Genomic DNA, 115,343 nt, shown 5'->3' with positions numbered 1-115,343 from the left:
CGCCGACGATCGTCGAGTACTGAGCCTTCACCTCTTCGGGGAGCGCGAAGAACTTGCGCGCGGCGGCCCGCACATCGGCGACCAGTTCGCGTGGGACTCCGTGCTCGCGGACCAGCAGAAACCCGGCGCGTTGGAGGCCTTCATCCACTTCCCGGGCGACATTGGCGGCGGACTCGCCGCCTGCCCGCCAGAGTGAAAGGTCGATGGTGGAAATCGGGGTCATCTGGTCACTCCAATTCCTTCGTTCCAGAGTTCGTGTTGATTCACATGAGTCCGGACGTGAGATCGATACCTTCTCCAGCTTCCGCAGTCGAACCTGCGAGCACAACTGTTCATGCCTCATAAATCCGCCGGGCAGCGGTTTGGAGTGCACTCCAGGCCTACCACGTCGTACCGTTGAATGATGGCTACCATCGGTACCACAATGCTCGGTAGTTCGCTCACCGTATCCAACATGGGTTTCGGAGCAATGGCTTTCGCACCGCCCTACGGCGGAATCGATTCCGAGAAGGCGCTTGCGACACTGCACCACACGGTGGACCTCGGAGTGACCTTCATAGATACCGCAGATGTGTACGGTGCCGGCGACAATGAGCGATTGCTCGCTCGGTTCCTAAAGGATCGACGCGATGACGTCACGCTTGCCACCAAGTTCGGAATTCAAGGCGAGACCAGGAAACTCCGCGAGGGTGGCGTCTCGATACGAGGAGACCGTACGTACGTCCACGAGGCGGCGGACGCGAGTTTGCAACGACTCGGGATCGACACGATCGATCTCTACTACATGCATCGCCGTGACATGTCGGTACCCATCGAGGAAACTGTCGGCGCGATGTCCGAACTGGTGACGGCGGGCAAGGTGCGCCATCTCGGACTGTCGGAGGTGACGGCCGAAGAACTCGGAGCAGCGCACGCCGTGCATCCGATCAGCGCGGTCCAGTCGGAGTGGAGCATCTGGAGCCGCGACGTCGAAACGCAGGTCGTCCCCGCGGCGGCTGCGCTGGGGGTCGGGTTCGTCCCCTATTCTCCACTCGGGCGAGGCTTTCTCACTGGAACGGTCACCGACGTCGACTCGTTGGCGCCCAACGATTTCCGCCGAACACTGCCACGATTCGCGGAGGGCACGCTGCAACGGAATCTAGGCGCGATGGACGCGGTCAAAGCCGTCGCAGACAAAGTCGGAGCCACCCCCGCGCAGATTGCGCTGGCATGGCTCTACGCACAGGGCGCCGAGTTCCGCATACCGGTCGTGCCCATTCCCGGGACCCGCCGCGCAGAACGGGTGGACGAGAATGCCGGTGCTCTCGACATCGAACTGAGCAAGGCCCAGATGGCCGTGCTGAACTCGGTCCGAAACCACGTCGAAGGTGCGCGTTCGCAGGATCCGCAGTGGATATCGCAGGGCCGCGAATCCTGAACACTGCCACGATCTCGACCGTCCAGCCCAGACACCTCCACGTCGGGTACGAGCGCGCTCGATGCGAAGGACGAACAGAAATCTTGGGCAGGGGTTTATTTCAAAACGGGTCGACCCGTAAGGTAAAAGTATGACTGCTGCAGAACACGCACCGGGGCGTCCACGTGACAGGCGCACGCACGATGCCATCATCCGCACCACCGAGGAATTGATTACCGAACATGGCTACGCGGGTACCTCGATCGGTGCCATCGCCACCCGTGCCGGCGTGGGCAAAGACGCGATCTATCGCCGTTGGTCCGGCAAGCCGGAACTGGTCTACGAGGCGCTGTTCACCACAACCGATGTCGGACCCGTCCCCAACACTGGCACCCTGGCCGGGGATATCACCCAGTTCACCCAGGACCTCGTCGACGAGTTCTCTGCACCGGCCGCCGCAGCCGCACTGCCTGGCCTGTTGGCCGACTTTGCGGCCGATTCCGTACTACGGGGGCGCCTGCGATCAACTTTCCTGGCTCCGGCCAGGGAGCGAATGGTCGAGATTTTCGAGCGCGCCGTCGCGTCCGGCGAACTCACCGATGACGTAGATGTAGAGCTGATCCTCGACACACTCGCCGGCGCGGTCTTCTTCCACGTGGGATTGATGGGCGAGCCCGTCCACGCGGAACTGGCCAACCAACTGGCCGACGTCGTCACAAGCGGGGTCGGAGCCCGATGAACGGCATGCTCATCGCCGCGGGCGTCACAGCGGCTGCCGTCTCTGCAATTCACCTGACGGCCGGGCACGTCGATACGGTCCGACCCCTGCTTGCCTCCGCCCTTGCCCAGGTCCCCAAACGCACCATGCACGCGGTGTGGCACCTGGTCAGCGCGGACCTGGTCCTCGCTGCAGCCGCCCTCATATTCCTCGGGCTGGCGCAGCCGGAGGGAACGCAACTCGTGGGGCTACTGATAGGGGTGTATTTTGCTGCCTACTCAGGCGTGTTTCTCGTGATAACCCTGACCTTCGACGGCTGGACACGACTGTTTCGGCTGCCCCAATGGCTGCTCCTACTCCCCATATCCGTCCTCGCTCTGCTGGGGTCCGTGTGAGCCGCGCTCTCAGTTCGCCAGCAATCCCTTCGCGATATGCGTTACCTGAATCTCGTTGCTGCCGGCGTAGATCATCAGCGACTTCGCGTCGCGAGCGAGTTGCTCCACGCGATACTCCGTCATGTAGCCGTTGCCGCCGAAGAGTTGGACGGCTTCCATCGCAACATCGGTAGCAGCCCGCGAAGAATAGAGCTTCATCGCAGATGCCTCCGCCAGGCTCACCTGATCACCCGCCGCGGTGCGCTCGATGGCATTGAAGACCATGTTCTGCACGTTGATCCGCGCCACCTCCATCTCGGCGAGTTTGAGTTGGATGAGCTGGAACTGCGCGATTTCCCTGCCCCACGTCTTGCGGGTTTTCGCGTAGTCGATGCACAGTCGGTGGCACTCGTTGATGATGCCGAGAGCCATCGTCGCGATACCGATTCGTTCAGCGGCGAAATTCTCCTTGGCGCTGGACTTCCCGTCGGAACTGCCGCCGTCTTCGGTCTCGCCCAGCAATCGGTCTCGGGTGATCCGCACGTTGTCGAAGAACAACTCGCCGGTGGGCGAGGAATTCATGCCCATCTTCTTGAACGGTGCCCCCTGGGTGAACCCCTCCATGCCGGCATCGAGAACGAAGGCGAGGACCTTGCGGTCGCGGCGATCGAGGGAAGTATCCCCCTCGTCGAGCTTGGCATAAACGATGACGACGTCCGCAAATGGACCGTTGGTGATGAACGTCTTCTGGCCGTTGAGAATGTAGTCTTCCCCGTCGCGCCGGACGTAGGACTTCATGCCGCCGAATGCGTCCGAACCGGAATCTGGTTCGGTGATCGCCCACGCGCCGACTTTCTCGAAGGTGACCAGGCCGGGAAGCCAGCGCTCCTTCTGAGCCAGCGTCCCGCGACTGCGGATGGTTCCGGCGGTCAACCCCAGGCTCACACCGAGTGAAACGACGAGTCCCAGGCTCACGCCGGCCAGTTCGGCGTTCATGACTACGCCCATGCTCCCCGCTCCGCCGAGTCCTCCGGACTTGTCCTGCTTCGCCTTGTCGCCCTTGCCTTCGCCACGCTCACGGGCGAGCGACTTCTCCAGCGCGTCACGGGCCATCTCGTCCAGCCCGAACGTGGTGAAAAGTTTGCGGATGATGTCGAAAGGCGGCATCGCGCCGGACTCCAACTGGTCGACGTGCGGTCGGATCTCCTTGTCGATGAACTCGCGAATCGCGTCGCGGAACATCACATCGGTGTCGGACCACTCATACATGCCGTGCACTCCAATCACCTGGGCAATGGGCTTGATGAAGGGGATTCATGCAAATACCGGGTGTGACTCAAATACCGAACCTGGCGCAAATATAGAACATGTTCCGCGGTTCGGCTTCAGAACTTCGACACGCTCGATCGTCGCCGGGTTCGGTGCTGCCACTAAAGTTGTGCCGTGACATTCATCAAGGTCTGCGGTCTGCGTGACGAAAGCTCTGTCGATGCCGCTGTGCGCCTCGGCGTCGAAGCAGTGGGCTTCGTCTTCGCCGAGAGCGTCCGCCGGATATCCGCGCAGGATGCGGCGCCGCTGGTCCGCCGCACCACGGACGACACCGTCGCGGTGGGCGTGTTCAAGGGCGCTCCCGTTGCCGAGGTGATCGAGGTTGCCTCAACGGCAGGTGTGGGCACGGTTCAGGTGCACGACCTGAAGTCCGCCGATGAAGTGAACCGGCTACACGAGGCGGGTCTCCGCGTGATTCGAGCGATAACCGCAGGTGACGGTTCCGGCGACCTCGGCGCAGACCATCTTCTCGTCGACGGGGCGACCGCCGGCGCCGGAGTGCCTTGGGACTGGACCGGACAGAGTAGGCCCGCCGGTGACTGGATCCTTGCCGGCGGACTTCACCCGGGCAACGTGAGGACGGCCATCGAACAAACCGGCGCGTGGGGCGTCGACGTATCGAGCGGCGTCGAATCGTCTCGGGGTGTGAAGGACGTGGCGCTGATCGAGCAGTTCGTCGCCACGGTCCGATCCGGAGCCTGACTCAGTCCGGCATCCCCGACACGGCATCTTCCGCGTCCCAGGCCGCGAGAACGGTGCGGATACCCGCGACCAGGGCAAGCGGCTGGTCGATCATCACGTGATGTCCCGCGGCGGGGATCTCGGCCACCACGGCTGCGGGCCCGAAACGGCGACGCATGCTGTCCATCATCGCGTCGTCGATGATGCCGTTCTCGGCGCGGAAATAGGCGATGCGACAGCGCGGGTCTGATCCGTGCAGATGATCGCTACCGCTGCGGTTGAAGACAGTGGGGTCGAACTTCCACGACCATCCGCCCTCCACCTCGCACAGCGAGGTCTGAGCTACGTGACGCCGAACTGCGGGTACTGCAGAGTCCTGGGGCGGCACGAATCTGAAGCGTTCGAGTGCCTCGCTGCTGGACGGATAGACCTTTTTCGGGCCGAAGGAGAGTTGTCTGCGCGCCTCTTCTTCTTCAGGGGTGCGGGCACGGACGGGAGAATCGATGATCTGCACACCTGCGAGATCTTCACCGAACAGCCGGGCAGCCACATAGGACACGATTCCACCCATACTGTGCCCGATGAAAACGGGTGCACCGGAAATTCCGGCCGGCTTCGCTACACCGAGCGCTTCTTCAGCCCACTGCTCCAGACCGTACTTCGGGCGCCGGTCGCTGTCGCCGTGTCCGGTGAGGTCGAGCGCGACCACCCGGCACCCGTCGGCCAGCATCGGCGCCACGTGATCCCACCATCGGCTGTGGGCAGCGCCACCGTGTACCAGGACCATGCCTGGCGAGTCCGTCGGACCCCAGGCGCGATAGTGAACCTGCGCGCCTGCTACATCGACGCGGCCCGTCTCGACCGGAGATGCCAACGCCGAAGTGAACCAGTCAGGCGCATCCGTCTGCACGTTGTCCATTCACCGAACATACCTACTCCACGCCTACTCCACGCGGTCGGTTCAGCTCCGCCTAGAGGAGGTCCAGCATCGCCGCAACCGCGTACTCGACCACCGGGAACTTGTCGGGCGACAGATCGTGGCGAGCGCCGTCGAGCTCGACGAGTGTGGTCTTTGCCGGAATCAATTCGAGCGACGCCCGCATCTCGTCGGTGGTGGCGAACGGGTCCTTCGACCCGTGTACCAGCACGGACGGGGTGTGCAGACCGGGTAGGTGCTCGGTGCGGAGTTTCTCCGGCTTGGCCGGTGGATGCAGCGGATACGACAGCAGCAATAGAGCGTCGATGAGTTCGGGCTGTTCGGCGGCGAGCATCGACGCCTGCCTACCGCCGTACGAGTGCCCGCCCGCCCACACCGGCGCCGTCACCAACTCCCGCATGACGGCCACCGCTGCGGCGATGCCGTCACGGTCCGCCGCCGCCTTCGACGGGTGCGGGGGACCGGACGCACGAGCCTGCCGGAACGGAAGGTCGAACCGCAGGACCGTCACCCCGCGATCCACGAACCCCTCGGTCACCGCTGTAAGAAGCTTTGTGTTGCAATCACTTCCAGCACCGTGCGTGAGCGCAAGGCCGGCCACCGTGTCACCCGTCGGGCGATGGAGGTGTCCGCGTACACCGTCATGTTCCAGCAGCTCGCTCATGCGTTCACGGTATCGCCCCTCGATCCCCCTCCTGGTCTCGATCATCTGCCGGACGTGCGCCGAGGCGTCGTTCGGGTACGCCGAAGACGCGGCTGCCGCCGAGTAGCATGGATGCAGGTTCGAGGCGATGGCTGCTCGCGTCGACGTGACACGTACATCGGCCCCGGCGCCGGCGCACCTCGGGAGATCGGAAATGCGCATCGGGCGAATCGTGAACCTCGTCGTGATCGTCTGGCTGGTCATCGGCGCCGCCGCCGTGTTCCAGCGGGGGTACTTCGACGAAGTGGCGGACAATTGCTCCACCGCCGCGACGATCGCCGCGACGGTGCTCGTCGGCCCGCTGAACTATACGGGCGCGAACCCGAAGGTCGATTGCGAACTGCCTCAACCCAGTCAGTAGCTTCGCGCCGCCAAGACGAAACGAGGAATCACCGTGATCATTCTCGGAATCATCCTGTTCGTCATCGGTCTCCCCTTGCAGATCCCACTCTTCACGACACTCGGAATCATTCTTCTCGTGATCGGTCTCGTGATGGCGCTACTGGGCGTGATGGGCCGCGCCGTCGGTGGCCGAAAGCGGTGGCATTAGCAAACGGCGATCCGTCGCGTTCGACTCGAAATACCCTGTCTTACAATGGCAGTTGAACCGAGACTATGCGGGGGCTTGATCTTCGGGCTCGACCTGTTGCACTGCGGCCCGCTCTGCCTGGTTCCCAGGAATCCCTTTCGCCTCGCGCTCGGCGGCGACGCGTTCTTCCATCGCATCGACGAGGTCTGCGATCCGCTGATACTCGGGAAGTTGCTGATCGTTGCGATCCGAACTCAGGTCGTCCGCACTACTTCCCGAGTGCGGCACTCGGCGTCGTTCCATTCCGGTACGCACACTTCGAATTGTACGCCCCGGAAACGACCGGAGCCGTTCCGAAGCTTCGGAACTGGACGCTCGTCCATTAGAATTGGCGACCTTGATACTTCGAACTCTGTTGCCAGGCAACATCTTCAGAAGACCAATTTCCTCGAGGTCGCACACGACAACACTCTTTCCGACCGGACACGTCACCACCGTCGCGGGCGTGCAACCAGTTCGATGCGCAATCGACACCGCCCCGCGAGTACACGCCATCGGCACCTCGTACTCTGGACGCCGAACCGCTCGAAGGAGGACCGATATGCCGGCAGTCACCACGCCTCACGTGTTCGTTCACCGCGCTGGTGATCGGCTGAAGACCAGGGTGTCCTGGCTGGACTCGAAGCATTCGTTCTCCTTCGGCCAACACTACGACCCGGACAATACCCACCATGGGCTTCTACTGGTGAACAATGACGACACCGTGTCGGCGGGCCAAGGATTCGAGACTCACCCACACAAGGACATGGAGATCGTGACGTGGGTGTTGCGTGGCTCGCTCGTCCATCAGGATTCGATCGGCCACTCCGGCGTCATCTATCCCGGACTTGCGCAGCGGATGAGCGCGGGCAGCGGCATCATGCATTCCGAGAAGAACGACAGCTGGCGACTCGGGGGTGAACAGCATCAGGAGCCGGTCCGTTTCGTGCAGATGTGGGTAGTGCCCGACGAGGCCGGTCTCACCCCGGGCTACGAGCAACTCGAGATCGAGGACGAGGTCCTCAAAGGTGGTCTCGTTGTAGTGGCGTCCGGAATGACTGAATACCAAAATGATTCGGCGATTCGGATCAACAACAAGCACGCCGCCCTACATGTCGCGAGGATCTTCCCCGGCAAACCAGCGGTCCTGCCGGAGGCACCCTTCCTGCACGTCTTCGTTGCCAGGGGCACTGCTGAGATGGAAGGCGTCGGAACACTGTACGAAGGTGATGCCGTCCGTGCCAGCGCTTCGGGAGGCCAGCGGATCTCATCCGATTCCGGCGCCGAAGTTCTCGTCTGGGAGATGCATGCCCGTATCGGGGGGTGAATGGCATATTCTGCGCAACGCCGGAGCGTCCATCGATGGACGGTGTAAGTATGTAGGGATGACCACCGCTCATCACTCCGGAATCGACCTCAAACACCTCGATCCCGATACCCGCGCCCAGGACGACCTCTTTGTTCACGTGAACGGCGGGTGGATAGACAACTACGAGATTCCGGCGGACCGTGCCATCGATGGCGCATTCCGCACTCTGTACGACAAGGCAGAGGTCGACGTCCGGGCCATCATCGAGGAGGCCGCGGACTCCGGCGCCCCAGTAGGTTCCGACGCCCAGCGCATCGGTGACCTCTACAACAGCTTCATGGATGCCGACGCCGTCGAGTCCGCGGGCCTGACGCCGATCGCCGACGAGCTCGCCGCCGTCGCCGAGGCAGCCGACCTGTCCACGCTCGCCTCCGTCCTGGGCAAGCTGCAGCGCACCGGCGTCGTCGGCGTCGTGGGCCACTACGTAGACACGGACGCCAAGAACTCCGAACGCTATCTGGTGCACTTCAGCCAGTCAGGTCTGGGCCTGCCCGACGAGGCGTACTACCGCCAGGACGACCACGCCGGGATCCGCGAGGCTTACTTGGCGCACATCGCGAAGATGTTCGCCCTAGCCGGAATCGGCTACGACGCCCAGCGTGTCTTCGACCTCGAAACCAAGATCGCGGCCGGTCACTGGGACGTGGTCAAGCGCCGTGACGCCGAACTCAGCTACAACCTCGTCGCTTTGGGCGACTTGCCCGCGGGCCTGGACTGGACCCGATGGATCGACGCACTCGGCGCCACCGAGGAACAATTCGCGGAGATCGTCGTCGGCCAGCCCGACTACTTGACCGCATTGACCGAGCTGTGGGCGCCGGAGAATCTCGAGGATTGGAAGGCTTGGGCGACGTGGCGGATCATACTGACCCGCGCCCCGTACCTGACGCAGGAACTCGTCGACGAGAACTTCGCATTTTTCGGCAAGACGCTGACCGGAGCCGAGGAGAACCGCGAGCGCTGGAAGCGAGGCGTATCGCTGGTACAGGATCTCCTCGGCGAGGCCGTGGGCAAGCTGTATGTCGAGCGCCATTTCCCCCCCGACGCCAAAGCCCGTATGCAGGAACTCGTCGCCAACCTGCAGAAGGCATACCGCCGCAACATCACCGATCTCGAGTGGATGAGCCCGGAGACTCGGCAGGCCGCGCTACGCAAACTGGACAAGTTCACACCCAAGATCGGATACCCGGACAAGTGGCGCGACTACTCGGCAGTGACCATCTCCCGTGACGACCTGGTCGGAAACTACCGCAGTGGTTACGCGGCCGAGTACGACCACGAGCTCGGGAAACTCGGCGGACCCGTCGACCGCGGCGAGTGGTTCATGACCCCGCAGACGGTCAACGCGTACTACAACCCGGGCATGAACGAGATCGTCTTTCCCGCGGCCATCCTGCAACCTCCGTTCTTCGACGCGAACGCCGACGACGCCGCCAACTACGGCGGTATCGGCGCCGTCATCGGCCACGAGATCGGCCATGGATTCGACGACCAGGGCGCCAAGTACGACGGCGACGGCAACATGATCGACTGGTGGACCGACGATGACCGCAGCGAGTTCGGCAAGCGCACCAAGGCATTGATTGAGCAGTACAACCAGTTCGAGCCGAAGGCCCTTCCCGGGCACAACGTCAACGGCGAGTTCACCATTGGGGAGAACATCGGCGACCTCGGTGGGCTGTCCATCGCGATCGTCGCGTACCAGATCGCTACCGAGGGAACCGATCCGCCGGTTCTCGACGGCCTCACCGGGTTGCAGCGCGTGTTCTTCGGCTGGGCGCAGGTCTGGCGCACGAAAGCCCGCGACGCCGAAGCGCTCCGCCGCCTTGCGGTGGACCCACATTCACCACCGGAGTTCCGGTGCAACGGCGTCGTCCGCAATCTCGACACATTCCACGATGCGTTCGACGTGAGACCCGGTGACGCGCTCTATCTCGAGCCGGAGCAGCGGGTGAAGATCTGGTAGGTCCACTACCGCGCAGGTCCACCAGAAATGCCGTAGCCCGCACAATGATTTGTGCGGGCTACGGCATTCTTTCGATCAGCGTGGGCTCAGCGGTTCCAGTCGCCCAATCCGTCCGAACCGCTCAGGGTGCCGCCGGCGGTGTTCTTCACGATCACCGCGTCACCCTTCTTCGAGTTCTCGTAGAACCACTTGCCGTCCTCGGTGCTGACGTTGAGGCAGCCGTGGCTGACATTGCGACGGCCCTGATCGTTCACCGACCAGGGGGCGGCGTGCACGAAGATGCCGCTGTATGACATACGGGTGGCGTACTCGACATAGGTGCGGTAGCCCTCCGGGGCGTCGACCGGCACGCCGTAGGTGGACGAGTCCATGTACATGTCACGGACCCTCTCGCCGATGATGTACGTGCCGTTCGGCGTCTCGTACCCGGGCTTACCCATCGACGTCGGCATGGTCTTGACGACCTCACCGTTGACGGTGACGGTGATCTCCTTGGTGTTGTCGTCCGCGGTGGCGACAAATGCATCGCCGATGTCGAACGTGGAGTGCGAATCGCCGGCATCGACGGTGACCTGAGTGTTCGCGGGCCAGAACTCGGTGGGCTTCCAGCGCACCTGATCATCGCGGGTCCAATAGAACCCACCCTCGACGGGCTGGCTGGTGGTGACCTTGATAGCACGCTCAGCTGCGGCGCGGTCATCGATCGTCTCGTTGAAACTGATGATCACCGGCTGTGCGACACCGACGACTTCACCGTTGCCGGGGTTGATGGACGGTGCCGAGAAATTCGCCGGTTCGGGAAGCGGCGGTTGTGCTGAGCCGAACAGCCCAGGAATGTTGGGAATCTCCGGTCCACCGGGAAACAGCGGTACGGCATGCCCGGCTCCCGCCAGTGCCGTCGCCGAGAGCACTGCCCCGGCCGCCGTGACGGCGACACGCGAGGCCCAGCGCATCCGCCTGGAAGTACCGGTTCTTGACAGAGCCATGCATAACCCTCTCGTTCGACGACGTAGCTACGCTCATCCCCGACGGATCGTTAGCGCGTCTACCAATTAAACACATCGACAGGCAGGGGGCAATTTTGGAACCCAGCGCCCCTGTCGTGCGCTGCTACTCAGGAATCCGCACGAGCTGCGGCCAGCATGCTTTCAATGGTGGTCAGCTTGGCTCGAGGCCGACCAGCCGACTTTCCCGCGGCACTCTCGGTCTTGTCGATGCGCTGCCAGCCCTGGAAGTCGATGGCAGCGGGCGCTCGGTCGGCAAGAAGTCGGTCGAAAGCCTCGCGCTCGTCGGGCTCGCCCAGCCTTACCGCGGAGAAATCGTCGATCAGCATTTTCACGGTCTCCGCAGAGCAGAATTTGTTGGTACCGATCACACCGGTCGGCCCGCGCTTGATCCAGCCGGCCACATACACGCCGGGCAGTGGCGTTCCGGTGTCCGGATCGATTACCCGGCCATTCTCGTTGGGGATGATGCCGCGGCGGTCGTCGAAGGGGATGCCGGCCATAGGTCGACCGCGGTAGCCGATCGAGCGCAACACAAGATTCGTAGTCAGCGTCGTGGTGACGTCGGACGGTTTCGCCATCAGCGCACCGGACGCTCCGACGACCATGTCGTTCTTGGCGATGCACACTTCTTCGACCGATTCGGCGCCCACAATCTCGACGGGCGAGGTCAAGAACCGCAACACGATGCGCTTTTTCGACGGATCGGCCGTGCGCCGGGCGAACTCCTCGACCTTCGTCACCTTGTCGCGCTGCCACGGCTCCGACTCGTCGCCGTCGATGAACGCACGACTCGCAGGATCGAGCACCGCCTCGTCCGGTTCGACGACGATGTCGACGTTCGGGATGCGGTCGAGGCCCAGAAGTTCGGGATACGTGTAGGCAGCCTGGGCCGGACCTCGCCGCCCGAGGATCACCACCTCGCGAATGTTGCTCGCCCGCAGCGCCTCGAGGGCGTGGTCGGCTATGTCGGTTTTGGCCAGAGCTTCGGGATCGGTGACGAGGATGCGGGCAACATCGAGAGCCACGTTTCCGTTGCCGACGATCACGGCCCTCTCACCCGACAGATCGAAAGTGTGGTCAGCGTAGTCGGGGTGACCGTTGTACCAGGCCACGAACTCGGTCGCGGCGTGACTGCCGATCAGATCCTCGCCGGGAATCCCCAGCTCGCGGTCGCCGGCAGCGCCAACCGCATAGATCACGGCGTGGTGATGCCGGAGCAGCTCCTCGTGGCTGATGTCCGTGCCCACGTCCACGTTGAAATGGCAGTGCACTGAACGCTTACCCATAGCCGTACGGAACAGGCCGGTGACGCCCTTGGTGCCCTGGTGGTCCGGCGCAACCCCTGCCCGCACCAGTCCGTACGGAGTAGGTAGACGGTCGAAGATGTCGACCTCGACACGCGGCTTGGCCGTCAATTCCATTGCTGCGTAGCAGGCGGCCGGACCGGATCCGACGATGGCGACACGGAGCGTTCCCAACGCCTCGTCGACCACCGGAAACTTCAACGGTTCGGGCCAGTCGGGGCCTATGGGGTATTTGGTGTAGTACTGCGCGTTGATGTCGAGGTACGGCTCGTCGATATCCGGGAGTTCGTTCTCGGCGTAGATCGCATCCACCGGGCATTCGTCAACGCAGGCACCGCAGTCGATGCAGGTGTCCGGATCGATATACAGCATCTCCGCGGTCGCGAAGGACTCCTCGTCAGGAGTGGGATGGATGCAGTTGACCGGACAAACATCGACGCACGAGGCGTCCTTGCAACACGGCTGCGTGATCACATAAGTCACGGTTCTCCCCTACCTGGATGCGCGCGCTCCGGCATCCTCGAACTGAGACCAGACTATAACGTGTTCCAGTTTTGGTCGAGAACCGAACCGCCTCGCTGCGGCATCGCCTATCTGGCGAGGTTCACCACACCGGGCCTCGCTGTGCACGCGGAATGCGTTCTCGGACTGTATATTTACAGAGATCGATCAGAGTGGCATATTGCATATCCGAACAAATGATTCGGTGCACCCACAACTCGATACCCCGGGACTCGCGGCGCGAGCCCTGAGACGACCTTGTTGTTTCTCTACGACAGGACGCGGAGATGGATCGGCAGAGCAATATTCTCGGTAGCCGTATGGTCAGAGGGAGGGTCCAGCAGCTCTTACTCGGGTTGACAGCCACTGCCACATTGGTAGTGGGCATGACCGGGATGGGGGCAGCGACTGCGACCGCCGACGAAGTCGTCGCCACCGTTCCTGCTGGGGACGCCCCGTCCTGGGTGGCGATTTCCCCAGACGGAACCCGTGCCTACGTCGCCAACGCCGGCAACAGCTCGGTGTCGGTGATCGACACCGGAACCAACAGCCTCATCGACACCGTCGCGGTTGGTCGTGACGCTGAAGGGGTGGCGGTCTCCCCGGACGGATCCCGCGTCTACGTCACCAGCACTGGAGACGACACGCTGTCCGTAATCGACACCGGTACCAACGCCGTCATCGACACCGTCACGGTTGACAGCCCGTACGGGGTGGCAGTCTCCCCGGACGGATCCCGCGCCTACGTCACCGCACGCACCGACAATACGGTGGTGGTAATCGACACCACCACCAATAGCATCGTCGACACCATCCCCGTCGGTAGCGTCCCCGAGTGGCTGGCCGTCACCCCTGACGGGTCCCGGGTCTACGTCGCAACTGAAGGGGACGGTTCGGTGTGGGTGATCGATACCACCACCGACACCGTGAGCAACACCATCCCCGTCTGGGGCCAACCTTTCGCGGTAGCGATCGCACCGGACGGATCCCGGGTCTACGTCACCAACTTCGCCGACAATTCGGTGTCGGTGATCAGCACCGCCACCGACACCCCCACCGCCAACATCCCCGTCGGGGAAGACCCGTTCGGGGTATCGATCACACCAGACGGATCCCGGGTCTACGTAGCCAACTTCGGGGACAATTCGGTGTCGGTGATCAACACCGCCACCCACACCGTGATCGACACCGTTCTCGTCGGGGTCGGCCCGTACAGCGTCGCGAACACCCCGGACGGGTCCCACGCTTACGCCACCAACCGCCTTCAGGGTTCGGTGTCGGTGTTCTAAGCATCCGCGTCAGTCGGCTTGGCTCGACTCCACGCGGAACCCGATCCTGACAGTCACCTGGTAGTGCCCGACTGCGCCGTTCTCGATGTGACCACGGGTGCTGACGACCTCGAACCATTCGAGGTTGCGCAAGGTCTCGTGAGCACGCGCGATCGCATTCTCGATGGCGGTATCGGTGCTCTCGGATGACGAACCGACGATCTCGACAACTCGGTATACGTGGTCACTCATGATGTTTCCTCGAGTTCGTTTGAGCCGTTGTATAGACGCATACTCACTTTAGGACGCTCGCCGAAGTCGGATCGGGAAGCTGCCACACCGCGCTGCCATTGTTCAGACATGCTTGCCTCGCAGAAAAATTGACGGCGAGGGACGGCCCACCCGCGCACACCACCCCCCTGTCCGGTTCCGCGACGAGCGCTTGCCCGCCCGGACCGCTGAGTACCAGCGCAGGGCCGGTCTCGGCGACAGTCCCGATGGCGACACTCTCCGGCCCGACCGCAACCGCGGCGACGGCTCCCCCTCGCGCTTCGGCGGCGCCGACACCACCGTCGAGACCGACCCCGAGTGCCACACCCGACTGGGCTGCGTCTGCGAAACCCACGCCGTCGTTGCCGAAGGCACTCGAACTGCTGCCCGGATCAGCGATGGCCCCGCACGCGGTGCGATCGACGATCGCGGTCTCACCCAGGCCGGCCTGACCTGTACAAGAAAGGGGGACGGCCGACGCGGTAGTCGGCGCCGACGTCAAGATTCCGAATGCCGCTGCAGCGACACCGAGAAGAACTCCCGCAGTAGTGGCTGTCGTATGTTCCATTGCGACCTCACCTCTTCCGACGCCGAAACTTGCGGAATCTACTTATGTGGCACTACCTGCGATCACGATCCCGACTGGGCTGTACCCGCTTCGGTTCGCCAGGCATTTTGGGGTAGTTGGGTGGATACGGGAGGTCGCCGAATCCGTTCGCGGCGTCCCGATCCGCCATCTCGAGCAGTGCGTCGAGCGACTGTGCCGCGTCATTCATGGTCGACATGGGGTCGCCGCGCTTGTCCAACAACGAAGGCACCGTCGAAATGGTGCAATCGTCGGGTTCGACGTCGACGAGTTCGTCCCAGGTCACCGGTGTGGACACCGTCGCGATCGGCGTCTTACGGGCCGAGTATGCAGATGCGATGGTCTTGTCTCGCGCGTTCTGATTGAAATCGAGGAAAATGCGCTCGCCCCTCTCCTCCTTCCACCAATTCGTGGTTGCCCGGCCCCCACTACGCCGCTCGATCTCGCGACACAGGGCGATACCTGCTCGCCGCACCTCGATGAAGTCCCACCGCTGTTCGATACGCAGGTACACATGCAGGCCGCGGCCCCCGGATGTCTTGGGAAAGCCGATGAAACCCAGTTCGTCCAGTAGTGGCCGCAGTACGTCCAGCGCGACCGCGCGGGCGTCCTCGAACCCGGTGCCGGGCTGCGGGTCCAGGTCGATCCGCAATTCGTCGGGATGTTCGACGTCGGGACACCGGACCGCCCACGGGTGGAAAGTGATGTTGCCGAGGTTCGCTGCCCAGACGATGTCCGGGGCACTTCGCACTCGCAGCACGTCAGCCTTCCGGCCCGAAGGGAATGTCACCTGGCACGAATCGACGTAGTCGGGGCGCTTCGCCGGAATGCGCTTCTGGTAGATCTCCTCGCCGTCGATACCGTCTGGGAACCGCTGCAGGTGCGTCGGCCGGTCGAGCAGGGCGCCGAGCAATGGGCCGCTTCGCGCAACCGAGCGGTAGTACTCCACCAAGTGCCGTTTCGTGCCGCCCTCGGAGCCGAGCTTCGGATAGTAGATCTTGTCTGGATTCGACAGCCGCACGGCGACGCCGTCGACGTCGAGTTCTTCGGCAGGGCTCGGCATCTACGAGCCTCCCGTCAGCACGTCGTCGAGGTCGTATCGCACTGGAACCTCCAGTTGCCCGAACGTGCATTCGTCGGGGGTCCGGTCCGGCCGCCAGCGCAGGAACCGCGCGGCGTGCCTGAAACGCGAACCCTCCATCTGGTCGTACGCCACCTCGACCACGCGTTCGGGCCGCAGCGGCACCCAGTGCCGGTCGTTGCCGGACCGCCAGCGGGTGGGCTCACCCTCGGCGACGACGTCCTCACCGATGCGCAGTTCCTCCAGTTCCGCAAGCAGTTCGACGCGCCGGGGCGAGGTGAAAGCCGATACACCCCCGACCATCGCCATCTGGTCACCGTCGTACAGCCCGAGCAGCATGGACCCGATACCCGCTTGACTCTTGTGCGGCCGGTATCCGATCACGACACAGTCTGCGGTGCGGGAATGCTTCACCTTCACCATTTCCCGCTTGTTCGGTAGGTACCGTCCGACGAGCTTCTTCGCTACCACGCCGTCGAGCCCGGCCCCCTCGAACATCTCGAACCACTCGGTCGCGGTCGCGCTGGATTTGGTGGCTGCGGTCACGTGACAGCTTGGTCCGCCACCGATGTTCTCGACCAACAGCGCGCGCCGAATCGCGAAGTCCTCCCTGCTCGAGTCCCGATCACCCAGAGCAAGCAGATCGAAGGCGACGAATTGGGCCGGAGTCTTCTCCGACAGCATCGTCACCCGACTCTCCGCCGGATGAATGCGTTCGGACAGCGATTCCCAGTCCAGCCGGGTACGCCCGTCGAGCTTTCGCGGTACGACGAGTTCGCCATCCACCACGCACCGCGGCGGCAGTTCGTCTCGTACAGCGCGCACGAGTTCAGGAAAGTACCGGGCCAGATCCTTTCCACCCCTCGAACCAAGGACCACCTCGTCTTCGTCGCGGAAGACGATGGTCCGGAATCCGTCCCATTTCGGCTCGTACAACCACGCAGCCCCGGACTCCGGTTGCGGCGGAACGCGCGACGCCGCCTTGGCCAGCATGGGCTGCAATGGCGGCATCACGGGAAGATCCACTAGTCCATAGTGTCACCACCGCCTGCCTCGAGATTGGCAAATGGGACGGAGTCTTGACTTCCTCCCGGTCCTCGAGGGCCGGTACCGATAGAGCGGTTACAACCAGTTGCGGCGCTTGAAGACCGTGAACAAGGTTGTACACGTAAGCGCCATCAACGACAGGGCGAACGGATACCCTAAATCCCAATGCAATTCGGGCATGAAGTCAAAGTTCATACCGTAGATGGTCCCGATCAGAGTCGGTGCGAAGAGAATCGCCGCGTACGCCGACACCTTCTTGATCTCTTCGTTTTGCTCGATGCTGGCATGGGTCAGATTGCGGATCTCCTCGTTCTGCTCCTGCGACACCAGCGTGGCGTTGACCTTCAGAATGTTCCCGAGTAACTGTCGAAAGTTGTCCGCCCGCTCGACCGCAACAGTCGCATGGTCGGTGACGTCCCGCAGATAGCGTTGCAGCTCGTCATTGGTGTTGTACTTGTCGAATCCCGCCGACAATCCCTGCAGCATCCCGAGCAGTGGCCTCGTCGCCCTCTGAAACTCGATGACCTCCCTGGTCAGTTCGTAGATGCGTCGGGACACTCCCGGCGCTCCGCTGAACACCTCGGTTTCGATCTCGTCGATGTCATTTTGCAGCCCGGACACCACCGGCGCGTATCCGTCGACCACCGCGTCGAGGATGGCGTAGAGAACAGCCTCGGTCCCGAGGCTCAGAAGGTCCGGATCGCTCTCCATCCTCCGCCGCACCGCTGACAGATCGGGTGACTCGCTGTGCCGGACGGTAAGCACGAAGTTGGGCCCGCAAAAGATGTGCAGCTCACCGAATTCGACACGCTCGGTCTCGTCGCAGTACCGCGCCGCGCGTAGGACCACGAACAACGTCTCCCCGTAGCGTTCGAGCTTGGGGCGCTGATGGGCGACGATCGCGTCCTCCACAGCCAATTCGTGCAGATCGAATTGTGCTGCCGCCGCATACAACTGGGATTCGTTGGGCCGGTACATGCCGATCCACGCCATCGACGCCGAGTCCCGCACACCCCCGAGAGCCTCGGCCAGGGTGGAGGGACTGGCGATTCTCTTGCCATCGCGGTAGACGGCGCTTTGGATCACTTTCCCGACAGCGCCTTGGACCACTTTCGCCTTGGAAGACGCGGCTTCGGTGGCACGGTGTGCGGCCGCGTCACCGGCGGCATCGACGTCGGTCAGACCAGTGGAACGGCTTGGCAGAAGAGAACGGATCGTACGCAACTGGGGCATGGTGGAGCTTTCGAAAAGAGGGCAGCACGACGCTGCCGGCGGGACACGGGCAGACCACAAGGTGAAACCGCGACACCCACCGGTGAAACGGTTTCAGCTGGTTCTGGGAGGTTGGCTTCTCACTCGAACGCCACACCTCCTCTTTCCCTCGGAACTCACCGACCTCGAATGCGCTGAGCTTGGCATACGCAACTACGGTGTGCCACGAATCGCACACCTCCACAAACGGTACCCGCGGATAGCGGCACCGACAACCTGCGGATTCATCAGTGGTGGACGCACCGCAGATCAGTACACAGGTCGAGCACCCCACCGACGGATCGGATGATCACATCAGCCCCGGTCGGAGAGCAGGCGGGAGAGCACCGGGCCGATAGCTGCGAGGGCCAGCGGCTCGATCATCTGGTTGTGGCCGCACTGCACCCTGTGCTCGTCGATTCGGCCTGTCACGAGCGGCCGCCATTCCTCCGCCGACCGCGTTCGATCCGCCTCGCTTTCGGTGCCAGATGCAGCAAAGACGAGTAGATCCCCGTCGAAGACGCGGGGGACGAACCGCTGGACCAACTGCCTCGAATTCTCATATCCCGCATTGATCCGCTCGAGATGGGCTGCCGTCACCCCGTCCTCGATTCCGAAGGACTCGTTCAGCAGCTGGGCAGCCCGCCCGTACGTCAACTCACTGTCCGGAATGTCGGTATCGAGTCCGAGCCCGAGCAGTAGTTCACGCATCCCGAGCCTGCCGTATATCGGCGCCGCACCGTCCTCCGGGTAGCTGTCCATGAGTGTGAGCGTCGACACCTGCGCTCCGCCCGCCTGGAGTTCGACGGCCATGGCGTGCGCGATGACCCCGCCGAGCGACCACCCGAGCAGATCGTATGGTCCCTCGGGATCAATGGCCCGGATCTCCCGAACGTAGCGCTGCGCGAGTTCCTCGATCGATTCGGGCAACGACTCACCGCTGATCACGGGAAGCTGCAGCCCGAACGCACGGCGATCCTTCGGCAGGTACGGCACCAGCCCGGCGTAACCCCACGACAGCCCGATCCCCGGATGCACACAGAACAGCGGCTTGCCTCCGCCCTCGGATCGCAGCGGGATCACCACCGCCAGGGCCTCCTCGACTCCGCTGTCCACCGAGGGCGATTCGATCCGGCGAGCGAGCCCGGACGGCGTCGGGTCGAGGAATATCCATTGCAATGGGATCGTCCGGTCCAGCCGATCCTGCAGGCCGGAAGATATTTTCGTCGCGAGGAGCGAGTTGCCACCCCGCTCGAAGAAGTTGTCGTCGGCACCGACTCGCTCGAGACCGAGCACGTCGGTGAACACTTCGACGATCGCCTCCTCGAGCGGGTTCGACGGCTGCCGGAACTCGCTGCCGGCGAGGAACTCGGGTGCGGGCAGTGCGTCGCGATCAAGCTTGCCCGCTGGGGTCAGCGGGACCTCGTCGAGTTCGACGACCGCCGCCGGCACCATGTGGGCGGGCAGGCGCCGCTCAACCATCCGGAGGAGATCCGCGGTCTCGACGTTCGCGCCGGCGACCAGGCGGACATAGGAGACGAGCAGGGATTCGCCCGACGGACCGATTCTGCCGATCGTTACAGCGAATCCGACGTCGGCGTGCTCACGCAGCGCCGCGTCGATCTCCCCGGGCTCGATACGGAACCCACGAATCTTCACCTGGAAGTCGCTGCGTCCTACGTACTCGACGGTTCCGTCGCGGCGCCACCGCACCACGTCTCCGGTGCGGTACATCCGCTCTCCCGGCGCACCCCAGGGCGCAGCAACGAACCGTGACGCGGTCAACCCCGGACGCCGGTGATACCCGTCGGCCAGGGCACGCCCCGACACATACAACTCACCCACGACACCTACGGGGACCGGGCGCAGGCGCGAATCGAGCACCACCTCCGCCACACCCCGCGTCGGTGCACCGAGGGTGATCGGTTCGCCCGGCACCAGCGCGTCGCTGATGTTCGACATGATCGTGGTTTCGGTCGGCCCGTATGCGTTGAACATCCGGCGGCCGGGCGCCCACGCCGCGACGAGTTCCGGCGGACACGGCTCACCGGCCACCACCAGCGTCCGCAACGACTCGAATCCGAGCGGGTCCATCGAGGCCAGCGCAGTGGGGGTGACGAACCCGTGGGATACGCGCTCCGCGCCGAGCAGCTTCGACAGTTCCGCACCGCCATAGATCGTCGACGGCGCGATCACCAGCGTCGCGCCTGCGCAGAACGCCATGACTAGTTCGAAGACGGACGCGTCGAAACTCGGCGATGCGAAGTGCAGGATCCGGGAGTCGGGCCTCACCGCGAGACGGTCCCTCTCCTCGGCGGCCAGATTCGCCAGGCCGCGGTGGGTGACGGCCACACCCTTCGGGATCCCTGTGGATCCCGACGTGTAGATGAGGTAGGCGGGATGCGACTCGTGCAGCGGCGCGGTCCGGTCGGTGTCGGTGACCGGTTCGTGGGACTGCTTGCCGATCCGCTGCTCCTCCTCCTCGTCGTCGAGCACTATCCAGTTCACGCTGTCAGGAAGCCGATCTCTGTCCGCGCGGGTGGTCACGCCCGACACTGCACCGGAGTCGGCGAACATGTGCTCGATCCGTTCGAGCGGATACCCGGGGTCGACCGGGAGGAACGCCGCCCCGGCGCGAGCGACCGCCCACACCGACACCACCGACTCGGTCGACCGTGAGACGCTCACCGCAACCGCAGTACCTGGCCTCGCACCGATCTCGATCAGCCTGCGCGCCAGCTGGTTCGAGGCCGCATCCAATTGGCTGTACGACATCGAACGGCCCAAGAACGACACCGCGTCCGCGTCGGGGTTCCGGTCCGCCGCCGCCGACAACAGGTCAGGCAGCAGCAAGTCCGGTGCATCGGGGGCACCTCGGGCCGGGGTCAGTCCGGCAACCTCTTCGGGTCCGAGTATCTCGATATCGCCCACCGGAACTTCCGGATCGACGGAGACGGTCTCGAGGATCCGGACGAATCGCTCCGCGAAGCCTTGCACGGTGGCCGCGTCGAAGAGGTCGGTCGCGAAGTCGATCGCCCCCGCCATGCCCGCAGCGGCGCCGTCCGACTCTGCCTGGTCGACGAGAATAACCTCGAGGTCCACCTTGACGACGCGAAGTGCAGGATCGAGACCCTCAACCGTCAGCCCCTGCAACTGCAACGTGGGGCGCTCGTTGTTCTGGAACTCGAGCGATACCTGGAACATCGGTGAATGCGCCGTCGACCGCACCGGATCGACGGCGTCCACCACGCGTTCGAACGGAATGTCCGCATGCGCGAAGGCACCGAGATCGGCGTCCCGGATTCGAGCCAACAGTTCGGTAAACGACTCTCCCGCTTCGACGGTGCTGCGCAGCGCGAGGGTGCCTACGAACATGCCGACGAGATCGTCGAGTGCGGCGTCACCACGGCCCGCGATGGGAGTACCGACGGTAACGTCGTCGGTCGCGCCGAGTCGCCCGAGCAGCACCGCCAACGCAGCGTGCACGACCATGAATTCGGTGGACCCGTGGCGGCGCGCCAGTGCCCGGATCCTCTGATGCAAGCCGACATCGATCGCGAAGTGCACGCGGTCTCCGCGGAACGACTGCTGAGCGGGCCGGCGTCGGTCGGTCGGCAGCTCCAGGAGCTCGGGCAGGCCCGCCAGCGTGGACGTCCAGTACTCGAGCTGCCGCGAGAGCAGTGACTCGGGGTCGTCTTCGCTGCCGAGCAACTGTTGTTGCCAGAGCGTGTAGTCCGCGTATTGGACCGGAAGCGGAGACCAGTCCGGGGCATGCCCTAGCACCCGGGATTGGTAAGCGATCATCACATCTCGGACGAGGGGTGCCATCGAGAAGCCATCCGCCGAAATGTGGTGCACGACTACAGCCAGTACGTGTGTTGCAGCATCGATATCGTCGGCAGCGTCCACAGTGTCGAGTGCAAACAGCTCGGCACGCAGCGGTACCGACGTCGTGACGTCGAATCCGGCCGACACCAACCGGGTCAACTCCTCCCGCAACTGATGCTCGCCCGCCACCGATGTGCGTGCGAGCCTCAGCCCCTCGGGCGCCAGCACCTCCTGGGCGGGTTCGCCGTCGACTATCGGGAACCGGGTGCGCAGCGACTCGTGCCTCGTCACGACGTCGGTGATCGCCGAATCCAGCGCCTCCACATCGAGGTCTCCGGTAAGGCGCACGATCATCGGAATGTTGTAGGCGGGTGAACTGGTGTCGAACTGATTGATGAACCACATACGTTGCTGCGCAAACGACAACGGGATTCGCGCCGGGCGCTCGCGCGCGGCGAGTGTTGGCCGCCCGAACGATCCGGATCCGGCGTGTTCGATACGCGCGGAAATCGCCTCGACCGTGGGCGCTTCGAACAGTGACCGTACACCGATGTCGGTATCGAGCGCGGCGCGCAACCGTGCCACCGCCCTGGTGGCGCTGAGAGAATTGCCACCGAGGTCGAAGAATCCGGCATCCACGCTGACGCGATCTCGGCCCAGCACTTCCGCGAAGACCTCGGCCACCGTCTCCTCTACCGGGTTGGCCGGTCCCCGATATTCTGCTGCCGAAGAGCCCAATTCAGGCGGCGGAAGGGCCTTGCGATCGAACTTCCCGACCGCGGTGAGCGGGATCTTCTCGAGCACGGAGATCGACCACGGAACCATGTGGGCGGGCAGTCGCGTCACGAGACGTCGTGAGATCTCGTCCACCTCGAGGGCACAGCCCGGGGCCGGCACGACGTACGCCGCAAGGAGCGTGTCTCCGGACGGGCCTCGGTAGGCGACCGTGACGGCGAACCGGACCTCGGGGTCGTCGGTCAGCACGGCGTCGATCTCGCCGAGTTCGATCCGGAATCCCCGCACCTTCACCTGAAAATCGCTGCGGCCCAGGTACTCGATGGTGTGCTCGGCAGTCCAGCGCACGATGTCACCAGTCCGGTACATTCGTTCACCCGGCTCGGACGGGTTCGCCACGAACCGCTGCGCGGTGAGCGCGGGGCGACGATGGTAGCCCCGCGCCAGACCGGCACCGGCAATGTACAACTCCCCCGGCACGCCAACGGGAACCGGTTGCAACCGCGCGTCGAGCACCAACTGCTCGACACCACCGATCGGCCCGCCGATGGTGATCGGCTCGCCCACGACCATCGGATCACTGATGTTGGACATGACGGTGGTCTCCGTCGGCCCGTACGCGTTGTAGAGACGACGCCCCGGCGCCCAACGGCTCACGAGTTCGGGCGGGCAGGCTTCTCCGCCGACGACAACATCGGCGAAACTGTCCAGGCCGGTCGGATCCAGCGATGCGAGTGCCGCAGTGGTGACGAAGGCGTGGGTGACACGCTGGTCACCGATCACCTGGGCAAGTTCGTCCCCGCCGAAGACCGTGTTCGGTGCGATCACCATTGTCGCCCCGGCACCGAAAGCTTGCAGGTACTCGAACACGGACCCGTCGAAACTCGGTGTGGAGAAGTGCAGCGTGCGCGACCCGGGACCCGCGCCGAAGCGGGCAAGCTGTTCGCGCGCGAAGTTGTCCAGGCCGCGGTGGGTGACGGTGACGCCTTTCGGTCTGCCGGTCGAACCCGACGTGTAGACGAGGTAGGCGGCAGTGTCCAGAGTCACCGGGGCGAGGCGGTCGGCGTCACCCACAGGATCTGCCGACTGAGCCGCCAAGTCGGCGACGAATTCCGCGTCGTCGAGGAGCAGCCAGTCGATGCTTCCGGGCAGCCGATCGCGGTACTGCGCGGTTGTCAGGCCGAAAGCACTTCCCGAATCGGTGAGCATGTCCAGAATGCGCTCGTCGGGATAGTTCGGGTCGACAGGCACGAACACGGCACCCGCCTTGGCGACCGCCCACACACACATCACCGATTCGATCGAGCGGGCCATGCCCACGGCCACCGACGTCTCCGGTCCTGCACCTGCCTCGATCAGTCTGCGTGCCAGCCGGTTCGAACGATCGTCGAGTTCCCGATACGACATCTCCGCATCGCCGCACGACAGCGCGGGTGCCTCCGGCTCCATCGCGGCGGCGTCCGCGAAGATCTGCCCGAGCGTGCGGATCGAACGTGCACGACCACCGCTTACAGGAACCAGATCACCGCGTTCGGCGTCGGTGAGCAGAGACAGACCGGCCAGCGGCGTTCCCGGTTCGGTACAGGCGTCGAGTACCCGCAGCACCCGCTGTGCGATGTCTTCGATCGCAGGTTCGTCGAACAAATCGGGCACGTACTCGAACTTCAGATGCAGACACGTGTCGGCCGATGCAACGAGGCTCAACGGGTAGTGGGCCGCGTCTCGGACATCCACCCCCGTTACTCTGAGGCCCGCGATATCGGTGTCCTCCGACAGTCCAGCGCGATCGACCGGATACGACTCGAAGACGGTCAGCGTATCGAAACCGACGCCGCCGCCCGCTCCGTCCTGAATCTCCCCGAGATCGGTGTAGTGATGGTCGAGCATGGCCGCCTGCTCGGCCTGCACCCGATCGAGCAACCCGCCCAAGGTATCGTCCGGGCGCAGCGTGACGCGCACCGGGACCGTATTGATGAACAGTCCGATCATCGTCTCGATTCCGGAAAGCTCTGGGGGCCTGCCGGATACGGTGGCTCCGAACACGACGTCCTCGCGTCCGGTCAACATGCCGAGAACGATGCTCCATGCCGTCTGAAGAAGGCTGCTCAGCGTCAGATCACGTGCACGGGCCAAGTCGCGAAGCCGGTTCGTCCGGTCCTCGTCGAGGTCGAACACCCACTCCGACGAAACCGCAGACAACCGTCGGGCTCGGTCCTCGGGGACCAAGAGCGTCGGTTCCTCCACACCTGTCAACGTGTCGGCCCAGGCGCGGGCCGACGCGTCGCGTTCACGCCCTGTCATCCAGGCAAGGTAGTCGCGGTAATCCCGAACCCGTGGCAGCGACGAAGGATCGGCATCCGTGGCGTACAGCGTGAGCAATTCCCGAATCAGCAGTGGCATCGACCAACCGTCGAGGAGGATGTGGTGGTTCGTCGACACCAGCCGGTACTTGCCGCCGGCGATCCTGATGAGAAGAAACCTCATCAGCGGCGGCTTCGCCATGTCGAACGGTGTGGTCCGATCGAGGTCCAGCAGTCGGTCGATCTCCTCGGAAGCGGCGTCCTCGTCCAGTTCGCTGAGATCGATCTCTCTCCAAGGCAAGGTAATCGGGTGGGATACCACCTGCACGGCCGTGCCGTCGGCATCGTGGACGAACGCAGTACGTAGGTTGGGGTGCCGGTCGAGGAGGGTACTGGCCGCGCGGTGCAGTCGCTCGACGTCCACGTCGCCGCCCAGATCGAGACTCAACTGCACCAGGTAGGCGTCCACCGACTCGTCGGCCAGTTCGGCGTGGAACAGCATGCCCGACTGCAACGGAGCGAGCGGCCATACGTCGGTCATCCCCGGGTACCGGACGGCGAGGTCGTCGATCGCGCCTTGGCGGAGCGCGACGAGGCCGAAGTCCGATGGCGTGAATCCGCCGCCACCCGACCGAGTGTGCGTCGCGAGCGCTTCCAGTGCGTTCACCCACAACCCAGCGAGTTCGGCGGTGTCGGCCTCCTCGAGCACGTCGACGGGGAACGACCACGTGGCGACCAGTGTGGGGCCCGCTGCGGTGTCCGTGGTCATCGCGTTTACGTCGACCGTGGCGACCATCGGCATGCCCGGATGCGAGTTCGCGTCGAGTCCGGCATGCGGCAGCGGCATCCAGTCGCCGTCCTCCGCGAGACCGGAGCCGAGCCTGCCGAGGTAGTTGAAACCCACCTGCGGGCTCGGGAGGTTCGAAAGTTCCTGGGCTGTTGAATCATTGAGGTATCGCAGCAAACCGTATCCGATACCGTGGTCGGGGATCGACCGCAGCCGTTCCTTCACCACCTTGATCGCTTTTCCAGCTCCCCAGCCCCCGGCGAACGCGTCGTCGACATCCACGCCCATCAGGTCGAGACGCACCGGGAAGATCGTAGTGAACCACCCGACCGTGCGTACCAGATCCGCTCCCGGAACCACCTGTTCCTCCCTGCCGTGGCCCTCCAGGTTCAGCAGAGCGTCGGAAGACTCGATCCCGCGGATCCGCCGCCAGCGCACGAGGGCCAGCGCCAGTGCCGCCAGCAACCCGTCTGCGACGTTGCCGTGGAAGGCTTCGGGCAGCGAGGTCAGCAGGACGTCGGTCACGTCAGTGGAAACCCGAACCTCAACCCTCGCGATCTGGCGACTGGCCGTCTGAGGGGCAGAAGTCGGAAGTTCGGGCACTGAAGAATCTGGCACTGTAAGCGGCCGTGATCCCAGCACCGGGTCCGGGGCATCCAACATGCGCCGCCACACCGCCAGTTCGGCTTTGCGATCGGGATCCCGCGCCACGTCGGTGAGAGCATGTGCCCACCGGCGCATCGAGGTCCCGACAGCGGGCAGCGCCGGCTCCTCGCCTGCCTGCACTTGCGCACAGGCAAGGGCGAGGTCGGGAATCAGAATGCGCCACGACACCCCGTCGACAACGGTGTGATGAGCGACGATGAGCAACCGGCCGGTGGTCGGCGGTGTGGACTCGCTCTCGAACCACACCGCTTGCACCATCACGCCTGACTCGGGGTCGAGCCGGGCGGCAGCCGAATCGAGTTCGCGTTGCGCGGCGTCGGTGAATGCCTCATCCGATTCGAGAGGTACCACCCGGACCACTGTGTTCGCCCGCACCCAGCCCGGATGCTGCACTTCCATCGACCAGCCGCCCTCGGACCGGTCACTTCGATACAGCCTGGCGCGCAGAATGTCGTGTCGGTCCAGAACGGCTTGCATCGCCGCTGTCAGGATTTGCGCGTCGAGATCGGCAGGCGTCGTAAACAGGGCGGCCTGAGAGTATCGCTCGAAATCGCCGCCCCGATCCAGCATCCAGTGCACGATCGGGGTCAGCGGTAGCTCGCCGACACCGCCTCCCGGCAACTCGTCGAGGGTGACCGCCTCCTCTCCCATAGTCGCGATCTCCGCCAGCGCGGCGACGGTCTTGCGCTCGAACACCTCCCTCGGAGTGATCAGCACACCGGACGCCTTCGCCCTGGTGACAAGCTGGATCGACATGATGGAGTCGCCACCGAGGGCGAAGAACGAGTCGTCCACACCCACCGATTCGAGACCGAGCACCTCGGCGAACAGATCGACGAGAATCCGCTCCGCTTCCGTCACCGGGGCCCTGGTCTGCGAAACGCGTTGCGCGAAGTCTGGTTCGGGAAGAGCGCGTCGGTCGAGTTTGCCATTCACGGTGAGCGGCAGCGCGTCGAGGACCACCACGGCCGCGGGAACCATGTGCGCTGCCAGCCGATCGCTCACGGTGTCGGTGATCGCCGCCGGGTCGAGAACCCGGCCGGCCTCGGATACCACATAACCCACGAGACGCTCACCGCGCGACAAGACCACCGACTGCGCTACACCGTCGCAGGCGAGGAGGGCCGACTCCACCTCGCCGAGCTCGATCCGGAATCCCTTCAATTGCACCTGGAAGTCATTGCGGCCGAGGTATTCGATCTGCCCCTTCGCATTCCACCGGCCGAGGTCGCCGGAACGGTACATTCGACTGCCCGGCACGTACGGGTCGGCCACGAACCGCGTCGACGTGAGAACCTGCCGGCCGAGATACCCGCGCGAGACCTGTGTACCGGACACGTACAGTTCCCCCACCACGCCGGCAGGCACTGGGTGCAGGCGAGAGTCGAGCACGTATACCCGTAGGCCGGGAAGCGCGCGGCCGATCACAGATCCGGACGCCCGAGCCGCGACCTCCTCGTCCATCGGTAGATGGCTGACGTGCACCGTGGTCTCCGTGATGCCGTACATGTTGACCAGGACCGGGGCCGTGTCGAGGTGCCGGGTGTACCAGCGAGTGAGCTGGCCGAGGTCGAGCGCTTCCCCGCCGAACACCACGTATCGAAGGGAGAGTGCGCCGCCAGCCGACACCCGGTCCGCTTCCACCAGTTGGTAGAAGGCGGTGGGAGTCTGGTTCAGCACGGTGACCTTCTCGTCGCGAAGCAACTGCAGGAAGGTGTCGGGTGAACGTGCAGTGAAGTAGTCCACTACCACCAATCGGCCGCCGTGCAGGAGGGCGCCCCACAGCTCCCAGACGGAGAAGTCGAACGCGGCCGAGTGGAACATGGTCCACACGTCGGCCGGGCCGAAGTCGAACAACGGCTGGGTTCCTGCAAACAGGGTCGCGACGTTGCGATGCGACACCTGAACGCCTTTCGGCTGTCCCGTCGACCCGGACGTGTAGATCACGTAGGCAACCGAGTCGGGGTGCAGCGGCCCGGTCCGGTCCGTGTCGGACACCGGCTGGGCGGATGCCCGCTCCACCTCGGCAGCCGTACCGGGAGCGTCGAGCACGAGGACCTCGATTCCGCTATTCCCAACGGCGTCGGCGTCGCTCTCGGTGGTCAGCACGCACACCGGACGCGCATCGGCGAACATGAACTCCAACCGCTCCGCCGGATACGTGGTATCGACCGGAAGGTAGCCCGCGCCTGTCTTCATCACCGCAAGAATCGCCACCACGAGATCCACCGATCGGGCGACCGCTACCGCCACCAGAGTCTCAGGTCCGGCCCCGCGCGCAATCAGCAACCGCGCCAGCTGATTCGATCTGCTATCCAATTCGTCATAAGTGAGCGAAGCGCCCCCGCAGACGACGGCCGTCGCGCCTCCGCACCGATGCGAGACCTCTGCGAAGAGTTCTGGGATGGTTGCGGTCGATTCGACCGGGCGGACGGCCGGTGTCGGCAGGAGCAGGCCGCGCTCGGCCGGATCCAGGATCTCGATGTCCCCCACCGGCACGTCTACGGCTCTTGTCACCGACTCGAGCACCCGCATGAACCGTTCTCCGAAGCGGACGACGGTCTCCCGATCCAACACGTCCGTCGCGAATCGTAGGCCCGCAACGATTCCCGCCGGTTTCCCGTCCACGTCGACGCGTTCCTCGAGGCTCAGTTCCAGATCGAACTTCGCCGCTTCGAGTTCTACGTCGACCGAGTCGACAGTCAGTCCGGGCAACTCGAGACGAGGACCCCCCGCGCTCCGGAACTCGATCAAGACCTGGAACAGCGGCGCGTGTGAAGTGGATCGCTCGGGAGCTAGGTGGTCGACCACGCGCTCGAACGGAATGTCCGCGTGTTCGAACGCGCCGATGTCCCTTGCTCGAACCGTGGCCAGCACCTCACCGAACGATGCCCGCGCCTCCACCGGTGTACGCAGCACGAGCGTATTGACGAACACTCCCACCACGTCGTCGAGCGCCGCCTGACCCCGCCCAGCGACCGGCGTTCCGATCATGATGTCGTCGCTGCCCGACAGCCGAGACAACAGGACCGCGAACCCCGCGTGCATCACCATGAACAGGGTCGAGTTGTGCTTCGCTGCCAGATTGTCCAGCTCACCGTGCAAGCCGGTCGGGACCACGAACTCCACGACATCGCCGCGATACGACCGCTCGGTGCTGCGAGGCCGGTCGACCGGGATCGCCAGCACCTCGGGAGCACCGGAGAGGGTTTGCGACCAGTAGGAGAGTTGCCTCGACACCACCGAGTCGGGTTCACTCTCGGAACCAAGAAAATCCCGTTGCCACACAGTGTAATCGGCGTATTGCACCGATAGCGGCTTCCAGCCGGGTGTCTCACCCATGGTCCTCGCCGTGTATGCGAGCATGACGTCCCGCGCCAGCGGCATCATGGAGAATCCGTCGGCCGCTATGTGGTGCACCACGATTGCCAGGACGTGCTGCCCGTCACCGAGTTCGAACAGGGTGACACGGAAGGGGATCTGAGTACTCACATCGAAGCCCGCGCCGACGAAGGCTGCGAGCGCATCCCGTAGATCGCCGGCATCGGAGACCGCCACGGACTCGAGCGCGGGAGTTGCCAACCCAGGATCGACAATCACCTGGTGTGGCCCATCGAACGAACCCGGAAACACGGTTCGCAGGGATTCGTGCCGCTCCACGACATCGGCCACGGCTGCGATCAGCGCGCCGCGATCGAGGCTGCCGGTCAGTCTCAGCGCGATCGGGATGTTGTACGCGGGCGACGATGTGTCGAACTGGTTGACGAACCACATGCGTTGCTGCGCCAGCGACAGGGGTATCCGTTCCGGACGCGGTCGCGCTGAAAGCACCGACGACGAAGCACTCCCCGCATCAGATTCGATCCGGACCGCGAGATCGGCCACCGCGGGTGCGTCGAACAGTGCGGCCACTCCGATTCCGGCATCGAGGGCGGAGTTGATCCGCGAGACGGCACGGGTGGCGCTGAGCGAGTCACCGCCGAGTTCGAAGAAACTGTCTTCCGCGCCGACCCGCGGGATGCCGAGCACTTCGGCGAAGGCCTGAGCGACAGCCTCCTCGACTGGTGTGACCGGTGCGCGGTAGCCAGTGGTCGGCGACGCGAATTCCGGTGCAGGAAGGGATTTTCGGTCTAGCTTGCCGACCGGTGTCAGCGGAATTTCGTCGAGCACCATGACTGCGGCGGGGACCATGTGCTGGGGCAGGATCCGGCCGACGAAAGCGAGGACATCCTGCGACGCCACTGCCTCACCGTCGTGCGGCAGAACGTAAGACACCAGCGCCGTGTCTCCGAGTGGACCGGTCCTGCCGACGGTTGCGGCGAAGTCGAGGTGCGGGTGGGTGGACAGGACGGAGTCGATCTCCCCGAGTTCTACACGCTGACCGCGGATCTTCACTTGGAAGTCACTGCGCCCGAGGTATTCCAAGGTGTGGTCGCGGCGCCAGCGTACGATGTCGCCAGTGCGATACATCCGGCCCGAACCGTTCGGGTTGGCGACGAACCGCTCCGCGGTGAGCCCCGGCCTCTGATGGTAACCGCGAGCCAGGCCTGGTCCGGCGATATAGAGTTCGCCGGACGCTCCTACCGGAATCGGTTGCAACCGGTTGTCGAGGACGGACAGAACCATGCCCCGAACCGGACCGCCGATTGTGACCTGCTCGCCCGGGGACATCGGCTCGCTGAGGGTCGTGAGGATCGTGGCTTCGGTCGGTCCGTAGCCGTTGAGCATCGCCCGATCCGCACCCCAGGTGGTCACCAATTCGTCACCCACCGCGTCGCCGGCCACCACGAGGGCCTCGAGGTGTTCGAGGCCGTCACGCTCCACTGTGGCCAGGACCGCCGGGGTGATGCAGGCGTGCGTGACGCGTTCCCGCCGCAGCAATGCCGCCAGTTCCGGGCCCCCGTAGACGTCGGGGGGCGCGATCACCAGGGTCGCACCCGCCGCGCACGACTGAATCAATTCGAGAATCGCGACGTCGAAACTCGGTGAACAGATCTGGAGACACCGGGCCGTCGGAGATATTTGGTAGCGCTCGTTCTGCTCGCTGAGCAAGTTCGCCAGGCCCCGGTGCGTGACGACAACACCCTTCGGGCGACCCGTCGACCCGGATGTGTAGATCGCGTAGGCCGCGTGGTCGACGTCGAGCACCGACCGTCGATCGACGTCAGTGACCTGAGCGCCGGCGTCGACTGCAGTCCTACCCTCGTCGAACACCGGATCATCGAGGACCAGCCAGGGCACGGAGTCGGGCAACCGGTGTCGGTGAGTCGATGTCGTCACCCCCAGTGCAGCGCCGGAGTCCGTCAACATGTGCTCGATCCTGTCGGCGGGATAGTTCGGGTCCACGGGAACGAATGCCGCACCCGTCTTCGCTACCGCCCACACCGACAGCACCGATTCCACCGATCGCGGTAGCCCGAGCGCCACGAACCTCTCCGGCCCGGCGCCCCGCTCGATGAGCACCCGCGCCAACGTGCTCGAGCGCTCGTCGAGTTCGCGGTAGGTCATTTCGCGACCGTCGAAGACGAGCGCGGGCGAATCCGGGCGATCGCCGACGGCGGCGGTCAGAATCTGGGCCAGGCACAGTGGTGGCCCGGCCGGCGCACCGGCGACCGCGGTGTACTCGCGGCGCTCGGCCTGCGACAGCAACGTGAGCTGGGCCATGGGGGTGTCGATGCCCGTCAGCATGATGTGCAGGACGCGCGCCACCCGCGCTGCCACCGATTCGGCGAAGTCGCTCTCGAAGACGTTCGGCTGGTAGCGAAGGCGTAGGTGCAGTGCGGTGTCTACGTGTGCCATCAACGTGAGCGGATAGTGGGTCGAATCGATCCCCTCGATGTTGGTGACGTGCATGCCGTCGATGTCGGTGTCTTCCGAGAACCCCATCCGATCGACCGGATACGACTCGAAGACAGTCAACGTGTCGAACACGCCCCCCTCGCCGACGGCGCGCTGGATCTCCGTGAGACCCAGGTAATGATGGTCGAGCAGGGCCGCCTGTTCGTGCTGGAATCGCTCCAGCAGTTCGGCGAGAGTCTCTTCGTTACGCAGGCTCAGACGAACGGGCACGGTGTTGATGAACAGGCCGATCATCGACTCGATGCCGGCCAATTCCGGTGGGCGACCGGACACTGTGGCCCCGAACGTCACGTCCTCGCGCGTGCCGAGCGTGGTGAGCACCAGCCCCCATGCGACCTGGACGAGAGTGTTGACGGTCAGACCCCGCTCGCGCGCAAGCGCCTCGAGCATCCGCGTCTTGTCGTCGCCCATATCCAGATGCACATCGATCGGTTCGGCGAAGCTCTTCCCCTGCGCGGCGGGGGCTACCAAGGTCGGCTCGTCCGCACCGGCGAGAGCAGACATCCATGCGGCCGTGGATCGTGCGCGATCATGTTGGCCAATCCACCGCAGATAGTCGCGGTAGGAGGCAACCTGCGGAAGAGCTGAAGTGTCGCCGCCCGTGGCATAGAGCACGAGCAGGTCCTTGATCACGAGCGGGGTCGACCACCCGTCGAGAAGAATGTGGTGGTGGGTCATCACCAACCGGTACCGATCCGGTCCGATGCGTAGCAGCGTGAATCGGAGCAGTGGAGACTCGGTCGTGTCGAATCGCAAAGCGCGGTCTTCGGCCATCGCATCGGCAAGGGCCGCGGAGATGCGGGTCTCGTCGAGATCGGACAGGTCGATCTCAGCCCACGGAGGTCTCACGTGCTCCGGAACCACCTGCACCGGGCCGGTGGCCGTGTCGGCGAACGCCACCCGCAGGTTCGCGTGACGATCGAGCAACCCCTGCGCGGCGCGGCGCAATCGATCGGAATCCACGGCCCCCCGAAGGTCGAGTACCAATTGAACCTGGTAGGCATCGGTTTGACGCTCGGAGAGTTGCGCATGGAACAGCAGGCCCGCCTGTAGCGGTGAGAGCGGCCAGATGTCCGCGACGCCCGAGTACACCGTTTCGATCCGGTCGATATCGGCCTGTTCGATGGAGACGAGGTCGAGATCGGTCGGCGTCAACCCACCCGCATCCGACCGGCTCGCATGGGCGGCCAGTGCGGTGAGTGCCCGAACCCATAGACTCGAAAGTTCTTCCACTTCTTCGACGTCCAGCACGCCGGTGGGGAACGACCACGTCGCCGTCAGCACCGATTCGCCGCCCCTGCTGGCCGTGGCCGCGTTGACGTCCACCACCCAGGCAGACGGCATGTCGCCGTTCTGAGTTCCACCGAGATCCGCGCTGCCCTCGAGAGGGAGCCACGGCACGTCGCCCTCGGTGGTTGCCACGCGGCCGAGATAGTTGAAACTCAGCTGCGGAGGCCGGAATCGGCGCAGTTCTGCGCGCGCGTCCGGATTCAGGTACCGAAGCATCCCGTACCCGATCCCGTGATCGGGAATCGCGAGCAACTGTTCCTTGATGGCCTTGATCGATGCTCCGGCAGCCGCGCCACCGTCGAAGGCGGCATCGACATCGATGCCGGTGAGATCGAATCGCACCGGGAAGAGTGTGGTGAACCAGCCCACGGTCCTGGACAAATCGGCGCCGGGTACGACGTGGTCTTCGCGGCCGTGTCCCTCCAGGTTGATCAGCGCATCGTCAGTCTCGATGCCCCGCTGCCGCCGCCACCGGATCATCGCCAGGGTGAGCGCCGTGAGGAGGCCGTCGCCGACTGACCCGTGGAAGGCCGTCGGCAGCGTGGTGAGCAGCGCCTCGGTCACGCTCGCGGGCACCTCCACCGTGACACGCCCCGTCTCGGCGTGAACGTCGACCGCCGGGTCCAGCGGCCGGGAGCCCAGCAGTGGGTCGGGACCGGACAGGATCGACTTCCACAACCCGACGTCAGCGAGTCGGTGCTCGGCGGCGTCGGTGAGTCCGTATGCCCAGCGCCGCATCGACGTTCCGACCCCCGGCAGTGCGGCAGGCAGCCCGTCCACGACGCGGGCATGGGCAGCCGCCAGGTCGGTGATCAGGATGCGCCACGACACACCGTCGACCACGAGATGGTGCGCGACCAGCAGCAGTCGCCCGACCCCGGCGGGACCGTCGAACCAGAGCACCTGGACCATGCTCGCGGTCGCCGGATCCAGTCGGTCGGCTGCGGCCTCGAGTTCCGGAGCGGCGATGGCCGTGAACTCCTGGGCGTCGAACGTCGCAACGGGCACGCGGTGAATCAGCGCGCTCGCCGACACCGATCCGGTCGGCAGCACCGTCATCTGCCACCGTCCGTCTTCATCGGCCGCGAGACGTGCACGCAACATGTCGTGGCGGTCGAGAACGGCATCGAGGGCTCCGGCGAGTTCCTCGTGGGTGAGACCATGTGGCGCGGACACCAACACCGCCTGAGAGAACCGGTTCAGCCGGCCACCACTTCGCTCGAGCATCCACGCGACCACGGGTGTCAGTGGAACAGGGCCGACACCGCCGCCAGTCAACTCCTCGAGCACCACAGCGTCTGTGCGCTCGCGATGGGCCACTTCGGCGAGGCCTGCTATCGACCTGCGCTCGAACACGTCCCGGGGCGAGAAGATCAGCCCCGCCGCCTTCGCGCGAGCCACCAACTGAATCGACATGATGCTGTCGCCGCCCAGCGCGAAGAACGAGTCCTCGACGCCCACCGAGTCGAGCCCGAGTACCTCACGGAACAGTTCGGCCAGAACGGTCTCCGTCTCGGTGCGCGGCGGGCGGCTGTCGGAGACCACGGAACTGAAGTCCGGTTCCGGCAGTGCCTTTCGATCGAGTTTGCCGTGCACCGTCACGGGAATCGCATCGATGACCACTACGGCGGCAGGCACCATGTAGGACGCCAATCGGGTACCGGCGAAGTCGAGCACAGCCTGCGGATCGACTTGGGCGTCGGCTTCGGGCACCACGTACCCGATCAGCCGATCGCCCGCGCGCCCGTCCCGGCGCACGTCCGCGACTGCTGCGGTCACGTCCTCGTGCGCGAGTAGGGCCGACTCCACCTCTCCCAGCTCGATCCGGAACCCTCGAATCTTCACCTGGAAGTCGGACCGTCCGAGGTATTCCAGCTCCCCTTCCGCCGTCCACCGCACGAGGTCGCCGGTCCGGTACATCCGGCTGCCCGGTGCCCCGAAGGGGCTCGCCACGAAGCGCTGCGCGGTAAGCGAGTGCCGACCGTGATAACCGCGAGCAATCGCGGGACCGGTGAGGTACAACTCGCCCGTCACACCGACAGGAACGGGATGCAGCCTCGAGTCGAGAACCGCCTCGGTGAACCCGATTGTGGGTGCGCCGATGGTCACCGGTTCACCTGGCGCCAACGGGGTGCTGATACTCGATACCACCGTGGTCTCGGTCGGCCCGTAGGCGTTGAACATCTTTCGGCCAGTGGCCCAACGGGCCACGAGTTCGGGCGGGCAGGCTTCGCCACCGGTCACCACGCACTCCACGGCCTCGAGCCCGGCGGGATCCACCGAGGCGAGCGCCGCCGGTGTCGCGAAGCAGTGAGTGACGCGCCGACGTTGCAACAGTGCCGCCAGTTCGTTGCCGCCATAGATGGACGGGGAGGCAATCACCATGGTCGCGCCGGCCGCGACGGCGAGCATCAGTTCGAGAACCGAGGCATCGAAGCTCGGCGAAGCGAAGTGCAGGGTCCGCGACGAGGCCGTCGTGCCGAAGGTGTCCTGCATCGTCGCGGCGAAATTGTCCAGACCTGCGTGTGTAGTCACCACACCCTTCGGCCTGCCTGTCGATCCCGAGGTGTAGATCAGATATGCGGGGTGGTCGATCCGAAGCGCCGACGTGCGGTCGGCGTCGTCGACTGCCGTCTCCGGGAACCACGCACACTCGGCATCGATTTCCGGATCGTCGAGTACCAGCCACGGGATCGTCTCTGGTAGCGCGGAGCTGATGGTGGACATGGTCAGTCCGGCGACAGCGCCCGAGTCGGAGAGCATGTACTCGATGCGATCGGCTGGATGGCTCGGATCGATCGGCAGGAAGGCCGCACCGGACTTGGCCACCGCCCAGACGGCTGAAACGGATTCGATCGATCGTGCCAGCGCCAGCGCGACCACCTTTTCCGGACCCGCGCCGCGGTCGATCAACAGCCGGGCGAGCCGGTTCGAGCGCGCGTCGAGTTCCTGATACGACAGCTGACGTTCCTCGAAGATCAGTGCCGGCGCGTCGGGATCGACGCCGGCTGCGAACTGCAGCAACCGCGGAAGCGTGCGCTCCTCGACGCCGCTTTCCGATATGCCGACATCCGATATGCCGCCAGAGCGTTGGAGGCTTCCGCTCATCGCTCGCAATGCGGCGCGTTCGTCGACACCGAGGACGTCGACATCGCCGACCGGTACTTCTGGCGCCGCGGTGACGGCATCGACGATTCGAACGAGGCGATCGGCGAACTCGGCCACCGTGCTCTCGTCGAATATGTCCGTGGCGTAACCGAACGCCGCACTGATACCCGAGGGGGTCCCGTCGTCATCGGTGTTCTCCCGCAGGGTCAACTGCAGGTCGAAGTTGATCGTGTCGAACGCGAGGTCGAGTGGTTCCACGTGGAGGCCCGGCAACTCCACCTCGGGGCGCTCGGTGTTCTGGAATTCGAGCATCACCTGGAACAGCGGTGAGTACGCCGTCGACCGGGAGGGACGCAGGATCTCCACCACGCGTTCGAACGGCACGTCGGCGTGGGTAAACGCCCCTAGATCGGTTTCCCTGATCGCTTCGAGGAGTTCGGCGAACGTACGATTGCCGTCGACGTGGCTCCGCAGCACGAGGGTATTGACGAACATGCCCACCATGTCGTCGAGTTCGGCTTCGCCGCGCCCCGCGATGGGCGTACCGACCGCGATGTCGTCGGACGCACTCAGCCTCGACAGCAGGACCGTCAATGCGGAGTGCAGCACCATGAACACCGTCGACCCGTGCCTTTGAGCCACCCGAACGACACTCTGATGGAGTTCCGGCCCGATCTCGAACTCCACCTTCGCACCATCGAGGGTTCGCGCTGCCGGTCGGGGGCGGTCCGTCGGCAAGTCCAGTACCTCGGGGATGTCGTCCAGTGTCGTTGCCCAGTAGTCGATCTGACGTGCGATCGGCGAACTGGAGTCGGCCTCGTCGCCGAGCCAGTCACGTTGCCACAGGGTGTAGTCGGCGTATTGCACTGCGAGTGGGGGCCAATCGGGTGCCGACCCTCGACGCCGGGCGGTGTACGCGGACAGGAGGTCGCGTGCCAGTGGGGTCATCGAAAAACCGTCGGCGGCGATGTGGTGCACCACCACGGCAAGAACGTGTTCGCTGTCACCGAGTGAGAAAAGGCGAACCCGCACAGGCGCCTGCTCGGTCACGTCGAATCCCGCCGAGCGCAGGCGCCCAACCTCCGCATGGAAATCCTCGGGCGCAACGGCATGCAGGTCGAGAACGGGAGCCACATCTGCGACCGGAAGAATCTCCTGGCGCGGACCCCGATCGGTCAGGGGGAAGATCGTGCGCAGCGATTCGTGGCGCTCGACCACGTCGGCGACAGCGGCTCGCAGCGCGTGTACGTCGAGGGTTCCCTCGAGGCGCAATGCGATCGCGACGTTGTAGGCCGCACTGGTCGTGTCGAACTGGTTGATGAACCACATTCGCTGCTGTGCGAGCGAGACCGGGACCTCCCGCGACGGCTCCCTCGCCGAAAGAGGCGGACGGGACGAACCCCGAGACTCGCGAGCCTCGGCACGGGCGGCCAGCGCAGCGACGGTCGGCGCATCGAAGACGTCGCGCACACCGACGCGGTCGCCGACAACCGCATTGATACGAGCAACGAGTCGAGTCGCGATCAGCGAGTTCCCTCCGAGCGCAAAGAAACTGTCGTTTGCTCCTACCCGGAGGACGCCGAGTAGATCGGCGAACAATGCGGCGACGATCTCCTCGATCGGATTCCGGGGAGCGACGAACCCAACGGTCGACATCCCGAAGTCGGCTTCTGGCAGAGCTTTCCGATCGAGCTTGCCGTTGACTGTCAGGGGCAGCGCGTCGAGCACCACCACAGCCGCCGGCACCATGTACGAGGGCACCGTCGCCGCGACCTCGTCTAGGACCGCCACCACATCGACGTCGGCGCCCTCCTCCGGGACCACATAGCCCACCAGGCGGTCGCCGTTCCGATCGTCGCCGGCGACGATCGCCACCGATTGTGCGACTCCCTCACATGCGGCCAGCACCGCCTCCACTTCACCCAGTTCCACTCGGAATCCGCGCAGCTGGACCTGAAAATCACTGCGGCCCATGTACTCGAGACGGCCGTCTGCACGCCATCGGACTATGTCTCCGGATCGGTACATGCGCGCGCCTGCCCGGCCACCTGCGAACGGGTTGGCGACGAAGCGCGCGGCAGTTGTCCCGGATCGGCCGACATAGCCGCGTGCCACCTGATCACCCGACACGTACAGATCGCCCACCACCCCGGGCGGCACCGGATGCAACCGTTCGTCGAGTACGTACACCCGCAGGCCAGGGAGTCCACCTCCGATTACCGAGCCAGCGGCGGACGATGCGAGTGCACGGTCGAGGGCGAGGAAGCTGACATGCACGGTCGACTCGGTGATGCCGTACATGTTCACCAGCACGGGTGCGCGGTCGTCGTGGCGCGCATACCAGCGCTCCAACTGCCCGAGGTCGAGGGCCTCACCACCGAAGATGATGTACCGCAATGACAATGGCGTCCCGGGTAGATCCTCGACGGCACTCGCCGCCCTATCCGCCTCGATCAACTGGTAGAACGCGGTGGGGGTCTGGTTCAGCACCGTCACCCCTTCCCTGCGGATCAACTCGAGGAAGGAATCCGGTGACCTGGCGGTGTAGTAGTCGACCACCACGAGCCGACCCCCGTGCGCGAAGGCACCCCACATCTCCCAGACCGAGAAGTCGAAAGCGTACGAGTGGAAGAGTGTCCACACATCGGACGAGTCGAACCCGAACATCTCACGGGTGTTCGTCAGCAATGTGACGACACTCCGGTGAGACACTTGCACTCCCTTCGGTCGACCGGTAGACCCCGAGGTGAAGATCACGTACGCAACGGCGTCCACTCGCAGCGGTCGCAGACGGTCCGAGTCGGTTACCGGCAGCCCGGACAGTCGCGCAACAGCTCGGACGGTCTCCGGGTCGTCGATCACCACCAGCGGGATGCCGCCCGGGGCCGATGCCGCATATTCCGCGCTCACAACAGCGCACACCGGGTCCGCGTCCTCGAAGATCGCTGCCACGCGCTCGGCGGGATAGCCGGTATCCACAGGGACGTAGCCGCCACCGGCAGCAAGTACTGCCAACAACGTCACAATCAGATTCGGCGTGCGGTCCATCATGACCGCAACCAGCGACTCGGTTCCCACTCCGTGAGCGATCAGCAACCGCGCCAGGCGGTTCGCCCGTTCGCTGAGTTCCCCATAGGTCAGTGTCTCGTCGCCGCCCACCACTGCTGTAGCGTCCGGATTCTGGGCGGCCACCTTCGCGAACAACTCAGCCAGAGTCCGGTCTCGAGATGTGGTCCCCTCACGGTTCCACCCGTACAGCAGCAGGTCGCGCTCGGCCGTGTCGAGAACCGCGATGTCCCCCACTACCACGGTCGGGTCGCCGGCAATCGCCCGCAGCACCCGAACGAAGCGGTCGCTAAGCCCGCCCACAGTCGCGTGGTTCCATACATCTGTCGCATACAGGAAAGACGCCGACATTCCTGCGGCAGAGCCATTCTCGTCGTACTCTTCGGCCAACGACAGTTGCAGGTCGAACTTGGATACCTCGGGGTCCACGTCGACCGGCTCGACCGTCAGGCCCGGAAGTTCGAGATGTGCGCGCACGGTGTTCTGGAACTCGAGCAGTACTTGAAACAGCGGAGAGTGCGATGTCGAGCGGGCTGGGGCCAACTCGTCGACCACACTCTCGAAGGGAACGTCGGTGTGCGCAAACGCGCCGAGGTCTGTTTCGCGCACCTGGGCCAGAACGTCGGCGAACGTCGAAGCGGAGTGCACCGGGGTGCGAAGCACCAATGTGTTGACGAACATCCCCACGAGATCGTCCAGCGCCGCTTCTCCGCGGCCTGCGATCGGAGTGCCGATCGCCACGTCGCCTGATCCGGATATCTTGGACACCAAAACGGCCAGCGCTGCGTGCATCACCATGAACAACGTCGCATCGCTGCCTCGCGCGAGGGTCAGCAAACTACGGTGCAGACCGGCATCGATCTCGAACGCCGCCGTTGCGCCCAGGAGCGACCGGTCGGCGGGGCGCTTGCGGTCCAGCGGCAGGTCGCTGACTTCGGGGAGGTCTACCAGAGCCTTCCGCCAATAGGTCAGTTGCCGCGACATCAAGCTGTCGGGGTCATCGGGGCTGCCCAGCAGCTGACGTTGCCAGACGCTGTAATCGGCATACTGCACCGCCAGGGGCTCCCAATTCGGCTCTGCGCCGGACTGTCGCGCCGAGTAGGCCACCATCAAGTCGCGTGCCAGCGGCGCGAGAGAGGCACCGTCGGCCGCGATGTGGTGCACCACGATCACGAGCACATGTTCGTCCGGACCGTGCCAGAGCAGCGCGGCCCGAAGCGGTACCGCCGCACTCACGTCGAACCCGTTCGCAAGCAGCCTCGCTATCCGGCCGCGCAGCGACTCGTCCCCGTCGATGTGCGGAGTCAGATCGGGTACCACCTGCCCCGCGTCGAGGATCACCTGACACGGGCCGTCCTGTGTGGCCGGGTAGACGGTACGCAACGATTCGTGCCGCTCGATGACGTCGCGTACCGCCTCTTGCAACGTCTCCACGTTCAGCGGGCCGCTCAGACGGACGGCCATGGGGATGTTGTACGCCACCGACGACGTGTCGAACTGATTGATGAACCACATCCGCTGCTGGGCCAGCGACAACGGCACCTGGTGGGGCCGTTCGCCCGCGACGAGCGGCAGCCTGTGCGCACGAGTCGGCCCCTGCCGTCGAATATAGGCCGCCAATCGCTCGACGGTGGGCGCCTCGAACAGCGCCCGCACACCCACATCCGATCCGAGCGTCGCGTTGACGCGCGCGATAACCCGAGTGGCTACGAGCGAGTTTCCACCAAGATCGAAGAAGCTGTCGTCGACGCTGATCCTCTCCACGCCGAGCACTTCGGCGAAGACTTCAGCGATCGATTCCTCGGTAGGATCGGCGGGCGCACGGAACGGGGCCTGATCGGACAGGAACCTCGGTTCCGGCAACGCTTCCCGGTCCAGCTTCCCCACCGGATTGAGCGGAAACTCGGCCAACGTCACAATCACCGCGGGCACCATGTAGGCAGGAAGCCTGCTCCGTGCCTGCTCCAGCAGCTCGGTCGCCTCGACCGTCCGATGGTCCGCAGGGACAACATAGGAGACCAGGACGGTGTCACCGGAAGGTCCGGGTCGTCCGATGGTGACGGCGTTCCGCACTTCCGGCAGTGTCTGCAACATTGTGTCGATTTCACCGAGTTCGATCCTGAAGCCGCGGACCTTCACCTGGAAGTCACTGCGCCGCAGGTACTCGAGAGTGTGGTCGGCACGCCACCGCACGACATCACCCGTCCGGTACATCCGCCCACGGCCGTATGGGTCGGCCACGAACCGTCCCGCGGTCAGACCGGGACGCCGGTGATATCCGCGGGCCACCGCCTCACCGGCGATATACAGCTCACCCGGAACGCCGATAGGCACCGGGCGGAGCCGGTCGTCGAGCACCATCTCCTCGACCCCACGGATCGGTCCACCCAGCGTGATGGGATCCCCCGGGGTCATGGGGACGCTGATGTTCGCCATAATGGTGGTCTCGGTGGGGCCGTACGCGTTGTGCAACCGCCGCCCCGGTGACCACCTGGCCACCAACTCTGGTGGGCAGGCCTCTCCTCCTACGACGACGTCGAGGAAGTGCTCGAGCCCCTCGGGCGGGATCGTACCCAGCGCCGCGGTGGTGATGAACCCGTGAGTGACGCCTTCCGCACGAAGCAGTTCGGCCAACTCGGTGCCGCCGTACGCCGACGGCGGCACGACCACCATCGTGGCGCCGACGCCGAATGCTTGCAGGTACTCGAACATCGAGGCATCGAAGCTGGGTGTCGAAAAGTGCAGAGTCCGGGAGGATCTCGTAGCACCGAAACGTTCCTGCTGATCCTTCGCGAACTTGTCCAACCCACGGTGGGTGACGGTCACACCTTTCGGCTGCCCTGTCGAACCCGATGTATAAACCAGATAAGCCACGTTGTCGATGCGTAACGGGCGCACGCGATCCGCATCGGTCAGAGGCGATTCGGATTGAACCGCGCACTTCGCACGAAAGTCGGAGTCGTCCAGGCAGATCCACGGAATCGAACCATCGAGTCTGTCACGCAGCGAGTGCTCGGTCAATCCCAGTGTGACGCCCGAATCGTCGAGCATGTAATCGATCCGCTCGGTCGGATAGTTCGGGTCGACAGGCACGAAGGCGGCCCCGGTCTTCGCGACTGCCCAGACCGACGCCACCGAGTGAAATGAGCGAGGAAGTGCCAATGCAACAAAGGATTCCGGCCCCACACCACGCTCGATCAGTAGTCGCGCAACCTGGGTCGACCACCGATCCAATTCGCCGTACGAAATCTCCTCCCCTTGCAACGTCAAAGCCGTCGCCTTCGGATCGAGCGCTGCTGCACTTGCGAACAGATCCGCAAGGGTGCGCTCGGAGCGGCCCGGTCGGCCGCGTATCGGTGTCAGTACAGACCTTTCCGTATCGGAAAGAATCGGGATATCCCCGATTCGCACATCCGCGTCGGCGGCAATCGCATCGAGAATTCGCCTGCACCGCTCAACCGAAGTACGGATCGATCTCGATCCGAACAGGTCTGTGGCGTAGACGAGTTCCAGGGTCGCACCCGCTGGCTTGCCCGATTCGTCTACCTTTTCCGCCACTGATACGCACACATCGAGGCCGGAGACAGGTGCACCGCGCATACCGGCCGGGCGTGAATCGAGAAGTACCTGGATGATCGGCGCGTAGGCGTCCGTCCTCGAAACGTCGAGCTCGCGCACCAACTGTTCGAACGGAACACCCGTGTGTTGCTTGGCTTCGGCCGCGACAGCATCGACGTGCACCAGAAACTCCCGGAACGAAGCGTGACCCGAGTACTGGGTGCGAACCACCACCACGTCGGTACGGTCGCCCACATCGACTGTCGTTCCGACGGCTATGTCATCACTGCCGGTCAATCGGCCCAGCAGGACCGACAGCGCCGCCAAGAACACCACACCGGTTGTTGTACCGGCATCTTCGGCGATCGCAGTGATGCGGCGGTGCAACCTGCCCGGCAGCGTCACGGACATCCGATCGCCCGCCGGAGACAAGCGTGCGGGCCGCGGCCGCTCCGTCGGCAGCGGCAACAGTTCCGGAAGCCCGGCGAGTTTCTGCCGCCAATACTCGACCTCGGCCGCCTCGCTCAGCAGTCGTTCGCCCGCACGGGCGCTGATCTCGTGAATGCTGTCCACCCGGGCGTCCTGGTCGGCGACCGCGAATTCCTCGAGCAACTCGACGAAATGCCTGTGCTGGTCACGCAAGTCCACGTCTTCGTACCGATTCGGGTTCGCACGGAAGTCGACGTGAAGCCTCTCGGGTGTGCCGCTTTGATAGACATTGATCAGCAAATCTTCGACAGGCCCTGATGTCACGATGTGGAACTCACCCAGCAACGAACCCAGGGTCACCGTCTGATGGAACAGCATCACGTTGACCATGGGCCCGTACAGCTGCGCACCTCTGGACTCACCGACGTCGCGGCGGATGTCGTCGAGGCTGCACCGCTGGTGGCGCAGCGCACCAACCAGCTCGCGTTGCACCCGCGACACCAGGTCTTCGACCGTGTCGTCGGGATCGACGTGCACCGCAAGCGGAGCTACATTGACCATCATGCCACCGGAGTTGCGGAGAAGCTTGGTCGTTCGCGCGGACACCGGAATGGTCACCAGCACATCGGTTTTTCCCGTCATGCGGGACAGATAGCAGGCGAAGGCCGCGACGATGGTGGCGGCCGAACTCGAGGAGGCGGCGGCGTCGGAGAGCAAGCCGCTCACGACCTTGCTTTGGGCGAGTGCCGGCGCCGGGGGCCCACCCAGACTCGATCCTGTGAGCCCTCCGACCCTGCTCACCCAGTACTCACGATCCGTGGCAAACCGGGACGAGGATCGATATTCGCTATCGAGTTCGTAGAGCTTTCGAAGATCTGCAGGCCCGTTCGGAACCGGTTCGCGACCCTCGACCTTTGCCGTGTATCGATCGGCGATACGCCGCACCATCGTCATTGCACCGTAACCGTCGAGCGCTACGTGATGAATCCGGCTGTACCACAGGTAGTGAGAGTCTCCGATACACAGGATTGTGGTCTCGACGAGACGATCCCTCGCGAGGTCGAGCGGTCGCGCGTAGTCCGAATCCATCCAGTCGTGTGCGGAGGCTGTCGGGTCTTGTTCGCCGCGAAAGTCGATGAAAGCGATTGACGTGTCGGTGTCGTGGTCGACGTATTGGAACGGTTGCCCGTCCACGTCGACGACTTTCAGGAACGGTGACTCGAATTCGCGGCCGACCGCCACTGTCGATTCGCGCAGCAGGTCGATATCGAGATCTCCCTCGAGTTCCACGTACTGCGCGATAGCGACCGAAACCTGAGGGTCGAGTTGCTGAGCAAACCAGATGGCCCGTTGCGCAGCCGAAAGCGGGAAGCGCTCCCCGCTTCCCGTTCCCGAACCAACGGTCCTCTTCGATTCGGCGGGTTGCAAATTCTTCCCTTTCGGAAAGGTATCCCCGACTTCGATGAACGTGAACAGCGTGTCAGCCGAGACAGGAGAATTCGGGGGGTCGCGTGTCTTCGTCCCCCCTTCGGGTGGCCGCTGTGCAGGTCAGCACCCACGGCCGATCTCGCGCTACCAGGATGTCCTCGATCAATGCGGGCCTGCTGATTCGAGTATCCGCCCTTCCGGTCGCTGACGTCCAGCGAATCGCGGTCTCGGACCAACGAAGTGGATACTGGACATCATGACCGAGCGCGCGTACGCCCCTGGCCTCGACTCAACGGATTTCCGTGTCCACGTCGTCTCCCAGGCCATCAGACTGTTCTCCGAGAACGGGTACGAAGCCACCACTGTCGAGCAGATCGCTTCGGCGGCCGGCGTCTCGCGGCGCACCTTTTTCCGGCAGTTCCGGTCCAAGGAGGATGTGATCTTCGCCGATCACGAATCGTTGTTGCAGCAGGCTGCCGCTTATCTTTCGTCGGAGTCCGAGGACCCGTGGGGAGCAGTGTGCAAGGCGGCGAGCCTGGTGTTCGGTCGGTTCCGCGAAAATCTAGACCTGTCCATCCGCCGGTATCACGTGGTACAGCGCGTCCCCGCCCTGCGTGAGCGGGAGATTGTTACCGGCGACCGTTACGAACGGTGTTTCGTCGACTACCTGCGCGGCGCGGCGCCCACCGAACCGGTGCTGAAGGTGATCGGGTTCGCGGCCGCCGTCACTGCATGTCACAACTACTTGCTCCGGAACATGATCAGGGGCGATCCCGGCGCCACGGCGGAAGAGCTCGAGCGCGCCCTGCTCGACGTTCGTCGTACATTCGGAGTGGCCCCAGGAACGCCGAAACAGGGCCGGGACGCCGTACTGGTCGTGTCCTATCCACCCGGCACGCCTGTCGAGGACATCACCGGACAGATCGAGACGCAACTGTCCGCGCCTCGCGGGTGAGTGCTCCGATGATCACAACCGCCTGGACTGGCACTCAGTGCCGTGGTTGACTGCACAGTGCTGGTGGCAGGCTGCAGACCGACTACCGCTCAACCTCACCCGTATGAGAGCTAAATCTGGCACCTGGTGCCAGTCGGATTCGGTATCGCCGAGACCGACAACGAGATAAACAAGGAGTGCCCCCAAAATGGCCGGAAACCCGGACTTCGACCTGTTCAAGCTCGGCGACGAGCACGAAGAGCTGCGGTCTGCGATCCGCGCACTCTCCGAGAAGGAGATCGCGCCCCACGCGAAGGAAGTGGACGAGGATTCCCGCTTCCCCGAGGAAGCCCTCACCGCCCTGGTGAACTCGGGGTTCAATGCAATCCACGTCCCCGAAAAGTACGACGGCCAGGGCGCCGATTCCGTCGCCACCTGCATCGTCATCGAAGAGGTCGCTCGCGTGTGCGGCTCCTCCTCGCTGATCCCTGCCGTCAACAAGCTCGGCACCATGGGCCTGATCCTCAATGGTTCCGAAGAACTCAAACAGCAGGTCCTTCCGCAGTTGGCTTCCGGCGAGGCCATGGCCTCGTATGCGCTGTCCGAACGTGAGGCCGGCTCCGACGCCGCGAGCATGCGCACACGCGCCAAGGCAGAGGGTGACGACTGGATCCTCAACGGCTCCAAGTGCTGGATCACCAACGGCGGCAAGTCCAGCTGGTACACCGTCATGGCGGTGACCGACCCCGACAAGGGGGCCAACGGTATCTCGGCATTCATGGTCCACAAGGACGACGAGGGGTTCGTCGTGGGGCCGAAGGAGAAGAAGCTCGGCATCAAGGGCTCGCCGACCGCCGAACTCTACTTCGAGAACTGCAAGATCCCCGGTGACCGCATCATCGGTGAGCCCGGCACCGGTTTCAAGACCGCACTCCAGACTCTCGACCACACGCGGCCCACCATCGGTGCGCAGGCAGTCGGTCTCGCTCAGGGTGCGCTCGACGCGGCCCTCGCCTACACCAAGGATCGCAAGCAGTTCGGCAAGTCCATCAGCGACTTCCAGTCCGTGCAGTTCATGCTCGCCGACATGGCGATGAAGGTCGAGGCCGCACGCCTGATGGTCTACACCTCCGCTGCTCGCGCGGAGCGTGGCGAGAAGAACCTCGGGTTCATTTCTGCCGCCGCCAAGTGCTTCGCATCCGATGTCGCGATGGAGGTCACCACCGACGCCGTGCAGTTGTTCGGCGGCGCGGGCTACACCACCGACTTCCCCGTGGAACGCATGATGCGGGACGCCAAGATCACCCAGATCTACGAAGGTACCAACCAGATTCAGCGCGTCGTCATGTCGCGCGCGCTTTTGAAGTAAGCGACACCGTACATCCGGCAGTCGCTCATAGAAGGAGAATCGTGAAGCTAGTAGGTGTGATCGGCGGCGGCACCATGGGTGCCGGCATCGCCGAGGTATGTATCAAGGCCGGGAGTGCAGTCCTCGTCCTCGAGACCAAGCAGGAGTTCGCCGAGGCGGCGCAGGCGCGGATCGAGAAGTCCCTGGCTCGCGCGGTCAAAGCCGGAAAACTCGAACAGGCCGATGCGAACGAGGCACTCGCCCGGGTGCGAGTCACCCTCGACATCGAGGAGTTCGCGGACCGCGACCTCGTGATCGAGGCAGCACCCGAGATCGAGTCGCTCAAGGTCGATCTCTTCCAGAAGCTCGACAAGATCGTCAAACCCTCCGGCATCTTGGCGTCCAACACGTCATCCATCCCGCTGATCAAGATGGCCAACGCCACGCAGCGTCCCGAGCAGGTCGTCGGTGTTCACTTCTTCAACCCGGTGCCGGTCATGCCGCTGGTGGAGATCGTGGTCAGCCTCGTCACATCCGAGGAGACCGTTGCCGCGGTCACCGATTACGCGAAGAACACGCTCGGCAAGAAAACCGTTCGCGCGGGCGATCGTGCGGGCTTCATCGTCAACGCCCTGCTGATTCCGTACCTCACGTCCGCCGTTCGGATGCTCGAGTCCGGCTACGCAACCGCCGAGGACATCGACGAGGCCATGAAGGGCGGCTGCGGGTACCCGATGGGTCCGCTGACGTTGATCGACACGGTCGGTCTCGACATCACCCTCGCCGCGGCGGAGTCGTTGTACGCGGAGTTCGCCGAACCGCACTATGCTCCCCCGACGCTACTCAAGCGCAAGGTGGACGCTGGACACCTCGGAAAGAAGAGCGGCAAGGGTTTCTACGACTACAGCTGATCCAGTGTCGCTGCTACGCGATGACGCCGTAAGAGGTGGAGCGGGCCACCCAGCCTTCGGTTGGGTCGCCCGCTTCACTTATGTGGAGTCCAGCCCTACCGCTTGACCGCGTACCCCATGTACGAGTTGGCCGTACTCCTGATCTGCCCGAAGTCGAGTCGTCGGCTCAACTCTCCGTAGCTGAGACTGCTGCCGCCTACCCGTACGAAGTCGAGCAGTCGGAGTGGGTTCTTCGCCCGCGGCCCGAGTCCGACGATCTCGCCTACCGAAAGGCCGTGGCGTTCGGTGACCCGAACCAGTTCCGCAGGCGTGATGAACATCGACCACTCGTGGATAGGAGTGTCGAACACCCTGGTCAGCCGCCACTCCTGAAGAATCTTGATCGCGATGAGCTTGCTCGTGCGGGTGCGATTGATGGTGTCGAACAGGTAGAGCCCGCCGGGTTCGAGTACGCGCGCTGTCTCGGCGATTACAGCATCGAGATCCGACACGTGCTCGAGGACGTCGCAGCAGTACGCCACGTCGAACGTGGCATCCGGGACCGGCAATCGTTCGCCCACACCGATCCGATACTCGATTTCGAGTGCCGAAGCGGCGGCGTGGCGGCGCGCCGCATCAACCGATACCGGCGACGGATCGACACCGACCACCTGAAACCCGATGCGAGCGAACTGTTCCGCGAGAAAGCCACCACCTGAACCGATGTCGAGGGCCCGCAGTGGTGTGAAATCAGGGCCTGTGAAATCGCGGCCGACCCGTTCGCCGAGGATCTTCTGGAAATACGCGAATCGCCCCGGCGTCATGCTTCCGTGTAGCAGGTTCAGCGGGTTGTCTTCATCCCACCACGTTTCGCCCACACGGTTATAGATGTCGTTGTCGATGGCCACCCGAACCACCTCTGTCCGCCGAGCGCATACGTGACCGACACCAAGTCTTCTACGGTGTGCCCATCACGTTCTGAGGATCCCGCGCAGTCAGGGTTGCGGCATTTCCGGCGCTGGCTCGTCCAACGGCGGCAACTCGTCCAACGGCGGCAACTCACCCAACGACGGCAAGTCCTTTTGAAGGACGAACCCGGCGATGGGGATGTCGTTGATGTAGAAGCTGCCCTCGTAGGACCCGTCTGGTCTCAGAGTCAGCCGGTCTGTCAGAAAACTCAGGCCCGCGGGACTGTAGTCGGTGACGATCTCACCGTTCACGTCCCGAAAGGTCATACCGAAGAGATATGGGAAGTCCACATGGAAGTTGTCCATCGCCGTTCCATACCCGAAGGTCTTTCCCTTCCAGATCAGGTCGATGAAGGGAATGTTGGAGACTCCCTGATACGTCCCGAAGGGCAGTGAGGTCGCGATCGGAATCGAGGCCGGGCCGATCACACCCGGTTCGGCCGGCGTCTGCGCAGATCCTTCCGCGACTGGCCCGAATGGCATCGGGCCTATGTTTATCGGAAGCGGTCCCGACGGCACCGGGCTCAGGTCTAGCGCGATTGGCCCCGACCGCGCCGGCTCGGGTTCCGGCTCTGCCACAGCTGTTCCAGTACCGACGAAACACAAACCACCCGCCGCAACGGCTCCGAGGGCGGCGACCTTGCGAATGATGTCCATAAGTTCTCCGTCTATCGCGATATGGATGGCGGAAGTGTCGCACAACCCGGACGCTTTGGGCGCGCAGAAACGATCACCGAGACGCTTTCGTATCCTGATTGGGTGGCAGCTTCCGATACCGACCATACAAGCGTACGGGTCGACAGCTGGGTCTGGGCAGTTCGGCTGTTCAAGACTCGGTCGGCTGCGGCTGCGGCCTGCCGTTCGGGCCATGTACGTGTCAACGGCACCACCGCCAAACCCGCGCAACCCGTGAAAATCGGTGATGACGTGCGCATCCGAACTGGCGGAACCGAGCGCATCGTTGCCGTGGCCCGGCTCATCGCAAAGCGTGTGGGGGCGGCGGTGGCCGTCGAATGCTTCATCGACAACACACCGCCGCCCCCACCACGAGAACTACTGGCTGCAATCCCTCGACGCGACCGCGGAGCAGGCCGGCCCACCAAACGTGAACGTCGGGAGATGGACCGGCTCCGCGATCGGTAACGATGGACCGTCCCGCGACTGGTAACTATGGACCGCCCCGCGGTCGCGACTCAGGCCGGCTCGTGACTGAGGATGTGCAACGCCGACGGGACTGCTTCGATCGTCACCGGAAGCGGCCCGACGCGGTCGCCGTCCGCGTAGGCGGTGATGCCCTCGCACTGCAAACGCACCTTGCGTGAACGGTAAGTCTGCACGTCGGGTAGGTCCACGTGGGTGCCCTTGTACACCCTCGGGAACAGCCGAATCAGCCTCGACCGGCGACCGTGTTCGACGACCGTCACATCGAGCAGACCGTCGGTCTTGTCCGCGTTCGGGCAGATCTGCATCCCACCGCCGTACGAACGGGCGTTGCCGACGGCGACGAGCGTGGCATCGACCTTCACCTTCTGGTCATCCAGTTCGACGGTGTAGCGCAGGGGCTTGAGCCGGGTGAGCTCGATGAGCATCGCCAGGTTGTACCGCATCGGCCCCTTCGGCCACGACATCCGATTCGCCCGATCCGTGCACAACGAATCGAACCCGCTGGCAATGATGGTGCCTGCCCACACGATCGAACCGTCGTCGAGCGTGATCCGAGCGAGGTCGGACTCCTGCACCTCACCGTCGACGATCACGTCCGCCGCGGCAACGGGGTCACCGACGGGGATACCGAACTCGCGCGCGTGGTCGTTGCCGGTCCCCGCCGGGATCAGCCCGACAGGCGTCCCGGACTGGGCGGCCGCCTGCAACGCGATGCTGATTGCACCGTCGCCGCCCACCACGACGAGCGCGTCGGTGCCCCCCTCGACGGCCCGCTGGGCCAGCTTGCGGGCGTGATCGGCGTCCGTCCCGATGATCTCGGTGACGGCGACACCCCGCTCACGCAGGCGTGCGACAGCCTTGCGGCCGGCGGTAGGCCCGTTGCCGTGCCCGGAAAGCGGGTTGATCAGGACGGTGACCTTCTCGATCGCCTTCTGGGCGCTCACGGAATCAACTTGCCCGGGTTGAGGACTCCCGCCGGATCGACGGCGTTCTTGACCGCACGCAGGACGGTCACACCCAGGTCGCCGATCTCGTCCCGCATCCACGGGCGGTGGTCGACTCCGACAGCGTGGTGGTGCGTGATCGTTCCACCGGCGGCGATGATTGCGTCACCGGCGGCGGTCTTGGCCTTGCTCCACTGATCGATCGGGTCGTCGTTCTGCGCGCACACGATCGTGAAGTACAGCGACGCACCCGTCGCGTAGGTGTGCGAGATGTGGCACAGCACCAGCGGCGGGGTTCCCTGTGCGGACAACGACTCGGTCAGCGCCGTGGTGACCGCGGCACGCAAGTTCGCAAGATTGCCCCAGGTAGTGGCCGTCTCGAGGGTCTCGGCCAGCGCACCCGCATCGAGCAAGGCGTCGCGCAGGTAGGGGGCGTCGTAACGGCCGTGCTCCCAATTGCTTCCGGGTTCCTCACCGAGTGAGGTCGCACCGTTTGCCGCCAGGACCGCGCGGGCCTCGGCCACCCGCTCCGCGGTGTGCTCTTTGGTGCCCTCGAACGTGGTGATCGCCAGGCAACCGCCGGTGACGGTCTCCTCACCGATCTTGTCGTGGGTTGCGAGGTTGACGGCGGTCTCGGCCTCGTCGGACAGGCGCAGCACGGTCGGGACCGCGCCTGCCTGTCGGAGTGCACGCAGTGCTGCCGCGCCGGTCTCGAAATCGGGGAAGCTCCAGCCCTCGCGGACTGTGGTTTCCGGGACCGGGTGCACCCGCACACGGACCTGGGTGATGACGCCGAGCGTTCCCTCCGACCCAACGAACAATTCGCCGAGATCCGGACCCGCGGCAGAAGCGGGCGCACGCCCGGTGTCGAGGGTGCCGGCGGGGGTCACCACACGCAGACCCTGCACCATGTCTTCGAACCGGCCGTAACCTGCGGAAGCCTGCCCCGAGGAGCGGGTCGCGGCGAATCCGCCGATGGTCGCGAACATGAAACTCTGCGGGAAGTGCCCGAGCGAGAAACCACGTGCACCGAGGAGTTCCTCCGCGTGCGGACCGGACAGGCCCGCCCCCAGCGTCGCGATGCTGGAATCGGTGTCGAGGTCGATCAACGAGTCGAACCGTCGCAGGTCCAGCGAGAGGACCGCGTCGAACTTGTCACGCACCGGGTCGAGTCCGCCCACAACGCTGGTGCCGCCACCGAACGGCACCACCGCGATGGAGTTGTCGGCGCAGTACCGGAGGATCTCGGCGACCTCGGCCTCGGTGCCCGGGGTAACGATGACGTCGGGGGCGTTCTGAGGTTCGGTGCTGCGACGACGCAGCATGTCGAGCGTGCTCTTGCCGCCGGCCCGCAGCAGGCGGTCGTTGTGTTCGGTGCTGCAGAACTTCGCTCCGACAATCCCGGCCAGCGCCGCGAGTTGCCCTTCGGACACCGCACTCGGGGCCAGGATCACATCTTCTTCGGCCATGCGTTCGGGCTTCTGTCGACTCGTGACGCCGAGGGCTTGCTGCAGCAGGCCCTTGATGCCGTCCGAGAGGGTCTTGCTCTTTTCGGGCGCGCCCCAGGCATCCCACTTCATCGGGGGTACCGTCAGGACGGCTTGATCTTCCGGTCGCTCATTGCTCATGCGGAGTAGTGTTACACATCGTGCAAGAGTGTAACTAGGGCCGTCTAACGGCCGGTGCGTTCTCGCCACACCTGACGGATTGGCCGCAGCACCACACCCATCTGCTTGCGCGCCTTCCTCCGTGTTACGAGCACACCCACGATCGCCGCACCCCAGACCGGATACTGCACGAGCCATGCCACTCGGAATGCGTCGAACGAATATCCGCCCATCACGTTCAGAATGATGCCCATCGCCTGGATGACCAGCAACGATGCCAAGAATCCGCCGATATTGACCATCCCCTGCGCGGTTCCCATGCTGGTGCTGGGATTGAACATGCGGGCATAGTCGAATCCGATCATCGAACCCGGTCCGCCTACCGAGATCACCATCACCAGCACCACCAGCAACCAACTCGGCGCGGGGCCGGGCAGTGCCAGCACAATGGTCCACATCACCGCGTTGCTGATGATGATCGACAGCACCAGATACGAGCGGCGCATCGGAAAGCGACCACTGAGGATCCCGATGACCGGCCCAGCGATGATCGCCGAGATCACCGACAGCGTCAGCAGTGAACCCGCCTCCGCCGGCGACAGTCCTTGCGCCGATCTCAGGTAAGGGATGCCCCACAGCAGGGCGAAGGTCGTCGTCGAGAATTGCGTCCCCATGTGGGTGAAGAACCCGAGTCGGGTGCCGGGACGCCCCCATACCAGGCGGATCTGCTTGCCCACCTCTCGCAATCCGGCGGGTGCGGCGACTGTCTCCAGACCGGGCGGGGAGTTCCGGATGACGGCCAAGGCCAGTACGAAGATCAGCATCCCCAGTGACGCCGCGCTGCCGTACGCGAAACTCCATCCGGGCCCGTTCAACAACAGCATCAGCGGCAAGGCCGACAGGATCTGACCGAGCTGGCCCAAGATTCCGGTCAGCTGCGATACGAGCGGCACCCTGCGCGGTGCGAACCATTGCGGCACCAGACGCAATACAGAGATGAAAGTCAGCGCATCGCCGACTCCGACGAATACTCGGGCCGTGTACGCCAGCGGCAGCGATTCGGTGATCGCCAGTACCGCCTGCGCTGACGCCATGATCAGTGCGCCCGACGCGATCATCGCCCGCGAACCGTAACGATCCAGCAGTGCGCCGGCCGGGATCTGCATCCCCGCGTACACCACGATCTGCAATACGACGAAACCCGACAGCACGCTGGGATTGATCGAGAATCGGTCCGTCGCCACCAGACCGGACACACCGAACGAGGTGCGCTGCAGAACGGCCACGATATACGCGGCAACGCCCACACCCCACACCAACCACACTCTGCTCATCGCAGATCAAGGTACCGCCCAGTTGCTGTTTCCGCTGGTTGAGAGCACTCCCCATCGTTCTTCCACGTCGGCCGCCCATACGCGGCCGAGAGTCTCGCGCCTTATGGCCGGTGCCGAGATTCGCGCATAGGCTGAGCCGCATGACTTCCATCACAGATTCGGACCCGAAGCCCCGCAGCCGTGACGTCACCGACGGACTCGAGAAGACCGCCGCGCGCGGAATGCTCCGTGCAGTGGGCATGGGTGACGACGACTGGGGGAAGTCCCAGATCGGCGTTGCCTCGTCTTGGAACGAGATAACTCCCTGCAACCTGTCGCTGGACCGGCTCGCGAAGGCCGTCAAAGACGGTATCCATGCCGCTGGCGGATACCCACTCGAATTCGGCACGATTTCCGTCTCCGACGGCATCTCGATGGGCCATGAGGGGATGCATTTCTCGTTGGTGTCACGAGAAGTGATCGCCGACAGTGTGGAAACGGTGATGCAGGCCGAGCGCCTCGACGGGTCCGTGATGCTGGCGGGCTGCGACAAGTCACTGCCCGGCATGCTCATGGCGGCGGCTCGCCTCGACCTCGCGAACGTCTTCCTCTATGCGGGTTCGATCCTGCCGGGGGTTGCGAAGCTGTCCGACGGCACCCAGCGCGAAGTCACCATCATCGACGCGTTCGAAGCGGTCGGCGCCTGCTCGCGCGGTCTGATGAGTCGCGAGGACGTTGATGCCATCGAGCGTGCGATCTGTCCCGGCGAGGGCGCGTGCGGCGGTATGTACACCGCAAACACCATGGCCAGCGCTGCCGAGGCACTGGGCATGTCTCTCCCCGGCAGCGCGTCCCCGCCCGCGACCGATCGCCGCCGTGACGGATTCGCGAGGCGCAGCGGCGCGGCGGTGGTGGAATTGCTTCGCCGTGGCATCACCGCCAGGGACATCCTGACCAAGGAGGCGTTCGAGAACGCCATCGCCGTGGTTATGGCGTTCGGTGGCTCTACCAACGCCGTGCTGCACCTGCTGGCCATCGCCCACGAAGCCGACGTCGAACTGTCCCTCGACGACTTCTCACGGGTCGGTGCCCGCGTCCCACACCTGGCGGATGTCAAACCGTTCGGTCAGCACGTGATGCAGGACGTCGACCACATCGGCGGCGTCCCCGTCGTCATGAGAGCCCTACTCGACGCCGGATTGCTCCACGGCGACTGCCTCACCGTCACCGGCAAGACCATGGCCGAGAACCTCTCGGACATCGCCCCTCCCGACCCGGACGGCAAGGTGCTGCGCGCGATGAACTCCCCGATCCATCCCACCGGAGGAATCACGATCCTGAAAGGCTCCCTCGCCCCGGGTGGCGCCGTCGTCAAGTCCGCCGGCTTCGATTCCGACGTCTTCACCGGTACCGCCCGAGTCTTCGATCGCGAACGGGCCGCCATGGATGCACTCGAGGACGGAACCATCACTGGCGGCGATGTCGTCGTGATCCGCTACGAAGGACCCAAAGGTGGCCCAGGCATGCGCGAGATGCTCGCGATTACCGCGGCGATCAAGGGCGCCGGACTGGGTAAGGACGTGCTCCTCCTTACCGACGGGCGCTTCTCAGGTGGCACCACCGGTCTCTGCGTCGGCCACGTCGCACCGGAAGCCGTCGACGCCGGCCCGATTGCGTTCGTACGGGACGGAGATCAGATCCGATTGGACGTCGGCAAGAGCACACTGGACCTGCTCGTCGACGAAGACGAACTCGCCGCCCGTAGGAACGGATGGGAGCCCCTGCCCCCGCGCTACACCCGCGGGGTCCTCGCCAAGTACACGAAACTCGTCGGCTCCGCCTCGGTCGGCGCCGTCTGCGGCTAGCGTTCTGATACCAGGTGCGTGCCCCGATCTTGGAAGCGATGGAAAACAACTGTGCATCGCACGCCTGTCATCTCCATTCCTCCGTAGAGGGCGCACGGGTGCTCGCCGGTGGAGACGTCGTCATTGCTGACGGCGGCCTCCCCGACGACACCTTCAACCTGGTGTGCCGCGCCAGATTCACCGAGGACACCGCCAGTAAACGGGTCGCCGACGTCATCCGGGCGACCACATCGACGGGGCGGCCGTTCTCATGGTGGGTGGCTCCGACCTCGACACCCGCGAACCTGGGTGATGTCCTGCTCGAACACGGGTTGTCGATATCGGAAACCGAAGAGGCGATGGTTGCAGACCTCGACGAGGTTCCACCGCTACCGCCACCTGAAGCTCTGACGGTCGTCACCGTTGAAACTGCCGAGCAGTTGTCCGACTACGCCTCCCTGATGGCGCAGAACTGGGCTCCCCCATCTCCAACCGTTGTCGAGTTCTACGACAAGGCAGCCACGGCCATCTTCGACCATGACTGCGCGAGTCGATTCGTCGTCGGATACGTCGGCAAGCAACCCGTCACGGGAGCTGAAGTCCACTTCAACTCGGGTGTAGCTGGGCTGTACGGAATCGTGACGCTGCAAGCCCATCGGAGAAAGCGCTTCGGGACCGCGGCAACACTAGCGGCCTTGGACTTGGCCAGGGCAGCGGGTGCGGCGCGCGCGGTCCTTCAAGCTTCTTCCGACGGCGCACCGGTCTACGAGAAGATCGGTTTCACCACGCTCGGCACCTACACCGAGTACGGGATGTGAGATCGCGCCCCTGCTGTCAGATGGGCTGGAAGCCGGCCCCGGGACCGCCGTTCGCGTTCATATCGGCGATGACCGCGCTCATTGTGGTACCGATCTCCGGGCCGATGCACGGTGCGGCGAGGTACGCATTGACCATCGCCACCAGCGTCGTGCCGACCACCATCGGGGCACCCGAGTCACCCTCGATCACGCAAGCCTGGGTCCATGTTTCGTGCGTCTGCAGCAGATCACCGTAGACGACGCCGCATGTGTTGCCCGTGGTCCGACCCTGCTTGCACGCGATCTGCGGGAAGGACGCGGGCGCACCGATCCCGGTGATGGTGACGCGGCCGATGGAGTCGACCGGTGTGACCTTCGCCGGATCGAACTCGATCACCGCATAGTCAAGGTTGTGATTGGAGACGACGAAGCGACCGACGACGCCGCTTTCCGGACTTGCTTCCGGCACAACCTGGGCGCCCACCTCCCCACAGTGCCCCGCCGTCAATCCGACAAGCCGACCCGCATTGTCGTGACCGATGGTGGTGAGCGAGCACAGCAGTTCGTCATCAACCACGATCCCCGAACCGCCGCCCATAACAGCGGCCGGAGCTGCTGCAGAGGACCCGACTGCGACGAAACCAAGAATTCCCGCTGTCACTGCAACAACTGCTGCGAATCGTTTCAACATGTTAAAACCTTTCAGGAATGAGCCCTGACGGCCACGTGTCTCCCTCTCAGAATCCCACCCTACGCAAGGCTCGTGCGGGGGAATCGCGATGTAGAATTCGCAACCCGTGACCGTCCCGTGATCATTCGCCGGCGCCGAGTGACTCCAGAGCTTTTCGAGCATCCTCGAGTTGCCGGGTCAATTCGTCCACACGGGCTGCGGCGAGGTTGCGCGCCGCGACGATGACAGACTCGACTGCCTCGATCGCTGATTCCTCTCCGAGTTCTCGAACGGCGCGCTCGACAGCATCGGGTGCAACGGCGATTGCCTTGCCGGGCTTCTTCGCTCCGGTTGCGACCGTGACGCTCCAGTCGTTGTCTGCGCCGGCATGGATGGTCACGCTCACGCCCGCGGGCACCTTCTTTGCGGTGCGACGCGAAGGCGTCGGTGAAGAACTCGGAGCCACTGCCTGAGATGCTGCGGCAGTCTTGGGTGCGGGAGCCTTCGGGGTAGCGGCGGGGCCGGGCTCGATTCCCTGATACACGGCCGGGCCTGACGCGGCAACGGGTTTCGGTGCTGGAATTCGACTCATCAGAAGCTCCTCTGCTTCGAAAGGAAGCTCGTCGTTCACTCCCTTGGGTCGGATCACTACCGTATTGCCCTGCACCGAAATAACTTTCGCCGAGGTCCCAGCCTCGAGCCCGAGGCTCGGCATCGCCTCGCGCAGATAGACGGTTGCCCGCTTTCCCTCCTTGATCGCGGTAGTAATGGTCTCGAGATTTTCCGCGGTCAGGTGATCCGGTGCGCCGGCATCGGAACGTCTACGGGGCGGCATGCGCTGTCCTTTCTGGGTTGCGTCCTGGTTGCGCTGTCAATGAAGCCCCGCAACTCTTGCACACCGTGCCGACGTCCACGGCGCTACCCATCGGCCACCCGGGTACTCCGCCACGTTGTACCGGCGCCGAACCTTGCCGTTGAGACAGGCGTCACAGTATCGTTGGGTGTCGGTTACTAGCTGTCACATCTACCGAGCAGTACCGATCATCAACCGAGAGGTAGCCATGAAGACACCGATTGAAGTCTCGGATCGGGAAGAGATCGCCAGGCGGCTACTGGCATCATCGGCTCGTAAGTCCTACGACCCGATGGTCGAGATCGACTGGGAAGCGCCCATTCCCGAAGACAAGTTCGGCCTGACACCCGAGTGGAGCACCCTGTACGGCACCGCGTTATGGGACGAAATGACCGACGAACAGAAGATCGAACTCACCAAGCACGAGGCCGCCAGCATCGCCAGTGTGGGCCTGTGGTTCGAAATCCTGCTGATGCAGATGCTCCTGCGCGATATTTACGGTCGCGACAAGTACTCGCGGCACGTCCAGTTCGCTCTTACCGAGATTGCCGACGAGTGCCGCCACTCGGTGATGTTCGCCCGCGCGGGAGAAAGATTGGGCATGCCGAGCTACGGCCCCCACCCGTTGGTTCACAAGTTCGGACGCATCTGGGGCAGTTCCTACAAGGGCGCCAACGCCTACGCCAGCGTGATGGCCGCCGAAGCGATCCTCGACATGATGCAGCGCGATTTCATGAAGGACGAACGCGTGCAGCCCCTCACGCGCACGGTCAGCAAGATCCATGTTGTCGAAGAATCCCGGCACATCCGCTTCGCTCGCGAGGAAGTCGCTCGTCGAATCGAAGGCGCCGGGTGGTTGAGGCTCCAGTACGAACGGATCAACACCGCCGCAAGCGTGTACATCATCATGAAGAGCTTGGTCCGCAGAGGGGTCTACGAGAACGTCGGCCTCGACCCGAAGCGCGCCAAGACCGAAGCGAAGCGCAACCCGCACTACAAGAACACTGTCCGCACGTCCGGATCCAAACTCATACGGTTCCTCGACAGCGTCGGCCTCGTCGGCGGTCCATCGAAATACCTCTACAAGAGGGTCAGCCTCCTCTGAGTCCCGTCCTCTGTCCCGGCACAATAAACTCCAGCCCGATAGAGCTGAGAATCCGCTGCCAAAAAGGAGAGAGCACTTGAGAGGACCGCACGTCGCCCAGATCAACGGCAAATCGCCTCGAGCCGACGAAACCGCGTTCGTAGCACCCACCGCGACGGTGATCGGCGCCGCGACGATCGGCGCTGAGGCCAGCGTCTGGTACGGCGCGGTTCTGCGCGCCGACTGCGATTCCATCGCGCTCGGCGAGGGAAGCAACATCCAGGACGGCGTGGCGGTCCACTGCGATCCGGGTTTCCCGGTCACTGTCGGCCGAAACGTCAGCGTCGGCCACAACGCCGTCCTCCACGGCTGCACCGTGGAGGACGGCGCCCTCGTCGGCATGGGAGCGACGGTTCTCAACGGCGCAGTCGTCGGCACGGGATCACTGATCGCAGCCGGCGCACTGGTGCTCGCAGGCACGCAGATTCCACCGCGCTCACTCGTCGCGGGTGTTCCGGCCAAGGTACGGCGGGAGTTGACCGACGACGAGGTGGCCAAGAACGAGGGAAACGCGGCGGTATACCGTCACCTGGCGCAGCAGCATCGGTCGGCAGAAGTCACCGCCTTCGACTCTCCGTGACCGGACGTCCCGGCTTGGACGGCAGCCTCCCCTAGATCATGGCCCGCATCATCCCCTGGGGTTCGACACCTAGTTGAGTGAGCGCGCTTGCGTGGTTGGTCGGGCCCGGAACATGGACCGCGTGCGCCAGACCGGCGTGTGCGTCACGCCAGAACCGCTGCATCGGCGTGCTGTAGCGCAGCGCGCCGCCTCCGGCGCGCGTGAAGATCTCATCCAGCGCGCGCACCGCACGCCACGCGGCGGCGATCTGAGTTCGCCGGCCGATCGCACGCTCCTCGAAGGTGATCTCCTTGCCCGCGTCCAGCTTGTCGTAGAAGCGTTCGGCGGTTTCGATCAGGGATACGCGCGAGGCATTGATCTCGGCGGCCGACTCCCCGATGGCACTCAGCACGTACGGATCTTCCTTGATCTTCTGGCCGGTGATGGCCACGCGATCCTTCTGCGCAGCGATGTGGCATGCCAGCGCGCCCTCGGCGATGCCTATGACCGCGGACGTGATGCCCAGCGGGAACATGCAGGAGTACGGCATGTTGTACAGCGGTTCGGATCTTCCCGCCTCCTTCTGGGCACGTCCATCCATCACCTTCCACGCGTCCAATGTCCGGTGGCTGGGGATGAACGCCCCATCGACGATCAGATCCTTGCTACCCGTTCCACGCAGGCCGATGACGTCCCACGAATCCCCGACGATCTGATAGTCGACACGCGGCAGGATCACGTGCAACGACGACGGCGGCATCGCGACGCCACCCTCACCGTCGCCGACCATCGCTCCGAGGAAAGCCCACTGACAGTGGTCCGTGCCGGACGAGAAGGACCATCGCCCCGTCAGAACGTAGCCGCCGTCGACCGGGGTCGCGATACCCATCGGCGCATACGGCGATGCGATCCACGTGTCGTAGTTCTCACTCCAGATCTCCTGCTGAACCCGCGGATCCGCGAAGGCCAGTTCCCAAGGGTGTACGCCGACGACCCCGGCGACCCACCCGCTCGCACCGTCGAGCGCCGCGATACCCATGACGGTTTCGGCGAACTCACGAGGATGCGCCTCGATGCCTCCGTACAGCTTGGGCTGCAACAACCGGATCGCCCCGGAGTCGCGCAAGAGTCGGGCGGCGGTGTCGGTGAGCCTGCAGGCGGTCTCCGATTCCACTGCCTGCCCCCGAATCTCCTCGGCGACGACCTCGATCCTGTCCAGAACCTGACCCATGGGAACCCCCTCTGCCACAAGTAGAACACGTTCTAGCCAATATAGCGGCGAGGGCGGACGGCGCTACCCGCGATTCGAATCTGGCGGAAAGCCGCCGGTGGCGATGGGCCCCCACTCCTCGACGGTGATCCTGATCAAGCTCTTGTTCTGCTTGCGCATGGCGTCGCGGTACTCGTCCCAGTCGGGGTGCTCGCCGGAGATCACGCGGAAGTACTCCACCAAAGGCTCGAGTGCTTCCGGCATGTCCAGCACCTCCGCGGTCCCGTCGATCTGCACGTAGGCGCCGCCGAAGTCGTCCGAGAGAACGCACACGCTCACGGCCGGATCGTGGCGTGCATTGACAGCCTTCGCACGCTGCGGGTAGGTCGATACGACGATCCGACCGTCTCGGTCGAGTCCCGACGTAACCGGGGAGATCTGCAACCCTCCCGAGCGCTTCCGGGTGATCAGCACGCTATGGTGGCGCGGACGGACGAAGTCGAGCAACTCCTCCCGCGTCACATGATCTGCGGTGGCGATGGCCATGGTCCTTCTCCTCACGTCTGCTGCGATTCCCACTCGAGGGTCTCTCCGATTCACCCTATGCTCAGCACAGTCATCAGAGGTCTGAGGACCGTGCTAGCTTCGTGGAATGTCCGCACGTCAGACCCTCCGTAGCGGCCCGCTGGTACCTCAACTCGAAGATTTGCTCACCGAGCGGATCACCGCGGGCGAGTGGACCGCGGGAACCCGCCTCCCCAGCGAAGCAGAACTGGCAGCCGAACTGGGCGTCGGCCGATCGTCCGTACGCGAAGCGGTTCGGCTCCTTGCCCGCGCTGGGCTCCTCGACGTCCGGCACGGTGTCGGCACGTTCGTGGCGCGACCACCCGCTGCCGGAGCAGGGCTCGAGCAACTGCTGCGGCGCGCACGACTCCTCGAGGTGTATGAGGTGAGGCGCGCCCTCGAGATCGAGGCATCCCGGCTGGCAGCCGAACGCGTGCGCCCCGAAGATCTTCGACGAATTCGGGAACTACTCGAGGCCCGGCACGACAGCACCACTAAGTCCACTGCGGTGTTCGTAGCAGCAGACCTCGACTTCCACGCTGCGGTCGTCGACATCGCCGGCAACTCGATCCTGTCCGCATTGTTCGAGTCGGTCCGGCCCACGTTGGTCAAGGCACTCGCAGAACTGGTCGATCACGAGCCCGCATGCCCTGACACCGGGTGTGCCCACGACGATCTCCTTCGCGCCCTCGAAATCGGCGACGTGGAAGCGGCCGTCGTCGCCACCGCCGCCAATCTCGATCCCGTTATGACGTTGCTGCGAGAGGGCGAAACTCCATGACCGCCAACCATTCGGTCGTCAGCGCCGACCAAGTCGACTTCGTCCGCGGTGGTCGATTTCTGCTGCGCGACGTCACACTTCGCGTCGAGCAAGGCCAGCACTGGGTGCTCCTCGGCGCCAACGGGGCGGGCAAGAGCACCCTTCTGAGCCTGCTCGGCGCCTTCGCTCATCCGACGAACGGAACTGTTCACGTGCTCGGTCATCGTTTGGGTCGCGTGGACATGAGGGAGCTGCGCGCCCACATCGGTCACGTGAACCCGCGCCATTCGGTGCAGCACCCCTTGACCGTGCGCGACGTGGTACTCACGGGCCTGACCAATACCCCCGAATTCATCCCCCGGTGGTCGCCCACCGAAGAGCAGGTGGCTCACGCCTATGAACTGATCGCGTCACTGGGGATGCAGGACCGCTCGGATGCCGTGTGGCCGAACTTGTCTCAAGGCGAGCGCGGTCGCGCCCTCATCGCCCGCGCATTGATCGCGGACCCTCAACTTCTCCTGCTCGACGAGCCGGCCACTGGACTGGATCTGGCTGCGCGAGAACAACTCCTCACCGCGCTCGACGAATCACGGATCCGATTCCCGAATCTCGCCAGCATCCTCGTCACACATCATCTCGAGGAGATCCCGATGACCACAACTCACGCGATCCTCATCCGTGACGGTCGCGTGACTGCGCGGGGTGAGGTGGCCGATGTCCTCACCACCGCGCATATCAGCGAGTGCTTCGACCATCCCATCGAGATCACCCGGCAGCGCGGCCGATGGGTCGCGCAGACCAGGGTGTCCGAACACGTGGGCTGACGAGCATATGGCCCGAGGCGATCACCCCCAGCGGACACCGTTCTACGGTGTCGTGCTCATCGTCACTGCAATGGCCGTCGCGATGATCGTGTACCGAACCGCACCTGTCTGGTTGCAGGTACCGGTCTACGTTGCGGCCTTCCTGACGGCCCTGGTCGGATTCGTGATGACGTTCCGTGACCTGTCTTGACCGCCAGGGCGTGCGCCTACTAGAAGCTACCGAGCAGGGGCGCTGAGAATTCGCACGGAGCGATGGGGTAGCTCGGATCCAGCGCGTTGAGTACGTAGCTGAGAGTCAGCTTGTCGAACGCCAACGCCATGTGATCAGAGAAGTTCTGCGGGCATTCGTCCTGCAACACGATGTTCGTGACGTTCGGGCCCGACAGGAACGTCTCGGTGTAGGGCACGACGAGCTGGTCGTACTTCGTTGCAATCACGGTGTAGGTGACGCCGGGCATGGTTTCGCCGCCCTCGTTCAACTTGGCGAGGAAGTCGGATTGGGCCGTCTGTTCGATTCCCGCGGTACCGAGAAGTGCTGCGCCCCCTGGGAACAGCTCGGCCATCGGATTCGATCCGGGGTGATTCGACGGCCCTAGCGCGATCATCTTGTCCACCGACTCCGCGCCACCGAGATACTTCAGGTAGTAGCGCGGCATGGAGCCACCCTGCGAGTGCCCGACGATGTCAACTTTCTCAGCACCGGTCGCAGCCTTGATTCGTTCGACGAGTTCGGCCAACTCTGCGGACGATTGCGCCATCGAAGCAGTTCCTGCAGCAATTGTCGCGCCGGGGTAGCCGACGTAGCCGGCACCGGGTTCCTGACCGAAGTTCATGGTGAACACGCAGTACCCATTGTTCTTCAACAGCGGGGACAGCGTCCCGAAGTTGAGCGCCATGTTGGCCAAGGTTCCATGCGCCAGCACCACGGGATACGGGTGCTCCTCCGTGGGCTTGCAGGACCAGTCGTTTGCACCGGGCGGATCCGAATCCGGGTGCATGATCGCCGCCCCGACCGACTGGAGAGAGGAATACGGCACAGGCAGCGGCGCGGGCTCGGCACTCGCCTGAGCACCCCCGGCACCCAAAGCCACCATCACGGCTGCCACAACGGCCGACAACCGGCCCGACTTTTCCCACCGCATCCTTGCTTCTCCCTCACACCCCGGCCATCTCTGGACCACTGACTCGCCGAGCACGATAGCAGTAGTTAACGAAGAATCGCGCATGGGCGACCAGCGGCCGTTGTGAATCCCACACGCCGCCAGGATGAATGGCTCCGCTATCGAAGGGGGCCTAGGAACAGCAGTTCGGATCAAGCACCAATCGAAGCGCGTCGAGAGCATCGGGTTGCGCACTGTAATAGACGTTCATTCCACGTCTCGTACCGGTCACCATCCCCGCCTTCTTGAGTTGACCAAGATGATGGCTGATCGTCGATTCCGATAGACCGATGCTGTCGGCAAGATCACACGTACAGACCTCTCCGGCGCTGCCCGAGAGCAGGATCGACATCAGCTTGATTCGTACCGGATCGGCGAGGGCCTTCAACCGAACCGCCACTTCGAGCGCCGCGCCATCCGAGATCGGCCCCGACGCGACGGGGGCGCAGCATATCGGCGCGGTCGCGTCGATCATGGGCAATGTCTTGGGCATGCACTCATTCTGCCAACCTTCTTGACATACGTCAAAAAGGTGGTACCAATGAAAGTGATTCAACATATATCGAATAGGTGGAGGTTCACATGTCACGCGTTCAGCTCGGCCTCAATGTCGACAACCTGGATCAAGCCGTCGAGTTCTACTCCAAGCTCTTCGGCACGGCACCAGCGAAGGTGAAGGAGGGATACGCGAACTTCGCGATCGCCGAACCGCCTCTCAAGCTCGTCCTCTTCGAGAACCCGGGTACCGGCGGCACCATCAATCACCTCGGAGTCGAAGTCGACTCCAGCGAGACGGTGCACAAGGAGATAGCCCGGTTGAGCGACGAGGGCCTGTTCACCGCAGAGGAGATCGGCACCACCTGTTGCTTCGCCACCCAGGACAAGGTGTGGGTCACTGGCCCTTCGAACGAGAAGTGGGAGGTGTACACGGTGCTGGCCGACAGCGACACGTTCGGCAACGCACCCGAACACGAGTCGGATTCCCAAGCTGCGTGCTGCGGTTCGTCAGGAGAATCGGATTCGTCGGAAAAGGCAACTGCACATGAGCCCGACGCCCCAGCCGTCTGTTGCGGTTCGGCATAGCATCGAGCGAAGTTACGCCCGGCGGCCAATCGTCTTCCGGGCGTAGCTCTTTGCCCGCAGCCGACAGTGGCCGTTGGTCGAACGAGACAAATTACTCGATCGAGAACAGCCGAGCCGCGTTGTCGTGGCACACCGCCCTCAACCACGCGTCTCCCAGGTCGAATCGGGTGAGCCCGTCGAGCCCGTCCAGGTACGGATACGGGATATTGGGGAAGTCGCTGCCGAATACGATTCGGTCTTGCAGGTTCGCCAGCCGATGCACCTGGTTACGCGGAAAGGGCGTTGACTGTTCGGAGAAGTCGGTAAATGCCATGGCGGTATCGAGGTAGACGTTGGTGTACTTCGCAGCCAGCTCCAGAAAGCCCTGGTACTCGGGCAGGCCCATGTGGGCGATGATCAGTGGCAATGCGGGAAATCTCGCCAGCAACTCGGAGATGGGCTCAGGGCCGGTGTATGTGCCCGGCGCGGGGCCGGAACCGCAATGGATGACGACGGGCACGCCGGAGTCCTCGAGTGCTCCCCATACGGGATCGAGGAGCGGGTCGTTCGGCGAATAATCGCCCACCTGGATATGCGACTTGAACACTCGAGTGCCCGCCTCGATGGCTTCCGCTACATACGTCGCCGTGGACTCCTCCGGGTAGAACGTCGATGTCCACAGGCAGTCGGGTGTCTGAGCGGCGAACCCTGCCGACCACTGGTTGAGCCACGCGGCCATGTTCGGCTTGTGCGGATAGATCATCGACGTGAAACGCCGTACCCCGAACCTGCGGAGCTGTTCGACACGGACCTCCTCGTCGTGCCGATAGCGGATGGGCCACTCACGCCCGGTCAGCGGTCCGGCCGAATCGAAGTATCTCCACACCTTCTCCATCACGTTCGCCGGCATGAAATGGGTGTGAACATCGATGATTCCGGGAAGCCCCAGACTGCGCCAGAACTCCTGTACGCGCAGATCCTCGGTCAACGCTCCTCCTCGACGAAATGGGGCTCAAAAGAGCGTCAACGCGTCCTCTGGCTCAGGACGCGGCGGTGCATCGGTCGCCGCCGGAGTAGACGGGACCGCAGGTGCCGGAGCCACCTCGCCGGAATCGACGGCGCGGGCCGCCTCGCCGGCAAGCGTGTCGGCCATCTCGTTGTAGTGATTGCCGACGTGGCCTCGCACCCAACGGAACCGAACCGGACCGGGGCGTTCGCTGATAGCCCGATCGATGGATTGCACCAACTCGAGGTTCTTGACGGGAGCGCCGCCCGCAGTCTTCCACCCCTTGCGCTTCCACCCGGGCAACCACTCGGAGGCGCATTTGATGGCGTACTGGGAATCGGATTCGATCAGCAGCGGGTCCGATCCTGGATGCGACTTGATCGCTTCGAGCAACGCCCGCAGCTCGGCGATCTGGTTCGTACCCGAGGGTTCACCACCCGATTGACTGGGCCCCTCGTGATTGACCCATGCCCAGCCGATTGCCCCGCCCGGGTTGCGGAGGCAGGATCCATCGGTGCTCACGATGATCATGGCTGGGACTCTACGTGCGTGCTCCGACCTTCCTCCGCAGTGGTCTGCATTACTACGGCTACGCTCGCTTGGATGACAGCTTCGCTGGAGATGGTCGAGGCCACTGTGAACTCGCGACGCCCCCTGGACGTCGCCATGACGTTGCAGCCTCTTCAGCGTGGCAAGGGGGACCCTTGCCATCGGAGAGCCGGCGACGGTTCGATCTGGCGGACCTCGGTGCAGCAATCCGGACCGGTCACGTATCGCATCACCCAACCCGATCGCCACACGGTGCATTGCCAGGCCTGGGGAGAGGGATCCGAGGAACTGGTTGCTGGGCTCGACCGCCTCGTCGGCGATCACGACGAATGCGCGGACTTCACCCCCGAACACCCGGTTCTTGTCGAGGCACACCGCCGGTTTCCGCACCTGCGCCTGGGCCGCACCAACCGGGTGATGGAAGCCCTCGTGCCCGCGGTCCTCGAACAGCGCGTGCACGGCATCGCCGCGTACGCCTCGTGGCGACGACTCGTGTGGAAGTTCGGCGAGCCCGCCCCCGGCCCCACCCCGGACGGCATGAGGCTTCCGCCGACAGCACAAGTGTGGCGGCGCGTCCCGTCATGGGAGTTTCATCGCGCCAACGTCGACCCGAGCAGGGCTCGCACCATCGTCCGGTGCGCTCAGGTCGCCGATCGACTGGAGAAGATCGTCGATCTCCCCCGCGAGGACGCTACGCGGCGGTTGATGTCCATCCCCGGTGTCGGGATCTGGACCGCAGCCGAGGTGGCGCAGCGTGCACTAGGCGACTCCGACGCCCTGTCTGTCGGGGACTACCACCTTGCGGCGGTAGTGGGCTGGTCACTGTTGGGCAGACCCATCGACGACGGCGAAATGGTGGCGTATCTAGAACCAATTCGACCACACCGGTATCGGGCCATCCGACTGCTGGAAGTCAGCGGCAACGCCGTCAAGCCCAAGTTCGGCCCCCGCACAGCGCTGGTCGACCACAGCTGGCACTGACGATCTGCCAAAGAAGGGTGGGCTCTTCCTTCGTTCGCCGCGCGAACGAAGGATGACACCTCCGGCGCCCTGACTACCATGAGGAGACGACGCCTCACCCACCCTCCGACCGGAGATCAGTGATGTCCACACTCTCACCCGACGCCGACGCCGACACCTTCTCCCAGCGCATTTTCGATGCCTCACTCGGCGCGATGGACGTCCTCTCCATCCATATCGGAGACCGCATGGGCTGGTACCACAGTCTCGCCACCCAGGGCCCCGCCACGGCGGAGGAATTGGCCGAGCGCACCTCGACCCATCCGCGATACGCGCAGGAATGGCTCGAACACCAGGCGGTGTCGGGGTTCGTCACGGTGAACTCCGCCGATCCCAGGACATTCGCACTAGCTCCCGGCGCCACCGAGGCACTCACAGACGAAAGCAGTCTTTCCTACCTGGCCCCACTCGCACGGCAGGTGGTCGCCGCCGCCGTGCAGATGCCCGCGCTTCTCGAGGTCTACCGCGCCGGAGGAGGCGTGGGATGGGCGAAGTTCGGTGCCGACGCGCGCGAGTCACAGGCCGACATGAATCGGCCGTGGTACGAGCAAGCTCTGCCGGGCGCCCTCGCCTCGGTCCCCGACGTGGACTCGCTACTGCGTACGCCTGGCGCCGTCATCGCCGACGTGGGGTGTGGCGGCGCATGGTCGACAATTGCCCTGGCCCGCGCCTACCCGGACGCTCAACTTCGTGGATACGACATCGACGCCGCAACAGTCGAACTCGCGAAAGCCAACGTCAGCACCCACCCGGACGTCGCGCAACGGATCACCATCACCGAGTCGGACGCTACGGGAATCCCCGAAGGTAGCTGTACCGCTGCCTTCGCCTTCGAGTGCATCCACGATATGCCGGCCCCAGTGGACGTGTTGGCCGCCGTACGGAGGGCCCTCGAGCCTGGTGGTGCGCTGTTCGTCATGGACGAGGCCGTCGATGACGAGTTCTCCGCACCCGGAAGCGACCTCGAGCGATTCATGTACGGAATCAGCCTGACCGTGTGCCTCCCCGACGGAATGAGTCATACTCCCAGCGCAGGCACCGGAACGGTCATGAGGCCCAGCACATTGCGCGGCTACGCGCAGGCAGCCGGCTTCTCCGTCATGGACATCCTTCCGATCGAGGATTTCGGGTTCTGGCGCTTCTACCGCCTGACCGTGTAATTCGAGTCCAGGAACCCCATTTCACAAGTGTTTTACCGAAATTCCGAAAATTGGCACACCCTACAGGGGAAGATGACAACAGAAGGCAGGTTACGGGCGCTTTAGCGGTCGAGTAACTCTGGAGCGCCAGGTCGAACCAGATTTGTCGATGTCATCCGCTACTACCCATGGGAAGCGCCATGAAACTGCATAGAGTGTCAGCCCTGGCAGCGCTGCTGATCGCCACCCTGTGTGTGGGAGTGGGCACCGCATATGCCGATCCCGCTCGAGTCGATCAGACCGTCACCTCGCTCACCAGTCTGAGCCCGGATGGCCGATCGGTAGATACTGCGCTCGACTCAGGAGCTTTCAGCCTGTCCAAGACGGCCGCCGCCGTCGATATCACCAATGATTCCGGAGCGACGTTAGCGACTATTCCACTCCGGTACTCGATTGCGGGCGTGCAATTCGAGATCGACCCCGTCGTCAGCGATGACGGCAGGTTCCTCAGCCTGACGCCCACCACGACGCCGATCGCGGGAACCCTCGCCGTCACACCGGTCGACCAGGACACGGCATACGCCAACATGCTGAACGAGATAGAAATCGGCTGGCAGAACGGCGGCGCGACGGCAACTGCTGTAGGCGCCGGCATCGGCTTTGTCGTCGGATGCATTTTCTTCATCCTCGGCGGGTGCATCCCGGGTGCCGCAATAGGCGCGGGGATCGGAGCCGTTACCGGTATCAGCAACGCCAACCCCGCAGTGACGCCGGCGGTCTTCGACTACCTCGAGACCCTGTAAATGCCACGGAACCGTGCAATGGGGTTCTGTCGCACTGCGAGGGACGATTCCGGGAGGCCTATGGCGTAGCCGCGAACACGGGGAGCATCACTGCGCACCCACGTATTCATGTAGCCGTTCGGTTTCGAAGCGAATATGGCCCACGCAAAAGGATGTTCGGTGCAATGAAGGTGAGGTCCGTGTTCGTACTACGACATGGTAGGTATTCAATGAAACTCTCGAGAACTGTTGTGTTGTCCGGATTGGTCGCCTGCGCGATGGTCGTCGGTGCTGCAACGGCGTACGCCGAGCCCCAGCCACAGGGAGCCGAGCCCCAGCCGCAGGCAGTCGAGCCCCAGCCGCGGGAAATCGACTGGTCGCAACCCTTGCTGTCCCCGACTGCCGAGGGCGAGGCCAGTCAGGCGGCCGAATATCTCTTCCCGGATAACGATCCCAAACAGGCCGCCTTCGACAACATGGCCAACGAGATCAGTATCGGCTGGGAAAACGGGGGCCTGCCTGGTCTGGCGATCGGCGCCAACATCGGCTCGGCTGTCGGGTGTGTGTCACTGTTCCCCAGCATCCTCGTCGGCTGCGTACTCGGAACTGCCATCGGCACGGTTGCCGGTGCTGTCATCGCCATCGATATGGGGAACCCCAATGCGCAGGCCGCAGTTGAGCAGTTCTTCGCCACACCCTGAGCGAAGAGCGAGCTGCTGCCCCAGCCTCACTCAGGCTGGGGTCGCAGCGCACCCGGACACCTCCTTGCGTGTCTAGTCGGAAATCAACACCCCCCGTCCTTGGACAGCTACCATTCGACGGTGCTTCCACTTTCAGCTTCGCGGGTCGCTGATTCCCTGACGACGCAGGTCGGTTCGGACAGGCCCCACGGAACCCGACGGTAGGCACCGCGTCCGGTCACTGACGGCTCATGGCCACCCGCGCGACTTCGGCCGGGTCGATCAGGTCAGAATGGTCGTCGTCGCCGACCTCGATCTGCACAACCTCGATGCGTCCGTTGAACTTGGGGTCGCCGTTGTAACCCGCGCTGACGGGCATACCGTAGTCGTCGCCGATGTCGGTGGTCTCGTCCGCGGAGAAGATCATCGGGTGGGTCTGTTCGACCCGGCCAGTGCCGACGCTGCGACCGTCGTAGTAGAGAGTGACGTCGCCGCCCTTCGCGAGACCGCCTCCGTCGTAAGCGAACTCGGCTCGGATCTGCCGACTCCCCGCAGGGATGTCCTCATTCGCCGTGATCACGAACTCTGTTATGCCGAGCAGGTTGTAGACGAACTTGGCCCGTCCTGCATTGACGTGCAGAGCCCATCCGCCGAAACGACCGCCCTGCGCGATGATCACGCCGTTGGCGGCGCCCTTCCTGGGTGTCTCGATCGCTGCGGTCACCGTGAACGACCGGTTCTTGATATCGAGGATGCTGTTTTCGCTGAGGCGTTTCATTCCCGGAAACAGAACCTGCTTGTTGCCTGAAATCAGTTGTGGACGCCCGGCAATGGTCGCGTTGAACCTTTCGAACCGGCGGTCGTCTATCGGCAGCACGTTATATTTCACGGCCTCGATCAACCACAGCCTCTGCAATGCTGCGAGCTTCTCGGGCATCTCGGCCGCCAGATCGTGTGCCTGCGTCCAATCGGTGGCTCCGTCGTAGAGTTCCCATACGTCGTCGTCGAACGCGGGCAGAACCTCGTTCGCCAACCAGGGTGTGCTGTGTCGGGTGACGGCGCTCCACCCCCTGTAGTAGATTCCGCGGTTGCCGAACATCTCGAAATACTGCAGATCGTGCCGTTCCGGTGCGTCCGCATCGTCGAAGCTGTACGCCATGCTGGTGCCCTCGATCGGCGACTGTTGCACGCCGTTGACGAATGTGGGCTCAGGAAGTCCTGCCACCTCGAGGACCGTCGGCGCTACGTCGATGACGTGGCTGAACTGCGACCTGATCTCTCCTTTGCCAGCGATTCCGGTCGGCCAGTGCACGATAGTTCCGTTGCGGGTGCCACCCCAGTGGGAAGCGACCTGCTTGGTCCACTGGAAGGGTGCGCACATAGCCCACGCCCAACCCACCGAGTAGTGATTGTGGGCCTCGGGCGTTCCGAATTTGTCCTTGACCTCCGTCAGGAACTCCGTCGTCTCGACCTCGGGGAGCCCGTTCAAACTCGCCAGCTCGTTGAACGCCCCGTTGAGCGTTCCCTCGGCGGAGGCTCCGTTGTCACCGATGATGTAGTACACCAACGTGTCCTCGAGCGCGCCCAATGCGGCGATTGCCTCGATAACGCGACCGACCTGAAAGTCGGTGTGCTCGAGGAATCCCGCGTATACCTCCATTTGACGTTCGAGCACCGGCTTGAGGGCATCGTCCATGTCGTCCCAGGCGGGGATCACCTCCGGCCGGGCGGTCAGTTCAGCATCGGGCGAAACGACTCCGCGCTGCTTCTGTTTCGCAAGTGTCGTTTCACGCTGCGCGTCCCAACCTTCGGCGAACTTGCCCGTGTATCTGTCGACCCACTCCTTGGGAACGCTGTGCGGTGCGTGTGTGGCGCCGGGAGCAAAGTACATGAAGAACGGCTTGTCGGGCGCGAGCGACTTCTGGGCGCGAACCCACTCGATGGCATGGTCGGCCAGGTCTTCGGTGAGGTGGTAGCCGTCCTCAGGTCCTTTGTCCGGTTCCACGGGGGTGAATCCCTCATAGAGCGCCGGGTAGTACTGGTTGGTCTCGCCACCGACGAACCCGTAGAAGTGCTCGAACCCACCGCCACCTGAGGGCCAGGCATCAAAAGGGCCGACCGGCGAGGTCTGCCAGGGCGGCACCTCATGACACTTGCCGAACTGGGCGGTCGAGTAGCCGTTGAGTTTCAATGTCATGGGCAGGGGCGCCTTGGTATTCGGACGCAGACCCGAGGCCCCCGGCGCCGAAGTCGACATCTCGGTGACCGCGCCCATCCCCACCGAGTGATGGTTACGTCCGCTGAGCAGCGCAGTTCGGGTCGGCGCGCACAAAGCGGTGGTGTGGAACCGGGTGTAGGTGAGACCGCCGCGCTGCAAGCGTTCTGCGGTCGGAGTATTTACCGGCCCGCCGAAGGCGCTACTTGCCCCGTAACCCACGTCATCGAGCAGGATGACGAGCACATTCGGGGCACCAGCCGGCGGTCGTAGTTGCTCGATCGGTGGAAACGAAGTGTCCGGGTCCTTCGCGTCGTAGGTCACCAGGCCGAAATGCTGACGGTCCGGAATCGGAAGTACTTGGCGATTGTCGCGTGCTCGATCAACCATCGCTGCCACCCCTTGCCGTACATCGAAACGCCCGACGGTGCATGCTGGATCCAACAATAGTTGCTGGTCACAAGGCACCGAGAACGAATGGGGGGAGTAGAAGACTCCGCGCTCCTACAAGTATCGCGCCGAACGGGCCGGATTTGCCACTCGGCCTATGCTCACCGAAACGCCTCCTCGCCGGTAAGCGCTTTGCCGATCACCAGTTGATGCACCTCGGACGTGCCCTCATAGGTGAGGACGGACTCGAGGTTGTTCGCGTGGCGAATCACCGGGTATTCCAGCGTGATTCCGTTGGCTCCGAGGATTGTTCGGCACTCGCGCGCGATGGCGATGGCCTCACGGACGTTATTCAACTTTCCCGTGCTGACCTGTTCGGGCCGCAACTCTCCGCGGTCCTTGAGACGCCCGAGGTGGTACGCGAGCAGATGCCCCTTGCCGACCTCGACGGCCATGTCGGCGATCTTTGCCTGAGTGATCTGATACGCGGCGAGAGACTTGTCGAAGACCTGACGGTCCTGTGCGTACGAGATTGCGGTCTCCAGGCAGTCGCGCGCCGCACCCATCGATCCGAAGATGATGCCGAAGCGGGCCTCGTTGAGGCAGCCGAGCGGCCCGGACAGGCCCTTCGCTTCAGGCAGCATGGCTGAGGCGGGCAGGCGCACGTCCTCGAGCACCAGTTCGGACGTGACGGACGCACGCAGCGACATCTTGTTCTTGATCTCGGGCGCCGAGAAGCCGGGGGTGTCGGTAGGCACGATGAATCCGCGTATGCCGTCGTCCGCGCGTGCCCACACCACCGCGGCATCGGCGACGGAGCCGTTGGTGATCCACATCTTCGTACCGTTGAGTACCCAGTCGTCGCCATCCCGCTTGGCGTTCGTCCGCATACCACCAGGGTTCGACCCGAAGTCGGGCTCGGTCAGCCCGAAACACCCGATCGCCTTGCCCGCGGCCATACGAGGCAGCCACTCCTGCTTCTGGTCTTCGCTGCCGTAGTGGTGGATCGCGTACATCGCCAGCGACCCCTGCACCGATACGAGGCTGCGAGTTCCGGAGTCCACGGCCTCGAGTTCCAGGCAGGCCAGACCGTACGCGGTGGCGCTCATTCCGGCGCACCCGTATCCCTCGAGGTGCATGCCGAGGACGCCGAGTTCGCCGAGGCCCTCCGCCAGTTCCCGCACGGGCAGTGCCGCCGCCTCGAACCATTCCCCGATATGCGGGCGGATTCGTTCCTGCGCGAATCGCCGCACGGTGTCCCGGATCGCTATCTCCTCTTCATCGAGCAGAGAGTCGAGGGCGAACAGCTGAGACAGGGTCTGCGGATCGGACATGGTTCCTCCACGGGCCGGCGGGAGCGCACACAAACATGCGCGAGATAGCGATTACACAAGCGATTTCGCCACGTACGCTATGGCGCAATCCGACCGCAGTCAATCACGACGGGCCAGGTCCAACAGGGCCGAGCCCATATATTCTGGCTGGCGTGGATCGCCCGTCGCGGTCTGATCAGAGCGCAACGCGTAGTTCAGTTTTGAGCCGGCAAGGCCGGACCGCATGGGGCGAACGACGCGGTCCGGCTGCTTCCACCTAGCGTTGCCGCTTTGCAGTGACCAACATCGGCTCGCGCATGTCGTAGTACGACACGTCGTCCACTAGCCGACTCTCTTCTTCGAACAATGAACGCAGGTCATCCGGGACCGCCATCTTCTCGTGTAAGCGGGCCTCGGACTCCGACTTGAAGTACACGGCTTCGACGAATCCGTCCTCGCCATAGGCGCCCAACGTTCCTCCAAGGATCTCCGGCCGCATCTGACGCCGCTGTGGTTCGGCCTCGTCCAACAACTCCGCCAGACGATTCGCATCGGTGGTGTGACCCTTCATCACCTGCACGAACCCCGCCTCATCAGATCCCCCACCCATCCACGACGTTGCGTCGGGGCAGTTCATGACGGAGATCCCTCCGTCGAAGCACTTCTGCGCCGCGGCCCACCATGCGCCCTGTTCGGGACGCTCGCTGTTGCGTCTGGCGGCCTCTTCGGACTCGAACCGGGCCAACGCGATGAACGTTCCGTCGTCGCACACCCCCTGTGTAGTTCCCAAGAACCCGATGGCGGTCGGTTCCAGTTCCTCGAGCCACTGGTCAAGGCACCTGTTGAGACCCTCCTTATCTGACACTTTTCCTTGCAGTACCTGGATGAACATTTCTCATCTCCTCCGGCGGGGCACTGCCCCGCTGCATCTCCTCGGTCGGGGCACTGCCCCGCTGCGAGCACACAATTCGGTGGCCGACCCGTCGCGGTCCACCATCAGCGCACGCCGACGGCCCGTGACCGCAGCCACTGCACGGTCAATACTTCGCCGGTAATCGGGGTGGCGCAACAGGCCCCGTCATCGACCCCGCCATCGCGGAGTGCGCTTGTTAACGAAGGCTTGCATCCCTTCCTGCGCGTCGCAGGTGATGGCATTGGTTGCCATCGTCTCTGCCATCGCCGTGTATGCCTGGTCCTGCGGCAGGTCGATCTGATGGTAGAACGCCTGCTTGCCGATCCTGACCGTCAACGGACTGGCCGCCACGATCTGCTCCGCGAGCTCACGCGTTTGCGCGTCGAGGTCCTCGGCCGGCACAACCAGGTTGACCAACCCCCAGTCCGCCGCGGTGTCTGCGTCGATGTTCTGACCGGTCAGGAGCATCTGCATCGCACGTTTGCGGCCGATTGCGCGGCTCAACGCAACCATCGGCGTCGAGCAGAACAGGCCGATCTTCACACCCGGCGTACCGAACACCGCATTCGACGACGCAACTACCAGATCGCACGATGCCACAAGTTGGCAGCCCGCCGCGACCGCCGCTCCCTGAACCGAAGCGATGACGGGTTGCGGAATCTCCTGCACCGCCTGCATCATCTCGACGCACGCATCGAAAATGGCCCGCTCCTCCTCGAGGGTGCGGCCGACCATCTCCTTCAGATCATGTCCCGCGGAGAAAACCGGGCCGCTGGCCCCGACCACGACGACGCGAACCGCGTCGTCACCGCCCAACCTCCGGAGTTCTTTCGTAACGTCCCGCATGGCTTCGAGCGAGAGCGGGTTGCGTTGCTCGGGCCGGTTCAACGTCACGAAGGCAATCCCGGAATCTCGTTCGACGGTCGTCAGGGTGAGGTTCGGGTTCACTACTCCTGCATACCACCGGTCGCCGGGAGGATGCGGGAGCGCACCTCGCCGAATCCGATGCGGGTGCCGTTCACCCCGGGCGCGGTCGCCGAGATCGAGATCTCGTCACCATCTTCGAGAAAGGTGCGGGTCTGGTCACCGATCGTAACGGGTTCCTTTCCACCCCAAGTAAGTTCGATGAACGCACCGCGCTCGTTCTTCTCCCGCCCGGAGATGGTCCCGGAGGCGAAAAGGTCGCCGGTACTGGCCGCGGCGCCGTTGATCGTGGTGTGGGCGAGCATCTGCGCCGGCGACCAATACATCTGCGAATACGGTGGGCGCGAGACGATGTGACCGTTCCATTCGACCACCAGGTCGATGTCCAGACCCCACTTCTCCTCACCGCGCAGGTACGGCAGAGGTTCCGGGTCCTGGGTGGGAGTATCGATGCGGGCAGCCTCGAGCGCATCGAGCGGGACCACCCACGGTGAGATCGATGTCGCGAAACTCTTCCCCAGGAACGGGCCCAGCGGCACGTACTCCCACGCCTGGATGTCACGGGCCGACCAGTCGTTCACCACCACTGCACCGAATACATGTTCCGCGAACCGATCCGGCGCGATGGTCTCCCCCAGCTTGGTGGGAACACCGACGATGAAGCCCATCTCGGCCTCGATGTCGAGGCGACGGGAAGGACCGAAGTCGGGCACGCTCTGGCCAGGGGGCTTCCGTTGCCCGCACGGGCGGACCACGTCGGTGCCGGACACGATCACGGTGCTCGAACGACCGTGATAACCGACGGGAAGATGCTTCCAGTTGGGCATCAGCGGCTCCGAATCCGGACGGAACAGCCGCCCCAAATTGGTGGCGTGGTTCTCGGACGCATAGAAGTCGACGTAGTCGGCGATCGCCACGGGCAGGTGCATCGTCACCTCGTCGACCGCGAACACCGCGGTCTCGGCGACGCCGTCCTGCACCAGTTCGGTGACCTGACGACGAACCTCGGTCCAGCGAGCGCGTCCCTGCGCCATGAAAGCATTGAGGGTGGACTGTGCGAATACGTCGTCACCCAACGTCGCGGCGAGATCCACGACCCAATCCCCCACCCGCACCCCCACACGCGGCGCCGAGTCCTTCGGCTGGAAGACGCCGTAGGGCAGATTCCGCAGCCCGAAGAGCGAACCGGCGGGGATCTCGAGGACGGTCATGTAGAGGCTCCTTCATCTGCGTCAGACGAGAACGGAAGAGGGTACAAGTTGCAACGCAACGAGATCCGCGAGGGGCTCGAGGATGCTGCAGGTACCGAGAGACCGGAACGTCGCGCGCAGTTCGGCGATCTCGTCTTCGGGCAGGCGGCTCAGTTCGAGGGCGATCCGGGTGCCGTCACGCTCGGCGAGAGTGTCCGCCAACTCGGTCGCATCAGAGCCACGGAGTGCCTGCCGGGTCGCCAGGAGTACGTTCAGGAAGCCGTGCTGTTCGAACCCGGTCTGCGGATCGGTGTTGCGGACCGCATGGTGCAGGCCCGCCGTTGCCTTGAAGCGAAGACCCGCCTCGATCACCGCATGCAGCGCGTGTGCAAGCTCGGACTCGTCCGGGTATGCCTCGGCGACAACGCCTCCCGTGCGGAACTTGGCCGCGTAGCGGGTATCGGCGAGCGCCGACAGCAGGCCTTGCCTGCGGTCGTCGCGGGGGATCTCGACGAAGACGTCCAGACCCGGCACGAGGACGTCCACCCGGTCGAGTTCGCTCAGGAATTCGCCCGCCGACTGCCCGTCCGGAACCGCGATCTCGAGCGCGACCGCCTCCGCGCCTTCGACGGATGCCAGCTGTGCGAGCGCAGGTTCCAGGGTGGACGGGCCGCCTGGCAGTGTAAGGCTCAGCTTCAATTCGCCGGCTCCCAGCTCACCCAGTCGCGTGTCGGAAATGACGAACGGGCCGACCAGCGCGGCGTAGGGCGCCGACAGGTGCCGAGCATGGGCAGGCACTGCCTCCTCGATCGGTGTGCTACTGGGCGGGAAGAGGGCAGCATCGTCGCACAGACCCGCGAACAGGGCCGGGATCATCGCCCAGGCCCACGTCCGGCCCAGGTCCAGGCGTATCCCGGGTCTTCGCAGGCCAGCGCTCCCTCACCGAGTTCGAGTGGGCGGAATGTGTCGACCATGACCGCAAGTTCGTCGAAGAACTCGACACCGATGCTGCGTTCGTAGGCACCCCTTTGCGGCCCATGGGCGTAACCACCGGGGTGAATCGAGATCGAACCCTGACCGATGCCGGAACCCTTGCGTGCCTCGTAGTCTCCGCCGCAATAGAACATGATCTCGTCCGAGTCGACGTTCGAGTGGTAGTACGGCACCGGGATCGACAGTGGGTGGTAGTCGACCTTGCGGGGCACGAAGTTGCAGATTACGAAGTTGTTGCCTTCGAATGCCTGATGCACGGGCGGTGGTTGGTGTACGCGCCCGGTGATGGGCTCGTAGTCGGAGACGTTGAACGTGTACGGGTAGAGGCACCCGTCCCAGCCCACCACGTCGAACGGGTGGTCCGCGTACACCATTGCCGTTCCGACGATCCCGTGTGACGTGCGGTGCTTGACGAGCACCTGGATGTCCGTGCCCTTGCCCTGCAAGGTCTCAGCCGGTCCGTGTAGATCGCGCTCGCAGTACGGCGAATTCTCCAGGAACTGGCCGAACCGGGATAGATATCGCTTCGGTGGGACGATGTGACTGTTCGCTTCCATCGCATAGGCGCGCAACGGTTCCGGCCCTCGCGGGGTCCAGCGATGCGTAGTCGACATCGGGAGAAGGACGTAGTCGCCCTGCTTGGCCTCGAGCACTCCGAACACGGTCTCGACAGTTGCAGAGCCCGATTCGACGTAGACCATTTCGTCGCCGATGGCGTTGCGATAGAGCGGCGACTCCTTGCCGGCAACCACGTAGGAGATGCGCACATCCGCATTCCCCAGGATCAGCCTGCGCCCGGTGACCACATCGGTGTCGGGCCAGACGGGTTCCGGGAAGAGATCGTGCAACTTCAAGTGGCGCGGCTTCAGCGGATGGTTGGGTGTCGTGCTCTGGTCCGGCAACTCCCACACCGTGGCATCGACGATCGCCGAGGGCATGTTGCGGTGGTAGAGGAGCGAAGAGTCCGACGAGAACCCCTCCTCGCCCATCAGTTCCTCGAAGTAGAGCTGACCGCTGTCGTCACGGTGCTGGGTGTGCCGCTTCGGCGGAATGGTGCCCACATGCCGATAGAAGGCCATGATCGATCTCCCTGATCACTTCAGTTCTTTAGTAAATACATTAACTACACCTCGGGTGTGATGGCAAGCACAGATCCCCAAGCGCAGCTTCCATGGACCTGACGGCTCAGTTGCGTCCGCGGACATCGAATTGATGGCGGTTGGTGATCAGTTTGTCGAGCAGCATGATGAGAATGCGCTGCTCCGGTTCGGTGAGGACGCTCACCCACGCATGCTCTCGCTCGTTCTGTTCGCGGTATATCTCGCCGATTTCGCTATAGCCACGGTCGGTGAGGGACAACTGGACCGATCGGCCATCCCGGGTGTCCGGCGTCCGTTCCATCAGACCATCGCCGATCAGCGTCTTCGTCAGGTTCGAGACGGCGGCCCTGCTCATTCCGGTCAGGGTCGCCGCCGTCTTGGCATCGACGGGACCGGCCAACCACGTGACGAACATGAGCCGGAATGCCGACCACGAAAGTCCCCGCGGACGATGGATCGACGACTCCAAGTCGTAAGTCACCACGTTCGACGCCCGATTGAGCGTCAGCAGAACCTGGGTAGCGAGTTCGTGGGTCGAGCCGAATTCGGTGCTCAGCCTCCTGTTTGCAAGTTCGATGAACGACCAGAAGTCGAGGCGTTCCGGCACCTCGAGTGGTGTCGGCACTTCGTCTGCAGCCATGACGGGACCCTACCGCGATCAGCCGAACTTTTGGTAAATGGATGAATTAGTTTACTGCGCCATTCATCGTGTGCGTGGTGCTGCAGCAACAGTCAGGAGACGATATTGCAGAACTGCGCACTCGAACCGTATCCCCGGCGCTGTCGGCGTTATGGGGACGGACTCGACCAGAATGCACCGAATTGTTCGTACCAGGGATGCGGGGCGGGCATCGCCGCCAGGATCCGATCGACAAACTGATCCGGGTCACCGAGATCGGCGCCTTCGACCCCGCGGCGCTCGTAGTCCGCAAACCTGCAATGGAGTCCGGCGACCACCCCATCGGTCACGACCTTTTCGAACTCCCCGATGGTAACCATCGAGTGCCCTGCCTTCCTGCGAGAAGCTTCTTCGGTCCAGTCTAGTGCGGACTTGAACGTTCCCTTCTGCCCGCGGCGAAGCGCGAGTTCGTCGGTGCCGCAGAGCAGACTGACCCTGTGAGAGTGATGATCGTTCCCGATGCGGATGGTGGCGCGACCATCGTCCACGTCGATCCCGAGGGTGTTCCGCTCGAAACTCCGCAGCACCGTGGTGACGCGGCTACTGCTGTCCGGGAAATCGAGGATTCCGAGCATCCGCGCTGGATCTGGACGAGCACCGCGGCCGTCTATCCGGCACTACTGCGGGCAGGGGTACGGGTCCAGCGCTGCCACGATCTCTCGCTCACCCACGCGATCCTGAGCATGCGCGCCGGTGTCCCAGCCGCGCCGCCGGATGAATCCGTAGATGATCGCCCCGCACTGTTCGATACAGCCCCCAGAACGGATCCGGCAAGCGTGGTGGCCGACTTCGCCGCGCAGCGGCAGACGATCGGAAGTGATGGCCGCCTCGATCTGCTGGTCGCCGCCGAATCCGCCGGCGCTTTGGCCGCCGCGGAGATGGGATTCGACGGACTCCCGTTCTCAGCCGACTCACATAGGGCCTTTCTCGAGGCGGTACTCGGTCCGCGCCCGTCCGGATACGACCTCCCCCAGCGGATCCAGGAAGTATCCGCTGAGATCGGAACGGCGTTCGGTCGTCGTATCAATCCGGCTTCACACGCCGAAGTGATCGATGCATTCCGCCGCGAGGGCATCGAACTCGCGTCGACGCGCAAACACTTGCTGCGCGAGGTCGACCATCCTGCCGTGCCGTTGCTGCTGCGCCACCGGGACCTGTCCAAGCTGTTCACCACCAATGGCTGGCAATGGCTCGACGACTGGGTAAGTGAGGATCGTTTCCGGCCGATCTACGTTCCCGGCGGCGTCGTGTCCGGGCGCTGGGTCAGTCGCGGGGGAGGCGCGCTGCAGATTCCGAAACCACTTCGGTCGAGCGTGATCGCGGATCCGGGGCACACCTTCGTCATCGCCGACGCCGGACAGCTCGAGCCGCGCATTCTGGCGGCGATGTCGGGCGACACTCGCATGATGGCCGCAGCCGGCGCGGACGATCTCTACGCCCCGGTCGGGGCCGAGACATTCGACGGCGACAGGGACAAAGCCAAGGTGGCGATCCTGGGCGTTCTCTACGGTGCGACTGCGGGCGAGGCACGTTCACTGCTCACCCTGCTGCGCAGCCGGTTTCCCGTCGCCGTCGAGTTCGTCGAGAGGGCGGCCCGCGCAGGTGAACGGGGCGAGATCGTGCACTCGTGGCTCGGCCGAGCCTGCCCGCCGCCCTCACCGGACTTCTGGTCCCACGGCGACGCGCGATCTCGGGGCCGCTTCACCCGAAACTTCGTGGTGCAGGCCACGGCATCCGAATGGGCGCTGTGTGTGCTGGCAGATCTGCGGCGTCGCCTCGCGGGCGATCACGGTAGTGAGCTTGTCTTCTTCCAACACGACGAAGTCGTGGTCCACACCCGTGATCCCGACACGGCCACACGGCACATTCTGGGCGCAGTCGACGTTGCTACCCGCCTGCTGTTCGGTGAGACGCGGGTGCGGTTTCCGATGGATGTCGCAGTGCGGACCTGCTACGCCGAGGGCTCCTAGCACGCACACGGTTTCGGCGTCGAAGGTTGGCTCGGTGTGGTGTACTGAACCACGATCCCGGCGGGCGGCGAAGGGGAACCGATGACGAAGCTGGATTCGACGGACTCGAGCACGAACGGCGAGAGTTCACCGAGATTCCGCTGGCCCGCATTCACCATCGTCGCCCTCGCGATCATCGCGTTCTTTGCAGGCGGGTTCGGTGCGTCCTTCCAGGGAAAGCTCACCGAGGTCCAGAAGAACGACAACTCCGCCTACCTGTCGAGTTCCGCCGAGTCGACGGTCGTAACGAACGAGTCCGTGAAGTTCCTCGAAGTCGAGACGATTCCCGGCTTCGTGCTGTTCCACAGCGAGTCCGCACTCACCGATGAGGACCGGGCGGCCATCGCACGAGCGAGAGAGGCTATCGCCGAGGTCGACGGCGTCGACTCCGAGGGCATGTCTGCGACGCAGTTCTCCGCGGACGGCACCACAGCTTCGATCTTCGTTCCGCTCGTAGCCGCCGAGAACGGCACCCCTGTATCCGGCGACGTTGTAGTCGCCACCGAGGAGAACGTACTGGCGGCCGCCGAGAACGCTGCCGGCGGCCTCGAGGTGCTCCCCGCGGGTCCGAGTGGTCTCCTTGTGGCCTTCATCGACGCCTTCGAGGGGCTCGACGGCGTACTGCTCGGCGCGGCACTATCCGTGGTCGTCCTCATCCTTCTGGTGGTCTACCGCTCTCCGGTCCTGTGGATATTCCCGATTTTCTCGGCGCTGCTGTCCCTCGGTCTGGCCTCGATGGTCATCTACTTCCTCGCCGATGCCGAAGTGCTCACGCTCACCGGTCAGAGTCAGGGCATCCTGTTCGTCCTCGTGATCGGTGCGGGCACCGACTACGCCCTGCTCCTGATCTCGCGGTACCGAGAAGAACTGCACTTCCATCCCAACAGATTCGAGGCGATGACCAAGGCGTGGAAGGAGTCTGCTCCCGCCATCACCGCGTCGGCGGTCACCGTCATTCTCGGTCTGCTGTGCCTGATGTTCTCCGAACTGAACTCCAACAAGAGCCTCGGTCCCGTTGCCGCGATCGGCATCGCCTGCACGTACCTGATGATGATGACGTTCCTCCCTGTCGCGTTGTCCGCTGCGGGCCACTGGGTCTTCTGGCCGCGCAAACCCGAGGTGGACGAGGAGTCGCACCTGGCCTCGCAGGGACTTTGGAGCAAGATCGCGACACAGGTCGGCAGCAAGGACCGGCCCTTCTGGATCGGCGCCACCGTGCTCTTGGCCGCGCTGTTCCTGGTCGGCATCGGAAGCCTGAAGACGGACGGGCTGACCGCTGCGCAGAACTTCACCAACCGCCCGGATGCCGTCGTGGGCCAAGAGTTGTACGACTCGAAATTCGACCCGGGTGCCGGCGCCCCCGCCGTCATCGTCACCAATGCCGATCAGACGCAGGCCGTCATCGACGCCGCGAGCTCGGTGGAGGGGGTTTCTCAGGAGCCCGGTGCGGTATGCCCACAGGTCGATGTCGAGAAGCTGTCTGCGCTCATCCAGTCCAACCCAGCCGCCGCCGCGTCCGAGGCGGGCCAGGGTTGTCCACCTGACTTCCTGACCGTAGAGCCGATCGACGGGCGCATGTTGGTGAACGCGACGCTCGCCGACTCCTACGACTCCCCCGAGGCCCTCGAGACGGTCGAACGATTGCGCGATGTGGTACATGCCGTGCCCGGTGCAGACGCGCTTGTCGGCGGCACTACCGCAACAACTCTCGACGTACAGATCGCATCGGTGCACGACCGGAACCTCATCATCCCCATCGTGCTCGTTGTCATCTTCATCGTGCTCGCGCTGTTGCTGCGAGCCCTACTCACGCCCGTCATCCTCATCGCGACGGTGGTGCTGTCGTTCGCGGCTACATTGGGTGTCAGCGGACTCTTCTTTACGCACGTCTTCCATTTCGCCAACTCGGATCCGGCATTTCCCCTGTTCGCCTTCGTATTCCTGGTTGCGCTCGGTATCGACTACAACATCTTCTTGATGACCCGCGTCCGTGAGGAAACTCAGAATGTCGGGACACGATCGGGAGTCCTACGCGGACTGGCGGTCACCGGCGGCGTGATCACCTCGGCGGGGGTGGTCCTCGCTGCGACCTTCTCGGTCCTGGGAGTGTTGCCGCTCGTCCTCCTCGCACAAATCGGATTCGCCGTCGCATTCGGCGTTCTACTAGACACGATCATCGTGCGCAGCATCCTCGTCCCTGCTCTCTCTCACGACATCGGCAAGAAGATCTGGTGGCCATCGGCTCTGGCGAAAGCCAAAGATTAGTAGGCGGCTTCCGCCCACAGATGGAACAGGGCGTACGCGCGCCACGGTCGCCAGGCCTGCGCGAGATCGGCCGCCTCCCTGGCGGTTCGGACACCCAGTGCGCGCCCGAGTACGAGATCGCCGGGCGCGAACCCGTCCGGGTCGCCGAGTACCCGCACCGTCAGGTAGTCCGCAGTCCACGGCCCGATCCCGGGCAAGGCGAGCAAACCCGCCCGGAAATCTGCCGGGTCGGTGTCCGCGTGGAGACAGAGCCCGTCAGCGGCGGCCGTGGCGAGCGCATGCACCGTGCGTGCCCGAGCGCCGGTGAGGCCGACGGTCGAACGCAGGTGCTCGGGCGAGAGCGCCCCCAGTGCCTCCGGTTCGGGAAACGCCAAGAATCCGTTGTGAACCGGGCGTCCGTATGCAGACACCAGTCGCGACCCGAATGTTCGGGCTGCGGAAAGCGAAACCTGTTGTCCCAGAACGGTCAACACCGCTGTCTCGAACCCGTCCACACTTCCGAGTCGCCGCAATCCGGGCCTGAGTTTCACCAGTGCCGCCAGCCTCGGGTGCTTGCTCAACGCCGCATCGACCACCAGCGGATCTGCATCGAGGTCGAGCCAACGCCGGATGGTGACCGTCAGGGCTTCGACGTCTTCAGGGTGCGCTGGCGTCAGGCGTGCCTCGACGTGCTCTCGATCGGGGCACGCCACCACCGACACCAGCGCAGGACCGTGGCGTCCGCCCACCACCCGTGTGTGGATGCCGGAATCAAGGTCGTGCCGCTCGAGCCCTTCAATGGTGTGCGCACGGAGAGCACCCCAGAGCGGCGCCCACGCGAACGGGCTGCGGTATGGCAGAAGGAGTTTCATGCGTCCGCGAGTCCGGTCACGCGCAGCGTGATGTTCAACCGCCCGGACTTCAGCCCACAGTCCACGCTGCACGTACCGGGAAACACCTTCGGCACACCGTGGTACGCGAATCGCGAAGGACCGCCGAACACGAAAAGGTCACCCGAGACGAGTTCGACATCGGTATATGGCTTGCCACGGTTGAAGGTGTTCCCGAACCTGAACGTGCACGTGTCGCCGATGCTCAACGATACGACGGCGGCGTCGGATCGCTCTTCCTTGTCCTGGTGCATGCCCATCTTCGCGGTCTCGTCGTAGAAGTTGATCAGCGCGGCATCGGGTGTGTAGTCGTCGGCCGGAGCACGGAAGGCGGCGGCCACGGCGCGTCGACCAAGTGCAACGAGCCAGTCAGGCACGGGTGCAACACGCCCGCCGCCGGCGTCGTCAGCGGTGCGCGAGTAGGAATACGGCTTCCAATGCCAGCCAAGGCAAACGGTCTGCACCGACATACGGTGCCCGGTTGGCAACTGCGCCGCTCGCATCGGAACCGGTGCCGTCGCCCAACGGCGGCACTCGACCACTAAATGACGCTGTTCATCCAGGGTGAGCCAGTCAGGAACGTGGACGGCGCAGGGCGCAATCTCCCTCGCGGGCCGGGGTATCAGTGCAGACATCGCACTACGTGGGTCATCGCGCCATCTCCATGGTCAGCAGAATCGACTTCGCCTCCGGACCACCCGCGTACTGACCGATGCTGCCGTCGCTACGAACCACCCGGTGACACGGCACCACGATGGGGAGCGGATTCAGTGCGCACGCTGTACCCACGGCACGGACTGCCCGCGGGCTCCCGGCCGCCAACGCGACCTCGGCATAGCTTGCGGTGTGCCCGTACTCGATATCGATTAGGTGGCTGAGCACTGAGCGTCGGAAGCCCGTCGAAAGCCGAAAGTCCAGCGGCAGGTCGAACGTCGTCCGCTCGCCACGGAAGTACTCTTCGAACTCACGGGCCGCCTTGTCGAACCGAGCTGGTGCCCGCAGTATCCGTGGGCTGATCTGGTCGGCGAGGGCCTGCAGGACCGCATCGTGATTCTGGCGCGGAAAAGCGACCCGCACCAGCCCCTGATCGGTGGAAGCCAGCAAGAGCGATCCCACGGGTGTGTCCAGGGTCCGATAGGCGACGTCGAGGAGTCCCGCGTCGGCGACCGCGGCGGCGAGTCGCTCGCGGAGCCGTTGCTCGACTGCCGAGTCCGACCTGGACAGCGCAAAGACGATGTCAGGGATGGTATTCATCTGCGGTCTCCACTCACGGCGATCGAGAGGGTCTTACGAAGTGCTGCAATTCCATCGGCTGCCGCCCGCCGGGATGCGTCCGCGGAATTGCCCAAGATCACTGCGATCTCGGCGTATGGCAGCCCGGCCAGATAGTGGTAGGCCACGGCGGCCCGCTGCTTCACCGGCAGTGCGCCAACGGCATTCCACAACTCCGAGTCGTAGCTGCCGGGAAGCCCCCAGTCCGCGCTCTCCTCGGGAAGCTCGTCGGTGGGCACAGCCCGGCGACTGCGTGCACGGATATGGTCGAGCGACTTACGGTGCGCGATCGTAACCAGCCATGCCTCGACGTTGCGCCCCGGCTGTAGCTCAGGGTAGGCACGCATCGCGGCGATGAATGTTTCCGACCAGGCGTCCTCAGCATCCGCCGGTCCGACTACCGCGCGACAGACCCGCAGGACGGTCGCGCCGTGCTCGGCCACGACGTCTTCGAACGGCGTCAGTGCCATCAGACCAGTCGAAGTCCAGCGCGTTCGGCTTCGCGTTCGAGCAGGAACCGTTTGCGCTCGAGGCCACCCGCGTATCCGGTCAGTTTGCCGTTGCTCCCGACGACACGGTGGCATGGAACGATGATGCTGATCGGATTCTTGCCGTTCGCAGCACCCACCGCACGCACGGCGGCCGGACTTCCCACGTGCTCGGCCAACTGGCCGTACGTCCATGTCTCGCCGTACGGGATGGTGCGCAGCGCGTCCCAGACACGTCTCTGGAATGGCGTGCCCCCGGCGGCGAGGGGCACCGTGAACTCGGTGCGTCGGCCGTCGAAGTACTCGGCGAGTTGGGTGGTGGCTTCCTCGAAACCTGAGGTGGCGCGCTCTCCGAACGTCGCAGGATTCGGCCGATGACGGTGTTCGGGCATGTAGACGCCGCTGAGCACCCCGCCCACGTTGACCAGCGTCAACGGACCGATTGGCGAATCGATGACAGTGTGCACTGTTCGCTGGTCATTCACGATGTCCATCCTTCCAGGTGTACGGGCCTCTAACAGGTAGACGCCCGCCGCAGGCAAAACGTGAGATCGCAAGTTCGCCCTCGCACCGCTCGGTGTCAGGCAGGATGGGCAAATGCTCCTCGTTCAGCGCCGCCCCCGCAATCTGGTACATGCCGTCACCGATCTCGCCCGATACTCGGTGGACACCGCCGGACTCATAGTCTCTCTCCCGGGACGGATCGGCAGTCTGCTCGACCAGGTCGAGGCGCTCGTCGCCCGCATCGAGGCGATCTGCCTCGGCGCCGAGGCGGCTGTGGCCAGGGCGAACGCGGTCGCAAACGGTGCAGCTGCCGTCGTTGCCACGGCAGCAGAGGCATCCGCATCCGCACAGGCCCTGATCACCATCTACGAACCACTCGCGCACAAGGCCGCCCCGATGGCGGAGCGGATCATGGAAGAGTTATCCGAGGAAGAGATCGACGCAACCATCGAGTTGGTGAACCATCTGCCCGAACTGACGTTGCGTATGGAAGGCCTGATACCGGTACTTACCACACTCGGCACGGTCTCACCCGAGATCCATCAGCTCCTCGCGGAGGTCCGGGGAATACGTCAGTCGATCCACGGGGTCCCGAGCTTCAAGTACTTCCGCAAGCGTGGGGATTACTGAGACAGCGGCTAGACGCAGTGGTCGCAACGCCCGCCTGTGGAGCGAATACACCATAACGAGAGGCACATTCGAGAATCGAAAGCACCTGCCGCGCAGTTCATATGGCCTTTCCGCGCAACGCTCGCAGACCTGCGGCGAGGAATTCGGGTACCGCCTCGCCGGCCTTGTCGAAACCCTCACCACGAGTGGCACCGACACGGTAGCGATGATTGATCCCCTCTGCGATCACGGCGAGCTTGAAGTTGGCGAGCCCTATGTAGAAGTGCCAATTGACCAACTCCCGCCCCGTGGCCGCGGAATAGCGCTGCGCCAGATCGTCGGGTGCCGGCAGCCGTGAACTCGTCCACGCCGCGGGTTCACCGATCACCAGATCGAGTGCCGGATTCCGGTAGACGCACATCAGCGCGACATCGGTGAGCGGGTCGCCCAGCGTCGACAGTTCCCAGTCCACCACCGCTGCAACCGCGCTCACGTCATCGATCGCGAGGATTGTGTTGTCGATCCGATAGTCGCCGTGCACGATGGACGACTCGGAAAGGGCGGGAATCGATTCCGTCAATGCGGCGTAGAGACGATCGATATCTGCGCAATCACCCGACTTGACCCTGTTCCATTGGTTCGCCCACAACTCCACCTGCCGAGCCACGTAGCCGTCCGGGCGGCCGAATCGGCCCAATCCGGCAGCTTCGTAGTCCACGTTGTGAAGCGCCCCGATCACGTTGACCAATGTGTTCACACATGACTCGATCTCGGCGTCGGAAAGCGCTTCGAGATCAACTTTGGTCCGGATCACCTGCCCCACGACATACTCGACGACACTGAATGGAGCGCCAATCACGGTGTTGTCCTCACACAGCGCCACCGTGGCGGCCACCGGGACATCGGTACCTTGCAGCGCGGAGGTGATCCGGAACTCGCGTGCCACATCGTGCGCGGAAGGTGTGAGTCCTGCAGTGGGCGGCCTTCGCAAAACCCACTTCGAGGCGTCGTCGTAGATGACGTAGGTGAGGTTGGACTTGCCTCCCGAGATCAAGTCGGCTCGCAACTCTCCGTGGAGCATGGCACCCGACTCGGACAGAAAGTTCTGCAGGGCAGGAAGATCCAGGCCGATCACCACACAATCCTCCACCCATTGGAGCGTTCCGCAACCGACTGATCTTGTCCACCGCTGAAGGACGACCGTTCCACATCGGGCTCGGCCCGGTCAAGGGCCTGGGTTACCCGCGCAGGCGTGCTTCCTGAGAGCGCCCAGGGTCATACTGTCAATACTGATACCCAGACGTCCTGACGTGGTCGTTCGAGATGACTAGAGTCGAACCAGGTCGCCCAGAGAGTCACCTGGCGGCCGCGGCCGCCGTTCGACGGCCTTCTCCGACAGAGAGCCAGGGGCCACCCCATGATCCACGTACGTCACTCCGCGATCGCTGCCGTTCCGCTCGACGTCGCGTTCGCATACATCGACGACTACAGGACTGTCCCGGACTGGATGTTCGGTGTCTCTGAGTTCAACCCAACCGGGGAGTTCGATCAGGGGTTGGAGTCGACGTTCGACGCGACGATACATATCGGCCCCAGCACGCTACGGTCACGGCTCGAGGTGACCGAGTGGGAGCGGGACCGCGTGATCACCCTGGCGTCACTCGACGGCTCTGCCAGTTCCTCCACCTGGGAGTTCACCCCTTTGAGTGAGGCCAGGACCGAGATCAGCGTGGACTTCGCCTACCGGCTTCCCGGCGGCCTGGCCGGCAAGGCACTCGGTCTCATCGTCGAACCGTTCATCGAAACAGCCGTGAAGAACTCCGAGGTGACCTTGCGGAACAACCTCGAGGAGCTGTATTCGAACCGGGCGCCTGGGTCGCGGTGAACTCAGTCCCGTTCCGGGAATCTCAGGGCGTTTGCCCAGATACGTGTCGTGGTGAACACGACGTCTTCGAAGTCGACGGGGGTCACGGTGTCTCGGTCTCCTTCAGCGACCCTGCCTCTCTCTGCGGCCCTGTCTCTCTCGGCGGCCCTGTCTCTCTCGGCGACGAAGACGTTGTACGCCAGCCGACTGACCATGCCCGACAGCGCCCGAGAGGTCAGTACGGGATCGAGTTCCTTGTCTGCGATGCCCCGCGCCTGCAGTTCTGCGATTCCGCGAGCGTTGCGCGCAATGAACGCGTCCGCACGCTTGCGCCGCAGAACCGCGAAATTCGGATCGATATGCGCTACCTGCTCGAGCAGGCCCATCAACCTGGCATTGCGCCGATACGCCTCCAGGTAGGCGCGGTTGCTGGCCTCCAGTACGGCGTAGGGATCGTCCGCATCCTGCACCCGCTTCATGCCCGGGTGCATCATGTCTTCCTGAGCCACCTCGAGCACCGCCGCGAAGATCTGCTCTTTGTTGTCGAAGTAGGTGTAGAACGACCCCGTCGAGCAGTTGGCTTCCCTCGTAATGTCGGTGAGCCTGGCGTCGAGGTATCCCGAACGCTCGAATACGGTCCTCGCAGCCGCCACGAGCGCCGCTCGGGTGCGTGCCCCGCGGGGAGTGGCCGGGGGTTCACGCAGTAGACCGGTTGCCGCCATCGACGGGGCCGGCTGGTCGTCCCAGTCTTCTTCGACGATGTGAATGGTCATTCCCCACTTATACGCCAAATTGACAGACGCGCCCAAACTCGACGCTCAGGTGATGGTGATACCGCCGTCCACCGCAATCGTCTGACCGGTGACGTAAGCAGCGGCATCGGAAGCGAGCCAGACCACAGTCGCGGCCAGTTCTGCCGGGTCACCCAGACGACCGAGAACAAGTCGTGGCTTCATCGCTTCGAGGTACCCGTCCTGGTACTGCGCCGTCATCTCCGTCTCGAAGAATCCGGGAGCGATCGCGTTGACGCGAATCCCCTTCCGAGAACCCCACTGCTGTGCGAGGTCGCGGGTGAGACCGATGACCCCAGCCTTGCTTGCGGCATACGCGGCCTGCGGAAGTCCCGCGGTAGTGATGCCGAGCACGCTGGCGATGTTGACGATGGCACTGCCCGGCTTCATGACCTTGCCTGCCGCCTGCGCCGCCCAGTACGAGCCATTGAGATTGATGTCGACTACCTGCCGGAACTGGTCCGGCGTCTCCCGCGTAGCAGGGACGGCCGTGCCCACTCCCGCATTGTTGACGAGTACGTCCACACGGCCGAACTCCTCCATGCCCTTGTCGATCATGTTCTGCGCCTGAGCAGGGTCGGTGATGTCCGTTGCGACGCACAGCGCCTTGCGTCCCGCCTCCCGAACCAGCTGCGCGGTTTCCTCGAGACGGTCGGTGCGGCGTGCGGCGAGCACCACGTCGGCGCCGGCCTCGGCCGCGGCCTGCGCGAACGCGACCCCGAGACCCGACGACGCGCCGGTTACCACGACCACTCGATCGGTCAAGGCGAACTTGTCGAGAACGGACATTGAGGCGACTCCTTAGATGTCGAACTGCAGAATTCGTAGGTCAGGGGCGGATTGGTCAGAGTCCGAGATCGCGACCGATCAATTCCTTCATGATCTCGTTGGACCCCGCCCAGATCTTGGTGACCCGCGCATCCATCCACGCACGAGCGACACGGTACTCCGTCATGAACCCATAGCCACCGTGCAGTTGGACGCAGTGGTCGAGGACCTCGTTCTGCACCTGGGCGGTCCACCACTTGGCCTTTGCCGCATCGACAGCGGTCAGTTCTCCGTCGGCATGCGCGGCGACGCAGTTGTCGACGAAGGCCTGGGTGACCTCGACGCGGGTAACCAAGTCCGCGAGAAGGAATTTGTTCCACTGCATGGAGCCGATCGGCTGACCGAATGCCTTGCGGTCCTTGGCGTACTGAACGGTCTCCTCGAGAATGGCCGCGGCGTGCGCGATGTTCGCCACGCCGGCGCCGACGCGTTCTTGCGGGAGCATCTCCATCATGTGGATGAACCCGCGATCGATCTCGCCGATGATGTTCGCTGACGGCACCCGCACGTTCTCGAAGAACAGCTCGGCCGTGTCCGACTCGTGCTGACCCACCTTGTCGAGCTTGCGGCCACGCTCGAAGCCCTCCATGCCGGTCTCGACGACGAAGAGGGTGATGCCCTTGGCCTTCTTCTCGGGGCTGGTGCGCGCTGCGACTATCACCAGATCGGCGTTGTAGCCGTTGGTGATGAACGTCTTCGACCCGTTGATGATCCAGTCGTCGCCGTCCCGGACCGCAGTCGTCTTCAGCGCTGCGAGGTCTGATCCGCCGGAGGGCTCGGTCATGCCGATCGCGGTGATCATCTCTCCCGTGCAGAACTTCGGCAGCCAGCGCTGCTTCTGCTCCTCGGTGGTCAGCTGGACCAGGTACGGGGCGACAATGTCGGCGTGAATGCCGAAACTCGACGACACGGCCCCGCTGGCGCGGGAGAGCTCCTCGGCGAGCACGGCGTTGAACCGATAGTCACCGGCCTCGCTGCCGCCGTACTGCTCGGGCACCTCGAGGCCGAGAAAGCCGTTGCGTCCTGCTTCGAGCCAAATCTCGCGGTCGATGAAACGCTGCTCGATCAACTTGTCGGCCACCGGCAGAACGTTGCGGTTCACGAACTCCCGGACCGATTCGCGGAATGCCTCGTGATCGGGGCCGTACAGGGTGCGTCGCATGACCGCTCCTCTTTCAATCGGATGTTTCTGTAGTGCATGTTCAAACCATGTAAGCGGGTGCTTATTTAATAAGCATTTGCTTATACTGAAGGGAGTGGAGCGGTATTGTCAACACCCGAGCAATCGAGGACGGAGAACGCCATGCGCGAATCACCGAACCGGGTGATCAGCCCGTCCAAGGCTGCCGCCCGTATCCGCGCCGCCGCCGCCGACGCGTTTGCGACCAGTGGTTACGGCGGTACCACGACCCGCGAGATTGCCGCGCGGCTGGGAATGAGCCCCGCAGCGATGTACCCGCACTACCGGTCCAAGGAAGAACTACTCTTTGCGATCAGCTATGAAGGCCATACCGCCACACTCGATGTCCTGACCAGCGCAGACCGCCCCGACGAACTCCCGTCGGCGAGGCTGCGGGCGCTGATCGGCGCCTTCGCCGAGTGGCAGGCCACCCATCACGCGCAGGCTCGCGTGGTGCAATACGAACTCAATGCCCTCACCCCGGAGCACTACCGCGAGGTTGTCAGATTGCGCCGGGAAATCACCCACATCGTTCGAGCTGTCGTCGATGCCGGGTCCGCATCCGGCGAATTCACGGTGCCCGACAGCGAGGGAGTCACGCTGGCCCTCATGTCACTATGCGTTGACGTGTGCCGCTGGTTCCCGGCAGGTGCGTACACCGAACCGAAGGTCGTTGCCGACCTCTATGCAGACCTCGCCATCCGCATGGTGGGTGCACGCCAACGCGAACCGTGAAAGGCGTTCTCGCCAAATCTCCTGGTACCCACGCGTACTCTGTGATCAACGCTCGAGCACATCACCATCAGAGCATTGCATTCTGACGGAGGATCTCATGGCGCACGGATTCCGCTCGTTCAGCTTCGTTGCCTCCACCGCCGCGCTGCTACTCGGCGCAATGACCGTCCCCGTCACCGTTCCGTCAACGGTATCAGCCGGGCTCGGCACCATCTCCGGACACGTCCGGGGCGCCGGCGGTCCGCTCGAATCCTTTGCGGTCACCGCGTGGAGTGCGGGGGACGACAGCGGGCGACCAGCGCAGGCGCTCGGCAGTGGAACAACCGACACCGACGGACGCTTCGTCGTGAATCTGGACAGCCCGCGGCCACCGGGTTCGGTCCTGTATCTGCTCGCGGAGAACACGGTTCGGTCCGATCCCGCTTCCCTCGTGCTCGCGAGCGTGCTCGGCAGCGGGTCTTGGCCGGCAGATGTGGTAGTCAACGAGAGAACCACCGTGGCCTCCTCTTTCGCGATGGCTCAATTCGTCTCAGCAGAGGGAATCTCCGGATCGAACCCGGGAATCACCAACGCGGCAGGGATGGTGCACAACCTCGTGGACGTCGAGGCGGGTGATCTCGGAGCCGTACTGCTCTCGCCTCCCAATGGCGGCGAGACCTCCACGTTGGCGGCCTTCAATTCGTTGTCGAACATGCTGGGCGCGTGTGTCTCGATGCGGATGCCCTGTGACGCACTGCTGGACGCGGCAACCGCGCCGGGGCAGCCACGTCCCGTCGACACATTCCGCGCGATGTCCGAGATCGCCCGCGGCCCAGCGAATGCCGTTCTGCCCCTGTTCGGCATCTCGATGCTTCCACCCCGGGCGTATCTCCCCGCGCTCGACCTCCCGCCGGCAGCATGGACCCTGGCCCTCCGATTCAACGGTGACGGGCGCTCGCTCGCTGGTCCCGGCAATTTCGCAATCGACGAGGACGGCTACATCTGGGTGAACAACAACTACCAGTACAACGCCGACCCTCGGGTTCCAGTGTGCGGCAGTGACTTACTGTTCAAGTTCAGCCCGACAGGCCAGTTCGTCCCCGGTTCGCCGTACTCCGGTGGTGGCCTGAGCGGGGCCGGATTCGGGATAACCATCGACCCGAACGGAGACGTCTGGGTGGGCAACTACGGATTCGCCGCACAGCCTCCCGGATGCCCCGAGGACCAGCAGCCACCGCACAACAGCGTCTCGAAGTTCACCTCGGACGGTCAGCCACTTTCTCCCCCAGAGGGTTTCACTGCGGGTGCAATCGACTGGCCGCAGGGAACGATTGCCGATCCTGACGGGAACATCTGGATGGCGAACTGTGGTTCGAACACGCTGACCAGATACCCGAATGGCGACCCGAGTCGAGCCGAAACCCTCGACGTGGGCCTGCAGCGCCCGTTCGGCATGGTGGACAACGGCAGTCACGTATTCGCGACCGGGATGCGCAGCCACTCGGTGGCAGTGCTCGACAGAGACGGAACTGCGCTGCCGCACTCCCCCGTCACCGGCGGTGGAATGAACAATCCGATGGGCATCGCGAGCGACGCAGCCGGGAACGTGTGGGTTGCCAACTCTGGCATCGTGCAGCTGCCCTGCCCGGACATCCCCGGTCTCTCTCCGGGAATCGCTTCGATCACCCTGTTGAATCCGGACGGGACGGTGCGGGGCGGGCCGTACATGGGCGGTGGATTGACCATTCCGTGGGGAATCGCCACCGACGGCGACGGCAACGTCTGGGTGGCGAACTTCGGCGGTAAAAGGCTGTCGAACTTCTGTGGCGCAGACGTATCCACATGCCCGCCCGGGATGGCAAGCGGTGACCCGATCTCACCTGCCGTCACCGGATATCCGTTCGATGGGCTCGAGCGGAACACCGGGGTCGCGGTAGACCCGTCCGGCAACGTCTGGCTGGCAAACAACTGGTTGGAAGTTCCGATCCAGACGAACCCTGGAGGCCATGAGATCGTGGCGTACGTAGGCCTCGCGGCACCTCTGCAATCGACCGCCCCCGCGAACTGACGCACGCCGACCGTGGCGGTGCGTACGCGCGGCAACATTCTCGCGCGTATGTTCTTCAGGCCCGGCGAAGTGGTGACCGCCGATTGGCAAAGCACCTGATCACGGCTTGTTGCCCATGAGTGTCAAAAGTTTTACTTGCGCGCCGCCAAACAAGAGCGCACAGTGGCAGGCCAGAGCCAACACTTACATGCGACCTCTTCGGTCGGGCGTGAAGGCAGCGCCGTGTAAGCGACTCGTAGCTTCCATCGCGAGGAGATTCAAATGCCCGAAAAGTCCTTCAGCGTCAACGGCCGCGAATACATCGTTCCCGACACGCCCGTGGTGGTCATCTGCATCGACGGCAGCGAACCGGAGTATCACCTGAAGGCGATCGAGGCGCGGCGAATGCCTTGGCTCGAAGCGACACTGGCAGATGGCGGTACGTACATCCCCGCGCACTGCGCGATGCCCGCACTGACCAACCCCAACAACATCTCGATCGCTACCGGACGTCCGCCCAAGTATCACGGCATCAGCGGAAACTACATCTTCGACACCGAGACCGGCGAAGAAGTGTTGATGAACGACAAGAAGTTCCTGCGAATCCCGACCATCTTCGCGGCCGCCAACGAGGCGGGCCTAGACGTCGCCGTTGTCACCGCCAAGGACAAGCTTCGGCGCCTGCTCGGCGCAGGGCTCGTCGAAGAGGGGCCAAATCTCGACGGCACGCCAGGAATGACTGCCCCATCTCGGCGCGGCATCTGCTTTTCGGCCGAGAAGGCCGACCAGGCAACCGTCGAAGCGAACGGCATCGGCGACGTCCTGAGTCTGGTGGATCGACCGCTCCCCGAAGTGTATTCGGCCGACCTGAGCGAGTTCGTACTCGCTGCGGGCGTCAAGATCCTCGAGGCTCGCAAGCCGGACCTGATGTACCTGACCCTGACCGACTACATCCAGCACAAGAACGCACCCGGCACCGAGGTCGCGGATGCGTTCTACGAAATGATCGACCGGTATGCGAGCGAGCTCGATGCGCTTGGGGCCATCGTCGTGATCACCGCCGACCATGGCATGAGTGCGAAGTCGCTGTCGGACGGCGCACCCAACGTCATCTTCGTCGAAGACGAGGTCAAGGGCATTCTTGCCGGGCTCGGCTCTCCATCGGAGGACGTGCGGGTGATCCTTCCGATCACCGACCCGTACACCGTTCACCACGGCGCGCTCGGCTCGTTCGCGAGCGTGTACCTCCCCCCGGGCACCGACGTAGATGCCGTCGCCCAGGCGCTGGCCGGTATCGATGGCATCGAGGCGGTGCACAGGCGTCAGGAGGCAGCCGACCGCTACGAGCTGCCTGCCGATCGGATCGGCGACCTCGTCGTACTGGCCGAGAAGAACACCGCTGTCGGGCGGTTTGCGCAGTGGCACGATCTGACCCAACTCGATGCCCCGCTGCGCTCGCACGGGGCGCTGGGCGAACTGAACATTCCGTTCGTAATCAACCGACAACTCGAACAACCGGAGCCAGTCGACACCCACCTCGGCAGCTCGGCCCGCGTACACAACTACGACGCATTCTGGGTCGCCACAACTGCACTCAGCCGTCGCAAACCCACCAGGGCTTCCCTGGTCTAGTACCGATCTCACGAAAGACGCTGCCCGGCAATTTGACTGCCTGGCGGTCGAACTGTCCTTCCACAACGCGAGTTTCTCGCGCGATGCCAAGACTGGCGAACAGAGTTGATTCCTCTCGAGACCTAGGTAGCGAAGCACATGACCCTCAAAGAATCGCGCATTGCAGATCCGGTGACCGACAAGAAGTTCCGCGGGCTGCAGTGGCGAATGTTGCTTGCAACCATGTTCTGCTACGCCTTCTTCTATACCGGCCGGCAAACGTTCGGGTTCGCGATACCCGGAATCGAAGCCGAGTTGGGCCTGAGCAAAGAAGTGCTGGGGGCTATCAGCGGACTCCTGCTGTGGACGTACGCGATCGGGCAGATTATCAACGGAAACATAGTCGACAAGATCGGCGGCCGGAGGGTGATGACCGCCGGAACAGTCTTGTCTACCGCCTTGAACTGGGTGACCAGCTTCGCGATCGGCCCGTTGAGTCTGGGGGCGGCATGGGCGGCCAACGGCTATGCACAGGCGATGGGGTGGACGGCAGGCGGGCGAGTCATCTCGAACTGGTGGGCGCCGAGCGAGCGGGGGCGCAGTTTCGGCTTCTACACATTCGCGGGCGGGGTGGCATCGGTGGTGGCCTACCTGACATCCACCATCGTCGTGGACACCCTTCATCTGGACTGGGAATGGATCTTCCGCGTTCCCGTGCTTCTCATGCTCGTCGGTGGGATCGTCTTCTACTTACTGTCCCGCGAATCTCCGGACAGCGCGAAAATCGTTCCGCCCAAGCACTTCACCAAGGAACTGACGGTCGAGCACGAGGCGATCACGAACACCGACACCAGCGACGAGGACACCACCGAAGAGGATGCACGCCTCGGGGAGTCATCGCTGTCCCGGTACGCCCATGTGCTGTCGAACCCCAGAATCTGGTCGACGGGATTCGCGATCGGATTCTTGAACGCCGCCCGCTACGGCCTCCTGACCTGGGTGCCCGTGTACTTTCTCTCGACAGATTCACCCCACGGCGACGGCGGTATCAGCCCGGTGTGGACCTCCGTCGCGCTGCCGATCGGCATGGCGGTGGGAGCCCTGGTCAACGGAGAAATATCGGACCGGCTCTTCGGCTCGCGCCGCGATCTGCCGATCATCTTGTTCACCGTCATCGGGGCCATGGCGTCGATAACGATGTATGCCGCTCCCCTCGGTATCACCACGGGGATGATCGTGCTCTTCCTCACCGGGTTCTTCGTCTACGGCCCGCAATCGTCGTTCTGGGCACTCACCGTCGACATTTCCGGCACCAAGGTTGCCGGTACCGCGATCGGCGTAGTGAACTTCTTCGCCTACCTGTTTGCCGGTGCGGCCTCACCGATAACCGGGTACATCATGGACGTGACCGGAAAGACCAGTTACATCTTCCCCATCGTCGCTGCATGCTGCCTCGTGAGCGCGCTGGCAACCCTGACGATCCGTCACCGGCCCCCGAGTCGAGAGCTCGCAGCCTGAGCGGGCGGGGCTGAATTGACCGATTCGAGCGCGCGGCCGGTGGTGCGCGGCCCGAGTAGCCCGATGTCCAGAGCCATCGCGATCAAGGCCCCCGCGACCACCGCGAACAGAGTCCCCGCGCCTGCGTGATCGAGCAGTGGCACCAGAATGAACGGCATCGCAGCGCTGGAGAGCCGGGACAGCGAGTAGGTACCGCTGGCGGCCGTTCCGCGCAACCCCGTGGGAAAGATCTCAGCCAGGTAAATGTGAGACGCGTTGGAAAACAGATTCGACACCGCGGTGTAGAGGAACCCGAACAACAAGATCACCCAGGTCGCGTCCGCGAAGCCGAATGCCAGCCCGAAGACTGCCATCACAATCCCCGAACCCATCACCAGGAACTTGCGCTCGATCCGCTCGACGATGGGGATCGACAATGCCGACCCCACCGGGTAGCCGATGAAGGTGACCGCGCTGAACAGCAGAGAGTCCACGACCGGAAATCCCTTCGCCACCAACACCAGAGGTACGAGAGTGCCGAACCCGTAATAGCCCCAGGTCTGCAGCATTTGGAAAACCGACATCATCACTGTCCGCCTGAGATAGGGCGCCACGAAGAGGTTCCGCAACGCCCCGGTCCCCGAATCAGCGACGATCCGCCTGTCGTCCGGATGCGACAGCACATTTCCCTCTGCGATGGCTTGCGACTCGAAGCGGCGCACGATGGCGTCGGCCTCGGCGGTGCGCCCGGTCGCCTCGAGCCAGCGAGGTGACTCCGGAAGAACCGTCCTCAGCGCTAACACGATCACCGCGCCGAGTGCTCCGATCACGAACATCCACCGCCACCCCGCAAGGCCGAAGGGCGCCAGGGGCACCAGCCAGTGGGCAAGGAATCCCGATGCGGGCACGCCGAAGAACGACAGCGTGTAGGCCCACGCCGTATAGCGTCCCCGGCTCTGGGCCGGCAACAGATCACCGAGGTATGTATCCGACACCGGGGGCTCGGCACCGATCCCGATGCCGGCCATGAACCGGGTAACCACCAGCATCGCCGGCCCGACGCTGAACGCAGCGAGCAGGGAAAACGCGGAGTAGATGCCGAGGCTCAGCAGGAACGCTCGGCGACGCCCGAGCACGTCGGCCAGGCGCCCGATGCACAGCGCACCGATGAACATTCCCAGAAAGGCTGACGACAGCAGGAGCGGCAACCGCGAAGCACTCAGATGAAAGTCCTCACGCAGCACACTTCCGAGCACCCCGGCCAAGAAGATCTCGTAGATATCGAAAAACAGGCCGAGCCCGATCGCCACCGTCAGCCACCGATGGTGCCGGGTGATCGGCAGACGATCCATCCGAGCGGCGATCGTCGGGACTCCCCGAAAAGAACCCTGGAGGTCAGCCATCAGTAATCGCTCTTCCGCAGTGCCCCCAGCTACATCTCACCCAATGAGAAAGTTATCTTGCCATACGAAACAAATACTAGGACGGGTTCGGATCTCCGGCAAGGCAACGGTCCGATCTTCAGCACGATGCGGCTTCGGCGTTACCCTTACCGCATGGCCGATCGGGACAGGGACAATGCGGGCAGACCCCTCAACGCGCGCCCGCGGGACGAACTCGGTCGCCCCCTGCCGCACGACGCCGAGGGAGTTCCGCGAATCCCCGACGACCTGCGGCTTCAACCTGACGAGGCGATCACCGAGGCCCAGCGACTCCTCGACCATGGACAGCCGTTCCATGCCCACGAAGTCCTCGAAGGTACGTGGAAGATAGCGCCCGAAGACGAACGGGAACTGTGGCAGGGTCTCGCGCAGCTCGCGGTTGGACTCACCCATCTGATGCGCGGCAACAGGACTGGCGCACGCTCCCTGTTGCGCCAAGGACACGACCGGATCCGACACTACGAAGTGTCGGCGCCACACGGCCTCGACATCGCAGGACTCCTGACATGGTCGGAACACCTCACCGACGAAATCGACCGCATCGACCCTCTACCGGCGACGCCGATACCTCGGTTGAGAATCCCGTGATGTTCGTACTCCCCATGTTCCCGCTGGGATTGGCCATGCTGCCCGGTCAGCCACTTCCCCTCCACGTGTTCGAGCATCGCTACCAACAACTCGTCCGCGACTGCCTCGATGCTCCCGGCGACCCCCTGTTCGGGGTCGTTCTCATCGCGCGCGGCACCGAGATCGGCGGCGGTGACGTCCGCCACGACGTCGGCACCCTGGCCCGGATCGAGTCCCATGTCGCGATCGGTGACGGGCGATACGAACTGTTCTGCCGCACCCGAGAACGTATCAAGGTCTCGAAGTGGTTGCCGGACAACCCCTATCCGATCGCCGAGGTCGACCTGTGGCCGGACGAGAACTCCGGCATCCATACCACGGATGCCGAATATCGTTCTCTCATAGACAGAGTCGAGTTCTTGTACGACCTACTCGGCAGACTCGCAGCCGAAACCGGCAATATCGCCCCCGACATCCCTGATATCCAGGATTTGCAGGGCGATCTGGGCGCGAAACTGTTCGAGATCGCCACGTACATTCCGATGGGCGACGCCGACCGCCACGGCATTCTCGCTGCTGCCGGGGGAGGCGAACGACTAGCGGAAGTCTCCGAGGTAACCGAGAATGCCATCGAAATGGTCCGGTTCCGGCTGATGTGACATAACCCTCTCGCCAGTTGGTCGAGAGCGGCCAGTGAACGGTGTACTGTTGTGGGCGCAGCGCGGGGTGGAGCAGCTCGGTAGCTCGCTGGGCTCATAACCCAGAGGTCGCAGGTTCAAATCCTGTCCCCGCTACTACAGCGACTCCGGAGAAGTTGGTTTCTCCGGAGTCGCTTTTTGGTTCAGCGGCCCATTCGCGCAAGTCACACCGAGATCCTTCGAAGAGCTGGCGGGCCGGCAGTTCGGTCTGAAAGTCTGGTCGAGTGAACACCGTCGACGCAGTGGTCATCGGCGCGGGACCCAACGGCCTCGTCGCAGCGGCCGTCCTGGCCGATGCCGGGTGGGACGTCGCGGTGGTCGAGGCACAACCCGCACCGGGTGGCGCGGTTCGAAGTGCAGAACTCGTCCCCGGGTACGTCTCGGACCTGTTCAGCGCGTTCTATCCGCTGTCCACGGTGTCGCCCGCCCTCCGGAGTCTCGACCTCGAGTCGCACGGACTGCGCTGGACCCGTGCGCCCATCACACTCGGTCATGCCCGTTCCGCCGCCGACGAGAACGCACCTGTGATCCGGTCGGAACCCGCTGACACGGCCGCAGATCTCGAACGCGGCCACACGGGCGACGGTGGTGCGTGGCAAGCACTCGTCGAGCAGTGGCACGACATCAAGGAACCTCTGCTTCGCACTCTCTTCAGCCCGTTTCCGCCGGTCCGCGGTCCGAGTCGCCTGCTCCGGCGACTCGGCGCCGCGGACACACTACGGCTTACCAGGTTCCTGCTCCTTCCCGCCCGTCGTATGGCTCACGAGTTGTTTCGCGGCGACGCCGCTCGACTTCTGTTGCTGGGCAACGCGATGCACGCCGATATCCCCTCGGATGCGCCGGGCAGCGGCTTCATGGGATACCTGCTCACAATGCTCGCTCAGGACGGCGGGTATCCGGTACCGGCCGGCGGAGCGGGAGAGCTGTCGGCCGCGATGGTACGCAGGGCCGAATACTCCGGTGCTCAGTTCCACTACGACGACGCCGTCACGGAGATCGAGGTGCGGTCGGGTCGGGCGGTGGGCGTCAGGACCGCCTCGGGCGACCGATACAGAGCACGTCGCGCCGTGATCGCCGATGTCTCGGCACCCGCCCTGTACGGGTCTCTACTTCCGGAGGACGTCGTTCCTGCCCGCGTGCGAGCCGACATCGAGCACTTCGAGTGGGACACCCCCGTCGTCAAGGTCAATTACGCTCTTTCCCAAAAGATCCCGTGGCGCTCACCCAGCCTGAGAGACGCGGGTACCGTCCATCTGGGTGCCGACGCCGACGGTCTCGTGCACTGGATGGCCGACCTCACCACCGGCGTCATCCCTGCCGCACCCTTCCTGCTCTTCGGTCAGATGACCACCGCCGACCCGTCGCGATCACCGAAAGGCACCGAAAGCGCTTGGGCATACACGCATCTACCACGCGGTGTTGCCGATGACGTATCCGCCGATCTGCTGGCGAGCCGGGTGGACGAGGTCCTCGAGGCGCACGCACCGGGTTTCGGAGATCGGATTGTCGGACGGGTGATCCAGCGTCCCTCGGACCTCGAAGCAGCAAACGTGAACTTGGTGTCGGGCGCGGTGGGCGGTGGCACAGCGCAGCTTCATCAGCAACTGATCTTCCGTCCCGGACCGGGCACCTCGCGGTCGGAAACCCCGATCGCCGGTCTCTACCTGGGCAGTGCCTCGGCCCATCCGGGTGGCGGGGTCCACGGAGTATCGGGACTGAACGCCGCTCGTGCCGCGCTCGGCGAGCACGGACCGCGCGGATGGCTGCGGCGGCGCACCTCGAGCGCTGTTACCAATCTGCTGTCGAACGGGCCAATCCCCTAGATCTGCCATTGCGGGTGCGTCAGACCGTGCAATGATCGGATTCGTTCGAATTCGGTCCACGGAGGGGCGGCATGCAACATCGAGAATCATCCTTCACCGGCGTCGGGGGAGTCCCGATCGTCTACGACGTATGGCTCCCCGAGGGACCGCCGCGGGGCGTGCTGGTGCTGTGCCACGGCCTCGGTGAGCATGCCCGGCGCTACGACCATGTGGTCAAGCGACTCGGAGAACTCGATCTTGCGATCTATGCGCCCGATCACCGCGGCCACGGACGGTCGGGCGGCAAGCGCGTGTTACTGAAGGACTGGTCCGATTTCACCGACGATCTGCACCAGCTGTTCGGCATCGTGGCGAAGGACTGGCCCGGGGCCGACCGGTTCCTGCTCGGGCACAGTATGGGCGGTGCAATCGCACTGACCTACGCACTCGATCATCAGCAAGATCTACAGGCCCTGATGCTGTCCGGACCGGCGGTCGACGTAACGACCGGGAAGTCACCCATTGTGATCGAAATCGGCAAAGTGGTGGGCCGATTCCTGCCCGGAGTGCCCGTGGAATCACTCGATGCGAAGCTGGTCTCCCGCGACCCAGCCGTGGTGGCAGCTTACGAAGAGGATCCTCTCGTTCACCACGGGAAGATCCCCGCCGGTATCGCTCGGGGAATGATCCTCGCTGCCGAGCAGCTACCGAAGCGCCTCCCGTCGCTGAAGCTGCCACTACTACTCCAGCACGGCCGAGAAGACGGACTCGTGAGCGTTCACGGCACCGAAATGATCGCCGAGTACGCCGGGTCCGAGGATCTCACCGTCGATATCTACGAGAACCTGTATCACGAGGTGTTCAACGAACCTGAGAACGAGAAGGTGCTCGACGATCTAGTGGAGTGGCTGCGCCCCCGCGTGCAGGGCTGACCGATAATTCGCTTGCGCAGCGATTCCACGCGCACCTACCTTCGTCTCTGTGACCGCCACCCCCACCGACACAGCCCCATCTTCCACCCTTACCTGGACTCCCCGCCTCTGGGGAGTCCTGGCTGTGTTGTGCGTGGTGCTGTTCCTCGACGGTCTCGACGTGTCGATGGTCGGCGTCGCTCTACCCTCCATCGGGTCCGAGCTTGGGCTGTCGACCACATCTCTGCAGTGGATCGTCAATGGATACGTTCTCGGATTCGGTGGCTTGTTGCTGTTGGGTGGGCGCACAGCCGACCTCCTCGGCCGCCGACGGGTGTTTCTCGTCGCCCTGGCCGTATTCGCTATCGCGTCTCTGATCGGCGGACTCGTCGACAACGGCATGTTGCTGATCGCAAGCCGTTTCGTGAAGGGACTCGCCGCCGCATTCACCGCGCCGACCGCGATGTCGATCCTCACCACCACATTCAAGGAGGGGCCTTCCCGCAACCGGGCTCTGTCGATCTTCGCCGTCTTCGGAGCCAGCGGATACTCCTCCGGGCTGATGCTCGGTGGACTGCTGACCAGCGCGGGTTGGCGCTGGACGTTTCTCATGCCGGTGCCCTTTGCGGCCCTGACGCTGATCGCGGCCATCTTTCTGATCCCCCACGACCGTCCGGCAGATTCCGGCGGACACGACGTCCTGGGAGCCGCCACACTGGTGTCGGGGATGCTGCTCGCGGTGTATGCCGTCGTCTCGGCGCCGGAACGCGGTTGGACCGAGCCCCTCACCCTCGGCTCCTTCGCCCTTGCCGGCGTCCTGCTCACACTGTTCTTCCTCGTCGAGAACCGTGTGGCCCACCCGTTGGTTCGCCTGGGGCTTCTCCGGATCGGATCGATCGTGCGGGCGAACCTCGCCATAATGGCCCTGTTCGGCTCCTACCTCAGTTTCCAGTTCATGATGACCATCTTCCTGCAGTCGGTGCTCGGCTGGTCGCCACTGAAGATGGCGCTCGGACTGCTCCCCGCCGGCGTCATCGTGGTACTCGGATCGCCGTTCGCCGGACGCCTGATCGACGCCTTCGGCACCGCACGAATGACCATCGCGGCCCTGACCTCCTTCAGCATCGGCTACGTGTGGTTCCTCTTCTCCGGCAGCGATGATCCCCGGTACGCGGTCGCGATCCTCCCGAGCGTGATCCTGCTGGGCATCGGCTTTGCGTTCGGATTCACCTCGATCATGGCGCAAGCCACAGCAGGTGTCGCAGACTCCGAACAAGGATTGGCGTCGGGACTTGTGCAGACTTCCGGGCAAGTGGGCGCGGCACTCGTGCTGGCCCTGACCACTGCATTGGTCGCCATCGACGCCGACTCGGCCGGTGGTGCCGACGGCGCCGGATTCCATCAGTTCTACCCCGGTCTCGTGCTCGTAACCGGGGTGGCAATACTGGGACTGATGATCACGGTCGCACCGTTGCTCGGCAGGACTACCAGCAGGCTTTGAAGCTACGAAGCATTCTCCGTGCCCCGCGGCTCGGTACCCCAACCGAAGCTCCGTATACGCGCAATGATCTCGGCCGCCACCTGACCGGGTGATCCGCCCACGTCCACGACGATGGCGTTTTCGTCGGGCTCGATCGGCTCGAGGGTCGCGAGCTGCGTGTCCAACAACGAGGCGGGCATGAAGTGGTCGAGCCTGGCGGTCAGCCGCTCGCCGATCTTCTCCGGTGATCCGGTGAGATGCACGAACACGACGTGAGGACCTCGCAGGACATCACGGTAGCTACGTTTGAGCGCCGAGCAGGTTATGATCCCGGGCAGTCCGTTGTCGGTGTGCTCCCGAATCCACGCTGCGACAAGCTCGAGCCAGGGTCGGCGGTCATCGTCTGTCAGGGGAATTCCCGAATCCATCTTCGCGACGTTCTCCGGGGGGTGCAGGGTGTCACCCTCCTGCAAGTCCCAGCCCATAGCGCCGGCGATGATTCCCGCAACGGTTGATTTGCCGCACCCGGACACCCCCATCAGTACCAGAACCGGATCCGGTGTCTCTGGCATACACCCTTCGAGTTCGCCTGCAATCACACGTATTTCACCAACCCTTCTCGAATTTCCCAACCCCTCATTCTCAACCTCCTCAGATGAACACACTGAGCGCAAGTACGCCCGCCAGTCCGGAAACGGAGATGATGCATTCCATCACCGTCCACGTCTTCAGGTTCTGCACCACCGAGACTCCGAGATACTCCTTCACCAACCAGAATCCGGCGTCGTTGACGTGTGACAGGAACAGAGACCCGGCGCCGATCGCCAACACCATCAACGAAACGTGTGTCGCCGGCAACTCGGCCGCAACCGGCGCCAGGATGCCGGACGCCGTGACAGTCGCTACGGTGGCCGATCCGGTAGCGACGCGGATCAGGACGGCAACCAGCCACGCGAGGAACAGGACCGGCATGGCACTGCCATTGATGAATTGGGCGATCACATCGGCGATACCGGTGTCGATCAGGACCTGCTTGAATCCGCCCCCCGCACCGACGATGAGCAGAATTCCGGCGATCGGCGGAAGCCCGCTCTCGAGCGAGGAAGCAATTGCCCTCCGATCCATACCGCCGCCGCGTCCGAGGAGTGCGATTCCGGCGAGCACCGCAAGCCCGAGCGCTACGACCGGTGTGCCCAGGAAATCAAGGAGAGTCTTGGCTGTCGCTTCCGAATCGGGGGCGACGACATCGGCGAGGGCCTTCCCCAGCATCAGGACGACCGGCAGCAGAATCGCACAGATCGTGGCCGCAAACCCGGGCCGGGGGCGCTGGGCCGCAGCCTCTGCACCCTCCCGATCCTCTGCGGTGACATACAACTCGGGGACGGGAACATCGGCCCAGCGCGCAGCCAACTTGCCGAACAGCGGGCCGGAGACGATCACGGTGGGGATGGCAACGAGGACCCCCAGCGCGAGGGTGAGTCCGAGGTTGGCATCGAGGGCTGCAACTGCGATCAGCGGACCGGGGTGGGGTGGAACCAGGCCGTGCATGGCAGACAGTCCCGCCAGCGTCGGGATCGCGATGACCATCAGCGGCTGCCCCGATCGCCTCGAGACGAGAATGATGACGGGCATCAGCAGCACGAGACCGATCTCGAAGAACATCGGCAAGCCGATCACCGCACCGACCAGCGCCATCGTCCATGGCAGGGTGCGAGGCCCCGAGTGTCCGACGAGCGTGTCGACGACTCGGTCGGCGCCACCCGAATCCGCCAGGAGCTTGCCGAACATGGCACCGAATCCGATGAGGATTCCGACACTCCCCATGGTCGCCCCGAAGCCTTCGACGAACGCCATCACCGAGTCCTCGGAGCCCAGGCCTGCGGCAATACCGACGCCGACCGCGCCGATGGACAGCGCGAGGAACGGGTGCAGCTTCAGCCAGGTGATCATCGCGATGATGACGGCGACCCCGACCACCGCGGCGATGATCAGCCTCGCATCCTCACCGGCACCATCGGGCGCGGCGAGTAGTGAGACGGTACCCATGTGCTGTTTGCTCCAGAAGAATCGGTCGTGAAATGACCCCGACGAGTGACTACGGTCACCCTGCCGTATAAAACATATTTTTTCAATGGGTATCTCAATTAAGTACTATGTAGATAGTGACTCGCCGGTAGGTGTGTGTTTAGCAGGCACCCGTGGGAACATCGGCTGATGAGCAATTCAGAGGGTGTCGAGTACCGCCAATTGCACGAAACGGTGCTCGACCGCTTGGGTAGCGACATCGTGGCCGGAGTCGTCTCGACCGGCACCCGGATTTCCGCGGACGATGTCGTCAACCAGTTCTCTGTCTCCCGCACCGTCGTGCGCGAGGTGGTGAGAGTTCTCGAATCGCTCGGGCTCCTGGCGGTGCGACGTCGTGTGGGCATCACAGTCCTTGGAGAGGAGCACTGGAACTCTCTGGACCCGAATGTGATTCGGTGGAAGCTAGCCGGACCACAGCGGTTCGACCAACTGGCGAAACTCAGTGAATTGCGTTACGGGATAGAACCGCTCGCTGCGCGGCTCGCCGCGCAGCGAGCCACACCCGAGCAGTGTGGCGCGCTCACGGCGGCTGTCATCGGACTGGCTTCCACCGCCCGCGCCGCAGACAGTGCCGCATACCTCGCCCATGATTCCGACTTCCACCGCACGCTCCTGACCGCGTCCGGAAACCCGCTGTTGGGGGCGATGGCGCAGATCGTGGTCGAAGTACTCGAAGGAAGAACCCGCCACTCGCTCATGCCGTACGTAGCCGAGGAGCAGGTCGTCCACCTACACGGCGTGGTGGCCTCGTCGGTCCAGGCCGGAGACGCGGAAGCTGCCGAGAATGCCATGCGAGCAATCGTTTCGGAATCGGCTATGGCAGTCTCGCAGATGAAGGACAAGATCTAGCGCATGGCTTCTAGCTCCACACCCTTGGTCTCTCTCACCCATCGCATCACGAACACCAACGACAACACCGCACACAGGGCGTAGAAGCCGTAGGAGAGTCCGAGCGAGAAGTCCATCATCGACGGGAACGTCACAGTGATCAGCCAATTCGCTGCCCACAGAACGCCGACCGCCAGAGACAGCGCCACCGCGCGGATGCGGTTGGGGAACACCTCGCCGAGCAGCACCCACACTGCCGGTCCCCACGACAAGCCGAAGGCTGCCACGAAGAGATTGGATGCGACCAACGCGATCGGCCCCTGCAGTCCGGTCAGCTGTGGCAATGTGACGCCGTCCACCACCACGGAGGGGGCCGTCCCGAAAATGACCGCCATCGTCGTGAGCGACGCGGCCATGCCCGCCGAACCGATGATGAGCAGCGGTCGACGGCCCACCCTGTCGATGAAGGCGATCGCAATCGCAGTGGCACCCAAGCTGACTGCCGAGGTGATGACCGTGATCTGCAATGAACTGCTCTCGTCGAAACCGACGGACTCCCACAGTGTGCTCGAGTAGTAAAAGATCACGTTGATACCGACGAACTGCTGAAAAACCGACAGACCGATGCCGATCCACATGACCGGCAAGAACCCGAGGGCCGAACCTTTCAGGTCGCGAAGCGACTGCCGCTTTTGCTGGGCCAGCGAGGAGCGGATCCGGTCGATCTCTTGGTCCACACCCTTCTCACCGACATGGTCCACGAGAAATCGGCGCGCCTCATCCGTCTTACCCTTCGCGATCAGGTAACGCGGCGACTCGGGAATAGTCAACGACAACGGCCCGTACACCAACGCGGGAACGCACATGGCCAGAAACATCCACCGCCACGCTTCGAGTCCGAACCACAAATCTTGTTCGGACCCGTCGGCGAGCGCCGCGAGGACGTAATCGACCAAGAATGCCAACAGTATGCCGGTGGAGATCGCAACCTGCTGTAGCGATCCGAGCCTGCCCCGCAGCCGGGCGGGCGCGATCTCGGCGATGTAGGCCGGTGCTACCACCGAGGCCAAACCCACACTGATACCGCCGACGATACGGAACACCACGAGGATCTCCACGCTCGTGGCGAATCCCGAACCGACGCCACTGAGCAGGAACATCACCGCCGCGAACCGCATAGCGGTCAGGCGCCCGTACCGGTCGGCGATGCGCCCGGCGAGCAGGGCGCCCACCGCAGCGCCGAGCAGCGCCGACGCCACCACGAATCCCAGCACCCCGGCATCAACGTGAAACCGGTCCTCGATCGCCGACACCGCGCCGTTGATCACCGCGGTGCCGTACCCGAACAGCAACCCGCCAAGCGAGGCGATCAGCGCAAACCGGACCGGACCCGAAGTCTCCTCTCGTATATCACCGGGCAACTCCGCATCGGGCGACGGGATGTGTGCAGTCATTCGAGCCTCTCGGGAATCCGATGGTGGGGTGGCCCGCACTACCGAGTGAGTACTGCTGCTTCCCTGGTCAGGCCGGTGATCCGGTCCCAGTCGTTCAACTTCACGGACTCTGGCGGCGTGAGCCAGGATCCACCCACACACCCCACGTTGGGCAGCGCCAAGTAGTCGCCGACATTGGACGCCGAGACACCACCGGTGGGACAGAATCGTGCCGCGGGTATCGGCGAGTGGATCGCTCGGAGGAATTCGGCACCGCCCGATGCCTCCGCCGGGAAGAACTTCAGTTCCGTGTAGCCGCGCTCGAGAAGAGACAGAACCTCGGAGACCGTTGCCGCCCCGGGAAGGTGAGGAAGGCCGGTATCGCCCATCGCCTTCAGCAGCGATTCGGTGCTGCCCGGCGACACCAGGAACTGCGCCCCGGCCCGCGCTGCGAGGGCAGCCTGCCCCTGTTCCACGATCGTGCCCGCACCCACGTAGATCTCGGGTACCTCGCTCGCGATCGCCTCGATGGCGTCGAGGGCACAGGATGTGCGCAGGGTCAGTTCGATCATGGGTATCCCGCCATCCACCAGCGCGCGAGCGATCGGCACCGCATCGCTTGTGTCTTCAACGACGACAACAGGGATGACCGGGACACGGTCGAGGAGGGAACGGGTGTTCGTCACTGACTGCTCCTTCACACGAGTTGCGGATGGAAGGCGCTTGCGCCCCGTGTCGCCGGACCGACCACCGCACGCATACCGGCGAACAACTCACGTCCGGTTCCTACCCATTCGTCGGCGCCCAGCGTACGCCCGGTAACGGCACGGGCAGCTAGTGCTTTCACGTCGATGTGGACGTTCACGGATCCGGACTCGGCGTCGACGGTGATGAGGTCACCATCGCGTACCCGAGCAAGCGGTCCGTCCACCGCCGCTTCCGGGGTGAGGTGAATGGCCGCGGGAACCTTGCCGGAGGCACCGGACATCCTGCCGTCGGTGACCAACGCGACTCGGCGGCCTTGATCCTGAAGAACACCGAGTGCCGGTGTGAGCTTGTGTAATTCGGGCATTCCGTTCGCTCGCGGCCCCTGATACCGCAGCACCGCGACGAAGTCACAGTCCAGTGCGCCCGACTCGAATGCCTCGAGAAAGTCGGACTGGTCGTCGAAAACCCTGGCGGGGGCGCTCATGACGCGATGGTCCGGATGGACGGCCGATGTCTTCATCACACACGTGCCCAGATTTCCGGTGAGCATCTTGAGCCCACCGCTCACATCGAAGGGATCTTCGGGACCGCGCAGCACACTGGTGTCGAGGCTGATTCGCGTTCCGGGCTGCCACTCGACGCCCTCGTCGGATAACTTGGCCTCTTCGGTGTAGCGCTGAAGTCCAGGCCCGACGACCGTCTTGACGTCCTCGTGCAACAGTCCCGCGTCGAGCATCGACGACACCACATACCCGAGACCACCGGCAGCGTGGAAATGGTTCACGTCCGCCGACCCGTTCGGATAGATGCGGGCGAGCAGTGGAACCACTGCGGACAATTCGTCCATGTCTGCCCAGGTCAGAGTGATTCCAGCGGCGCGCGCGATCGCCACGAGGTGGAGGGTGTGGTTGGTCGACCCGCCTGTGGCGAGTAGCGCGACGCAAGCGTTCACCACCGCGCGTTCGTCCACGACCTCACCGATCGGCGTGTACTCGTCCCCCAGTGCGGTCAGTCCGGTGACCCGCCTGCCCGCCTCCCGAGTGAGGGCGTCACGCAGCGGTGTACCCGGGTTCACGAAACTCGAACCAGGCAGGTGCAGGCCCATCACCTCCATCAGAAGTTGGTTGGAGTTGGCGGTGCCAAAGAACGTGCAGGTCCCGGCCCCGTGATACGACGACGCCTCGGCGTCCAGCAACTCCGCACGGTCAGCCTTGCCCTCGGCGAAAAGCTGCCGCACCCGGGACTTCTCGCCGTTGGACAGACCGGAAGTCATCGGTCCCGCCGGAACGAAGATCGTCGGAAGGTGACCGAAACCCAATGCGCCGATGAGCATTCCCGGCACGATCTTGTCGCAGACACCGAGCATGAGCGCCCCGTCGAACATGTCGTGAGACAACCCGATAGCAGTCGCCATGGCGATCACATCACGGCTGAACAGCGACAGTTGCATACCGTCACGGCCCTGGGTGACACCGTCACACATTGCTGGCACGCCGCCGGCGAACTGGGCGATACCGCCCGCCTCCACGACCGCCGCCTTCAGGCGCTTCGGGAATGCCTCGAACGGCTGGTGGGCCGACAGCATGTCGTTGTACGACGAGACGATGGCGATATTGGGCTTGACCATCTCGCGCAGGGCCGCCTTGTCCACCTTTCCCGAGGCGGCGAACCCGTGTGCCAGATTCGCGCAAGCCAGGCGCCCGCGAGCGGGCCCTCGTTCGCCAGCTTCCCGTATGCGGGCCAGATAGGCCGTGCGCTCGGCCTTGCTGCGTTCGACAATGCGTTCGGTGACGGCGGCGAGCACTGGGTGCACATCGGTACGACTGTCAGTGTGGGTCATGCGGTGGTTCCTTCGTGTCAGGCGCATCCGTCGCGCTTGATCAGGGTGACCGCGTCGGTTGCCCAGTGGCGCCAACCACCGGCGAAGACCGAGGCGCGGACCATCGCAGACGAGGGTAGGTCAGCTTTCGTCTTCGATCAAGACAGCCTTATGCTTTTTTGTGAACAAAGATGCCCGGGTTAGCGTTGTCAGACTCGCGTCTGGTTGGTTGAATGACCGCATGCCGACGCCTCGCTCGACAACCACTCCGGCGACGGGTGGCGAGGTCTTCGCCCTCATCCGCTCCGGGCAGGCCACGACACGGACTGAGATCGGGAACCTCACCGGTCTTTCTCGCACGGCCGTCGCGGCCCGAGTAGCGACGCTGCAAGCGTCGGGCCTCGTGGTCGAACGCGAGGAGGGCATCTCGACCGGCGGACGTCCACCGGCAAAATTGACGTTCGATGTGCGCGCCGGTGTTGTCCTGTCCGCGGCCGTCGGCCGGAGTCGCACTCAGCTGGCAATCTGCGACCTCGCCGGGGACGTGATCGTCACCGAGAATGTGGAACAGGAGATCGGCGCCAGTCCGGCCGAGTTGATGCCAGTTATCGCCCAGCGCCTCATCGCGTTGCGCGAATACCTGGGCGAGAACGCGAAACGAACGGTCGGGATCGGGGTCAGTCTCCCCGGAACCGTCGACACGCAGCGCGGGTGCAGCCTGAACTCTCCTATGATGTCGGGCTGGGACGGCGTCCCACTCCATCCGTTCCTCGCCGAGGTAACCGACGCGCCGATCCTCGTCGACAACGACGCAAACGTCATGGTCCTGGCCGAGAGGCGAGGAGACCGCCGCGACTTCGCCGACATGCTGCTGATCAAGGCGTCCACCGGTCTCGGAGCGGGCCTGGTATCCGGTGGCGTTCTCCAACGCGGCGCCCTCGGCGCCGCCGGGGAGATCGGACACACCAAAATCGCGGCTGCACAAGGGATGACATGTCGTTGCGGCGACATCGGATGTGTGGAAGCAGTGGCCGGCGGATGGGCACTGGTACGAAATCTCCAGGAACAGGGACGCGAGATCACCCACATCCGGGACCTGATCACGCTTGCTCTCGCGGGCGACGCGGAGGCCCGGCGGATGATCCGCGAGAGCGGGCGTCGCATCGGAGAAGTCCTGTCAGCAGCGGTCAATCTCCTCAACCCAGAGGTCGTTATCGTCGGCGGCGATATGGCACAGGCCTATGACACGCTGGTAGCCGGAATCCGCGAAACGCTCTATGGAAAAGCGATATCCATTGCTACCCAACAGCTTCAGATTCTCCCCTGGACACACGGGGAACTGTCCGGACTAGTCGGCAGCGCCACTATGGCACTCGACAATGTCCTCAGCGTCCGCGCTGTCGATCAGCGACTCGCGCAGCAGAAATAGGTTTCCGCCAGCCGCGGTGTCGGTCACCAAGTCGGTAGCTTGCTCCCAGAACGAGTTTGCCGACTACTTCACGCACAGCCCGGCATCGACGGTGAAGGTGACCCCGGTGACGTACCGCGCCTCGTCGCTGCCGAGAAACAGTACGGCATTGCTGACGTCGGCCGGATCGATCCACGGCACGGGCAGCATGTTGAGCGACGCGAATCCCGGTACAGCCGTGTCCTGGGACGGTTCGGGATCGTCGGGCGACATCATCTCGTACATGCCCGGATTCTGGATCATGAGGGTGTCGGTACTGCCGGGATTGATGGTGTTCACCCGAATGTTGTACTGCCCCAACTCCTTGGCCATGGTCCGCATCAAGCCGACCACTGCGTGTTTGGCGGCCGCGTAGTGCCCGGCCGTTGGCATCCCCTTGAGCCCGGCGGTCGAACTGGTGAACAGGATGGACCCACCACGGCCGGCGTCGATCATGCTCGGGACCGCGACCTTGGCCGTGTTGAACACGCCGGTCAGATTCACGTCGATCATGTCCTGCCACTGCTCGGTGGTGAGCTCCCACGATCGCCCGAAGGAGATGATGCCGGCGTTGGCGACGACGATGTCGACATGGCCGAACTGCTCGATGCCCGAATCGAAGGCCTTCTGGAGACCGGCCAGGTCGCGCACGTCGGC

General features: G+C 64.1%; 90 protein-coding genes, 1 tRNA gene and 1 pseudogene (2 of these 92 cut by a window edge). 41 read left to right on the top strand and 51 right to left on the bottom strand.

From position 1 onward, the window contains the following. Window positions 1-223, bottom strand: partial view of an isopenicillin N synthase family dioxygenase gene (locus BFN03_RS00645; RefSeq protein ID WP_070377387.1) — the start only. The gene continues 734 nt to the left of window position 1, outside the view; the window shows 223 of its 957 coding nt (coding positions 1-223); it begins with the start codon at window positions 221-223; the stop codon falls past the left edge of the window. A gap of 180 nt (window positions 224-403) precedes the next feature. Here BFN03_RS00645 and BFN03_RS00640 point away from each other — a divergent pair, with 180 nt between their 5' ends. From BFN03_RS00640 to BFN03_RS00630, 3 genes are all read left to right on the top strand, one after another. Further along, window positions 404-1,417: an aldo/keto reductase gene (locus tag BFN03_RS00640; protein WP_070377386.1), complete on the top strand. Its 1,014-nt coding sequence runs from the start codon at window positions 404-406 to the stop codon at window positions 1,415-1,417. A gap of 130 nt (window positions 1,418-1,547) precedes the next feature. After that, window positions 1,548-2,135, top strand: a complete 588-nt coding sequence (locus BFN03_RS00635; RefSeq protein WP_070377385.1) for a TetR/AcrR family transcriptional regulator — start codon at window positions 1,548-1,550, stop codon at window positions 2,133-2,135. Then, window positions 2,132-2,509 carry a hypothetical protein gene (locus BFN03_RS00630; RefSeq protein WP_070377384.1) on the top strand — a complete coding sequence of 126 codons (378 nt, stop codon included), beginning with the start codon at window positions 2,132-2,134 and terminating at the stop codon, window positions 2,507-2,509. The genes BFN03_RS00635 and BFN03_RS00630 overlap by 4 nt, the downstream gene beginning before the upstream one ends. A gap of 9 nt (window positions 2,510-2,518) precedes the next feature. Here the strand turns inward: BFN03_RS00630 and BFN03_RS00625 are convergent, their stop codons facing one another. After that, a complete protein-coding gene (locus tag BFN03_RS00625; protein ID WP_070377383.1) occupies window positions 2,519-3,757 on the bottom strand; it encodes an acyl-CoA dehydrogenase family protein in 1,239 nt (412 codons plus the stop codon). 174 nt (window positions 3,758-3,931) lie between these two features. Between BFN03_RS00625 and BFN03_RS00620 the strand changes: the two genes are divergently transcribed. Beyond that, entirely contained in the window at window positions 3,932-4,519 is a 588-nt protein-coding gene (locus tag BFN03_RS00620) for a phosphoribosylanthranilate isomerase (protein ID WP_070377382.1), read from the top strand. Between the two features lies 1 nt (window position 4,520). Here the strand turns inward: BFN03_RS00620 and BFN03_RS00615 are convergent, their stop codons facing one another. Continuing rightward, entirely contained in the window at window positions 4,521-5,417 is an 897-nt protein-coding gene (locus BFN03_RS00615; RefSeq protein ID WP_070377381.1) for an alpha/beta fold hydrolase, read from the bottom strand. Window positions 5,418-5,469: 52 nt separating this feature from the next. Beyond that, window positions 5,470-6,099 carry an alpha/beta hydrolase family protein gene (locus BFN03_RS00610; protein WP_070380482.1) on the bottom strand — a complete coding sequence of 210 codons (630 nt, stop codon included), beginning with the start codon at window positions 6,097-6,099 and terminating at the stop codon, window positions 5,470-5,472. Window positions 6,100-6,292: 193 nt separating this feature from the next. Here BFN03_RS00610 and BFN03_RS00605 point away from each other — a divergent pair, with 193 nt between their 5' ends. Continuing rightward, window positions 6,293-6,499, top strand: a complete 207-nt coding sequence (locus BFN03_RS00605; protein ID WP_070377380.1) for a hypothetical protein — start codon at window positions 6,293-6,295, stop codon at window positions 6,497-6,499. Between the two features lie 33 nt (window positions 6,500-6,532). Then, window positions 6,533-6,688: a DUF6131 family protein gene (locus BFN03_RS20540; RefSeq protein WP_198163332.1), complete on the top strand. Its 156-nt coding sequence runs from the start codon at window positions 6,533-6,535 to the stop codon at window positions 6,686-6,688. A gap of 63 nt (window positions 6,689-6,751) precedes the next feature. Here BFN03_RS20540 and BFN03_RS00600 read toward each other — a convergent pair whose 3' ends face one another. Continuing rightward, a complete protein-coding gene (locus BFN03_RS00600; protein ID WP_232320387.1) occupies window positions 6,752-6,982 on the bottom strand; it encodes a hypothetical protein in 231 nt (76 codons plus the stop codon). Between the two features lie 286 nt (window positions 6,983-7,268). Between BFN03_RS00600 and BFN03_RS00595 the strand changes: the two genes are divergently transcribed. Continuing rightward, the gene (locus BFN03_RS00595) at window positions 7,269-8,033 is read left to right on the top strand and encodes a pirin family protein (protein WP_070377379.1); all 765 of its coding nucleotides are present in this window, start codon (window positions 7,269-7,271) and stop codon (window positions 8,031-8,033) included. Between the two features lie 58 nt (window positions 8,034-8,091). After that, window positions 8,092-10,041 carry a M13 family metallopeptidase gene (locus BFN03_RS00590; RefSeq protein WP_070377378.1) on the top strand — a complete coding sequence of 650 codons (1,950 nt, stop codon included), beginning with the start codon at window positions 8,092-8,094 and terminating at the stop codon, window positions 10,039-10,041. Window positions 10,042-10,127: 86 nt separating this feature from the next. Here the strand turns inward: BFN03_RS00590 and BFN03_RS00585 are convergent, their stop codons facing one another. Further along, window positions 10,128-11,027, bottom strand: coding sequence for a L,D-transpeptidase (locus BFN03_RS00585; RefSeq protein ID WP_070377377.1), 900 nt, complete (start codon window positions 11,025-11,027; stop codon window positions 10,128-10,130). Between the two features lie 128 nt (window positions 11,028-11,155). Beyond that, window positions 11,156-12,835 (bottom strand): FAD-dependent oxidoreductase, encoded by a 1,680-nt coding sequence (locus BFN03_RS00580; RefSeq protein ID WP_070377376.1) that lies wholly within the window; start codon window positions 12,833-12,835, stop codon window positions 11,156-11,158. 305 nt (window positions 12,836-13,140) lie between these two features. On the opposite strand from BFN03_RS00580, the gene BFN03_RS00575 reads away from it, so the two are divergent. Continuing rightward, window positions 13,141-14,142, top strand: coding sequence for a beta-propeller fold lactonase family protein (locus BFN03_RS00575; protein ID WP_232320385.1), 1,002 nt, complete (start codon window positions 13,141-13,143; stop codon window positions 14,140-14,142). Window positions 14,143-14,151: 9 nt separating this feature from the next. Here BFN03_RS00575 and BFN03_RS00570 read toward each other — a convergent pair whose 3' ends face one another. The 6 genes from BFN03_RS00570 to BFN03_RS00545 all read right to left on the bottom strand — a co-directional run bounded on the left by BFN03_RS00570 (window position 14,152) and on the right by BFN03_RS00545 (window position 45,410). Further along, complete coding sequence (locus BFN03_RS00570) at window positions 14,152-14,373, bottom strand: dodecin (protein ID WP_070377374.1); 222 nt, start codon at window positions 14,371-14,373, stop codon at window positions 14,152-14,154. A 43-nt stretch (window positions 14,374-14,416) separates the two neighbouring features. Further along, a complete protein-coding gene (locus BFN03_RS00565) occupies window positions 14,417-14,959 on the bottom strand; it encodes a DUF6764 family protein (protein ID WP_070377373.1) in 543 nt (180 codons plus the stop codon). Between the two features lie 52 nt (window positions 14,960-15,011). Beyond that, entirely contained in the window at window positions 15,012-16,040 is a 1,029-nt protein-coding gene (locus BFN03_RS00560; RefSeq protein ID WP_070377372.1) for a DNA polymerase domain-containing protein, read from the bottom strand. Continuing rightward, entirely contained in the window at window positions 16,041-17,084 is a 1,044-nt protein-coding gene (locus tag BFN03_RS00555) for an ATP-dependent DNA ligase (RefSeq protein WP_070377371.1), read from the bottom strand. Between the two features lie 96 nt (window positions 17,085-17,180). Then, on the bottom strand, window positions 17,181-18,338 hold the full coding sequence (locus BFN03_RS00550; RefSeq protein WP_070377370.1) for a magnesium and cobalt transport protein CorA: 1,158 nt from the start codon (window positions 18,336-18,338) through the stop codon (window positions 17,181-17,183). A gap of 333 nt (window positions 18,339-18,671) precedes the next feature. Beyond that, window positions 18,672-45,410, bottom strand: coding sequence for a non-ribosomal peptide synthase/polyketide synthase (locus BFN03_RS00545; protein WP_070377369.1), 26,739 nt, complete (start codon window positions 45,408-45,410; stop codon window positions 18,672-18,674). Between the two features lie 256 nt (window positions 45,411-45,666). Here BFN03_RS00545 and BFN03_RS00540 point away from each other — a divergent pair, with 256 nt between their 5' ends. From BFN03_RS00540 to BFN03_RS00530, 3 genes are all read left to right on the top strand, one after another. After that, window positions 45,667-46,365, top strand: a complete 699-nt coding sequence (locus BFN03_RS00540) for a TetR family transcriptional regulator (protein ID WP_070377368.1) — start codon at window positions 45,667-45,669, stop codon at window positions 46,363-46,365. Window positions 46,366-46,552: 187 nt separating this feature from the next. Continuing rightward, window positions 46,553-47,713 (top strand): acyl-CoA dehydrogenase, encoded by a 1,161-nt coding sequence (locus tag BFN03_RS00535; protein WP_070377367.1) that lies wholly within the window; start codon window positions 46,553-46,555, stop codon window positions 47,711-47,713. Window positions 47,714-47,754: 41 nt separating this feature from the next. Next, window positions 47,755-48,603, top strand: a complete 849-nt coding sequence (locus BFN03_RS00530) for a 3-hydroxybutyryl-CoA dehydrogenase (protein WP_070377366.1) — start codon at window positions 47,755-47,757, stop codon at window positions 48,601-48,603. A 95-nt stretch (window positions 48,604-48,698) separates the two neighbouring features. On the opposite strand, the gene ubiG is transcribed toward BFN03_RS00530, so the two are convergent. Both ubiG and BFN03_RS20535 read right to left on the bottom strand, forming a co-directional pair. After that, entirely contained in the window at window positions 48,699-49,499 is an 801-nt protein-coding gene (ubiG, locus tag BFN03_RS00525; protein ID WP_070377365.1) for a bifunctional 2-polyprenyl-6-hydroxyphenol methylase/3-demethylubiquinol 3-O-methyltransferase UbiG, read from the bottom strand. 78 nt (window positions 49,500-49,577) lie between these two features. Further along, entirely contained in the window at window positions 49,578-50,207 is a 630-nt protein-coding gene (locus BFN03_RS20535; protein WP_070377364.1) for a hypothetical protein, read from the bottom strand. A 102-nt stretch (window positions 50,208-50,309) separates the two neighbouring features. Here BFN03_RS20535 and BFN03_RS00515 point away from each other — a divergent pair, with 102 nt between their 5' ends. Beyond that, complete coding sequence (locus BFN03_RS00515) at window positions 50,310-50,693, top strand: RNA-binding S4 domain-containing protein (protein ID WP_070380480.1); 384 nt, start codon at window positions 50,310-50,312, stop codon at window positions 50,691-50,693. Between the two features lie 50 nt (window positions 50,694-50,743). On the opposite strand, the gene BFN03_RS00510 is transcribed toward BFN03_RS00515, so the two are convergent. Genes BFN03_RS00510 through BFN03_RS00500 form a run of 3 tightly spaced genes read right to left on the bottom strand, consistent with a single transcriptional unit; the run spans window position 50,744 to window position 54,599 of the window. Beyond that, window positions 50,744-51,658 carry a diacylglycerol kinase gene (locus BFN03_RS00510; RefSeq protein WP_070377363.1) on the bottom strand — a complete coding sequence of 305 codons (915 nt, stop codon included), beginning with the start codon at window positions 51,656-51,658 and terminating at the stop codon, window positions 50,744-50,746. Further along, a complete protein-coding gene (locus BFN03_RS00505) occupies window positions 51,655-53,286 on the bottom strand; it encodes an FAD-binding oxidoreductase (RefSeq protein WP_070377362.1) in 1,632 nt (543 codons plus the stop codon). The genes BFN03_RS00510 and BFN03_RS00505 overlap by 4 nt, the downstream gene beginning before the upstream one ends. A gap of 44 nt (window positions 53,287-53,330) precedes the next feature. Then, window positions 53,331-54,599, bottom strand: coding sequence for an MFS transporter (locus BFN03_RS00500; RefSeq protein WP_070377361.1), 1,269 nt, complete (start codon window positions 54,597-54,599; stop codon window positions 53,331-53,333). A 149-nt stretch (window positions 54,600-54,748) separates the two neighbouring features. Between BFN03_RS00500 and ilvD the strand changes: the two genes are divergently transcribed. Beyond that, on the top strand, window positions 54,749-56,443 hold the full coding sequence (gene ilvD, locus BFN03_RS00495) for a dihydroxy-acid dehydratase (RefSeq protein ID WP_084385717.1): 1,695 nt from the start codon (window positions 54,749-54,751) through the stop codon (window positions 56,441-56,443). Window positions 56,444-56,481: 38 nt separating this feature from the next. After that, entirely contained in the window at window positions 56,482-57,240 is a 759-nt protein-coding gene (locus BFN03_RS00490) for a GNAT family N-acetyltransferase (RefSeq protein ID WP_070380479.1), read from the top strand. 16 nt (window positions 57,241-57,256) lie between these two features. Here BFN03_RS00490 and BFN03_RS00485 read toward each other — a convergent pair whose 3' ends face one another. Next, window positions 57,257-57,910, bottom strand: a complete 654-nt coding sequence (locus tag BFN03_RS00485; RefSeq protein ID WP_070377359.1) for a peptidase S1 family protein — start codon at window positions 57,908-57,910, stop codon at window positions 57,257-57,259. 121 nt (window positions 57,911-58,031) lie between these two features. Continuing rightward, window positions 58,032-58,724: a DUF6319 family protein gene (locus tag BFN03_RS00480; RefSeq protein WP_070377358.1), complete on the bottom strand. Its 693-nt coding sequence runs from the start codon at window positions 58,722-58,724 to the stop codon at window positions 58,032-58,034. Between the two features lie 226 nt (window positions 58,725-58,950). Here BFN03_RS00480 and BFN03_RS00475 point away from each other — a divergent pair, with 226 nt between their 5' ends. Both BFN03_RS00475 and BFN03_RS00470 read left to right on the top strand, forming a co-directional pair. Beyond that, window positions 58,951-59,847, top strand: coding sequence for an AurF N-oxygenase family protein (locus tag BFN03_RS00475; RefSeq protein WP_070377357.1), 897 nt, complete (start codon window positions 58,951-58,953; stop codon window positions 59,845-59,847). A gap of 76 nt (window positions 59,848-59,923) precedes the next feature. Then, window positions 59,924-60,466, top strand: a complete 543-nt coding sequence (locus tag BFN03_RS00470; RefSeq protein WP_070377356.1) for a gamma carbonic anhydrase family protein — start codon at window positions 59,924-59,926, stop codon at window positions 60,464-60,466. Between the two features lie 31 nt (window positions 60,467-60,497). Here BFN03_RS00470 and BFN03_RS00465 read toward each other — a convergent pair whose 3' ends face one another. Together BFN03_RS00465 and BFN03_RS00460 are read right to left on the bottom strand one after the other, a co-directional pair. Further along, the gene (locus BFN03_RS00465; protein WP_070380478.1) at window positions 60,498-61,676 is read right to left on the bottom strand and encodes an acyl-CoA dehydrogenase family protein; all 1,179 of its coding nucleotides are present in this window, start codon (window positions 61,674-61,676) and stop codon (window positions 60,498-60,500) included. A 63-nt stretch (window positions 61,677-61,739) separates the two neighbouring features. Continuing rightward, window positions 61,740-62,201, bottom strand: a complete 462-nt coding sequence (locus BFN03_RS00460; protein ID WP_070377355.1) for a PPOX class F420-dependent oxidoreductase — start codon at window positions 62,199-62,201, stop codon at window positions 61,740-61,742. A 106-nt stretch (window positions 62,202-62,307) separates the two neighbouring features. Between BFN03_RS00460 and BFN03_RS00455 the strand changes: the two genes are divergently transcribed. The 3 genes from BFN03_RS00455 to BFN03_RS00445 are packed head-to-tail and all read left to right on the top strand — an operon-like array spanning window position 62,308 to window position 63,993. Then, the gene (locus BFN03_RS00455) at window positions 62,308-63,000 is read left to right on the top strand and encodes a FadR/GntR family transcriptional regulator (protein WP_070377354.1); all 693 of its coding nucleotides are present in this window, start codon (window positions 62,308-62,310) and stop codon (window positions 62,998-63,000) included. Then, window positions 62,997-63,803: an ABC transporter ATP-binding protein gene (locus tag BFN03_RS00450; protein WP_070377353.1), complete on the top strand. Its 807-nt coding sequence runs from the start codon at window positions 62,997-62,999 to the stop codon at window positions 63,801-63,803. Before BFN03_RS00455 ends, BFN03_RS00450 begins: the two co-directional genes overlap by 4 nt. A 7-nt stretch (window positions 63,804-63,810) precedes the next feature. Then, window positions 63,811-63,993, top strand: coding sequence for a hypothetical protein (locus tag BFN03_RS00445; RefSeq protein ID WP_070377352.1), 183 nt, complete (start codon window positions 63,811-63,813; stop codon window positions 63,991-63,993). Window positions 63,994-64,012: 19 nt separating this feature from the next. Here BFN03_RS00445 and BFN03_RS00440 read toward each other — a convergent pair whose 3' ends face one another. Together BFN03_RS00440 and BFN03_RS00435 are read right to left on the bottom strand one after the other, a co-directional pair. After that, window positions 64,013-64,945, bottom strand: a complete 933-nt coding sequence (locus BFN03_RS00440; protein ID WP_070377351.1) for an esterase/lipase family protein — start codon at window positions 64,943-64,945, stop codon at window positions 64,013-64,015. A 151-nt stretch (window positions 64,946-65,096) separates the two neighbouring features. After that, window positions 65,097-65,456, bottom strand: coding sequence for an Rv2640c family ArsR-like transcriptional regulator (locus tag BFN03_RS00435; RefSeq protein ID WP_070377350.1), 360 nt, complete (start codon window positions 65,454-65,456; stop codon window positions 65,097-65,099). An 89-nt stretch (window positions 65,457-65,545) separates the two neighbouring features. Between BFN03_RS00435 and BFN03_RS00430 the strand changes: the two genes are divergently transcribed. Beyond that, window positions 65,546-66,046 carry an ArsI/CadI family heavy metal resistance metalloenzyme gene (locus BFN03_RS00430; protein ID WP_070380477.1) on the top strand — a complete coding sequence of 167 codons (501 nt, stop codon included), beginning with the start codon at window positions 65,546-65,548 and terminating at the stop codon, window positions 66,044-66,046. Between the two features lie 91 nt (window positions 66,047-66,137). On the opposite strand, the gene BFN03_RS00425 is transcribed toward BFN03_RS00430, so the two are convergent. After that, window positions 66,138-67,013 (bottom strand): amidohydrolase family protein, encoded by an 876-nt coding sequence (locus BFN03_RS00425; RefSeq protein WP_070377349.1) that lies wholly within the window; start codon window positions 67,011-67,013, stop codon window positions 66,138-66,140. Window positions 67,014-67,037: 24 nt separating this feature from the next. After that, on the bottom strand, window positions 67,038-67,562 hold the full coding sequence (locus BFN03_RS00420; protein ID WP_070377348.1) for a ribonuclease H family protein: 525 nt from the start codon (window positions 67,560-67,562) through the stop codon (window positions 67,038-67,040). Between the two features lie 72 nt (window positions 67,563-67,634). Here BFN03_RS00420 and BFN03_RS00415 point away from each other — a divergent pair, with 72 nt between their 5' ends. From BFN03_RS00415 to BFN03_RS00400, 4 genes are all read left to right on the top strand, one after another. Further along, window positions 67,635-68,561 (top strand): DNA-3-methyladenine glycosylase family protein, encoded by a 927-nt coding sequence (locus BFN03_RS00415; RefSeq protein ID WP_070377347.1) that lies wholly within the window; start codon window positions 67,635-67,637, stop codon window positions 68,559-68,561. A gap of 122 nt (window positions 68,562-68,683) precedes the next feature. Then, complete coding sequence (locus tag BFN03_RS00410; protein ID WP_070377346.1) at window positions 68,684-69,760, top strand: class I SAM-dependent methyltransferase; 1,077 nt, start codon at window positions 68,684-68,686, stop codon at window positions 69,758-69,760. Window positions 69,761-69,939: 179 nt separating this feature from the next. Further along, window positions 69,940-70,542 carry a hypothetical protein gene (locus BFN03_RS00405; protein ID WP_070380476.1) on the top strand — a complete coding sequence of 201 codons (603 nt, stop codon included), beginning with the start codon at window positions 69,940-69,942 and terminating at the stop codon, window positions 70,540-70,542. Between the two features lie 209 nt (window positions 70,543-70,751). Further along, complete coding sequence (locus BFN03_RS00400; RefSeq protein WP_070380475.1) at window positions 70,752-71,222, top strand: hypothetical protein; 471 nt, start codon at window positions 70,752-70,754, stop codon at window positions 71,220-71,222. 217 nt (window positions 71,223-71,439) lie between these two features. Here the strand turns inward: BFN03_RS00400 and BFN03_RS00395 are convergent, their stop codons facing one another. The 9 genes and pseudogenes from BFN03_RS00395 to BFN03_RS00355 form a co-directional block, all read right to left on the bottom strand. Further along, complete coding sequence (locus BFN03_RS00395; protein WP_070380474.1) at window positions 71,440-73,806, bottom strand: arylsulfatase; 2,367 nt, start codon at window positions 73,804-73,806, stop codon at window positions 71,440-71,442. A gap of 161 nt (window positions 73,807-73,967) precedes the next feature. Continuing rightward, a complete protein-coding gene (locus BFN03_RS00390; protein WP_070377345.1) occupies window positions 73,968-75,140 on the bottom strand; it encodes an acyl-CoA dehydrogenase family protein in 1,173 nt (390 codons plus the stop codon). 256 nt (window positions 75,141-75,396) lie between these two features. Further along, the gene (locus tag BFN03_RS00385) at window positions 75,397-76,011 is read right to left on the bottom strand and encodes a hypothetical protein (protein WP_070377344.1); all 615 of its coding nucleotides are present in this window, start codon (window positions 76,009-76,011) and stop codon (window positions 75,397-75,399) included. A 186-nt stretch (window positions 76,012-76,197) separates the two neighbouring features. After that, window positions 76,198-76,980 carry an enoyl-CoA hydratase gene (locus tag BFN03_RS00380; RefSeq protein ID WP_070377343.1) on the bottom strand — a complete coding sequence of 261 codons (783 nt, stop codon included), beginning with the start codon at window positions 76,978-76,980 and terminating at the stop codon, window positions 76,198-76,200. Next, entirely contained in the window at window positions 76,980-78,167 is a 1,188-nt protein-coding gene (gene fahA / locus BFN03_RS00375) for a fumarylacetoacetase (RefSeq protein ID WP_070377342.1), read from the bottom strand. Before fahA ends, BFN03_RS00380 begins: the two co-directional genes overlap by 1 nt. Beyond that, window positions 78,164-79,022 (bottom strand): annotated as a pseudogene (locus tag BFN03_RS00370) (hypothetical protein). The gene fahA and the pseudogene BFN03_RS00370 overlap by 4 nt, the downstream one beginning before the upstream one ends. Beyond that, complete coding sequence (locus BFN03_RS00365) at window positions 79,019-80,218, bottom strand: homogentisate 1,2-dioxygenase (protein WP_070377340.1); 1,200 nt, start codon at window positions 80,216-80,218, stop codon at window positions 79,019-79,021. Before BFN03_RS00365 ends, BFN03_RS00370 begins: the two are co-directional and overlap by 4 nt. A gap of 106 nt (window positions 80,219-80,324) precedes the next feature. Beyond that, the gene (locus tag BFN03_RS00360) at window positions 80,325-80,879 is read right to left on the bottom strand and encodes a MarR family winged helix-turn-helix transcriptional regulator (protein WP_070377339.1); all 555 of its coding nucleotides are present in this window, start codon (window positions 80,877-80,879) and stop codon (window positions 80,325-80,327) included. A gap of 149 nt (window positions 80,880-81,028) precedes the next feature. Next, window positions 81,029-81,238, bottom strand: coding sequence for a hypothetical protein (locus BFN03_RS00355; protein ID WP_070377338.1), 210 nt, complete (start codon window positions 81,236-81,238; stop codon window positions 81,029-81,031). Window positions 81,239-81,355: 117 nt separating this feature from the next. On the opposite strand from BFN03_RS00355, the gene BFN03_RS00350 reads away from it, so the two are divergent. Both BFN03_RS00350 and BFN03_RS00345 read left to right on the top strand, forming a co-directional pair. Beyond that, window positions 81,356-82,888 (top strand): bifunctional 3'-5' exonuclease/DNA polymerase, encoded by a 1,533-nt coding sequence (locus BFN03_RS00350; RefSeq protein ID WP_070377337.1) that lies wholly within the window; start codon window positions 81,356-81,358, stop codon window positions 82,886-82,888. Window positions 82,889-82,969: 81 nt separating this feature from the next. Continuing rightward, window positions 82,970-85,192 carry an MMPL family transporter gene (locus BFN03_RS00345; protein WP_070377336.1) on the top strand — a complete coding sequence of 741 codons (2,223 nt, stop codon included), beginning with the start codon at window positions 82,970-82,972 and terminating at the stop codon, window positions 85,190-85,192. Here BFN03_RS00345 and BFN03_RS00340 read toward each other — a convergent pair. From BFN03_RS00340 to BFN03_RS00320, 5 genes are read right to left on the bottom strand one after another with little or no spacing between them, the layout of a single operon-like run. Further along, a complete protein-coding gene (locus BFN03_RS00340) occupies window positions 85,189-86,043 on the bottom strand; it encodes a DNA-3-methyladenine glycosylase family protein (RefSeq protein WP_070377335.1) in 855 nt (284 codons plus the stop codon). The genes BFN03_RS00345 and BFN03_RS00340 overlap by 4 nt on opposite strands. Continuing rightward, the gene (locus tag BFN03_RS00335) at window positions 86,040-86,696 is read right to left on the bottom strand and encodes an alpha-ketoglutarate-dependent dioxygenase AlkB family protein (protein ID WP_070377334.1); all 657 of its coding nucleotides are present in this window, start codon (window positions 86,694-86,696) and stop codon (window positions 86,040-86,042) included. The genes BFN03_RS00340 and BFN03_RS00335 overlap by 4 nt, the downstream gene beginning before the upstream one ends. A gap of 13 nt (window positions 86,697-86,709) precedes the next feature. Continuing rightward, window positions 86,710-87,315, bottom strand: a complete 606-nt coding sequence (locus tag BFN03_RS00330) for a methylated-DNA--[protein]-cysteine S-methyltransferase (protein ID WP_070377333.1) — start codon at window positions 87,313-87,315, stop codon at window positions 86,710-86,712. Continuing rightward, complete coding sequence (locus BFN03_RS00325; RefSeq protein WP_070377332.1) at window positions 87,312-87,803, bottom strand: RNA polymerase sigma factor; 492 nt, start codon at window positions 87,801-87,803, stop codon at window positions 87,312-87,314. The genes BFN03_RS00330 and BFN03_RS00325 overlap by 4 nt, the downstream gene beginning before the upstream one ends. Then, window positions 87,803-88,306, bottom strand: coding sequence for a methylated-DNA--[protein]-cysteine S-methyltransferase (locus tag BFN03_RS00320; protein WP_070380473.1), 504 nt, complete (start codon window positions 88,304-88,306; stop codon window positions 87,803-87,805). Before BFN03_RS00320 ends, BFN03_RS00325 begins: the two co-directional genes overlap by 1 nt. Before the next feature lie 112 nt (window positions 88,307-88,418). Here BFN03_RS00320 and BFN03_RS00315 point away from each other — a divergent pair, with 112 nt between their 5' ends. Continuing rightward, window positions 88,419-88,955 (top strand): ribulose 1,5-bisphosphate carboxylase large subunit, encoded by a 537-nt coding sequence (locus BFN03_RS00315; protein ID WP_070377331.1) that lies wholly within the window; start codon window positions 88,419-88,421, stop codon window positions 88,953-88,955. A 97-nt stretch (window positions 88,956-89,052) separates the two neighbouring features. Here the strand turns inward: BFN03_RS00315 and BFN03_RS00310 are convergent, their stop codons facing one another. Further along, window positions 89,053-90,072 (bottom strand): phosphotransferase family protein, encoded by a 1,020-nt coding sequence (locus tag BFN03_RS00310; RefSeq protein ID WP_070377330.1) that lies wholly within the window; start codon window positions 90,070-90,072, stop codon window positions 89,053-89,055. Window positions 90,073-90,351: 279 nt separating this feature from the next. Here BFN03_RS00310 and BFN03_RS00305 point away from each other — a divergent pair, with 279 nt between their 5' ends. After that, window positions 90,352-90,819, top strand: coding sequence for an SRPBCC family protein (locus BFN03_RS00305; protein ID WP_070377329.1), 468 nt, complete (start codon window positions 90,352-90,354; stop codon window positions 90,817-90,819). A gap of 2 nt (window positions 90,820-90,821) precedes the next feature. Here the strand turns inward: BFN03_RS00305 and BFN03_RS00300 are convergent, their stop codons facing one another. From BFN03_RS00300 to BFN03_RS00290, 3 genes are read right to left on the bottom strand one after another with little or no spacing between them, the layout of a single operon-like run. Beyond that, window positions 90,822-91,571, bottom strand: coding sequence for a TetR/AcrR family transcriptional regulator (locus tag BFN03_RS00300; RefSeq protein ID WP_070377328.1), 750 nt, complete (start codon window positions 91,569-91,571; stop codon window positions 90,822-90,824). A 45-nt stretch (window positions 91,572-91,616) separates the two neighbouring features. After that, window positions 91,617-92,378, bottom strand: a complete 762-nt coding sequence (locus tag BFN03_RS00295) for an SDR family NAD(P)-dependent oxidoreductase (protein ID WP_070377327.1) — start codon at window positions 92,376-92,378, stop codon at window positions 91,617-91,619. Window positions 92,379-92,433: 55 nt separating this feature from the next. Beyond that, a complete protein-coding gene (locus tag BFN03_RS00290) occupies window positions 92,434-93,579 on the bottom strand; it encodes an acyl-CoA dehydrogenase family protein (RefSeq protein ID WP_070377326.1) in 1,146 nt (381 codons plus the stop codon). A 141-nt stretch (window positions 93,580-93,720) separates the two neighbouring features. Between BFN03_RS00290 and BFN03_RS00285 the strand changes: the two genes are divergently transcribed. The 4 genes from BFN03_RS00285 (at window position 93,721) to BFN03_RS00270 (ending at window position 99,487) form a co-directional block, all read left to right on the top strand. Further along, window positions 93,721-94,332 (top strand): TetR/AcrR family transcriptional regulator, encoded by a 612-nt coding sequence (locus tag BFN03_RS00285; RefSeq protein WP_070377325.1) that lies wholly within the window; start codon window positions 93,721-93,723, stop codon window positions 94,330-94,332. 97 nt (window positions 94,333-94,429) lie between these two features. Further along, on the top strand, window positions 94,430-96,379 hold the full coding sequence (locus BFN03_RS20715) for an NHL repeat-containing protein (RefSeq protein WP_070377324.1): 1,950 nt from the start codon (window positions 94,430-94,432) through the stop codon (window positions 96,377-96,379). A 261-nt stretch (window positions 96,380-96,640) separates the two neighbouring features. After that, window positions 96,641-97,990, top strand: a complete 1,350-nt coding sequence (phnA, locus tag BFN03_RS00275) for a phosphonoacetate hydrolase (protein WP_070377323.1) — start codon at window positions 96,641-96,643, stop codon at window positions 97,988-97,990. Window positions 97,991-98,128: 138 nt separating this feature from the next. Continuing rightward, window positions 98,129-99,487, top strand: a complete 1,359-nt coding sequence (locus BFN03_RS00270; RefSeq protein ID WP_070377322.1) for an MFS transporter — start codon at window positions 98,129-98,131, stop codon at window positions 99,485-99,487. Here the strand turns inward: BFN03_RS00270 and BFN03_RS00265 are convergent. After that, window positions 99,454-100,869, bottom strand: coding sequence for an MFS transporter (locus BFN03_RS00265; protein ID WP_070377321.1), 1,416 nt, complete (start codon window positions 100,867-100,869; stop codon window positions 99,454-99,456). The genes BFN03_RS00270 and BFN03_RS00265 overlap by 34 nt on opposite strands. A 153-nt stretch (window positions 100,870-101,022) precedes the next feature. On the opposite strand from BFN03_RS00265, the gene BFN03_RS00260 reads away from it, so the two are divergent. The 6 genes from BFN03_RS00260 to BFN03_RS00235 all read left to right on the top strand — a co-directional run bounded on the left by BFN03_RS00260 (window position 101,023) and on the right by BFN03_RS00235 (window position 106,387). After that, complete coding sequence (locus BFN03_RS00260) at window positions 101,023-101,496, top strand: DUF309 domain-containing protein (protein ID WP_070377320.1); 474 nt, start codon at window positions 101,023-101,025, stop codon at window positions 101,494-101,496. Further along, window positions 101,496-102,134, top strand: a complete 639-nt coding sequence (locus BFN03_RS00255) for an LON peptidase substrate-binding domain-containing protein (RefSeq protein WP_070377319.1) — start codon at window positions 101,496-101,498, stop codon at window positions 102,132-102,134. Before BFN03_RS00260 ends, BFN03_RS00255 begins: the two co-directional genes overlap by 1 nt. A gap of 61 nt (window positions 102,135-102,195) precedes the next feature. Next, window positions 102,196-102,269: transfer RNA gene (locus BFN03_RS00250), tRNA-Met, on the top strand. Window positions 102,270-102,397: 128 nt separating this feature from the next. After that, window positions 102,398-103,996 (top strand): phytoene desaturase family protein, encoded by a 1,599-nt coding sequence (locus tag BFN03_RS00245; protein WP_070377318.1) that lies wholly within the window; start codon window positions 102,398-102,400, stop codon window positions 103,994-103,996. Between the two features lie 71 nt (window positions 103,997-104,067). Continuing rightward, a complete protein-coding gene (locus tag BFN03_RS00240; RefSeq protein ID WP_070377317.1) occupies window positions 104,068-104,907 on the top strand; it encodes an alpha/beta hydrolase in 840 nt (279 codons plus the stop codon). Window positions 104,908-104,956: 49 nt separating this feature from the next. Then, window positions 104,957-106,387, top strand: a complete 1,431-nt coding sequence (locus tag BFN03_RS00235; RefSeq protein ID WP_232320381.1) for an MFS transporter — start codon at window positions 104,957-104,959, stop codon at window positions 106,385-106,387. A gap of 2 nt (window positions 106,388-106,389) precedes the next feature. On the opposite strand, the gene BFN03_RS00230 is transcribed toward BFN03_RS00235, so the two are convergent. Together BFN03_RS00230 and BFN03_RS00225 are read right to left on the bottom strand one after the other, a co-directional pair. Continuing rightward, window positions 106,390-106,938 carry a gluconokinase gene (locus tag BFN03_RS00230; protein WP_070380472.1) on the bottom strand — a complete coding sequence of 183 codons (549 nt, stop codon included), beginning with the start codon at window positions 106,936-106,938 and terminating at the stop codon, window positions 106,390-106,392. Between the two features lie 79 nt (window positions 106,939-107,017). Further along, a complete protein-coding gene (locus tag BFN03_RS00225; protein WP_070377315.1) occupies window positions 107,018-108,412 on the bottom strand; it encodes a GntP family permease in 1,395 nt (464 codons plus the stop codon). Window positions 108,413-108,580: 168 nt separating this feature from the next. Between BFN03_RS00225 and BFN03_RS00220 the strand changes: the two genes are divergently transcribed. Continuing rightward, the gene (locus BFN03_RS00220) at window positions 108,581-109,300 is read left to right on the top strand and encodes a FadR/GntR family transcriptional regulator (protein ID WP_070377314.1); all 720 of its coding nucleotides are present in this window, start codon (window positions 108,581-108,583) and stop codon (window positions 109,298-109,300) included. Here BFN03_RS00220 and BFN03_RS00215 read toward each other — a convergent pair. Genes BFN03_RS00215 through edd form a run of 3 tightly spaced genes read right to left on the bottom strand, consistent with a single transcriptional unit; the run spans window position 109,297 to window position 113,260 of the window. Then, on the bottom strand, window positions 109,297-110,733 hold the full coding sequence (locus tag BFN03_RS00215) for a sugar porter family MFS transporter (protein WP_070377313.1): 1,437 nt from the start codon (window positions 110,731-110,733) through the stop codon (window positions 109,297-109,299). The two genes, BFN03_RS00220 and BFN03_RS00215, sit on opposite strands and share 4 nt — an antisense overlap. A gap of 38 nt (window positions 110,734-110,771) precedes the next feature. Further along, window positions 110,772-111,398: a bifunctional 4-hydroxy-2-oxoglutarate aldolase/2-dehydro-3-deoxy-phosphogluconate aldolase gene (gene eda, locus BFN03_RS00210; RefSeq protein WP_070380471.1), complete on the bottom strand. Its 627-nt coding sequence runs from the start codon at window positions 111,396-111,398 to the stop codon at window positions 110,772-110,774. Between the two features lie 11 nt (window positions 111,399-111,409). After that, window positions 111,410-113,260 carry a phosphogluconate dehydratase gene (gene edd / locus BFN03_RS00205; RefSeq protein ID WP_070377312.1) on the bottom strand — a complete coding sequence of 617 codons (1,851 nt, stop codon included), beginning with the start codon at window positions 113,258-113,260 and terminating at the stop codon, window positions 111,410-111,412. Between the two features lie 220 nt (window positions 113,261-113,480). Here edd and BFN03_RS00200 point away from each other — a divergent pair, with 220 nt between their 5' ends. After that, the gene (locus BFN03_RS00200) at window positions 113,481-114,668 is read left to right on the top strand and encodes an ROK family transcriptional regulator (protein ID WP_070377311.1); all 1,188 of its coding nucleotides are present in this window, start codon (window positions 113,481-113,483) and stop codon (window positions 114,666-114,668) included. Between the two features lie 63 nt (window positions 114,669-114,731). Here the strand turns inward: BFN03_RS00200 and BFN03_RS00195 are convergent, their stop codons facing one another. After that, a protein-coding gene (locus BFN03_RS00195; RefSeq protein WP_070377310.1) for a mycofactocin-coupled SDR family oxidoreductase crosses the window boundary here: on the bottom strand, window positions 114,732-115,343 show its 3' portion. Its footprint extends 228 nt past the window's final position; only the last 612 of its 840 coding nucleotides appear in the window; the start codon falls outside the window, past its right edge; it ends in the stop codon at window positions 114,732-114,734.

The sequence above is a fragment of the Rhodococcus sp. WMMA185 genome, assembly GCF_001767395.1.
Lineage (GTDB): Bacteria > Actinomycetota > Actinomycetes > Mycobacteriales > Mycobacteriaceae > Rhodococcus_F.
Note: the sequence above shows the minus strand (reverse complement) of the source record. Positions and strands in the feature narration are given on the sequence as shown.

What these genes read in the sequence shown, in the direction of transcription:
- BFN03_RS00435 (WP_070377350.1), bottom strand. Translation starts at nt 65,456, where the DNA reads ATGCCCAAGACATTGCCCATGATCGACGCGACCGCGCCGATATGCTGC.
- BFN03_RS00630 (WP_070377384.1), top strand. Translation starts at nt 2,132, where the DNA reads ATGAACGGCATGCTCATCGCCGCGGGCGTCACAGCGGCTGCCGTCTCT.
- BFN03_RS00340 (WP_070377335.1), bottom strand. Translation starts at nt 86,043, where the DNA reads ATGAAACTCCTTCTGCCATACCGCAGCCCGTTCGCGTGGGCGCCGCTC.
- BFN03_RS00420 (WP_070377348.1), bottom strand. Translation starts at nt 67,562, where the DNA reads ATGATCATCGTGAGCACCGATGGATCCTGCCTCCGCAACCCGGGCGGG.
- BFN03_RS00400 (WP_070380475.1), top strand. Translation starts at nt 70,752, where the DNA reads ATGAAACTCTCGAGAACTGTTGTGTTGTCCGGATTGGTCGCCTGCGCG.
- BFN03_RS00560 (WP_070377372.1), bottom strand. Translation starts at nt 16,040, where the DNA reads ATGCCGAGCCCTGCCGAAGAACTCGACGTCGACGGCGTCGCCGTGCGG.
- BFN03_RS00455 (WP_070377354.1), top strand. Translation starts at nt 62,308, where the DNA reads ATGTCCGCACGTCAGACCCTCCGTAGCGGCCCGCTGGTACCTCAACTC.
- BFN03_RS00415 (WP_070377347.1), top strand. Translation starts at nt 67,635, where the DNA reads ATGACAGCTTCGCTGGAGATGGTCGAGGCCACTGTGAACTCGCGACGC.
- BFN03_RS20535 (WP_070377364.1), bottom strand. Translation starts at nt 50,207, where the DNA reads ATGGACATCATTCGCAAGGTCGCCGCCCTCGGAGCCGTTGCGGCGGGT.
- BFN03_RS00365 (WP_070377340.1), bottom strand. Translation starts at nt 80,218, where the DNA reads ATGGCCTTCTATCGGCATGTGGGCACCATTCCGCCGAAGCGGCACACC.
- BFN03_RS00590 (WP_070377378.1), top strand. Translation starts at nt 8,092, where the DNA reads ATGACCACCGCTCATCACTCCGGAATCGACCTCAAACACCTCGATCCC.
- BFN03_RS00430 (WP_070380477.1), top strand. Translation starts at nt 65,546, where the DNA reads ATGTCACGCGTTCAGCTCGGCCTCAATGTCGACAACCTGGATCAAGCC.
- BFN03_RS00225 (WP_070377315.1), bottom strand. Translation starts at nt 108,412, where the DNA reads ATGGGTACCGTCTCACTACTCGCCGCGCCCGATGGTGCCGGTGAGGAT.
- BFN03_RS00270 (WP_070377322.1), top strand. Translation starts at nt 98,129, where the DNA reads ATGACCCTCAAAGAATCGCGCATTGCAGATCCGGTGACCGACAAGAAG.
- BFN03_RS00575 (WP_232320385.1), top strand. Translation starts at nt 13,141, where the DNA reads ATGGATCGGCAGAGCAATATTCTCGGTAGCCGTATGGTCAGAGGGAGG.
- BFN03_RS00335 (WP_070377334.1), bottom strand. Translation starts at nt 86,696, where the DNA reads ATGTCTGCACTGATACCCCGGCCCGCGAGGGAGATTGCGCCCTGCGCC.
- BFN03_RS00615 (WP_070377381.1), bottom strand. Translation starts at nt 5,417, where the DNA reads ATGGACAACGTGCAGACGGATGCGCCTGACTGGTTCACTTCGGCGTTG.
- BFN03_RS00465 (WP_070380478.1), bottom strand. Translation starts at nt 61,676, where the DNA reads ATGGGTCAGGTTCTGGACAGGATCGAGGTCGTCGCCGAGGAGATTCGG.
- BFN03_RS00405 (WP_070380476.1), top strand. Translation starts at nt 69,940, where the DNA reads ATGAAACTGCATAGAGTGTCAGCCCTGGCAGCGCTGCTGATCGCCACC.
- BFN03_RS00535 (WP_070377367.1), top strand. Translation starts at nt 46,553, where the DNA reads ATGGCCGGAAACCCGGACTTCGACCTGTTCAAGCTCGGCGACGAGCAC.
- BFN03_RS00220 (WP_070377314.1), top strand. Translation starts at nt 108,581, where the DNA reads ATGAGCAATTCAGAGGGTGTCGAGTACCGCCAATTGCACGAAACGGTG.
- BFN03_RS00460 (WP_070377355.1), bottom strand. Translation starts at nt 62,201, where the DNA reads ATGGCCATCGCCACCGCAGATCATGTGACGCGGGAGGAGTTGCTCGAC.
- BFN03_RS00410 (WP_070377346.1), top strand. Translation starts at nt 68,684, where the DNA reads ATGTCCACACTCTCACCCGACGCCGACGCCGACACCTTCTCCCAGCGC.
- BFN03_RS00490 (WP_070380479.1), top strand. Translation starts at nt 56,482, where the DNA reads ATGGAAAACAACTGTGCATCGCACGCCTGTCATCTCCATTCCTCCGTA.
- BFN03_RS00440 (WP_070377351.1), bottom strand. Translation starts at nt 64,945, where the DNA reads ATGCGGTGGGAAAAGTCGGGCCGGTTGTCGGCCGTTGTGGCAGCCGTG.
- BFN03_RS00505 (WP_070377362.1), bottom strand. Translation starts at nt 53,286, where the DNA reads ATGAGCAATGAGCGACCGGAAGATCAAGCCGTCCTGACGGTACCCCCG.
- BFN03_RS00240 (WP_070377317.1), top strand. Translation starts at nt 104,068, where the DNA reads ATGCAACATCGAGAATCATCCTTCACCGGCGTCGGGGGAGTCCCGATC.
- BFN03_RS00445 (WP_070377352.1), top strand. Translation starts at nt 63,811, where the DNA reads ATGGCCCGAGGCGATCACCCCCAGCGGACACCGTTCTACGGTGTCGTG.
- BFN03_RS00540 (WP_070377368.1), top strand. Translation starts at nt 45,667, where the DNA reads ATGACCGAGCGCGCGTACGCCCCTGGCCTCGACTCAACGGATTTCCGT.
- BFN03_RS00355 (WP_070377338.1), bottom strand. Translation starts at nt 81,238, where the DNA reads ATGGTTACCATCGGGGAGTTCGAAAAGGTCGTGACCGATGGGGTGGTC.
- BFN03_RS00300 (WP_070377328.1), bottom strand. Translation starts at nt 91,571, where the DNA reads ATGACCATTCACATCGTCGAAGAAGACTGGGACGACCAGCCGGCCCCG.
- BFN03_RS00360 (WP_070377339.1), bottom strand. Translation starts at nt 80,879, where the DNA reads ATGGCTGCAGACGAAGTGCCGACACCACTCGAGGTGCCGGAACGCCTC.
- BFN03_RS00200 (WP_070377311.1), top strand. Translation starts at nt 113,481, where the DNA reads ATGCCGACGCCTCGCTCGACAACCACTCCGGCGACGGGTGGCGAGGTC.
- BFN03_RS00550 (WP_070377370.1), bottom strand. Translation starts at nt 18,338, where the DNA reads ATGCCCCAGTTGCGTACGATCCGTTCTCTTCTGCCAAGCCGTTCCACT.
- BFN03_RS00570 (WP_070377374.1), bottom strand. Translation starts at nt 14,373, where the DNA reads ATGAGTGACCACGTATACCGAGTTGTCGAGATCGTCGGTTCGTCATCC.
- BFN03_RS00215 (WP_070377313.1), bottom strand. Translation starts at nt 110,733, where the DNA reads ATGACTGCACACATCCCGTCGCCCGATGCGGAGTTGCCCGGTGATATA.
- BFN03_RS00565 (WP_070377373.1), bottom strand. Translation starts at nt 14,959, where the DNA reads ATGGAACATACGACAGCCACTACTGCGGGAGTTCTTCTCGGTGTCGCT.
- phnA (WP_070377323.1), top strand. Translation starts at nt 96,641, where the DNA reads ATGCCCGAAAAGTCCTTCAGCGTCAACGGCCGCGAATACATCGTTCCC.
- BFN03_RS00395 (WP_070380474.1), bottom strand. Translation starts at nt 73,806, where the DNA reads ATGGTTGATCGAGCACGCGACAATCGCCAAGTACTTCCGATTCCGGAC.
- BFN03_RS00295 (WP_070377327.1), bottom strand. Translation starts at nt 92,378, where the DNA reads ATGTCCGTTCTCGACAAGTTCGCCTTGACCGATCGAGTGGTCGTGGTA.
- BFN03_RS00595 (WP_070377379.1), top strand. Translation starts at nt 7,269, where the DNA reads ATGCCGGCAGTCACCACGCCTCACGTGTTCGTTCACCGCGCTGGTGAT.
- BFN03_RS00255 (WP_070377319.1), top strand. Translation starts at nt 101,496, where the DNA reads ATGTTCGTACTCCCCATGTTCCCGCTGGGATTGGCCATGCTGCCCGGT.
- BFN03_RS20715 (WP_070377324.1), top strand. Translation starts at nt 94,430, where the DNA reads ATGGCGCACGGATTCCGCTCGTTCAGCTTCGTTGCCTCCACCGCCGCG.
- BFN03_RS00610 (WP_070380482.1), bottom strand. Translation starts at nt 6,099, where the DNA reads ATGAGCGAGCTGCTGGAACATGACGGTGTACGCGGACACCTCCATCGC.
- BFN03_RS00480 (WP_070377358.1), bottom strand. Translation starts at nt 58,724, where the DNA reads ATGCCGCCCCGTAGACGTTCCGATGCCGGCGCACCGGATCACCTGACC.
- fahA (WP_070377342.1), bottom strand. Translation starts at nt 78,167, where the DNA reads ATGACCGTCCTCGAGATCCCCGCCGGTTCGCTCTTCGGGCTGCGGAAT.
- BFN03_RS00635 (WP_070377385.1), top strand. Translation starts at nt 1,548, where the DNA reads ATGACTGCTGCAGAACACGCACCGGGGCGTCCACGTGACAGGCGCACG.
- BFN03_RS00330 (WP_070377333.1), bottom strand. Translation starts at nt 87,315, where the DNA reads ATGAATACCATCCCTGACATCGTCTTTGCGCTGTCCAGGTCGGACTCG.
- BFN03_RS00230 (WP_070380472.1), bottom strand. Translation starts at nt 106,938, where the DNA reads ATGCCAGAGACACCGGATCCGGTTCTGGTACTGATGGGGGTGTCCGGG.
- BFN03_RS00290 (WP_070377326.1), bottom strand. Translation starts at nt 93,579, where the DNA reads ATGCGACGCACCCTGTACGGCCCCGATCACGAGGCATTCCGCGAATCG.
- BFN03_RS00475 (WP_070377357.1), top strand. Translation starts at nt 58,951, where the DNA reads ATGAAGACACCGATTGAAGTCTCGGATCGGGAAGAGATCGCCAGGCGG.
- BFN03_RS00450 (WP_070377353.1), top strand. Translation starts at nt 62,997, where the DNA reads ATGACCGCCAACCATTCGGTCGTCAGCGCCGACCAAGTCGACTTCGTC.
- BFN03_RS00500 (WP_070377361.1), bottom strand. Translation starts at nt 54,599, where the DNA reads ATGAGCAGAGTGTGGTTGGTGTGGGGTGTGGGCGTTGCCGCGTATATC.
- BFN03_RS00485 (WP_070377359.1), bottom strand. Translation starts at nt 57,910, where the DNA reads ATGTTGAAACGATTCGCAGCAGTTGTTGCAGTGACAGCGGGAATTCTT.
- BFN03_RS00585 (WP_070377377.1), bottom strand. Translation starts at nt 11,027, where the DNA reads ATGGCTCTGTCAAGAACCGGTACTTCCAGGCGGATGCGCTGGGCCTCG.
- BFN03_RS00345 (WP_070377336.1), top strand. Translation starts at nt 82,970, where the DNA reads ATGACGAAGCTGGATTCGACGGACTCGAGCACGAACGGCGAGAGTTCA.
- BFN03_RS00640 (WP_070377386.1), top strand. Translation starts at nt 404, where the DNA reads ATGGCTACCATCGGTACCACAATGCTCGGTAGTTCGCTCACCGTATCC.
- BFN03_RS00305 (WP_070377329.1), top strand. Translation starts at nt 90,352, where the DNA reads ATGATCCACGTACGTCACTCCGCGATCGCTGCCGTTCCGCTCGACGTC.
- BFN03_RS00325 (WP_070377332.1), bottom strand. Translation starts at nt 87,803, where the DNA reads ATGGCACTGACGCCGTTCGAAGACGTCGTGGCCGAGCACGGCGCGACC.
- BFN03_RS00385 (WP_070377344.1), bottom strand. Translation starts at nt 76,011, where the DNA reads ATGTTCATCCAGGTACTGCAAGGAAAAGTGTCAGATAAGGAGGGTCTC.
- BFN03_RS00265 (WP_070377321.1), bottom strand. Translation starts at nt 100,869, where the DNA reads ATGGCTGACCTCCAGGGTTCTTTTCGGGGAGTCCCGACGATCGCCGCT.
- edd (WP_070377312.1), bottom strand. Translation starts at nt 113,260, where the DNA reads ATGACCCACACTGACAGTCGTACCGATGTGCACCCAGTGCTCGCCGCC.
- BFN03_RS00315 (WP_070377331.1), top strand. Translation starts at nt 88,419, where the DNA reads ATGCTCCTCGTTCAGCGCCGCCCCCGCAATCTGGTACATGCCGTCACC.
- BFN03_RS00390 (WP_070377345.1), bottom strand. Translation starts at nt 75,140, where the DNA reads ATGTCCGATCCGCAGACCCTGTCTCAGCTGTTCGCCCTCGACTCTCTG.
- BFN03_RS00605 (WP_070377380.1), top strand. Translation starts at nt 6,293, where the DNA reads ATGCGCATCGGGCGAATCGTGAACCTCGTCGTGATCGTCTGGCTGGTC.
- BFN03_RS00285 (WP_070377325.1), top strand. Translation starts at nt 93,721, where the DNA reads ATGCGCGAATCACCGAACCGGGTGATCAGCCCGTCCAAGGCTGCCGCC.
- BFN03_RS00260 (WP_070377320.1), top strand. Translation starts at nt 101,023, where the DNA reads ATGGCCGATCGGGACAGGGACAATGCGGGCAGACCCCTCAACGCGCGC.
- BFN03_RS00625 (WP_070377383.1), bottom strand. Translation starts at nt 3,757, where the DNA reads ATGTATGAGTGGTCCGACACCGATGTGATGTTCCGCGACGCGATTCGC.